Origin of the sequence: Pseudonocardia sp. T1-2H, from assembly GCF_038039215.1 — a bacterium.
Classification (GTDB): domain Bacteria; phylum Actinomycetota; class Actinomycetes; order Mycobacteriales; family Pseudonocardiaceae; genus Pseudonocardia.
The window spans coordinates 2169365-2281840 of the sequence record NZ_JBBPCL010000001.1; the positions used below are offsets into that span (position 1 = coordinate 2169365).

Genomic DNA, 112476 nt, shown 5'->3' on the forward strand with positions numbered 1-112476 from the left:
GAGCATCGAGGGGCTCGGGATACCGGGCTCGAATCCCCACGAGGCCCCGCTCAAAGCCGGCGAGTTCATCCTCGGCTATCCCGATGAGACCGGGAACCTCCCGCCCATGCCGCAGCCCGAGGTCCTGGGGCGCAACGGCACGTATCTGGCCGTGCGCAAGATCCACACCAAGGTGGCCGCCTGGCGCCAGTTCCTGCGGGCGAACAGCGCCACCGCCGAGGAGGAGGGGCTCCTGGCGGCCAAGATGGTCGGACGGTGGCCGAGCGGGGCACCGCTGACCGTGTCCCCCGAGCGGGATGACGAGGCGCTGGGGGCGGATCCGCACCGCAACAACGACTTCCAGTACCGGGCAGACGACGACCGCGGCTTGAAGTGTCCCGCCGGCGCTCACATCCGGCGAGTGAATCCGCGCGATGCCGACATCATCGGGACACCCCGGCTGCACCGGATCATCCGCCGCGGCACCACCTACGGCCCGCCGCTGCCGGACGGTGCACTCGAGGACGACGGCGCGGATCGCGGTCTCGTCGGGGTCTTCATCGGGGCCCACCTGGAGCGGCAGTTCGAGTTCATCAAGTCCGAATGGGTCGAGGACGGCAACTTCATCGGCTACTCGGGAGAAAAGGACCCGGTGGCCGGGCATCACGACGGAACCGACAGCATGACCATTCCCGAGAAACCGATCCGGCGCCGCATTCAGGACATGCCGAGCTTCGTCGTCACCCGCGGTGGCGAGTACTGCTTCCTTCCCGGTCTGCGCGCCGTGCGCTGGCTCGCCGGCCTGGACGACTGATCACATCGAGCCGGTACCGGACCAGGCAGCGTCTCCGGCGGTCGGCAGCCCGCCGATACGACCCCCGACTCGAACCCCCGGCGTCCGCGCACGCGGGAGCCAGTAGACGAGAAAGGTCGATCTCATGGCGCCACGGTTCGTCCCCTACACCCCGGACGTCGACGTCGCCGAGCCGCACTTCGACGAGAAGCTGAAGACGGTGATCGAGAAGACGGAGAGCTACATCGCCGAGTCGGTCACGGCCGAGGGCACCGGGCGGGCGGTCCGGGACGCGCACGCCAAGGGGTACGGAGTGGTGCGGGGGGAGGTCGAGATCCTCGACGGGCTCCCCGCCGAGTACGCGCAGGGCATCTACGCCACCCCGGGCAGGCACGATGCGCTCATCCGCTTCTCCAACGGTTCCCCCCACGCCGGCGCCGACGCGCGGCTCGGCACGGCGATCGGGCTGGCGCTGAAGATGTTCGACATCGACGGCCCGACCCTGCTCGACGACGAGCCGGATACGCGCACCTTCGACTACGCCAACATCAACGGTCCGATCTTCTTCTGCAACACGGTGGACCACTACCTGTTCATCCAGGAACTCTTCCTCGAAGCGCCGACCTACTTCGCCCAGGGACGCCCCGGAGCGCACCGCTTCTTCAGCGACTTCATCACCGGCAAGGGGACGCTCGACCAAGCGGACTGGGCCTGGGACGAGCTCCTGGCCATGATGAGGCTGAAGCAGATCCCTGCGGTCAACGTGCTGCTGTCGAGCTACTGGACGATGGGGGCGGTCCGGCACGGCGACTACATCGCCAAGGTCCGCATCGCCCCGGACCCGGTCTTCGCCGACGCAGTCGTCCGGCGCAGCATCGATCCCGGTGCGGCGGCGGAGGTGATCCGGCCCGCCCTGGTGGCCGAGCTGCAGGAGCGCCCCTACGAGTTCGACATCCAGGTCCAGCTGTGCACCGATCTGCAGCGGATGCCGGTGCAGGACGTCACCGTGGAGTGGCCCGAGACGCTGTCTCCCTCCGTGACGGTGGCCAAGCTCCGCCTCCCGCAGCAGGACATCTCAGGCGAGGACAACCTCGAGAAGATGGATGCCCTCTCCTTCACCCCCTGGCGGGTCACGGCTGACCACGCCCCCCTCGGCAACATCATGCGGGCCCGCAAGGAGGTCTACCGCCACTCGTCCCTCCTGCGCCACCAGCTCAACCAGCAGGCGCGCGCGGAACCCCGCAGCGCCGACGACGTGCTGCCCGCGGCCCACCAGGTCAGCTGAGAGGCCGGCCGGAGGGCGAGAACAACACTGCCGGCACGCGCCCACGGAGGCCTTCTCCTCCTGCGCGCCGCACCGCGTGCAGCTCGACCTGGATCCGACAGCTGACGCGCAGCACGTCCGGCGCAACGATCGGAAGACGACATGAGCTATCTACAGACGCTGCAGAACCTGTTCACGCTCACCTTCGTGGTCACGAGCATGGCCGCCATGGGCCTGAGCCTGACGGTCGCTCAGATCCTGCAACCGCTCAAGAACGTGCGGTTGGTGACCCTGGCGTTGGTCGCGAACTTCATCATCGTGCCCGCCGTGGGCTTCGCCTTGTCCCGGATCATCCCGCTCGACCAGGACGTGCAGATCGGGCTGCTGCTCGTGGCCACGGCAGCCGGCGCGCCCTTCCTGCCCAAGCTCGCCCTCATCGCCAAGGCGAACGTCGCATTCGCGGTCGGGCTGATGACGCTGCTGATGCTCGTCACGATCGTCTACCTGCCCGTCGTGCTGCCCCTGCTGTTGCCGGGGGTCAAGGTCAGTGCCGGGCCCATCGCGCTGTCGCTGATCGTGACGATGCTCCTCCCGCTGCTCATCGGACTGCTCGTCAAGGCGAGATACGCAGGAGCTGCGCAGGCCCTGCAACCCCCACTCGCGCAGATCTCGACGATCAGCCTGGCACTGCTCCTGGTCCTGATGCTGGGGCTCAACGTCAAGAACGTGATCGCACTGTTCGGTACCGGCGCGATCATCGCGACCATACTGTTGATCGCGCTCTCGCTCATCGGGGGTTACCTGCTGGGGGGGCCACGGGCAGACACCAAGCAGGTGTTGTCCCTCGGCACCGGCCAACGCAACCTGTCGGCCGCCTTCATCATCGCGACCGGCAACTTTGCCGACCGGCCGAACGTGCTGGTCTACCTGGCAGCGGCCGGACTGGTGGGCATGTTCGTCCTGTTCCCGACCGCAGCAGAATTCGGCAAGCGAGCGGAGCGCCGGACCAACGGTGGTGAGCCTGCGGCTGAACGAGCGGGTCGTTCTGCAGTCGGGGCCGCCGACGCCACACCGATCGTCGGCGAGAACCCGATTCCTCAGCAACGCAAGCCGCATCGCCTGCGTGACTTGGCGCACCCCCGGAAGCATCAAGCCTAGTTGCTCAACTTGCTACCCAGGCTTGTCGCCAACGACCGAGGCCCCGGTCCCGGGCTCCGTCCGGAGCCTGTGACCAGGGCCTCTGGTGGTCGGGGCGGCGCGAGCGAGGCCAGCCGAACGGGCCTACCCCGCCGTGAAGTGCAGCCCCGCGCCTGCCCCGCCCGGCGGGGCTCAGGTGATCGGGGATCCGCCGGTGACGCCGAGGACCTCCGAGGTCATGTAGCTCGACTCCTGCGAGGCCAGGAACACGTAGAACGGGGCCAGCTCGGCGGGCTGCGCGGCCCGGCCCATGGGCGCCTGCGCCCCGAACGACTCCAGCTTCTTCTCGTCCATCGTGGCCGGGATCAATGGGGTCCAGACCGGTCCGGGTGCGACGGAGTTGGCCCGGATCCCGCGGTCGACGAGGTTGTGCCCCAGGCCCTTGGTGAAGTTCACGATCGCCGCCTTCGACGTGGCGTAGTCCAGCAGGTGCGGGGAGGGCTGGAACGCCTGCACCGACGAGGTCGTGATCACCGACGAGCCGGGCGGCATGTGCGGTACCGCCGCCTTGGACAACCAGAACAACGGGTAGACGTTGGTCTTCATCACCCGGTCGAACTGCTCGCTGGTGATGTCGTCGATCCCGCCGTCCTGCGACATCTGGTAGGCCGCGTTGCTCACCAGGACGTCGATCCGGCCGAACTCGCGCACCGCCCGCTCCACGACCTCGCGGCAGTTGTGCTCCTCGCGGAGGTCGACCGGCATCGTGACCGCGGTCCGCCCGGCGTCGCGCACCCAGCATGCGGTCTCCTCGGCGTCGTCCTTCTCCGCCTCCAGGTGGGTGATGAGCACGTCGGCGCCCTCGCGGGCGAACGCGATCGCGACCGCCCGCCCGATCCCGGAGTCGCCTCCGGTGATCACCGTCTTCTTCCCCTCGAGCCGTCCGGTTCCGCGGTAGGTCTGCTCACCGTGGTCCGGCCGGACGTCCATGTCGGCGGTGCGTCCCGGGTGCTCGATGCTCTCGTTGCCGCTGCCGGGCGCCGCGTGCTGCTCGGTCGGGTCCTGCTGGGTGAACTGATCCTTGGCCATCTCGCGCCTCCGGTGCTGAGTGATCGTCCGTCGGACACGACGTTCCCCACCCGCCGACGATCAACCCGCTCCCGCGGGACTTCCGGGTCGGGTGCCGGCTTTCGGTGGTCGTCCCGAGGGCATCCGACGGCCCGGCCCGGCTGCGCGGGACCCGGCGGCGGCAGGAAGGGTATCGATGGACCCGGTACCGATCGTGCTGCACGAGGACGACGTCGGCCCGGAGTCGTGGAACGACCCCACACGAGGGAGCCTGGCCTTCCGCACCCTCTTCGGCGGCCCGGGCTCGCAGACCCGGCCTCCGCGGTGTTCATCCCGGGCGGGACCGACCACGGTGTCACGAACGTCGGAACCACGCCGGTGCGGCTGTTCTCCACGGTGGCGGCCGACTCGTTCGACCAGGTCGAGTACCTCTTCGCGGCTGAGGCCCACGACGCGAGCGTGGTTGTTCGTAGTCCAGGAGGTCCCCTCGGATACCCGCCGCGGCGGCCCCAACCACCGTTCCGCGGCCGGGCCACCGATCTGGCCCACGACGAGGACGCGCCGGGAGCGGCGTCGTGAGAAGGACCGCCGCGCCCGGGGACCGGTGCAGCGCCCTTCCTCGACCGGGCCGCCAGTACCGGGACGAACGGGTGCAGCCTGCGCACCTCCTGCACGAACGCGGCGTATCTGCAGCACAGCTCCCCCGTGCACCCGTCCACGTCCCGCGTTCCCGCCCCGCGCGCGTGGCGGCGCGGCGCGGGTGCGGGCGGTCCGGCCGCCGCTTCGTCTGTACCAGCCGGACCTGAGGCCTTGGCCGGGGCGCGCTCCGACCCGACCCTGGCGATCGCCTTCCCCCGAGCCACGGCCGGGCCGGCGCCCCTGGTGGATCGTCTGCGGTTCGCCGCTCCTGACTGGTATCAGCGACGGTGGCTCGCGTCTCAGGTCTGCATGGGTCGAACCAGCTTCCGCGCCCGGCAACGCGCCCCGGACCGGGTCGTGCTCCGGTGGGCGCCGCTGCGGAACCTCGATCGGACCGACGCCGGCACCCATGGCGCCCGCGTCACCCGGTGCCCTGACCCGGCCCTGGTTCGACGTCCGACCGTCGATTCGCCGCGCGGCGATCGGGACGAGCCGGTCAAGTGAAATCCGGAGGGAAAGGGGGAGGAAACGTGGGGTCGATCGATTCGGTCTCCGTGGTCGAGCGCCGCTCGAAGGTGCTTGAATCGTTCCATTCTGCTCTGATCCCTTGTTGCGGTCGAGGTCGCAGATGTGCGGTTCCCGGCCGATTCGACCATCCTTCTTCGAGGTCTCGTTGCGCGGTGGAAAGGGTGCGGCGCACGTTCGAGGGCGGTCGGCTCCGGATCGCTCGTCAGGCGTCGAGTGGCGTTCAGCCTCCCCGAATGACCTGTTCGCATCGGGGTGGAGGCGTCCTTCGGTCGATCGCAGGCTGCTCCCGATCGTTTGTGGGTGACACCGGGTGGACGATGAGTAATCGGATTGATTCCGTGGGTGAGATCTGCTCGACTCCTCCGGGTGGCAACCCAGGGTCGGACCCTCTTACGTACTCCTGCGTACAGAGAAGAGGACCTTTCTCGTGGTAGCGTCGCGCCGATCTTCATGCAGACAGTGTGGTCGAGGAGAAGATCAAGATGACCCTTGAGGGCCGCAGGGCCGCCATTGTCGCCGCCGGCGTCCGGGCCGTCACGCGTGGAGCGGATGACCGGAATTCTCTCTCGAACGAGGAGTGGACGCAGGCTCTGCCTCCGGGGTCGAGGCACGTCCTTCGTCGACGTCGCGGAAGGCGGTCGAGTGGAAGAATTCGTCTCCGAGGACGACCGCATCGTCGTGCGTCGGGCCGATCGTCAGCAGTTCTCACCGAATGAGGACCGGCCGGCGTGGCCGGCCCGTCTCCTCGGAGGCCGTGCCGGACGTCGGCGGAGAGAGCGAACGCTCGGACCGTGCTCCACGCCGGTGGCCCGGACCGCGGCGGTCGGTCGATGACGTCCAGGGGGGACCGTCTGATGCGCCCGGTGTAGCAGGGCGGTGATGACTCCCGGGTGTCGGTACAGCCGTTCCCGGTCGGCCTCTTCCGGGGCCCAGTGGTGTGAAGGACTCGTAGTAGCGGGACCGCGATGTCAGAGCAGGATTCAGGCCGCCACCGAGGTGGCCGCGAGGAGTACGCGTCCGGCGGACGTGGGGCCGAGCCCGCCCTGCACGGCGGCGGGGCCGCCCGGCGGAACCCCGAACGGCGGGCCGGCCGCGAGCGGGGGTGGGGGGTGGGCACCCCTCCGGGCCCGGCCCCGGGTTGCGAGGGGCATCCCCCTGGTGCCGTGGTGCCTGCCCCGTCCGTCGGGGGCGGAAATCCGACCGGGCCCCGTTCGACCTGCGATAACCCGCGCCGAGGAGTGCAGGTTCCCGATGCCCGGCGCGCCGCCGCCGACGCGCTCCGGGCGACGGGGGAGAACCCTCCTGCGACCCGGGGGACCACCCCGACGCCTCGGGTGTCGGCCCCATGGCCGCGTGCGGCCTCGCCGAGGACTCTCGTACCAGGTCGACGGCCAGTCGGTGGTCCGCCGCAGAAGGAGATCAAGCCAGGACAGCGCAGCGCACCTGCTGCTCATGAAGGGGGAGGGTCGTGCCGATCATCTCGGTTCCGCAGGAGTTCAACGAGGAGAAACTGTATGTGGACCTCGAGCCCGTCATCGGGCACAGGCTCTACCTGAAGTGCGAGGGATTCAACTTCGCCGGTTCCATCAAGCTCAAAGCCGCGACCGCCATGGTGGAGGCCGCCGAGCAGGAGGGCCGGCTGAGGCAGGGGTCGATCCTGGTCGAGTCCTCGTCCGGGAACCTGGGGGTCGCGCTCAGCATGATCGCGGCGAACAGGGGCTACCGGTTCGTCTGCGTCACCGACTCCCGCTGCAACCTGGCGACCCGCCGGCTGATGGAAGCGCTGGGCAGTGAGGTGCACGTGATCACCGAGCCGAACGCGAACGGTTTCCTCGGGGCCCGGCTCGACCACGTCCGTGCGCTGTGCGCCGGCGACAGCCGCTACCTGTGGCTCAACCAGTACGCCAACCCGGACGCCTGGAAGGCGCACTTCCAGACGACGGCGCCGGCGATCGCAGAGGAGTTCCCTCGGCTCGACGTGCTGTTCGTGGGGGCGGGCACCACAGGAACGCTGATGGGCTGCGCGCGCTGGTTCCAGCAGTACCGGCCGCAGGTCCGCGTGGTCGCGATCGACGCGGTCGGCTCGGTGACCTTCGGTGCCGCGCCCTCCCGTCGGATGATCCCCGGCCTGGGGACGGGCGTCGTCCCGGAGATCTTCGACAGGTCCTACATCGACGAGGTGGTGTTCGTCGAGGAGGCCGACGCCATTGTGGCCTGCCACCGCCTGGCCGCGCGCGGGTTCCTGTTCGGCGGCTCCACCGGTACCGTCGTCAGCGGGGCCGCGAGCTGGCTGGACCGCAATGACGCCGGCCGCCTCACCTCGGTGACGATCGCCCCGGATCTCGGCGAGCGCTACCTCGACACCGTCTACCAGACGAACTGGGTGCAGGAGCTCTACGGCGATGTCCTGTCCACCCCCGAGCGGGTCGACAAGACCCTGGTGGCCTGAGCCATGTCCTTCACTCCGCAGTCCGCAGGCAACACCGTCGCCGGCGACACGCCGGTGACGGTGCTACCGAGCGTGGGCCCCCGTACGGGGACAGCCCTGTCCGAGCTCGTGCTCGTCGACCAGCACGAGGCCCAGGGATGGCGGGTTCGCCGGAACGAGCGGCTCGACACCGTCTTCGAGGAGCGGTGCGACTGGATCCGCGAGTACGGCCGGCCCGGCCAGCTCGCCGTCGACGCGGACGGTCTGTCGCTGACCTACGACGAGCTCGAGATGCGGGCCAACCGGCTCGCCCGGTACCTCCGGCTGCACGGTGCCGTGGCGGGGGACCGGATCGCGCTGCTGTTCGACCAGCGCGTCGAGGCCTACGTCGGCCTCCTGGCGGTACTGAAGATCAGCGGCACCTGCGTGCCGCTCGACGTGGACGCCCCCGCCGAGCGGACGGCCTATGTCGTCGCTGACGCCGGGGCGCGGATCGTCCTGTCCCGGTCCCACCTGCGCGGGCGGGTCGAGAGCACCGAGTTCCTGAGGACGACCGGCGCCGTGCTGATCTCGATCGACGAGGCGGCGCCGCTGATCGCGGAGATGAGCGGGACCCGGCTGCAGCCGGCCGAGCGCGGCAGCCATGAGGGCCGTCCGGCCTACATCGCCTACGGCACGGGCTCCGGGGGCTGGCTCGAGGGCGTCGGGATCGACCACCGGAGCATCGCGAACTTCGCCCGCGTCGCCTCCGAGATCTACGGCATCCGCGGGCTTCGCCTCTTCCAGGGGCAGACGCCCGCCTCCGGCGGGTCCGTCGCCGAGGTCTGGGTGGCCTGGGCCGCGGGCGCGACGCTCGTCCCCGCTCCCGACGGCGCCGCGCTGCGTGGCCGGGACCTGCATGCCTTCCTCTCCGCGAAGCGTGTCAGCGCGCTGTCCACCACCCCGACGCTGTTGGCCACGCTCGAGGACGACCTGCCCGACCTCCGGTTCCTGCTGGTCTCCGGCGAGGCGTGCCCGCAGAGCCTGATCGCCCGCTGGCACCGCAACGGCCGGCGCTTCCTCAACGCCTACACGCCGTCCGAAGCGACGGTCCCCGCCACCTGGACCGAGGTGCACCCCGACAAGCCGGTCACCATCGGTGTGCCGCTGCCCACCTACGCGACCGCGGTCCTGGACCCCGGCGTCCCCCGCCGGGCGCTCCCGCACGGCGAGACCGGCGAGCTCGCCGTCGCCGGGATCGGGCTGGCCTGCGGCTACCCCGAGCACAACGCCCTCACCGCCGCCGCGTTCGTCGACGACTTCATGGGCATCCCGGGCAACCCGTCGGGAAGGATCTACCGCACCGGCGATCTGGGTCGGGTCAACGACGCCGGCGAGATCGAGTACCGCGGCCGGCTCGACCGGCAGGTCCACCTCGGGGGCGAGCGCGTCGACCTCACCGAGATCGAGTCCGCGATGCTCGCCGTTCCCGGGATCGCGGCCGCGGTGGTCGGCGCCTACGAGGCCGCGGCGGGCGACATCGAGCTCATCGGCTACTACACCCTTCGCGCGGACACCTCGGACCTCGCCGACCAGGTGATCCACTCGTGGCTGCGCGAGCGGCTGGCGCCGCACCACGTGCCTGCCCGCCTCGAGCGCCTCGACGCCATCCCGATGACACCGCAGGGCCTCACCGACCGAGAGAACCTTCCGGCGCCCGGGGCGCGCGGATTCCGTTCGACGCCGTTTCCGCGGACGGCGCCCGCCGCGCCCGTCGCGCCTTCCGGCGCGGACGAGGTGGAGCGGCTGCGTACCGAGAACGCCCGGCTGCTCGCGCAGTTGGACAAGCTGCGCGCCCAGACCGGGGCCGGGCCCGTCATCGAGCTGTCGGCGCCCGCGCCGGCCGCCCTCCTGCAGCCGCCCACGCCGGTGCCCGCCCCGATCGCGGCGCCCGCGCCGCCGTCGTCCTCGACGACCGAGGAGGCGCTCGCGGCGGTGCTGGCGGAGGTGCTGGACGTCGAGCAGGTGTCTGTCGACAGCCACTTCTTCGACGACCTGGGCGCGGACTCGATGGTGATGGCGCGGTTCTGCGCGCGGCTGCGCAAGCGGGACGACCTGCCGACGGTGTCGATGAAGGACGTCTACGCGCGGCCGACGCTCCGCGGCCTGGCGACGGCGTTCGCCCCCGCAGCCCCTGCCCCGGTCGTGCCGGCGGCTCCGGCGCCCACCGCGGCCCCGGTCGCGGCGGGTCTGGCCGCGGTGCTGGCGGAGGTGCTGGACGTCGAGCAGGTGTCCGTCGACAGCCACTTCTTCGACGACCTCGGCGCGGACTCGATGGTGATGGCGCGGTTCTGCGCGCGGCTGCGCAAGCGGGACGACCTGCCGACGGTGTCGATGAAGGACGTCTACGCGCGGCCGACGCTCCGCGGCCTGGCCACGGCGTTCGCCCCCGCAGCCCCTGCCCCGGTCGTGCCGGCGGCTCCGGCGCCCACCGCGGCCCCGGTCGCGGCGGGTCTGGCCGCGGTGCTGGCGGAGGTGCTGGACGTCGAGCAGGTGTCCGTCGACAGCCACTTCTTCGACGACCTCGGTGCGGACTCGATGGTGATGGCGCGGTTCTGCGCGCGGCTGCGCAAGCGGGACGACCTGCCGACGGTGTCGATGAAGGACATCTACGCGCAGCCGACGCTCCGCGGCCTGGCCACGACGCTCGGGGACGGCCTGCCCGCTCCCGCCCAACCGTCGGCCCCGGCGCCGACCGAGACGCTACCCACGGCCGAGTGTGCCTCGGTGTCGACCGGCACGCCGCCGGCGGCCGAGGTTGTCAAGCCGGCCACCACCCGGGAGTACGTCCTCTGTGCAGTGCTCCAGGCGCTCATCTTCCTGGGCTACAGCTATCTCGCCGCGACCATCTTCGAGCAGTCCTTCCTGTGGATCTCCCTCGGTCAGGGGCTGCTCGACTACTACGTGCGGGCGGTGGGGGTGGGGGCCGTGACCTTCGCCATCGCGTGCACTCTCCCGATCCTGTTGAAGTGGGTGCTGATCGGGCGGTGGAAGCCGCAGCGGCAGATCCGCATCTGGAGCCTGGGTTACGTCCGCTTCTGGGCGGTCAAGACCCTGGTCGCGTCGAACCCGCTGGTCCTGTTCGCCGGTTCGCCGCTGTACTCGCTGTACCTGAGGGCGCTGGGCGCGAAGATCGGCCGCGGGACCGTCATCCTCTCCCGGCACGCGCCCGCCTGCCCCGACCTGCTCACGATCGGGGCCGGGACGGTCATCCGCAAGGAGGCCTACTTCAACTGCTACCGAGCCCACGCCGGTGTGATCCAGACGGGCACGGTCACCCTCGGGAACAACGTCTTCGTCGGCGAGAAGGCGATCCTCGACATCGGCACGTCCATCGGCGACGGGGCGCAGCTCGGCCACACCTCGTCGCTGCATGCCGGACAGTCCGTGCCGGCGGGCGAACACTGGCACGGGTCGCCCGGGCAGCGGACCGACGCGGACTACCGGGGGGTCGAGACCACACAGCTCAGCAACCGGCGACGGGTCGGCTACAGCGTCCTGGAGCTGCTCAACCTGGTGTTCCTGGTCCTGCCGATCCTGTTCGGCGTCATCGCCGCCCTGCTCGGGGAGGTGCCGTGGATCGCCGCGCTGCTCGAGCCCGGCCCGCGGGCCTTCACGGACTGGACGTTCTACGCCGTCGCGCTGGTGACCTCGCTGGTGCTCTTCTTCGGCTCCAAGCTGCTCGCCCTCCTGCTGGTGTTCACGGTTCCGCGCGTGCTCAACCTCATGCTCAAGCCGGACCGGACCTACCCGCTCTACGGCTTCTACTACTCGGTCCACAAGACGATCGTGCGGCTGAGCAACCGCAAGTTCTTCCACGAGATGTTCGGTGACAGCTCCGCCATCGCCCACTACGTCCGCCGTCTCGGCTACAAGCTCGCCTCCCCCTCGTGCAGACCGGGTCGAACTTCGGCGTCGAGGTGAAGCACGAGAATCCGTTCCTCGTTTCCGTCGGCAGTGGAACGGTGATCGCCAGCGGGCACACCTTCATCAACGCCGACTACTCGAGCACGTCCTTCCGCCTCTCCCGGACTTCGGTCGGGGCGAACAACTTCCTGGGCAACGACATCGTCTACCCCCCGCAGGGGAGAACCGGGGCGGACTGCCTCCTCGCGACGAAGGTCCTGGTCCCGATCGACGGGAAGGTCCGGGAGGGCGTCGGCCTGCTGGGCTCGCCCGCCTTCGAGATCCCGCGAACGGTCGCCCGCGACAGCAAGTTCGCCCAGATCGCACACGGGGAGGACTTCCCTCGCCTGCTCGCCGCGAAGAACAAGTACAACCGCGCCACGATGGGGTGGTTCCTGCTGGTGCGCTGGTTCTACTACTTCGTGCTCACCCTGACGTCCTTCATGACCCTCGACCTCTACGACACGCTCGGTGCCTGGGCGATCGTCATGCTCAACGTCGCCCTCCTCGTCTTCAGCGTCTTCTACTTCGCGCTGGTGGAACGGGCCTCGACGAGATTCCGCGGCCTGAAGCCGACGCACTGCTCGATCTATCAGATCGACTTCTGGCGGACGGAACGGTTCTTCAAGTTCTGCGCGAGGATCGGGCTGCACAGGATCTTCACCGGCACGCCGTACAAGGCCATGCTCTTCCGGATGGTGGGCGCCAACATCGGCAAGCGGCTCTTCGACGACGGGGCCACCATGGCCGAGAAGAACCTCGTGACTATCGGCGACGACGTCACCCTCAACGCCGGCGCCACCCTGCAGTGCCACTCCCAGGAGGACTACGCCTTCAAGTCCGACCGGATCACGGTCGGTTCCGGCGCCACGATCGGGGTGGGTGCGTTCGTCCACTACGGGGTGACGATCGGCGACAGCGCCGTGCTCGCTCCGGACTCCTTCCTCATGAAGGGCGAAGAGATTCCCGCGCACGAACGGTGGGGCGGCAACCCGGCTGAGGAGATGGCCCCCTTCGGCCCGCTGGACCTGCAGGTCAGCCGCGCCGCCAGCAAGCACCGCGCGCTCGAGATGGGGGGTGACGAGTTCCGTGGCACTCACCAGCGACAAGGAGAAGGACGCCTCGATGACAGTGACCGACACGTCCGGCCGGGAGTTCTGGCGCGGTGTACTCGTCGCCGGCGGGCTGACGACGATCCCGCGGTGGACGCTCGAGCCGGTGGCCGGCACCGCCGAGCACGAGGCTCCGATCCCCGACGACCACCTGGAGTCGTTGCGCCGGCTCGCGGCCGAGCTGGCGGTACCACTCGGCACGGTGCTGCTGGCCGCGCACGCCACGGTGCTCGCCGCCCTGTCCGGCGAGCGCGACATCGTCACCGGATACGTCACGGGGGGAGACGGCCGACCGTTGCCGTGCCGGCTGAGGACCGAGCCGGACACGTGGCGGGCGCTGCTGTCGGCCACCCACCGCGTCGAGGCGGAACTGCTGTCCCACTCCGACTTCCCGGTCGGCGAGCTCCGGCGCGAGCTGGGCCTGACCGGACCGTCGTTCGAGACCGAGTTCGACCCGAGCGGGGCCGGCGGCGACCTCGCCGAGGACACCGTGCTGCGGGTGGCGGTCCCGCCCGACGGCGACGGGCTCGCGCTGCGGCTGCGGTACCGGACCGACGTCCTCGACGCGGACGGCGCCGCCAGGATCGCCGGCTACCACCTCACGGCGCTCGCGCGGATGGCGGCAGACCCGGACGTCGAGCACCGGCGGCAGAGCCTGCTCTCCGCCGAGGAGCTGGCCTTCCAGCTCGAGGGGCTGGCCGGGCCGCACCGGGAGCTGCCGGACCGCCGGGTGCACGAGCTGTTCGAGCTGCGGGTGCAGGAGCAGCCGGACGCCGTGGCGGGCGTGCACGGCGACCGGCGGTGGACCTACGGCGAGCTCAACGCCCGGGCAAACCGGCTGGGGCGGGCGCTGCTGGCGCGGGAGCTGCCCCGCGAAGCGGTCGTCACGGTGGTGATGGAGCGCAACCTGGACTGGATGGCGTCCGTCCTGGCGATCTGGAAGGCCGGGCTCACCTACCTGCCCCTGGAGCCGCACTTCCCGCCCGGGCGCATCGCGACCGCCGTCTCCCGGGCCGAGTCCGCGCTCGTGCTGACCGAGAGCGGCAGCACCACCACGCTCGACCAGGCCCTCGACTCGCTGCCCGGGGTCCGGAAGCTCTACGTCGACGAGGCCTACGCGGAGGACCACGCCGACGGGAACCTCGGTGTCGCCGTCGGCCCGGGCCAGCTCGCCTACATCCTGTTCACCTCGGGCTCGACCGGGGAGCCCAAGGGCGCGATGTGCGAGCACGCGGGGATGCTCAACCACATCCAGGCGAAGCTCGCCGACCTGGGGGTCCGCGAGGGGGAGGTCGTCCCGCAGACGGGGCCCCAGTGCTTCGACATCTCGGTGTGGCAGCTGGTCGGCGCGCTCCTGGTCGGCGGCTCGACCCTGTTCGTCGACCAGGACGTGATCCTGGACGTCGAGCGGTTCGTCGACACGATCGTCGAGAGCCGGGCCGGGGTGATCCAGGTCGTGCCCTCCTACCTCGAGGTCGTCGTCTCCTACCTGGAGCAGCACCCCCGCGAGCTGCCGGACCTGCACTGCGTGTGCCCGACCGGCGACTTCCTGAAGAAGGAGCTCGTCCAGCGCTGGTTCGCGGTCCAGCCCGGGATCGGCCTGGTCAACACCTACGGCCTGACCGAGACCTCCGACGACGCCGTCCACGAGATCATGCACCGGACCCCGGACGAGGACCAGGTCCCCCTCGGCCGGCCCATCCAGAACACGACCGTCTACGTCGCCGACGAGCACCTGATGCCGGTCCCGCTGGGCGCCCCCGGCCTGATCGTGTTCTCCGGGGTCTGCGTCGGCCGCGGCTACGTCAACGACCCCGAGCGCACCCGCCTGATGTTCGGGGACGACCCGCACCGCAAGGACGAGCGGATCTGCCGCACCGGCGACTACGGCCGCTGGCGGCCGGACGGCAAGCTGGACTTCCTCGGGCGGCGGGACAACCAGGTCAAGATCCGCGGCTTCCGGATCGAGATCGGCGAGGTCGAGAACGGCTTGCTGCGGGTGCCCGGCGTGCGCGACGGCGCCGCGGTGGTCGCGGAGGGCGCCGCCGGGACGAAGCGCCTGGTGGCGTTCTACTCCGGACCGCGGCCGCTCGAGGCCGACGCCCTGCGGGACCGGCTGGTCGAGGCGGTGCCCGAGTACATGGTCCCGTCGGCCTTCCACTGGCGCGACAGCCTGCCGCTGACGCCCAACGGCAAGATCGACCGGACCGCACTCACGGCGCTCGCCGGGGAGCTCGATGTCACCGAGGAGGCCTACGAAGCGCCGAGCACGGCGACCGAGCAGCGACTGGCGAGCGCGTGGGCGACGGTGCTCGGCGTCCCGGAGGACCAGATCGGTCGGCAGGACCACTTCTTCGACCGGGGCGGCACGTCGCTGTCGGCGGTGAAGCTGGCGATCGCCCTCAAGCGCGCGGTGTCCCTCACCGACATCACCCGGAACCCGGTCCTCGCCGACCTGGCCCGGATGGTCGACGGCAGGTCCGAGCGGCGCTCCGGGCTGCTGCAGGCACTGTCGGAACCGGGCGACGCGCAGGCGGGCGCCCTGGTGTGCTTCCCCTACGCCGGCGGGAACGCGGTGAACTACCAGCCGTTGGCCGGCGCGCTCCGGGGCAGCGGGCTGGCGGTCCTCGCCGTCGAGCTGCCCGGCCACGACCTGGCCGCCGACCGCGAGCCGTTCGCGCCGATGGCACAGGTGGTCGAGCAGGTCGTCACCGAGATCGTCGGGCGCGGCCTGAAGAGGGTCGCACTGTGGGGCCACTCGGCGGGTACCGCGTTCGCGATCGAGACGGCCAGGAAGCTGGTCGAGCGCGGGGTGGACGTCCAGCGCGTGTTCCTCGGCGCGCAGCTGCTCGGCAGCGCCGCCGACCGACGCGCCGCCGTCACCGAGATGGACGGGCGGGCCGACGACGAGATCGCCGCGGGACTGAGCGCCAGCGGCGGGTTCTCCGAGCTCGACGCGCAGCGGGCCGAGCACGTCGGCGCCGCCTACCGGCACGACAGCACGTCCGCGCACCGCTACTTCGCGGACGCGCTGGACGTCCCACCGGCGGAGCGGTTGTCCGTGCCGGTCACCGTGGTCGTCGCCGCCGACGACCCGAAGACGGCGGGGTCCTCGCGCCGTTACCGCGAGTGGGAAGCTCCTGGCCGAACACGCCGAGCTCCTCGAGCTCGCCGACGGCGGCCACTACTTCCTGCGCACGCGCCCGGCCGAGGCGGCACAGGCCGTGCTGCGCGGCGCCGACCTGCTGGCCCCCTCCTCCTGATCAGCTACCGAAAGGACATCGACATGTCGTCATCCCCCGCGTCCCAGGTCGGCGTGGACCGGCAACCCGGCAAGCCTCCGATGCTGCGGGCCGAGGCCGGTGGCGACGCCACGGGTTGGACGGCCGAGCACCGGGACGTGCTGCGCGGCGCCGTCACCGAGCACGGGTCGGTCCTGGTCCGCGGCCTCGGGCTGCGCGACGCGGCCGAGGTGGCTGCCGCCTTCCGGCAGCTGGCCACCACCGGCCTGATGGCCGAGCGGGAGGCCTTCGCGCCCCGGACGGCGTACTCCGAGGGCGTGTACTCCTCGACGAAGTGGCCGGCGAACCAGCAGATGTGCATGCACCACGAGCTGAGCTACACCCTCGAGTTCCCCGGCACGATGATGTTCGCCTGCCTCACCGCGCCCGCCGAAGGCGGGGCGACCGCGGTGGCCGACGCGCCGACCGTGCTCGACGAGCTGCCCGGCTCGCTGGTCGAGCGGTTCGAGCGCGAGGGCTGGATGGTCACCCGCAGCTACAACGAGGAGATCGGGGCGCCCTGGGCCGAGGCGTTCGGCACCGAGGACCGGGACGCCGTCGAGCGCTACTGCCGCGCCAACGCCATCGAGTTCGAGTGGCAACCCGACGGCGAGCTGCGGACCCGGCAGCGCCGCAGCGCCGTGGTGCGGCACCCGGTCACCGGGCAGCGCTGCTGGTTCAACCAGATCGCCTTCCTCAACCAGTGGACGCTGGCCGAGGAGGTGCGCGAGTACCTGGTGGAGGTCTACGGCGAGGACGGACTGCCGTTCAACACCCGCTTCGGCAACGGCGACCCGATCGACGAGGACATCGTCACGCTGCTCAACGAGATCTACGAGGCCCACACCGCGCGGGAACTGTGGCAGGCCGGCGACCTGCTGCTGGTGGACAACATCCGCAGCGCGCACAGCCGTGAGCCCTACACCGGGGCGCGCGAGGTGCTCGTCGGGATGGCCGACGCGGTGCACCTGGCCGACTGCTTGCCGACCGTCGAGGTGGCCGCGCGATGAGCACCGCCCAGCCCACCGCAGCGGGGTCCGCGCCGGCCGAACCGCTCAGCGTCCCACCGTTCGCGGTGATCTCCGGTGCCCAGGTCCAGCAGGCGCTGCAGGGGCGGGAGAAGCAAATCGTGGACCTGGTCGAGGACACCTACCGGCTGCACGGCGCCGGCGACTCGGTGAACCCGCCGTCCTACTTCCTGCGCTTCCCCGACCGCCCGTCCTCCCGCATCATCGCGCTGCCCGCCTCGATCGGCGGCGACGTGCGTGTGGACGGGCTGAAATGGATCTCCAGCTTCCCCGAGAACGTGGCGGCCGGCATCCCGCGGGCCTCGGCCGTGCTGATCCTCAACGACCACGACACCGGCTACCCGTTCGCCGTCCTGGAGAGCTCGATCATCAGCGCGGCCAGGACGGCCGCGTCGGCCGCGCTCGCTGCCGAGCGGCTCAGCCGCGGCCGGCAGCGCCCGACGCGCGTCGGGTTCATCGGGGTGGGCCTGATCGCCCGCTACATCCACACCTTCCTGAGCGGCACCGGCTGGTCGTTCGCCGACACCGGCGTGTTCGACCTGTCCGCCGACAGCGCGGCAGGCTTCCGCGGTTACCTGGAGCAGACGGGCACGGCCGGCCGCGTCAGGGTGCACGACAGCGCCGAGGAGCTGATCCGCTCCAGTGACCTGGTCGTGTTCGCCACCGTCGCCGGTGAGCCGCACGTCCACGACGTCTCGTGGTTCGACCACAACCCGCTGGTGCTGCACGTCTCGCTGCGTGACCTCGCGCCGGAGATCCTGCTCGCCTCGACCAACGTCGTCGACGACGTCGAGCACTGCCTGAAGGCGAACACGTCGCCGCATCTCGTCGAGCAGCTCACCGGCAACCGAGACTTCCTGGCGGGCACGTTGGACGACGTGATGGCGGGGCGGGTGACGGTCCCGGCCGACCGGCCCGTGGTGTTCTCGCCCTTCGGCCTCGGCGTGCTCGACCTCGCCGTCGGCAAGTACGTCTACGACGAGGTGGCCCGCTCCGGCCGGCTGCACGTCATCGACGACTTCTTCCACGAGCTCCGCCGTTACGGATGATCCGCCGAGGATCCCGACCGGCGTCACCGGTGCGGCGGCGGGCCAGCAGTCGCACCCGGTGGCCGCGACCACCCTGCCGACCCGGTGAATGCCCCTCACTCTCCTCTGTCCGGCATCGCACAGCATGAAGGGCGCCACCAGATGGGTACTGTGACCAAGTCGGTCGAGTCGGCGGGTTTCGAGTGGCTCCACTACGACTACGGCTCTGCACTGATGCCGTCGGACCCGCCGGATTCGTTCACGATGTGGCGATATCGCGACCTGCTCCCGATCTCCGACGATCCCGTGCGCTACCCGGTGCCGATCGGTGGCACACCGCTGCTGTCCGCACCGGCCCTTCGGGAGAGCGCGGGCACGCCGAACCTGTGGATCAAGGACGAGACGCGCAACCCGAGCGCGTCGAACAAGGACCGCGCCACGGCGCTCGTGATCGAGGACGGGCTGCGCCGCGGGGTCGGCACGATCACGACCGCCTCCACCGGCAACGCGGCGGTGGCGACCGCCTTCGGTGCCGCGGCGGCCGGGATGCGGGCCGTCATCTTCGTGTCGACCGGCTGCCAGCAGGAGAAGCTCGCGCTCATGACGCAGGCCGGCGCCTGGGTCTTCCGGGTGCCCGAAGGTTATGCGGCTGCCGTCGACCTCTCCCGCGCCGCGGCCCGCACGTTCGGCTGGCTCGACCGCAACACCGGCGCCAACCCGTTCACCATCGAGGCGAAGAAGACCGTGGCGTTCGAGGTGTGGGAACAGCTCGGCCGCCGGCTCCCGGACGTGATGATCGTTCCGGTCGGCGACGGCCCCACGTTCGCCTCGCTCGACAAGGGCTTCGCCGAGCTGGTCAGCTGTGGCCTCACCACGCGGCGCCCGCGGCTGATCGGGGTGCAGGCCGAGCGGTGCCAGCCGTTGGTGCGGGCCTGGCTCGGCGAGCCTGCCGGGCCGGCGGAGCTGGACCCCGCTGCCACGGTGGCCGACGGCATCGCGGTCCTGCGCCCGGCGATCGGTGACGCCGTGCTGGACGCGGTGCGCGGAAGCGGAGGAGGAATGGTGGCGGTCTCCGACGAGGCGATGATCGGTGCGGTCGCGACGTTGGCGTGCAGGGCGGGTGTAGGTGCCGAACCCGCCGGGGCGGCCTCCCTGGCCGGCCTGGGAAGCGCCCTCGAGCAGGACATGGTCGACCGGTCGGACACGGTCGTCCTCCTGGTCACCGGCCGGGAGGTGAAGGCGGGCGGGCCGCCTGACCTGAGCCGGGTGGCGGTCGTCGAGAACCTCGACGAGGTCGAGCGCGCCCTGGCGGGTGGGTCCTGAGGGTGCCGAGACCGGGGTCGGCGACGCCGAGTCGGCGGATGCCGCCGGCCTGAGCGCCGCCGCCCGCAGATCCTCGTGGTGCCGTCACCCCGCACTTGTCGGACGCGGTGCTGTTGGGGGCGAACGGGCTCTGCGCGGTCGAGCTGGTCATGACTGCGCCTCCGGGGGCATCTGCAGTCCGAGATCCGAGACGATGCCGGCGAAGCGTCGCTCGGCCCGCGCCAGCGCGTGGTCGAAGTCGCGGGGCTTCACATCGGGCAGGCCCCACAGCGGCGCCATGGTGCGCGCCGCGTCCAGGCAGCGGGGCGTCCAGCGCGCCAACCACTCCTGCATGACCGCCTTGTTGTGGTCGGCGAACTCCTTGTCCGCGGCAAGGGGGCCGAAGCAGGCCTGGGTCCAGCGCAGGTCCTGACGGTGGGCAAGTACGTCTACGACGAGGTGCACCGCTCGGGTGCGCTGAACGTCGTCGACGACTTCTTCCACGAGCTGAAGAGGTACGGGTAGCCTGCGGGCTCGCGCGGGGAGGACCCCGGGTTCACCCTTCCCGAACCGCGGGGCCGCGCCGGGCGTGCTCCAGGAGCCGTGCGATCCGGACGGCCTCCTCGTAGTCCTTCTGCTCGTCGTCGAGGTGGAAGACGGCCTCGTCGTCGCCGCCGATCGGTTTGGACGCCCCCTCCAGCACCTCGCCGACGAACTGGACGGCCAGCGGCAGTCCACGGTGGGTCAACAGCTTCAGAAACGGCACCGCGGCGATGACCAGGCCCAACGGCGGCTCGACCAGGCCCAGGGCCACCGCGGCGGCCGCCCCGCCGTAGTAGCCGATCGACCGGGGCACGTCGAGGTTGACCGTCCCGACCCGCACCTGCAACACCGCACTGGTGGACATGGGTTTCCTCCCGTCGGGGCGCCGTTCGCGCTCGTACCGGCGGGTACCCGTGATGCGCGTGCACCCACCTGAACCGGCGGGGGCGATCGAGGAGGCGGGCGGAGCGCAGGGGCGGGTGTCGAGAGGGAGCCGGCGGGTACCCGGGCCGTCGACACCGGCGCCGATGCAGGCGGGAGCACCTGATGAGCGAGGACCGCGACAAGGAGGCCGCGCGCAACATGCAGGAACTGCTGCAGGAGCTGCGGGTGGCCCAGACCGGGGTGCAGGTCCTCTTCGCGTTCCTGCTGACCGTGCCGTTCCAGCAGGCCTTCCGCCAGGTCAGCACGTTCCAGCTGAACCTCTACTACGCCACGCTGCTGGCCGCGGCGCTGGCGGTGGTGCTGTTCGTCGCCCCCGCGGCGCAGCACCGGATGCTGTTCGGCAAGCAGGACGAGGCGCGGCTGCTGGGCCGGTTCAACCGGCAGACCATCGGTGGCCTGCTGTGCCTGGGTGCAGCCATGGTCGGAGCGGTGCTGCTGGTGACGTCCTACCTGTTCGGCACGACCCGAGCGGTGGTGACGGCCGCGATCTCGGTGGCGGTCGTCCTCGCCTTCTGGGTCGTCGGCCCGCTGGCGCACCGCGGGTAGGCGACGCACCGCCGGGTTCAGGCCGCCGCCGGGCTGACCCGTCCCCAGATCGAGCGCGCGACATGCACGGCGAACCGCTCGAGAATGGCGGCCGCGACGGCTACCGCGACTGCTGCGAAGAACTCGCCCATCGGACAACACCTCCACACGCTGAGAGCTGAAGTGTGGGCCGGCCGGATGAGCAGCGGGATGGCGTCAGGTGCACGGTGGGCGGCCGGCAGGTGACGAGTCGGCGCCGACCCGGTTCACGACTGCGGCGCGGGTTGTCCGGCGGTGCGCAGGACGCGTTCCGAGAGGAGCTGTGCGGCTGTGGCCGCCGCGGTGGCGGCGAGGGCGATGGCCCATTGATGGGGGAGGAGCGGGCGGGAGCCGACGGCGTGGCTCAGCCCCGGCACCTGGACGGCGATGGCGAGCAGGGCCATCGAGCCGACGGCGGAGGCGGCGACGAGAGGGGTGCGTCCGCGGACGGCGAGGGTCTGGCCGAGCTGGGCACCGACGAGCGCGACGAGGCCGGTGGTGCTGGCCTGCCCGGGTGTGCTGACGGGGCGGGCGAGCAGCCAGGCGACGCCGGCCGAGGTCGCGGTGATCGCGGCGCGCACCTGGAAGTCCCGGGTGAGGGACTCGCTGAGGGATTGCTCCGGCCCCTCGGCGAGCAGTTGCTCGGGGGTGGCGTCCGCCGGCGGCCGGACGGCGACGGCCATCGCGGGCAGCACATCGGTCAGCATGTTGATCAGCAGCAGCTGTCGGGCGTTCAGGGTGGCGGCGCCGCCGAACAGCCCGGTGGCGAGGGTGTAGACGACCTCGCCGAGGTTGCCGCCGAGCAGGATGGACAGGGCGTCGCGGACCGAGGACCACATGCCGCGGCCTTCGACGATCGCGTCGGTGATCGTCTCGATACGGTCGTCGGTCACGACGAGGTCGGCCGCCTCGCGGGCCGCGGGGGTGGCCCCGGTGCCGAGGGCGATGCCGACGTCGGCCAACCGGATCGCCGGTGCGTCGTTGGTGCCGTCGCCGGTCACGGCCACCGCGTACCCGTCCCGTTGGAGCAACCGGACGATGCGGGCCTTTTGAGCGGGGACGACGCGCGCGAAGACGGCCGTCCGGGGTAGCTCCCGGGCGAGCTGGTCGTCGGTGAGGTCGTCCAGCTCGGCACCTGTCAGCACGACGCGCCCGTTGAGGGCGTCGAGTTCGGTGGCGATGGACTGGGCCGTACTGGGATGGTCCCCGGTGATCATGACGATCCGGACGCCGGCGGCCCGCAACGTCGCGACGGCGGCGGCGGCGGTGGGGCGGACGGGATCCACCAGCGCGATGAGCCCGCGGAACTCCAGATCCTCGACGTCGGCCTCGGTCAGCCGGGGCCGGTCCTCGAGCCGGCGCTGGGTGACGGCCAGCACCCGGTGTCCCTGCCGGGCCAGCCGCTCGACCTCGGCGTCGATCTCCGCGCGGGCGCGGTCGTCGAGCGGGACGGCGTCGGCGCCCGGCCGCCGCCGGGTGCTGCAGAGCGGCAGCACGACCTCGGGAGCACCCTTGACGCTGAGCCGGTCGCCGCTGCGGCCGCGCCACAGGGTGGCGTGGTAGCCGCGGTGGGACTCGAAGGGCAGCTCGTCGAGGAGCTCGACGAACGCGTGCCCGTTCTCGGCGGTGATCCCCAGCTCGCGGGCGCCGCGCAGGACCGCCCGGTCGGTCTGGTGGGTCACCTCGTGGGCAGCCGCCCCGAACGGGCTCGCCCGCACGGCGGCGGCGACGACCTGCTGGAGTTGAGGCGGGAAGGGCCGGTCGACGGCGGCCGTGTCGGTCCCGTCGGAGACCTGCCGCAGGCTGATCCGGCCCTCGGTGAGGGTGCCGGTCTTGTCGAAGCAGAGCACGTCGACCCGGCCGAGGGCCTCGATCGTGGAAGGGTTGCGCACGAGCGCTCCACGGGCCGACAGCCGGCGGGCCGCCGCGAGCTCGGCGACCGTCGCGACGAACGGCAGACCTTCGGGGACGGCGGCCACGGCGAGACTGACCGCCCGGCTCAACGCCACCCCGGCGGGTCGCCGCCGGAACAGGTCGACCGCGATCAACGCGAGCCCGGCGCCGATCGAGAACGGCAGGACCCGGGCGGTCAACGTGCGCAACCGGATCTCGACGCCGGTCGGCGGAGCCTGCCCGGTCTGCTGGCGCAGGGTCCGGCCGACCTCGGTGCGCTCCCCGGTCGCGACGACCACCGCGTCGGTGCGCCCGGCCGCGACGACCGTGCCCTCGTAGAGCATCGAATGCCGGTCGGCCAGGGGCCGGGCCCCGGTGGCGCGGGCCGATTTCGCCACCGGCACCGACTCGCCAGTCAACGGCGACTCGTCGACCTCCAGGTCCTGCCCGGTCAGCACCCGGCAGTCGGCCGGAACGGCGTCGCCGGACTGCAGCCGGATCACGTCACCCTCGACGAGCTCGTCGGGTGGGTGCTCGGCCTCCGACTCCCCCCGCCGGACCCGGACGGGGGCGGCGCTGGAATGCAGGAGGGTGCGCAGTGCCTTCTGCGCGCCGACCCGCTGCATCCCGCCGATGAGGGCGTTGACCGCGAGCACACCGGTGATGAGGAGCGGGTCCACGATCGAGCCGCCGGCGGCGGAGACCCCGGCGCCCGCGGCGAGTGCGGGGGTGATCGGGTTGGCCAGCTCCTCCACCGTGGCCCGGGTGAGCCCGAGCTCGGCGTCGGCGGGGGACCCGGGCCGCTCGTGGTGACGTCGTCTCGACTCCGCCTCGGCGAGGCCCGCCCGGGAGCTTCCCGAGCGATTCCAACACGGCCCGGGTCGACATCGCATGCCACGGCGTCCGATCGGCCGCGACCGGCTCGGGGCGCCGGGCGGGGGACATCCCGGACCAGATGCCCAGGCCCAGAGCGAGCAGCGCGGTGGCGTGCACCGGGATGGCGGCGCGGGTGGGGGCACCGACGCGGGGCCCCATCAGGGCGAGCAGGACGCCGAGCCCCGAACCTGCGACGGCGAGCTGCGCGCCCCGGCGGCTGGCCTGCCGAGCCGGGCCGACGGCGCCCAGGAGCAGGCACACCTCGCTCACGGCCCGTGTCAGCACGTCCGCGGTCCAGGGCGGGGCCTGGCGCGGTGGGGTCATGCCGATCCCGAGGTCGGCAAGGGCGAGCGCGTCATCGCGCCCGCTCACCAAGGCGACGACACGGCCGCCGGCCTGCAGCGCCCGCACCGAGTCCGCCAGCTCGGCTCCGCCGGGGACGGCGCCGTCGGTGTCGAGCCGCGCCGCCAGCTCCCGAGGCCCGGCCACCAGGACGAGCCCGGCCTCCGCGGCGGCCGCCACGACGGCCTCGGCGAAGGGATCGAGCGCCGGCGAGACGCCGACGAGCGCGACGGGTTCATCACCACGTCGCAGGGCGAGCACCACGGACGAGCGCCGGGCGAGCGCGGCGGCGGCCGCCTCCGCCGACTCCGGTAGCGACGTCCGGCCTGCGGGCCCGATCGACCAGCCGTCCTGGGCTCGCACCCGCCGTGGCCGGCGCAGGTCGACGAGGTCGTACGTCCGCTCGACGAACTCGGACATTTCCGGGTCGGACCCCTCGACCAGCGGGACCACCTCGTCGACGGCCTGCCTGCGGGTCACCAGGAGCTCGGCGTCCAGCACGACCGTGTCGACCCGGTCGAGCCGCCGTAGCGCCTCCCGGTCCAGGACCAGGCTGCCCCGCGCCGCGGCGTCCCGGCCGAGCTGGGAGGCGAAACCCTCCCGCCCCGACCGTGCGGCCTTGGGGACACCGGCGGCCAGGGCCGCACCCACCACCGTCGCCGTGCGGGTGATGGCCAGTAGCGCGCCGGCGCCGGCGAGGGTGAGCCCCACGGCCGTGTCGCCGACCTTCTCGACGGGTCCCGCCGGGAGGGGTACCGGGCGCGGCCGGTCGGGACGCGCGGCGGCGCGGTGCCCCCCTTCCTGGCCGGCCACCGTGCTGTCCCACTCGGCCCATGCCCGGCGGCGCGCCAGGGTCTCCTGGTAGAGGCTGTAGCGCTGGCAGGTGTCCGCCAGCAGTCCGAGCGGGCGCCGGCCGAGTGCGTTGGACAACGCCGCCGCGCCGCCGAACAATGTGTCGGTCGTGGGTTCCCCGATCGCCGAGGCGACGGCCGCCCGGACGCGAGGGGCCGACTCGACCAGCGCGAGGACCGACGACACCCACGCGACCGGCGTGGTCGGAATCGCCCGCCCCACGACGGTGTAGGCCAGCCCGGCGGCGTTCAGGCCGAGCAGCGCGGCCTCGTGCAGCGCTTGGACCGGGGCGCCCGGATGGTCCGCATCGGCGTGCGGCGCTTCCGTCGGCCCACACTCCCGCTCGGCCGCTCGCACGAGATCCACCACGTCGCGCACCGTGAGCCGCTCCGGGTCGAACTCGACCAGGACATCGCCGAGGACCGCGTTGACCTCGGTGCGTCGAACGGCGGCATCGGCGTCGATCCGCCGCTCCAACTGTGCGGCGATCCCCGCATCGGCCTCGTGCACCCCCCGCACGCGCACGTGCGCACGGCTCGACGAGGTCGTCATCGCACCGGAGGCGGCCGCCGCCACCAACTCGGCGACCCCCTCGACGGCGCCGACGACCTCGCCGGCAGCGGTCCCGATCAGGCTGAACACACGGTGCAACACCAGGAACTCCCGGGCGACGCAGCGAGCGCCGCGATCACGCGCTCGCCTCGATCGATGGCCCGGGGACTCCGCGGACCCCTGTCAGGTCGGGCAGGTCAGGTCTACGTGTTCCCCTGGGCGTTCGGGCGGGGCCCGTCGGACGTCTTCGCGTCGGCCGGGCCGGAGGTCTCCGCCTGCGCCACGTTCGGCATGCCACCGCGCGGTTCCGGGTTTGCCTCACCCCGGCTGGCCAGCGCGCTCCCGACGCCGATGGCGGCCGCGACCGGCCATTCGATGACCCCGGCGACCGCCGTCGCCGCCAGGCCGCCGAAGAACAGCAGCGACTTGGGGGAGGGGAGGACCGACTGCACCCCGCGGGCGGCCGCGTCCAGGTCCGCGCGTCCGGGCATGTGCAGGTGGGGAGCTCGGAACTCGGCCGTGACGAACGGAAGATTCACCGTCGCCGATCGCCCTCCCTCTGCACCCCCCTCCGCCGGGCGCTCCGGGCGGGTCTCCTCGGTCAGCGTCGTCCCGCCCGCGTCGGGGCTGCCGCCCGGCTGCCCGGCGGACTCCGCTACGGTGCCGCCGGTCTGTGTCTCCGTCTGCCTCGCCTTACCCGCCATATTCCACCTCACCCTTCGGCCCGCCCGATCCGACGGGCTGGTTGTGCCCACTGAGACCCCGGAGAAACGCCTGGTGGCCGAAAGCTGTACTCCCGGTTGCCGTTCCGTACACGGACCGGCGGGCGGCCGGGACTCGCCCGCGCCACCCGGCGACCCGGTGATCACGCTCCGGTCGTGGCGGGGGCCTTCACGTCGAGATCGACCATGCTCTCCGGATTCGGCGAATGCCCGTACTCGCGGTGCAGGACGGGCATGATCTCCTCGGCGAAGTACTGCATCTGGGCCTCGGTCTCCGTCGCCGAGAACCCGCCGGCCTCGAACCAGGCGTGGAACATGAAGTCGTCGTACCCGCAGACCTCCTTGATCTCCATGATCGAGTCGATCACGTACTGCTTGGAGCCGTGGATGGCGACCTTCTTGTCCCGCAGCATCTCCGCGGTGACCTTCATGCTCATGTCGTAGAACGGCTCGTCCGCTTCGGCGAGCACGGCGGCGAACCCGAAGGGACCGTAGTAGTCCCACTGCAACTCCAGCGCCTGGGCGGCGCGGTCCAGGTCGCCTAGGCCCTTGTCCACGCAGTGGATGTAGCGGCAGGTGACCACGCCGCGGCGCTTCTCCGCGTCCCACCCGTACTTGAACTGGCCGCGGTTCTGCCGGTCCGGCCAGCCGGCCTTCTCCGCCTCCTCGTAGTAGAGCTCGATGTTCCTCCTCAGCCGGGAGTTGGGCTCCACGATGAAGTAGCCGTTGATGCCCCGTTCGGCCGCGAACTTCACCGAGCGCGGGCTCGTCAGGGGCTCCCAGATCTGAGGATGGGGTTTCTGCAGCGGTTGCGGGTAGACCGGGAACTCGAGCAGCTTCGTGGTCGTGGCCTGCACCGGATTTCCGGCCGAGTACATGTCCGGGTTGCCGACCTTGAGGACCTGTTCGAGGGTGCGTCCCATCCCGGGCTGGCTGAAGTAGGCCAGGGTCTGCTTGTGGTTCCACTTCGTGAACGACGGTGGCAGCGACATGAACTCGCCGTGATGGAACATCGAATCCTGGGTCCAGGCCTTGATGATGATGTCGTAGGCCTCTTCGAAGTAGGCCCGGTTGCGCTCCTGGTCCTGGATGGTCGAGCCGTACGGCCAGCCGAACACCTCGTTCTCCCGTGGCTGGTAACCCCGCCCGATGCCGAACTCGAGCCGGCCGCCGCTGATCACGTCCAGCATCGCGGCCTGCTCGGCGATGCGGATCGGGTGCCACCAGCTGACGATGTTCGCGGCCTGACCGAGCCGGATCCGCCTGGTCCGCGAGGCGATCGCCGCCTCGCTCAGCAGCGGGTTGGGAGACAGCTCGGCGCCCTCGGGCTGGAAGTGGTGCTCGGTCTGGAACCAGTAGTCGAAGCCCAGCTGCTCGGCGAGGATGCCCTGACGGACCTGATTGACGATCGTCCGCTGGGCCGAGGTGTGGGTGGCGGCGAGGTCACCGTCGTTGACCACGACGTCGTCACCGTTGTAGGCGACGTGTTTGGTGGGCAGATCCGACGCCCCGTTGTGGAACACGCCGATCTCGATCATCGCGAGTCTCCTTGCCGAACCGTAGGAACCTGGAATCAGCTGAGCGCGCGGAGGTCGAAACCGAGGTACCCGGCGGCGTCCTCCGGGTTGGCGAACATGATCGTCCGGTCGTCCAGGTGGACCATCCGCCCGTAGTGGGTGGACATGTTCTCCTCGAACTCCGCGGCGTCGAACCACCCCTCGTCCTCGCCCGCCGCCTCGTCGATCTCCGCGTAGACGAAGTCCATCCGCTTCCGGGCGTCGACCCGGATCATGGAGGGCAGGACGGTGATGGTGACGCCCTCCTTGTCCCTCATCACGTCGGCCACGATCGCCCCGACCTGGTTGTTCATCAGCGTCACCCCGCACTTGTCGGACGCGGTGCTGTTGGGGGCGAACGGGCTCTGCGCGGTCGAGCTGGTCATGACTGCGCCTCCGCGGGCATCTGCAGTCCGAGATCCGAGACGATGCCGGCGAAGCGTCGCTCGGCCCGCGCCAGCGCGTGGTCGAAGTCGCGGGGCTTCACATCGGGCAGGCCCCACAGCGGCGCCATGGTGCGCGCCGCGTCCAGGCAGCGGGGCGTCCAGCGCGCCAACCACTCCTGCATGACCGCCTTGTTGTGGTCGGCGAACTCCTTGTCCGCGGCAAGGGGGCCGAAGCAGGCCTGGGTCCAGCGCAGGTCCCGCCGGGCGTAGTCGTACTCCCCGGCGCCCATGATCGTCGGCGTTACGAAGTCGCCGTTGGCCGCGGCGGACTGCTGGACCATGTTGCTGCGGAACAGCTCGCCGATCAGCGGCTCGAAGACGACGTTGGTCGCGAACATCATCTCGCCCCAGTCGTCGTCGACCGCGGTCAATGCCTCGGCCACCTCCCGGGCGCCCTGCCACTCGGGGTCGTTGTTCCAGGAGTCGAGGTGGGCGGTGCCGTCGAAGCCGTCGATCTCCTCGGTCAGCGTGAGGTTGTAGAGCGCGAGGTCCTGCGCGAACCGGATCTTGTGCATGCTGTTCACCGCGATCGCGGTGTTGTGCATGTTCGTCGGGGCGGACCGGTTGCAGGCGGCGAAGACGTAGAGGCCGAGGATGTGCTCGATGTGCATCCAGGCCCCGACGTGTCGCTCGACGAAACGGACCCAGCTCGGCGCCCACTGCTCGAACGCCTTCGCGTCGCGGGCGTTCTCGATGTTCTGGTTCAGCTGGCGCACGACGTTGGCGTTGTAGCGGTAGAGCGTGAGTTCCCACTCCTCGTTGGGGTCGCGGAACTCGTGCCAACCGTGGGCGGGCCACTCGTAGCCCTTACCGCCGGAGCCGGGGTAGCGCTCCGGCTCGGGCCGGTCCACGCCCCAGGCCTTCAGCTTCGTCCAGTTCAGCGGGTAACCGGCCTCGCCGTCGGCGAAGCCGTAGAGCCAGCCCTGGGACAGGTAGTGCCGCGGGTCGGGCTGGACCTCCACGGTCACGTCCTCGTAGTGGCTCGGCTTCCGCTTGGCCGGGGTGAAGTAGTTGAAACGGCGGGCCGACGCCCCGGAGTCCGGGAACACTTTCGCGCCGGCCTCGGCGTCGGTGAAGTTCACCTTCGGCACGCTTCTGACGGGTTGCTCCCCGGTCGTGGTCATGGTCAGTCCGCTCCTTCCGGGTCGCCGGTGGTCGTGAATCTGTCGTAGAAGATGTGTTCGGTGGGGACCCCGAGGTCCTGCAGGAGCGGGATCGCGGCGTCGACCATCGGGGGCGGCCCGCAGACGTAGGCCTCACGTCCCTTGAGGTCCTGCTCGCCGCGCTTCAGCACGTCGGTGACGAAGCCGGTCTCCCCGTCCCAGTCCTCGTCCCCGTCCGCCTCGGACAGGGCCGGCACGTAGCGGAAGCCGGGCAGCCGGTCCTCGAAGGCGTGCATCTCGTCCTCGAAGCACAGGTCCGGCCTGGTCCGGACGCCGTAGTAGAAGGTCGTCCTCCGGTCGATGCCCCGCTCCGCCATCGACCGGAGCAGGCCCAGCATCGGGGCCAGACCGGCCCCACCGCCGACGAACACGAGGTCGGAGGTCCGGCTCTCGCGCAGCGTGAAGGTCCCGAACGGACCTTCGACGTCCAACCGGTCGCCCACCTCGGCCGTGGTCGCCAGGTACTGCGAGAACTGTCCGTCGGGGTAGATCTTGATCACGAACTCGAAGAGCCGGCCCTCCCGGTCCGGGGTGTTCGCCATCGAGAACGAGCGGCTCTCCGTCGTCCCCGGGATCGTGAGGTCCAGGTACTGGCCCGGGAAGAACTTGATCTCGTCCGGCTCGACCAGCTTCAGCACGAGGTGGCGCATGTCGGGGGTGACCGGCTCGTTGAGGACGACCTCGGCGACGCCCTTCCGCAGCGGCAGGCCGGAACGGATGATCTCCTCGTCGTAGTTGAGGAGCTCGATGACCAGGTCCTCGTAGGCGTGGGCCCGGCACAGCAGCGTCGAGCCCTCCTCCTTCTCGTAGTCCGGGAGGGCGAAGGTCGAGTAGCTGTCGAGCTCGATGTCCTCACCCTCGAGGACGAAGGACTTGCAGGCGGCGCACTGGCCCTCCTTGCAGCCGTGCATGAGCTGCACGCCCTGCTCGGCGGCCGCACGGAGGATGGTCTGGTCCTCGTCGACCTCGATCTCGATGCCGACGGGTTCGAACCGCACACTGTGCTTTTCGCCCATGCGATCGATCGACCTTTCGACGTCTCGGCGCGTGCCCGGGGTGAAGGCAGGGGGCGCCGGACGGGGAGAGGGCCCGGTGGGCCCTCCCCCGTTTCTCGCTGCGCCTGTTCTGCAGGGTCAGGCGGTGCTCGGGGCCGGCCGCCCGGCCGGGCCCTGACGGTGGTAGTCCTCGACGAACGCGGCGCGGCCCGCGTCGTCCATCTGGTTGAACAGCACGTTCGGGCTCTGCAGGTGCGGGCACCGCCGCATGTGGTCCAGCGTCCACATCTTCTTGGGATCCAGGTCGAGATGGGGCTGGGCCGTCATGGTCTTGCCGTCGTCACGCACCATGCCCATGTCGGAGACGACGTCGGCCCAGTTCCAGCCGTGGTAGAGCGTCTCCCACTCGCGCTTGCCGACCAGACGACCCATGTTCGGGGTCTCGCGACCCTGGTAGGTGCCCCGGAAGGCCTCCACGTCCGTCCAGCGACAGACCTCGTGGCAGTACGTCCGGTGCATGCCGTCGACCTCGGCGGTCACCATGTCCTCGCGGACCAGGCACGGGACCATGCAGGTCCAGCACCGGGCCGGGTAGACGTAGTCGACGTCCTCGAACACGATCGGGTTGTGCCCGTTCGGCACGGCCAGCCGGTTGTAGTTCTCCCACCAGGCGCCGTACTTGTCGTACCAACCCGGGTACTTGTACTCGAACCACTCGAAGTCCTCGTCGGTCATGCCGTCGATGCGCCAGTAGTTCGCCAACCAGCCCGTCGCGAAGAACTGCGCGACCTCGTGCACGTAGCCCTTGTTCCAGATCTGGTTCCAGGACTCCTCGATCAGGTCATGAGGAACGACCAGACCGTACTTCTCGAGCGGGACGAGGTAGGAACGGTAGTAGTCGTCGTAGATCCAGCGACGCCACATCTCGGCGTAGGACTCGCGGTCCTTACGCCGGTCCTTGGTGCCGTACTCGATGAACGTGCCGATGGCGGCGTCCACCACGCGGTGGTTGTTCCACCACGCGTAGCGCAGGTCGCGCTCGAGCAGCTGGCGGTTGTCCTCGTCCGACAGCGCCATCAGCAGCGTGGCGTAGCCGTTGGAGATGTGGCGCGACTCGTCGGACTGGACCGAGTGGAACACCGTGGGCAGCAGGTAGTCCCCGTTCGCCGCGGCCTCGGCCGGCATGGCCACGAACAGCGTGTTCGTGAACGCCGTCTCGGCGACGATCGTCAGGTAGATGCTGGCCGCGGTGATCGCGTCACCGGTGATGAACCCCTCGGCGAACTGCCGGCCGATGGTGCCGCAGTAGTCGCTCTGGAAGTCCCGCAGGCTGTTGTTGAAGCCCGCCGGGTCGATGTAGTTGTTCATGTACAGGCGCTTGAGGTTCTGCTGGATCGTCGAGTGCCGTACCTCGTCGATCATCTGGATCGCCTGGCCGTTGTGCAGCTCCGGGTTGGGAACCACGTGGAACAGCATCGGCATCGACCGCGCCGCCGAGATCTCCGGCAACGGGATGATGGACAGGAACAGCTTCTGCCACTCCAGCCAACGCTCCTGGACCTGGCGGAACATGTTCCCGCGGATCGCTCCGTCGGACGCGCCGTAGACGCGGTGGTCCTTCTCCTCCTGCATGGGGAAGTAGGACCGCAGCACCTGCTTGAGCGGGTCCTTCTTCGAAGCCTTGCGGAAGGTGTAGTCGGTTCCGTACTTCATGTACGGCTCGTGGTACTGCGGCTCCCAGGCCAGCTCCTGGATCTTCTGGTGAGCCTTCGCCAGACTCTGCCGACTCACGTCAACTCCTCACCTGGTGGGGACCAGGCTTCCCGCCGTCCCCTGGAACAGTCGGGGCGTCGGGGAACCCGCTGTCAGCCCGCATCCGTGAGCCGGGGCCGACGCGGGCGTCAGCCAACTCGGGAGGTGGACCCCGAGGCGGTTCCAGCCGGAATGCGCGGGTCCCGGCCGAGCCGCCCCGTGCCGCACATCGATACTCCGGACACCCAGCAGGTTCGACCACCAAGCGAGCGACCGCACTCCGCGCATAGGAGCGGCCGGTCCTGACCCAGCCGGGCGACCCCTCGATCACGCCGCGCGGCGCGCCGGCAACAACAGGCACGAGTCCCCGAACTCGTGCCACAGATACCCCGTCCGGACGGCTTCGGCGTACGCCCGTCCCACCAGCAGGGCCCCGGCCACCGCCTCGAGCAGCAGCAGGTGGGACGCCTCCGGCTCGTGCCAGCCGGTCACCAGCCCGTCCACCACCCGGACCGGACGGTCCGGGCCGAGCACGAGGTCCGTCCACCCCTCGCCCGCCCGCACGGTGCCGTCGACGTCCGCGACGGTCTCCAGGGCGCGGGTCACCGTGGTGCCCACCGCGACCACCCGCCGTCCCGCCGCGCGGGTCGCGTTCACCGCGTCCGCGGTCGCGGCCGGCACCCGGTACCGCTCGGGGAGCGGCACCTCGTCGGCCTCCGGCGACGACACCCCGGTGTGCAGCACGAGCTCCGCGATCCCGACGCCACGGGCGTGCAGGCCGTCGAGCACGGCTCGGGTGAACGGCCGGCCCGCACTCGGCATCTCGGCGCTGCCGAACCAGTCGTCGGACGCGCCCGCGGGGACCGCGAAGACGGTCCGGTGGTCCGCGAGCGCGGGGTGCTCGCGCAGGTAGGCGTAGCGGATCGGGCGGCCCGTCGCGGACAGCCACGCCGGGAGACCGCCCTCGACCGGGATCCGGGCGCGCCAGAGCCTGCTGCCGGTGCGTACGGACGGGTCCGGGTGGGCGGCCACGAGCGTGGCGGCCACGCCGGGTGGCAGCCGCACGGTGTCGCCGCGGGCGGCGTCGGTGACCCGTTCTCCCTCCGGCGTCCGCGGCTCGACGACGAACGTGCCGCCGGTCGACGGCCCCGAGACGTGCAGGACGACCGGGCGCCCGTCGGATCGGAACCCGTCGACCGCGGCGGGCTCGGTGTCGGAGGTGTTGACGACCACCAGGTCGCCGGGGTCGAGAGCCCCGGGAAGCTCGGTGAATCTGCTGTGCCGCAACGGCTTGCGGTCGCGCGCCACGAGTAGGCGCACCTGGTCCCGGGCCAGCCCGCGGGACTCGGGTGTCTCCGCCGCGGACAGCTCCGGCGGGACGGCGAACCGGGTCGCGGCAGTCGCCCTCACGTCGCGGTCCCGGCCGGCGCGAGATCCGACGCCCGGTAGCGCCCGCGGGCCGGGCGCTCGTCGAGCAGCCGGAGGAACGCCGGCACCACGGTCGAGGGATCGGGGCGGTCGGAGATGTCCTCGCCGGGGAACGCGCGCTGGTGCATCGCGGTACGCATGTCCCCGGGATCGAACGCGTACGCCCGCACCGCGGGTTCCTCGACGCCGAGCACCGCGACGACCTGGTCGAGCGCGGCCTTCGCCGCGCCGTAGCCGCCCCATCCCTCGTAGGCCTCGACGGCGGCGTCGGAGCTGAGTGCGACGACGGTCCCGCCGGCCGCGCGCAGCAGCGGGAGCGCGAGCTGGGTGAGGGCCAGCGGAGCGAGCACGGTGGTCTCGAGGACGCCCCGCAGGGCGTCGAGGGGATAGCGGGCGAGCCCGGGCAGCGGTGAGGGCCCAGCTCGCCCGCGTTGTGGACCAGCAGGTCGAGGCGCTCACCCGCGGCGGCGACGAGCTCGGCCCGGAACCCGGCGTCGGTCACGTCGCCGGGAAGCGCGAGGACGCCGGGCAGACCCGCGGTCGCGGCGTGGAGCCGGCGGGCGTCGCGGGCGCAGACGACGACGGTGCCGCCGCGGGCGGCGAGGGCGGTGGTGAGGGCCAGGCCGAAGCCCTGCCCGGCACCGGTGACGATCGCGGTGGTGGAGGTCATGCCGCCACGGTGCGACCTGAAGCCAGGTTCAGGTCAAGTCCGCTCGGGGGACCGGTTCCGGCGGGGAACGGACTCCGTCCACAGCAGACCTGCCGGCAGGGGCCTCGAACGGTCACTTCACCTCGGTGGGCCAGGGCTGTTGACGTGGCCGCCGGCCACGGTCGAGATTGGCGGGGTGCCGACTACTCCCGGGGCGGAAGTCGACGTCCGGGACGAGGCGAGCTCGACGCATGTGTCCTGGCCGGGGGAGATGATGGTGCACAAGACCTGGAACATCGCAGGACGTCTCACGTCGGGTGTGGCGATCCTGCTCGCAGGCGCGGCCCTGCTGTCGGCCGCCCCCGCCGCGGCGGACCCGCAGGTGGGGCGTGGCTACAACGCCGACGGCGGAAACTGGTCCGGTTACGTGACGGCCGGACGCGAGTTCAGCTCGGTGTCGGCGCGGTGGATCGAACCCGCCGTCACCTGCAACACCACCACCGACGCCTTCGCGCCGTGGGTCGGCCTCGGCGGCTTCGGCACCACCATGGTCGAGCAGGCCGGGGTGGAGACCAGCTGCGCGGGCGGGGTACCGGTCTACCGGGCGTGGTACGAGCTGGCCCCCGCCCCGCCGGTCTACTACGACGACCCCGTCGGTCCCGGAGACTCGATCAGCGCCGAGGTGACCCGCGCCGGGACCCGCTACACGCTGACCGTCACCGACCACACCAGGAACTGGTCCAGGACCGTCGCCAGGTCCTACAACGGAAGCAACACCTCGGCCGAGTTCATCCTCGAGTCGCCCACCGGCACGTTTCCCGACTTCGGCACGGTGACGTTCACCGGGGCCTCGGTCGACGGGAGGCCATTGAGCACCTACACGTCGCTCGCCCTCGATGCCCGCGGCGGGTACGACGACCACACCGGGGCCTTGGCGGGGGGCACCTTCTCCGTCAGTTATCGGCACGGAGCGGCCGCAGGGTAGGGGCAGTGTCCGGGAACGGCGCCGCGCCGTGCCGCTACTGCCGACCGGTGAGGCGTGCTCGTGGTGGCCCGAGGTGGTCGGCGACCGGGCCGCTGTGGCGGTGGTGGACCCAACCGCCGCCCGGAATCCTGACGGCGGACATTCCGGCGGGCAGCGCCACGGTCCCGGTCACGACGACCCTCACGACCTCGCGGTAGCGGCCCCCTGCATGAAAGCTCCGTCCTGAGAGGAGCGTGGAGATAGGGCAGGCCGAGTCCAGCGACCAGCCTCGGCCCTGGCCGGAGCCCGGGACGCGCCGGGACCGGCCCGGCGAGAACGTCCCGACCCGACGAGCCCCTCGCCGAGAGGGGCCCGCCACTCTAGGGTTCGAGCAGGGCGAACCGCCGCCCGAGCAGCACCTCGAGGAGAACCGTGTCCCTCTCGCCCGGCGACGCCGTCCCCGACGTCACCCTCATGACCATGTCCGAGTCCGGCCCCGCCCCGGTCAGCAGTGCGGAGGTGCTCGGCCGGGGGACCGTCGTCCTGTTCGGGGTGCCCGGCGCCTTCACGCCGTCGTGTTCCGACCAGCACCTGCCGGAGTACGTCCTGCGGGCGGACGAGCTGCGGGCGAAGGGCGTCGACACCATCGCCTGCGTCGCGGTCAACGATGCGTTCGTGATGGACGCCTGGGGGCGTTCCCGGGACACGGGGGACGCGGTCGTCATGCTGGCCGACGGCAACGGTGACTTCGCCGAGGCGATCGGGCTCCAGCTCGACGGCCGCGCGTTCGGGCTGGGGAGGCGCTCGCAGCGCTACGCCGCGGTCCTCGTCGACGGTGTGCTGCGTGACCTGTGGGTCGAGTCGGCACCGACGGACGTGACGGTCAGCTCTGCGGACGCGGTCCTGAAGAGCCTCTGACCGGGACCGACGGGGAGGGCGCCATGGCGTGCACACGGTCGGTGAGACGCCCTGCAGGGCCGTCGGCGTGCCCGACCGGGTCGGTGAGCACCGGCCGGGCGCGGTGTACGGCACCTTCACGAGCTCGTCGAGCAACGGGTTCACCGCCACGGTGACGCCCACGAACACCGCGAGCCGGGTCAGCCGCCACCCCGTCACGGCCGTGAAGCCGAGCAGGTAGACCCACCAGGACCCGATCGTGCTCGACGCCTCCATGGCCACGACGAAGGCGCGGTTGCCGACCGCGAGGCCGTGCAGATCGTCCCGCGCCGCCATGTCGGCGTGCGGTAGCGGAGGCCGACCCCACGACGCGAAGCAGTGGTCGGCGGATCACCGGTCGCGGGGGGAGCCCGCGTCGAGCACCTTGTCCATCCCTTCGGCGAAGGCGGCCCATTCTCGACGCCGCGTCTCCAACACGCGTTCGCCCAGTGGAGTCAGGAGGTATCGGCGGGTTCCGTCCTCCCAGCTGACCCGCATCAACCTGTTGTTCCTGAGTCGATGGAGCGCGTGATAGACGCTGTGCTCCGGGAGCGAGAAGATCCCACCGCTGAGCCGGCGGACGACATCGATCAGATGGGCTGCGTTCCCCGGGCTGTGGCGCGCCGCCGCGAGGAGCAGGACGTCCATGTCCTCGCGGTGCCGGACCGGCACGGTGCGAAACCGCGGGCGAGGCGTCGGGGCAGGGACAGCGTGGCGCGGGCGTTGCGGGTCCGCCGCGGCGGGTGCACGGGTTCTCGCCGATCTACGCACATCGTCCTCCATCGCTTCCGACTCCTACGGACCGAATTGCGCATCCGGGTCGGCGGACCTTCCGGATCCGGGGTTCTCCTCCCCGACTTCTGATCTCGGGGCGCCTCCGGGCGGAGCCGCGAAGTGATCTGGGCCGTCCGGCCCGACCGCAGTTTCCGGCGACGCCGTGTGCGCACGGCAACATACCCACCGCCGAGTGCCGGCGCCCCGTTTCGGAGCCCGGGGGTCATCCGTACCGATTGCCGGCCCTCCTGCGAGCGTATTGTCCGGTAGCTGTCCCAATACCGTCTAAGCCGAGTACCGTCAACAGTTCGTCAGGAGCGAGAATAGTTCCTCCCGCACCTGGCGGTACCGATTCCCGCAGACGGCGCGGCAGCTGCGGCAGATGGCGTATTTCGGCGTGGAACGGCCTGCTCGGCGGGTCCCGGCAGCGGGAGGCGGGTATTGATGACGCACCGGCGTCGCGTGAGGGCGCACGACTCGAGCCGACGAGGAGGAACCCGAGTGGACCTCGACACGTGCGGGCGACCGCGGTCACGACAGCGTCTCCGGCGAACGGGATTCTGCTCGTCCTCCGACGATGGGGGTACCCGGTGACCGCGGCGGTGAACGACCCCCCGGTTCGCAGTCTTCGCGGGCTGCCGCAGGATCCTCCCGCGGACCCGGTCGAGAGGCTCAAGGCGAGTCTCAAGGAGCTGCTCCGGACGCTGCTCCAACGCGCCGTGGGCGTAGCCCTCGACCAGGTCGAGCACCTCGCGAAGTCGTTCGACGCGATGGCGGCGTCGGGCGGGTTCGTCCTCAGCGGCGTCCTGGGAGGAATCCAGGCGCGCCTCGCCGGAAAGAACCCGGTGTGGGGTGCCGTGAAGGCGGCCGTCGGGTCGCTCAGCCCGGGGGTGCGGGTGCTCCTCGTCCTCGCTCTCGTTCTCGCCCTCGTCCTGCTCCCGGTGACGGTCGTCCTCCTGTTGATCGCCCTCATCGTCGTGATCATCGTCGTGGCGTCGAAGTCCTAGGGCGGGCCCTGGAGCGCCGTCCTCCCAGGAGCCGGTTTCCCGGGAGTCCGGGTCATCGAGGGCGGCTTCAGGGTTCCTGAGCGGCGTGGCTTCCTGCATTGTGGAGACCGGTGAGGAGAACTCTTCACGCCCGTGATCGCCTTTGCTCTTCGGTGATCGAATCGGGGTAGGTCCGCACCGACATCCGAGTGGTGCTCGACGCATCGGCCGATCGAGTATTTCTGCGAACATTCGGGCCGAACAGGTGAATAATCCGACCGCGGTCACCCCGCACAAGGATGGCGAACCTGGGCTGCCTGGCTGGAAGATCTGCGCCGAACGGCGCAACTATCCTGGATCTTCGCCTTCCCGGTGTGCGAACAAATGGCAGCGGGTAGAAGCTGACGACCCCGGTTCGCGTCCGACACCGATCCCACCACACGACGCATGATCGCCGATCACGACGGTTCGACACGGAGCGGGCACTACACCAGGAGGCACGATGAAATGCGGCGTACGAGTAGCCCTAGGAGTGGCCGGCGGCTACTTCCTGGGACGAACGAAGAAGATGAAGCTGGCCATGATGCTCGGTGGCATGGCCGCCGGTCGGCGTGCGGGTGGGCCGGGTGAGCTGCTGGCCCAGGGCAGCAAGCTCCTCGAACGTTCGCCCGAGCTGGCCGCGTTGACCGACCAGATCCGTGGCCGCCTTATCGATGCGGGCAAGGGGGCTGCCATGGCGGTCGCCGCACGGCAGGTCGAGTCCCTGACCGACAGGGTCGGCAAGCGGGTCGAGTCCCTCGGCGATCTCGGCGGACCGAAGCGCCGCCCCGCCGAGGCCCCGGACGTCGCCGACGAGACCGACGACGTCGCCGACGAGACCGGCGAGGAGCCGGACGCCCAGGAGAGGGGTGCCGCCGCGGAGGACGTGGAGGCGGACGAGCCGCCGGCGGAGGCGCCGGCGCCTCCGCGTCGACGGCGCACCGCCAGGGCCGCGGGCAACGCGGGTGGCGCCGGTGGCGCCGGTGGCAAGGCCACGGCCGGCCGGGCCGCTGCGGCGGGCACGAAGGCCGCACGTGGTGCGGCGTCGAAGGCCAAGGCGGGCCGGAGGACCAGCAATGCCTGACGGGACGACGAAGCTCGCCGACGCACTTCCGGCCGACGCCCTGAAGGGCGCGGGACAGCGACTTCTCGGGCTGGTGGTACAGCGGGCTGCGGACGCGGCGACGGAACGGGTGACGAGCTTGACCGACCGGCTCAACGACGTCTCCGAGAACGGCGGGCAGGGCCTTCGGGCCGCGCTCGGGGGTAGGTCGCAGGACGAGCGCGACGAGGACGACGACAGGGCCGAGGGCGACGACAGGGCCGAGGGCGACGAGGACGGCGACCGGGACGGCGGGGGCGGAGGCTTCCTCTCCCGTCTGAAGGAGAAGGTCAAGGGCGTCTTCGGGGGCGGCGACGGGGACGGGGACGGCCCCGGCGGGGGCAGGGGCTCCAGCGGCAAGAAACTCAAGGTCACCAACATCGTCGAGCATCTCGACGTCGGCCTGCCGTTGCGGACGACGTACGACCTGTGGACGCGGTTCGGCGACTTCCCGACCTTCATGAAGAAGGTCGAGACCGTCGACACGATGTCGGACGAGAAGACCCAGTGGCAGGCGAAGATCTTCATCTCGCGTCGTCAGTGGGAGGCCACGATCCTCGAGCAGGTCCCGGACTCCCACATCGTGTGGCGCTCGAAGGGCGCCAAGGGACACGTCGACGGCGCGGTCAGCTTCACCCCGCTCGAGCCGAACGCGACGCGGGTGCTCCTGGTGCTGGAGTACTGGCCCAAGGGTCTGTTCGAGTACACGGGCAACCTCTGGCGTGCCCAGGGCCGCCGTGCCCGGCTGGAGTTCAAGCACTTCCGCCGGCACGCGATGACGACCGTCCTGCTGCACCCGGAGGAGGTCGAGGGCTGGCGCGGCGAGATCCACGACGGCGAGGTCGTGAAGACGCACGAGGAGGCACTCGAGGAGGAGCAGCGCGCCGGCGAGGAGGGCGAGGAGGAGTCGTTCGACGAGACCGGCGACGAGTCCCGCGACATGGAGGCCGTCGAGGACGAGACGGCGGAGGAGGAGCGGCCGGAGGACGAGGACCTCGAGGACGTCGACGACGAGTACGACCTCGAGGACGTGTCCGGGGACGAGGACGAGGACGAGGAGGACGAGGACCTGCCCGAGTACGAGAGCGACGAAGCGGTGGACGAGGCGGACGAGGAGCCCGCCGACGAGGAGCCCGCCGACGAGGAGCTCGCCGACGAGGAGCTCGCCGACGAGGGTGAGCCGGCCGAGGAGGAGCCGGCCGAGGAGGACGAGGCACCGGCTCCCCCGCGCCGCGGTCGGGCGCGCAGGGCGCCCGCCGGCGCCGGCGGACGACGGAGGCGATGACCCATGACGGTAGCCACGCAGCAGGGCGGCGGCGGATACGTGGAGCGAGGGGGCGGCGGAGGCGGGTCCAGCGGTCTCGCCGACGTCGTCGAGCTCATCCTCGACAAGGGCCTCGTCATCGACGTGTTCGTCCGGGTCTCGCTCGTCGGGATCGAGATCCTGACGATCGACGCACGCATCGTCGTCGCGAGCGTCGACACGTTCCTCCGGTTCGCCGAGGCGACCAACCGCTTGGACCTGTACGGGAAGGGCAAGGGCGGGAAGGACCTCACCCAGCTCACCCAGGGGGTGATGGAGGGCGGCGCGAAGGGCAAGACCTCCGGCGTGCTCGATGCCGCCGTGGACAAGTTCGAGGAGGTCATGACCAGCCGCCGTGAGGAGCGCGAGGAAGCTCCCCGGCGGCGGCCGAGGCAGCGTTCCCGGGAGGAGGACGGATGAGCGCCACGTATGTCTACGGCCTGATCGCAGCCGATGCCGACCTGCCCGAGGACCTGGCCGGGCTGGGCCCGTCCGGGTCGGTGAGCACGGTCGCCCACGGAAAGCTCGCCGCCATCGTCAGCGACGTGCCGCTGGACCGTCCGCTCGGCACCCGGGACGATCTCCTGGCGCACGAGCGCGTCGTGGACTCGGTGGTCAACCACACGACGGTCCTCCCGATGCGCTTCCCCGCCGTCATCGAGGAGGACGGCCTGGTCGAGGAGCTGCTCGAGCCCCACCAGGAGCACTTCCTCGCCATCCTCGACCGGCTCGACGGGAAGGTGCAGTACACCCTCAGGGCCCGCTACGAGCAGGACGTCCTGCTCCAGGAGATCCTCGAGGAGGACGAACAGATCCGCCAACTGCACGAGCAGGTCCGGGAACTGCCGGAGGACGCGGCCTACTACGACCGGGTCAAGCTCGGTGAGCTGATCGTGCGGGCTCTGGAGAAGCGTCGCGAGGTGGATGCCGTGGACATCGTGGAACGTCTCGAGCCGTTCGCGGCGGACGTCTCGACCACCACGCCGTCGCAGCCGGAGGACGTGGTGATCGCCGCCTTCCTCGTCGACCGGGACGCCGTGCCGGCGTTCGACGAGGCCGTCGAGGAACTGGGCCGGGACACCCACGAGTGGTTGCGCCTGCGCCTCCTCGGACCGCTGGCCCCCTACGACTTCATCCCGCAGGAGTGACGGCGGTGGGAATCGTGTCCGGGCTGCTGGGGCTCCCGCTGGCGCCTGTCCGCGGGGTCCTGTGGCTGGCCCAGCAGATCCAGGAACAGGCCGAGGAGCAGTACTACGACCCGGCACGGATCCGGGCGCAGCTGGAACAGGTGGACGAGGCACGCCGGTCCGGGGAGCTCTCCGAGGAGGAATGTGCCGAGATCGAGAACGAACTGCTGCAGCGTCTGATGACGCGTCGGGTCAGACCGGGCTAGGACGGCTGTGGCAGCGGACGACGAGCAACGGCGACCGGCGGAACGGCGCCGCCCAGAGCGTGCGGGATCCACCTCCCGCTCGGGTGCGGCGTCCCGTTCGGCTCGGGCCCGCACCTCCCACGACGGCGGTGATGATCGGGCGGAGGCGACCGGCGGGTCCAACGGACGAGCGGACCGGATCTCGGCCGCAGTGGCGGCCCGCCGGGCCGCCGAGCAGGTGGTGGCGCTCACGGGACGCGACTTCGAGAGCGTGATCTCGATCGAACGCACCGAGGACGGCTGGTGCGTCGGGGTGGAGGTGGTCGAGACGCACCGGATCCCGGACTCGGCCGACATCCTCGCGTCGTTCGAGGTGCAGGTGGATCGCCGGGGCGAACTGTCCGGCTACCGCCGGACCCGACGCTACAGCCGCGGACAGCTCCAGCAGGGAGGACGATGACGTCCGGAGGAATCCCCGTACCCGGCCGCGCACGCCCGCCGGAGCACCGGCAGGAGTCGACGAACCTCGCCGACATCCTGGAGCGTGTCCTGGACAAGGGCATCGTGATCGCGGGCGACATCCGCGTGAACCTGCTCGACATCGAGCTCCTGACGATCAAGATCCGGTTGCTCGTCGCGTCCGTGGACAAGGCGCGGGAGATGGGGATCGACTGGTGGGAGCACGATCCCAGCCTGAGCTCCGGCCAGCCCGACCTGCGCGAGGAGAACAAGCAGCTGCGCGCGCGGGTCGAGGCCCTCGAGGCCGGTCGGAACGGCCAGGAGGAGGCGGGGCAGGCCGACGAGCAGCCGGAGCCGGCCGCGCCGAAACGGAGGAGGCGATGACCCCGAACCCCCTGACCTATCTGTACGCGGTCCGAACCGCGACGGGCCCCGTGCCGGGCTCGGTGCCGGGGGTGGACGGCGAACGACCACGGCTCGTCGTCGAGGGCGACCTGGCCGCGGTCGTGGGGTCGGTCGGCGCGTCGCGGTTCGACGAGGAAGCCCTGGCCCGCGACCTGGAGGACCTCGGCCGGCTGGAGTCGCTGGCCCGCGCGCACCACGCCGTGGTGGCGGAGGCCGCGCGCACGCAGCCGACCGCGCCGGTGCGGCTGGCGACCCTCTACCGCGACGACGAGGCGGTCCGGCGCCTCCTCGCGGATCGGGCCGAGGAGTTCACCGCGATCCTCGAGCGGATCGAGGGCCGATGGGAGTGGGGCGTCAAGGCCTACGTGAAGCCGACGACCCGGCCGGAGGAGCGTGAAGCGGGCTCGCCCTCGGCGTCCGACCGGCCGGGCACGTCCTACCTGCTGCGCCGCCGGGCCGACCGGGACCGCGGGGAGCGGGAACGCGAGCGGGCGCGCACAGTCGCCGACGACCTGCACCGGACGTTGCGCACCCACGCGGCGGCCGGCCGGCTGTTCCCGCTCCAGGACGCGCGGCTGAGCGGCCGCGCCGACGAGATGGTGCTGAACGCGACCTACCTGGTCGATGCGGGGAAGGAGGACGGCTTCCGCAGCACGGTGGACTCCGTCGACGGTGCGACGGTGGAGCTGACCGGCCCGTGGCCACCGTTCTCCTTCGCCTCCCTGGAGGGCACATGAGCCTCGTCCGGCCGGACGACGAGCTTCTCCCTCGTCGACCTCCTCGACCGGCTGCTCGCCGGCGGCGTCATGATCACCGGCGACATCACCATCTCGCTGGCGGACGTCGACCTCGTGCACGTGTCGTTGCGAGCCCTCATCAGCTCGGTCCAGACGCTGCTGGAACCCGGGAGTGGGGATGCCTGAGCTGCCCCGCCGCATCGAGGCACAGCCGGACACGGTCGGCCGCGACCTCGGACGTCTCGTCCTGACGATCGTGGAACTGCTCCGTCAGCTCATGGAGCGGCAGGCGTTGCGCCGCGTGGAGGTGGGTGACCTGTCCGACGAGACCGTCGAACGCCTCGGCCTCGGCCTGATGCGGCTGGAGGAGGCCATGATCGAGCTGAGGGAGCATTTCGGCCTCGAGCCCGGTGACCTCGACATCGACCTCGGTCCGCTCGGGCATCTCCTGGGACCGGAGGCAGGTCGGCGCTGACGGACCCGGCGGCCCCCGCTCAGGCCGGGGTGGCGTGTCCCGGTGCTCCCGGAGCCACGCCCAGTGCGGCGAGCGCCTCGTCGATGCCGGCGTGCAGGTCGAACAGCTCGCGCAACCCCGCCCCGACGATCGCGGCCAGGACCGCGTCCGAGGAGACGGGGCAGAGCCCGACGTCGAGACGGCCCGCCCGCACGGCCACCCGCACCAGCATCTCCACCCCGGCCGGGCTCATCTCGTCGACCCCGGACAGGTCGAGCACGACGCCCCACGGATGCCGGTCCAGCGTTTCGTCGAGGACGGTCCCCAGCTGTGCGGCCGCGGGGTCGTCGAGCGGACCCGGCGCGGCAGCCAGCAACGGGATTCCGGGCCGCAGGTCCGCGGCCCGGGCCGGGCCGGCGCTGGAGGCGGTGTTCATCGCTCCACCCAAGCGGGCGAGCTGTCCCCGGGTCGATCCGGTTCGCGCAGTGTTCTGGACGATCGACGCGGGCGATCCGGGGGGTTCATCGCTGCGACCGTCTCCGCAGCGTGGCCGAGGGGGCCATGCGGTAACGGGCCTGATACGCCGCGGCGAGGCGGCCGGTCTGGATGAACCCCCATCGCCGCGCGACCCGGCTGACGGTGGTCGCCGCGGGGTCGGCCTCCACCGCATCGACCACCCGCCGCAGCGCCGTGGGCGCGAACGAGGGCGCCGAGGCGTGGCCGTCGAACCGGAACTCGTACGGCGACCGGGTGGAGCACAGGTCCAGGGTGGTGGGGCAGTAGTTCTTCACGATCGCGGCGCGGGTGTCGTCGAGGTCGAACTCGTGGAAGGAGACGGGCCAGGGCCGGCACCGGTGAGCCTCCTCGGGTCGCGCTCCGCCGTGTCCAGTAGGAACGAGGCGTCGAGGCTACGCCGCGGCGGCGGAACACATCACGCCGAAGCACCGGCCCGGTAAGCCCGGCCCCGCCCGGCCGGTTCCGCCCCTCAGGCTCAGGCGTCATCCACCGCTCGCCATTGATCCTGGTCGTGGACGAGACCAGTCGGGGCCGTCCGTCGGACCGGCACACCGTCGGGCCGAGTGATGTGAGCGGGAGGAAGAACATGGCGGTGGCCGTGGGGCTGTTGGTGACCTGCGAGGCGAAACGGGGCATGGAGTCCGAGGTGGAGCAGTTCCTGCGCACCGGGGGTGAGATGGCCAAGGACGAACCGGGCACGCTCCTATGGTTCGGCGTGCGCCTCGGCCCCACCACCTACGGCATCATCGACTTCTTCCCGGACGCCGCCGCCCGCACCGCCCACCTGCAGGGCAAGATCGCTCACGCTCTCACCGACCGGGCCGACGAGCTGTTCACCAAGGCACCGGACATCAAGCCCCTCGACGTGCTGGCCTCCAAGCTGCCTTGACCCGGGTCGCCGCCAGAGCGCGTGCACGGTGTGCCCGTCGCGCGGCGGAATCCAGCCCTGCCCAGGTTCCCTGCCGTCCTCGGTCACGGCCCAGCATCGGTCACGGCTCAGGGTGACCGCTCCCCGCGGGGGCTGCCTCGGCCTCGTGGAGCCAAGACCGCGTGGCCGTACCGGCCCGGCGGGACGCCTGACGCCAGGGTTTGGTCCACGGCCTTGTCAGCGGGGGCAGGGAGGAGTAGACCGTCTTCCACGGGATTCCGGCAGGCCTAGGCCGAAACGGAAGAGAAGGTTCGTCCTCCCGGCCGGCGATCTCTGGGCTTGAGCTGCGGGTACCCACGCGAGGCACGCCGCGAGAAGGCATCGGGCCCTTGGGGTCTGCGTCAGTGGGCTGGCTGTTGCCCACGACGCCGAGACCGTCGACCAGGGCGCCCTGCGCACGCTTGGTAGCCCGAGCTCGAGCCCTCGGGGGCCCGCCCCAACCTGGCGCGCGGGGCGGGTCTCCGACCCTGGGGCAGGCTGTGCGGCGCGGCCGCGGGCACCTCAGCTCTCTTGCGCGGTTGCGGTCGCGTTGGTCAGGGTGAGCTGGTCGGTCGTGCGGCGCTCCAGCTCGTCCCGCTGCTCCGGGGTGAGGCGGTCGCACACCCAGTCCCAGTGCAGCGACACCACGTCGCCGGCCGTCACCGCGGCCAGCAGCGAACGCCCGGCCTGCGCCCACCGCGCCCGCTCCTCGACGGGCTCGCCGAGGCCCAGCTCCCGCCCGGACCACGTCAGCGGGCGGGACCGGACCAGCACCTCGTCGCCCTCGACCGCCAGCACCGTGAAGACCTGGAAGCTGTGGTGCTTGCCCTCGTTGGCCACGTAGAGCGGATCCAGGCCGAGCAGCGCAGCGCTCTCGACGGTGGTCCCGAGTAGCAGCCCCTCCCGGCACCTCAGGACGGCTACGCCGTGCACCCTGATCGGGCCGCTGACGATGACCACGTCGCCCACCGCGGCCCGGGTCGCCCGGATGTCGACGCCCTCGTCGAGCACGCCCACCCCCGGCCGGTGTTGACGTAGATCCCGTCGCCGGACAACTCGTGCAAGGAGAACGGGGTAGGGGCTGGCACCGGTGGGCCTCCTCGGGTCTCGACCGGGCCAAGTCGCCCGGGCCGCCTGCCCCGGCAAGCCGGCCCGGCCGGGCAGTAGCGCTCGTCAGGCCCCGCGTCACCTGTCGCCCCCCGAGGCCCTGGGTGCCTTCGGCAGGGTCAGAGCACCTCGAGGGGCTGCCGTCGCCGCGGCGGGGGAAGGCCTCGTCGAGCAGCTCGAGGTCGGTCGGCTCGAGCCGCACGTCGAGCGAGCGGCGGACCACGCGTCCGGCGCAGTCGGATGTCCACCATCAGGGCGCTGAGCAGCGCAGACGGCTCAACCACGCCCGTCGCCGACAGCGAGGAACGTGGCCTTGTCAGCGGAGGCGGGATGGAGTAAACCGTCCCTCACGGGAACCGGCAGGCCAAGGCCGAAACGGAAGAGAAGGTTCGACCTCCCCGGCCGGCGCCCTTCGACTCGAGTATCGGGCACCCACGCGAAGCACGCCGCGAACAGGTATCGGGCCCCTGGGGTCTGCGCCAGCGGGCGATCATCGCCTCCTGCCGCCGAGACCACTCACCACGGCGCCCTGTGCACGCTCGGTAACCCGATCTCGAGTCCCGGGGGCCCGCTCCGCGGGGCGCGTGGGGCGGGTCCTCGACCCGGGCCACGGCACTCACGCCCCGCCCGCCGGTGCGGTCGCGTTGGTCAGGGCAAGCTGGTCCGTGGTGCGGCGCTCCAGCTCGTCCCGCTGCTCCGGGGTGAGGCGGTCGCACACCCAGTCCCAGTGCAGCGACACCACGTCCCCGGGCGTCACCGCGGCCAGCAGCGAACGCCCGGCCTGCGCCCACCGCGCCCGCTCCTCGACGGGCTCGCCGAGGCCCAGCTCCCGCCCGGACCACGTCAGCGGGCGGGACCGGACCAGCACGTCGTCGCCCTCGACCGCGAGCACCGTGCCGTCGCGGATCCGGCACCGGTCCAGGATGTGGAGCGCCGGGCCACCCGCGGTGTCCGTGGCACCTCGGCCGAGCAGCCCCACCCAGGGGTAGACGGTGAAGACCTGGAAGCTGTGGTGCGCGACCGCGGGGAGCCCGCCGGCGAGCACCTCCCAGTTCGCGCCGGTCTCGCGCGCGAACCTCACCCGGATGTCCTTCGCGAACTGTGCCGGGTCCACCCGGTCGAGCAGCTCGTTGCCCACCCAGTAGGCCTCCACCACCCGCGGGTCGAGCGGCGGCAGGCCGGCGGCGGCCGCGATGGCCTCGAGATAGGCGACGGCGCCGTCGAACGCCTGCACACGCTCGCCCATGCCTCCGGCGGCGGCCGCGGCGACGTCGAGGACCGCGTCGGCGTCGGCCGGACCGCAGTAGCCGAGCTCGTTGGGCGGGTAGGCGTAGCGGGCGAACAGCACCTCGCCCGCGGTGGCGGTCGCCATCAGCAGATCCGGGGAGCTGCTCGCCGAGGGGCAGGTCGACCACCCGGGTGCCGCCCAGCCCGGTCCTCGTCACCACCATGCCGGGGTGGGCCTCGACGCAGCGGCCGATGACGACGGCCTCCTTGCCGAGCTCGTGGGCCTGCATGGCGGCGAGCACCTGCTCCGCCTCGGCCGGGGGGACGAAGGCGACGAGCTTGCCCTCGTTGGCCACGTAGAGCGGGTCGAGGCCGAGCAGGCTGCAGGCGTTGGCGACGCCCTCCGGCACCGGGAGATCCCGCTCGACCAGCTCGACGCCCACCCGTCCCGCGCGGGCGATCTCGTTGAGCGAGGCGGCCAGGCCACCACGGGTGGGGTCGCGCAGCACGTGCACGTCCGCGCCCGTGGCCAGCATCGCCGCGACCAGGCCGTTCAGCGCGGCACAGTCGCTCTCGACCGTGGTCCCGAACTGCAACCCCTCCCGGCAGCTGAGGACGGCCACGCCGTGCACCCCGATCGGCCCGCTGACGATGACCACGTCGCCCACCGCGGCCCGGGTGGCCCGGATGTCGACGCCCTCGTCGAGCACGCCCACCCCCGCGGTGTTGACGTAGATCCCGTCACCGTGCCCCGCGTCGACGACCTTGGTGTCGCCGGTGACCAGCCGGACCCCGGCGACCGAGGCCGCGGCGCCCATGGCCGCGGCCACCCGGCCGATGTCGCGGAGCGGGGTGCCCTCCTCGAGGATGAACGCCGTTGAGAGGAAGAGCGGGCGCGCCCCGGACATCGCCAGGTCGTTGACCGTCCCGTTGACGGCGAGGTCGCCGATGCTGCCGCCGGGGAAGAACAGCGGCTTGACGACGAACGAGTCCGTGGAGAACGCGAGCCGCCCGGGCCCGACGTCGAGCACGGCCGAGTCGCCCATTTCGGCCTGGGCGGCGTCGCCGAAGGCCGGCAGGAAGAGGTGCTCGACGAGCTCGGCCGACAGCGTGCCGCCGCCGCCGTGGCCCATCACCACCGTCGGCGAGTCGCGCAGTGGCACCGGGCAGGTCCAGCTGTCCATGTCGATGGTCGGCCGCTCAGGCACCGGCGGCCTCCGTGAGCTCGAGGCGCCGGTAGGTGTAGTACGCGGCGCAGGCCCCCTCGGACGAGACCATGGTGGCGCCCAACGGGTTCCGCGGGGTGCACTCCCTGCCGAACGCGGCGCACTCGTGCGGTTTGATCAGGCCCTGCAGCACCTCCCCGGAGCGGCAGATCTCCGACTCGGCGGTGTGGATCCCCCGGACGTCGAACCGGTGCTCGGCGTCGAAGTCCCGGTAGCGCTCCGAGAGCCGCCAGCCGCTGTCCGGGATCATGCCGATGCCGCGCCAGGCCCGGTCGGTGACCTCGAAGACATCCTGCAGCATGGCCTTGGCGGGCAGGTTCCCCTCGGCGGGGACGGCGCGGGCGTAGGCGTTCTCCAGCTCGTGCCGGCCCGACTCGAGCTGGAGCACGGTGCGCCGGATGCCCTCGAGGATGTCCAGCGGCTCGAACCCGGTGACCACGATCGGTACGCGGTACCGCTCGGCCAGCGGCGGGTACTCGGCCGTCCCCATCACGCTGCAGACGTGTCCCGCCGCCAGGAACCCCTGGACCCGGCAGGTGGGCGACTCCATGATCGCGGCGACCGCCGGGGGGACGAGAACGTGCGAGACCAGCAGCGAGAAGTTCGGCACCCCCATGCGCTTCGCCTGGTAGACCGTCATCGCGTTGGCCGGGGCGGTGGTCTCGAAGCCGATGCCGAAGAACACCACCTCCTTGTCCGGGTTCTCCCGGGCGAGCTTCAGCGCGTCCAGCGGCGAGTAGACGACCCGGACGTCGCCGCCCTCGCTCTTGATCCGGAACAGGTCGTGGCTGCTGCCGGGGACCCGGAGCATGTCCCCGAACGAGCAGAAGACGACGTCGGGCCGGGCCGCGATGGCCAGCGCCCGGTCGATGATCTCCAGCGGGGTGACGCAGACGGGGCAGCCGGGGCCGTGGATCATCTCCACGTCCTCGGGCAGCAGCTGGTCGATGCCGTGCCGGATGATCGAGTGGGTCTGGCCGCCGCAGACCTCCATGATCGCCCACGGCCTGGTGGTCGCGGCGTGGATCTGCTCGAGCAGCCGGGCGGCGAGGTCGGGATCGCTGAACTCGTCCAGGTACTTCATCGTGCTGCTCCTTCCGTGGTCGTCCCGGGCTGCGGCGCGGCCCGTGCCGCGCGCTCGAACCCGTCGCCGAACTCCTCCTCCAGGACCCCCATGCCCGCGAAGGTGCGCAGCGTGTCCAGGGCCGACGCCTCGTCGAGGCGCTGGATCGCGAAGCCGACGTGCACGATCACGTACTCGCCGGCGACGGCGTCCGGGACGTACTGCAGGCACACCTCCTTGCCGACGCCGCCGAAGTCGACCTCGGCCATCGGGGTCAGGTCCTGTTCGTAGGTGCGGACGATGCGGCCCGGCACGGCTAGGCACATGGGACACCTCTCGAGGAGTCGGCGGCGATCACGAGTTGCCCCAGCGCGATGCCGCCGTCGTTGGGCGGCACCACGCGGTGGCGGAGAACGGTGAACCCGTCGCGGCGCAGGGCCCGGCAGACGCCGGCCAGCAGGGTCGGGTTCTGGAACACCCCGCCGCTCAGCGCCACCGTGGACAGGCCGGTGGCCGCATGGGCGGTCGCGGCGACGCCGGCGACCAGGTCGACGACGGCGGCGTGGAAGCGGGCGCTGACGACGGCGCGCGGCACCCCGGCCCGGACGTCGGCGGCCACGGCCCGGACCACCGGGGCGGGGTCCATCGCCTCGCCGAACCGGTAGCCGCCGGAGGCGGGGACCCCGCGGCCGGCCCCTTCGAGCTCGACGGCGGCCTGCCCCTCGTGGTCGGCGACCTGGCAGACGCCGGCCAGCGCGCTGACCGCGTCGAACAGCCGGCCCATGCTCGACGTGGGGACGCAGCCGAGGCCGGTGGTCAGCTGGTGGTCGAGGACCGCGCGCTCGGCGGCGGGGCAGGCGGCGACGCACGGAAGGTCGTCGGTCCATTCGACGCCCGCGGCGCGCAGGTGGGCCAGGGCCATCCGGTAGGGGCGGCGCACGCTCACGTCCCCGCCGGGCAGCGGCACGTAGCCCAGGTGGCCGACCCGTTCGAAGCCCGCGTAGTCGGCGACCAGCACCTCGCCGCCCCACACCGCGCCGTCGGTTCCGTACCCCGTTCCGTCGAAGGCGATCCCGATGACCGGGCGCGTCCCGTCGAGGCCGTGCTCGGCCATCACCGACGCGATGTGGGCGTGGTGGTGCTGCACCCCGGTCAGCACGCGCCCGCCCTGCTCGCGGCGCGCCCAGCCCGTGGACCGGTAGAGCGGGTGGTCGTCGGCGGCGAGGTGGGTGGGGGCGACGCCGGTGAGCATCCGCAGGTGCTCCTGGGTGGCGCCGAACGCGTCGAGGGTCCGCAGGTCGTCCATGTCGCCGACGTGCTGGGAGAGCCAGGCGTAGCGGCCCGCGCCGACCGCGCAGGTGTTCTTCAGGTCGGCCCCGACGGCCAGGGTCGGGGGGATCGCCACGGGCAGGGCCACCGGCAGCGGCGCGTACCCGCGGGAGCGGCGGATCGGCAGCTCCTCGCCGTCGACGACGCGGGCCACCGAGTCGTCGCAGGGGACGCGGATGGGCCGGTCGTGGCGCAGCCAGGCGTCGGCCAGCCCGGCCAGGCGCACCAGCGCGTCCGCGTCGTCGGTGACGATGGGCTCGCCCGCGAGGTTGCCCGAGGTCATCACCAGCGCCCGTGGGCCCGGCTCGTCGCCCGGCAGGCCCAGCAGCAGCGTGTGCACCGGCGTGTAGGGCAGCAGCAGGCCGAGGTCCGGGTTGCCGGGGGAGACCGACGGCGCGGACCGGGCCTCGGGCCGGCGCTCGACGAGGACGACGGGACGCCGCGGGCCGGCGAGCAGCGCGGCGTCGAGATCGTCGAGGACGGCCAGCTCCCGGGCGGTGGCCAGGTCCGGCACCATCACCGCGAACGGCTTGGCGCCGCGCGCCTTCCTGCGGCGCAGGGTGGCCACGGCGTCCTCGTTCGTGGCGTCGCAGGCCAGGTGGTACCCGCCGAGGCCCTTGACCGCGACGACCGCGCCGGCGGTGAGCAGCCCGCGGGCCCCGGCCAGCGCGGCCTCGCCGTGGGGCCGGTCCCGGCCCGCGACGAGCTCCAGCCGCGGCCCGCAGCCGGGACACGCGATGGGCTGGGCGTGGAACCGGCGGTCGGCCGGATCGGCGTATTCCCGGGCGCAGTCCACGCACATCGGGAAGCCGGCCATGGTCGTGGCCGGCCGGTCGTAGGGCAGGTCGGTGATGATCGTGAAGCGCGGCCCGCAGTTCGTGCAGGTGATGAAGGGGTGCCGGTACCGCCGGTCGCCGGGGTCGGCGAGCTCGCGCAGGCAGTCGTCGCAGGTCGCGACGTCGGCGGAGGCGAGGGTGCGACCGCCGGCGACACGTTGCGATTCGGCGATCCGGAACCCGGTGCCGCCCGTCGGGGCCACGGCGGCGGACTCGACCCGTTCGACCACCGCGAGGGGCGGGGCGTCCCGGGTCAGGGCCGCGCCGAGCGCCGCCACGGCCTCCGGGGCGCCCTCGGCCTCGACCACGACGCCGGCCGAGTCGTTGGCGACCGTCCCGGTGAGCCCGAGCGCTGTCGCGGTGGCGTGCACGAAGGGCCGGAAGCCCACGCCCTGCACCAGTCCCACGACCCGGTACCGGCACCGGACGCGGGCGGGGGTCGCGGGGGCCGGGGTGGTCGAGGCGCGGGCGAGGGTCACGGCGGACCCTCCGGTCCGACTTCCTCCCGCGGGCGCCCCATCAGCTCCAGGCCGGTCATCGCCCGCTCGGCCCCGGCCGCGTCGACCCGCTCGACGGCGAACCCCATGTGGATGAGCACCCAGTCACCGACGGCGAGCGCCTGGTCCTCGTCCGCCAGCATGCCGATGTTCACCTTGCGGTGGGCGCCCTCGACGTCGACGAGGACGAGCTGGCCGCCGTAGCCCTCGACGTGCCCGACGACCCGGCCCGGGATCCCGAGGCACATCTCAGGCCTCCGACCGTGGCGTGGTGCCCGCCGGACGGGGTGTCGGCAGGTCCGCCACGAGGCGCTCGACCCGCTCCTCCACCTCGGCGACCGCCCCCGCTACCGCCCTGCTGACGACCGGGGTCAGCCCGATCCCCGGGCCGACGTCGAGCGGCCGGCAGCCGACGACGATCGTCGGCGGCAGCTGCCCGCCCAGCGAACCCAGGCTCGCGAGCACGGCGACCGGGCTCATGGCGTGGGCGTCGAACGGGGCATCCCCGATGTCGTCGGGGCCCACCTGCAGCACCGTCAGCTCGCCGGGCTCGCCCGCGCCGGGCAGCGCGTCGACGAGGACGAGCGCGTCGACGCCGTCGAGCAGGTCGAAGGCCAGGTGCATCCCGCGGATGCCGTAGTCGACGACGCGCACAGCGGGGTGCCGGGGGCGCCCGAGGAGCCGCCCGGCCACCGCGGGCCCGAACCCGTCGTCCTGGCAGAAGATGTTCCCGATCCCGGCGACCAGGATCCGCGGTTCCACCGTGCCCGTCCCGTCCCGCATCTAGCCGCCTTCGCCCTGCTCGTGCGGGTCACGGCTCTTGGCCTCCCCGCGGCCCGTCCCGGCCCGGTGGGCCGGGCCCACCGACGCCTCGCCGGGCTCGTCCTCGGCACCCTCGGCCGCCGGATCGGCGGTCCTGGGATCGTTCGGTGTACTCATCTCTTTCCCCTCTGCTCCTCCTCGTCGCGCTGCACCCGGCGGGGTGACTGGTGGCCGGGCGTCAGCGGTCGCCGGTCGGCAGCTCGGGCGCTTCCGGGTCGTTCGCCGACTGCGGGTCGACCGAGTCGTCGCTGTCCTCGTCCGACTGGCCCGCCGGCCGGTCGACCGGGCCGCCCGCCGGCTCGTCCGAGCCGGTGTCCCGCGAGCCGGGGGCTCCGCGCTCGCTCTGGGGTTCCTCCGACAGGTGTCCGCCCGCCGGTCGGCTCTCGTCCACCGCGTCGTTGTCCACTGTGTCCTCCTCGGTGAGTGGGTTCGGGCAGTGCGCTACATCCGGCGAATCTCGAGGTAGCGCTTGACGTCCGGGATCGAGCGCACGCCGAGCACGACCGCGCCCGCCAGGGCGGCCGCCATCACCACCGTGGTCAGCACTCCGAGCGTTCTCATGGCGCGGTCTCCTCTTCTCGGTCGGGATCTGCGGCCCCGAGGGGTTCGAGCTCGTCGGGGGCGAAGTACAGGTAGCGGCCGTACCAGTCGTGCAGCTCCGCGGCGGGATCGTCGAGCAGGGTGACGGCCACGTGGGTCTCGCCGTCGAGGTCGACGTGGACGCCGCTGACCCGGGCCTCCCGGTCGGCGAAGAACAGGTCCTGGGCGTCGGCCCGCCGGGAGGGGTGCAACCGGACCAGGCTGCCCCGGGCGACCGGCACGCCGGCGACGACGACGCTGTCGGTCTCGGGGGTGACGTCGGCGGCGGCCTCGGCCGCCCACCAGTCGTCGCCGGTCAGGGTGGACGTGCCGGCGCGGGGGTCGCGCAGGATGCCGTGCAGGCCCTGCATCTCCTGCGGGGTCATCTGCTCGCAGCGGTCGATGATGGCCGCGGCGTGCGGGTCGGTGGCCCGGGCCTGCGCCTTCTCCTCGTCGGTCAAGGTCATCACCCGCAAGGTCAGGATCTCGTCGATCTCGCACGAGTCGAACAGCTCCCCGGCGCTCTGCGGCGCCACCTCGGGGTGGTCGTAGAGGATGATCGGCAGCCCGAGCACCACGTCGGTCTGCCCGGGCGCGCCGGCCAGCACGGGCCAGCAGCGCCGCTGCGTACACCGGCGGGCGGCCGCGGTGGCGTGCTCGGGCGGGTCGATGACGGAGAGGAACGCCGCGTCCTGCGCGGTGAGGAGCAGGTGCGTCCCGATGAACGAGCGGCCGATCGCCTCGCCGGAGTCCCGCGCGCCGTCCGCGGTGTTGTCGACCGCGGCCGTGAGCCGGACGAGACCGTCGTCGGCTTCGGCCGAGACCCGCAGCGTCGCGGTGAGCGGGCGGCGTCGGCGGACGACCCGGCCCGCCACCGTGCCCGCGGCGTCGAGCAGGCTCTCCCGATCCTCGCCGCCGTCGATCCCGACCGGCACCGTGACGCCCGCGGAGAGTTCGGCGAGGGTGAACGGGCCGAACCCGACCTCGTGCTCGACCGCCTCGTCCCAGCTCAACCAGCTCGTCCCGTCGACCACGAGCTCGCGGACCGGGGTGAACCGGCCGTCGGCGCCGGCCTGCTCGACACCGCGTGCCTGCAGCTGCAGGCACCGCACCGCGACCTGCACCGAGGCGCCCGGCCCGGGGAGAGCAGCGTCTGCATCGCCAGGCCCGATTCCTCGCCCAGCCCCGCGGCGGCCGCCCCCTCGGGGGCGAGCACCCCGAACTGCCAGCGCACCTGGTTCTTGCCCGACGTCGCGCGGTAGGGGTAGAGGAGGTAGCCCTCGTAGAGCACGGCGTCCGCCACGAGCCGGGCCTGGTCCACGGTCATCGCGCCGCCTCCTCCGCCTCGGCCAGCAGCTGCCCCAGCGCCGCCTCCCAGGTGGTGAGCCCGCGGGTGGACTTGTACCGCGAGAGCGCGTCGAGCGTGTCGCGGTCGAGCCGCACCCAGCCGGAGCCCGGGAAGTACAGGTCCATCAGCTCGCGCCACACCGCCACCGGCATCTCGTGGCGGGCCTCGCGGTCCCACGGGATCTGGGTGACGGAGAACCCCGTCTCGCCCCGGGCGAACACGGTTCCGCTGAACAGCAGTTCCAACGGAACGCTGCCGTTGCGCAGCGCGTGCAGGTACTTCGCGCCGGCCACGTCGAAGTCGTAGGTGCAAGGCAATACCAGGTCGACGTCGGTCGAGCCGCTGAAGCCCGGGACCACGGCGGTGGCGTGCATCCACAGGAACGGTTTGAGGGTGTCCGCCCAGCGGTTGCGCGGCCCGAACAGGTCGAGCAGCCCCTGCTCCTCGGCCGGCCCGTAGGGGCGGCGGTGCGCGTCGATGCGGACCTGGGCCCGCAGCACCAGGGCGTGCACCGGCTCGCCGGAGGTCTCCTCGATCCGGAGCTTGGCCACCAGGTTCGGTGCGGCGCTGTAGGGCTCGGCGACGACGTCGAGGACGGTGAACTCGAGCTCCGTCACGGCCGGGCCCCGGGTGGCGCGGGCCGGCTGCGGGAGGCCGCGGTCGCGAAGAACCGGTCGATCAGGGCCCGGGCGTCCTGCCCGCCGTCGAAGCCGCGCCACACCTGCCGCAGCCCGCCCACCAGCTCGTAGCAGGCGTCGATCGGGACCAGGAAGCACTCGAAGTCGGTTCGCCCCCCGTCCGGGCCGCGGACGATGATCGCCTCGACGTCGGGGGCGAGCGCGCGCAGCTGCGGGTTGGCCGCGACGACGTCGTCCCAGGCGCCCATCGGCAGTTCGGACTCGGCCGCGCCCGCCGGCCCGGGGTAGAAGGCGACCGTGCGGTCCAGCACCGAGTTGCGGAAGAAGAACGCCAGCCCGACGGGGATCTCCAGGGCATCCCACAGCGGCCGCTCGAGGCGGAAGTCCGGGAAGGAGAGGAACCGGTCGGGAACCGACCGGTAGCGGAGCTCCGCGTGCTCGTCGGTGAAGAGCAGGTAGCACGCCCGGCAGGTGCACAACAGGCTCCGGGCGGCGACGTTGACGACGTGGACGTGGACGTCGCCGATCGCCTCGGCGCACATCTCGCAGCGCCCGCCGTCGACCGGCGGCGGTCGGCGGGCCCGGATCCGCCCGAGGACCGCGATCGGGGAGCCCCCGGCCCGGGGCGCGGGTCCGGTCACGATGCCGCCTCCGCGGGAAAGAGCACGTCGGTGGTCATGCGCGCACCGGCCCCGGGGTCGGCAGCGCGAGGGACACCACGTCGTCGCGCACCAGCAGGGGCAGCGGTTCCAGGTGGCGGTCGCCGTCGAGGGCCGCGCCCGCGCGCCGGACGTCGAAGTGCGTCCGGCAGGTGGGGCACCGCAGCACGGCCTCGCCGACCGCACCGCCGAGGCGGCGGGCCAGCGCCGTTCCCCCAGGCCGCCGGTGCAGACGGGACACCCGTCGCGGTAGGCGAACAGGTCCGGGCCCACCCGGGCGACGACCACGGGCGCGCCCGCCACGACGAGTCCCCGCACCTCGCCGTCCGCGACGTCGGCCGGCTCGGGCACCGGGTACCAGGCGGAGCCGCCCGCCCGGCCGTCGGCCTCGGCGGCGTCGAGCTCGTCGAGCCGCACCCGCAGGGCGCTGACGGGGATGACCGGGCCGATGGCGTCCTGGCCGCCCCCGGTGTCGACCTCGATCCCCGTGATCTCGGGGGCCGCGGCCTCCACCGCCCCCTCGACGGCGAGCTTCAGGGTGACCGACGACGACGCGCAGCCGTCACAGCTGCCGAGCAACCGGAGCCGGACCACGCCCGCGTCGGTGACGCCGAGCAGCTCGACGTCGCCCCCGTGCGTGCCCAGGTAGGGCCGGACCTCGTCGAGCGCGCGCTCGATCCGCGTCTCGACGTCGTAGGGGTGCAGCCCGTGCACCAGCAGCAGGCTGGCGACGAGATCGTCCGCGGCCAATGCGTCGAGCACCGGCCCGTCGAGGTGTCCGCAGTCGTGGACGATGTCGAGGATCCGGCCGAGCCCGGCCCCGTAGAGGTCGGCGACGAGGCGGACGAGCTCCTCGCTCCGCTCGCGGGCCATGGCCCCGTGGGCGGAGCTGGCGTCGAGCAGCATCTCGATCCGCTCGCCGGCCGCCCGCAGGTCGGACTCCGGCGTCGAGGACTCGGTGTCCACGTGGTCGGCGTCCGTCACCTGGTGCGCCGCGGGGGACATCTAGTCGCCCGTGACCGACTGGGTCGGCGAGTGCAGCAGGTCGAGTTTCTTCCCGTCGCCGAGGTACATGTGTACCCCGCAGGGCAGGCACGGGTCGAAGCTGCGGACCGTGCGCATGATGTCGATGCCCTTGAAGTGATCCCGGTCGTTCTCCTCGAAGAGGGGCTGGCCCTGCACCGCGTCCTCGTAGGGGCCCGGCGTGCCGTAGGAGTCCCGCGGGCTGGCGTTCCACGGGGTCGGCGGGTAGGGGTGGTAGTTCGCGATCTTGCCGTCCCTGATGACCATGTGGTGGGAGAGCACGCCGCGCACGGCCTCGGTGAAACCGCAGCCGATCCCCTCGTCGGGGACCTCGAACGTCTCCCAGGTCTTGGTGTGCCCGGCGCGGATCTCGACGAGCGCCTTCTCGGCGAAGTGCAGCGCGCAGGCCGCCGCGTAGGCCTGGAAGTAGGTCCGGGCCCGGTTGCGCTCCAGGGTGTTCGACCCGGCAGTCGGGATCTTCCACTCCAGCTCGACGGGGCCCTTCAGCGCGGTCTTCGGCAGGTTGATCTTCACGCTCCGGCCCGTCGACTGCACGTACCCGATGTCCACCAGGCCGGCCAGTGCGGTGGACCACAGCCGGGCCAGCGGGCCGCCGCCGGTGTCGAGGGCCAGGTAGTCCTTGCCGTCGTACCAGCGCGGGGACATCACCCAGCTGTACTTGTCGTCGAGGTCCCGCTTCTGCGGCACCGGGTTGGTGTGCTGGTTCCACGGGTGCCGGCTGTCAACCGGGTTGCCGAGCGGATCGTTCCTGACGAACATCTCCTGGCCCTGCCAGTCCTCGTAGTAGGAGGAACCGAGCAGGATCCGGATGCCCAGGTTGATCTCGACCAGGTCGGTGGTGACGAGCTTGCCGTCCACGACGACGCCCGGGGTGACGAACATCTTGCGTCCCCAGTCGGTCATGTCCTTGTACTCGAAGTTGCAGTACTCCGGGTCCTGGAAGGAGCCCCAGCAGCCCAGCAGGGTGCGGCGCAGGCCGACCTTCTCGTAGCCGGGCAGCGCCTCGTAGAAGAAGTCGAAGAGGTCGTCGTGCATCGGCACGACCTTCTTCATGAACTCGACATAGCGCATGAGCCGGGTCATGTAGTCGGTCATGAGCTGGATGGTGGCGACGGTCCCGACGCCGCCCGGGTACAGCGTGGAGGGGTGGACGTGGCGCCCCTCCATCAGGCAGAACATCTCCCGCGTCAGGCGACTGACCTGCAGCGCCTCGCGGTAGAACTCGCCGGTGAAGGGGTTGAGGGAGCGCATGATGTCGCCGACGGTCCGGTAGCCGTGCTCGCCGGCGTGCGGGGCCTCGGTGCGGTTTGCCAACTCCAGCACGCCGGGGTTGGTCTCGGCGACCATCTTCTCGCAGTAGTCCACCCCGACCAGGTTCTCCTGGAAGATGTTGTGGTCGAACATGTACTCGGCCGCCTCGCCGAGGTTGACGATCCACTCGCCGAGGTGCGGCGGTTTCACCCCGTAGGCCATGTTCTGCGTGTAGCAGGAGCAGGTGGCGTGGTTGTCGCCGCAGATCCCGCAGATGCGGCTGGTGATGAAGTGCGCGTCGCGCGGGTCCTTGCCCTTCATGAAGATCGAGTAGCCGCGGAAGATCGAGGACGTGCTGTGGCACTCCACGACCTCGCGCTGCTTGAAGTCGATCTTGGTGTAGATCCCCAGGCTGCCCACGATGCGGGTGATCGGGTCCCACGCCATGTCGACCAGCTCGCGGCCGGACGTCGTGCCGGACTGGGACGGTTTCGGGACGGTCGTCGTCATGGGGTCGCCAATCTGAGCTGCCGGTGGTGGACGGCGGAACGTGCGGAGGCGCGAAGTGCGAAGAGACGAGGGGACGGGCGGGGGAGTCCCGCCCGGCTCCTACCAGGTGCGGCGGGCCCCGGTGGCGAGCTCGCGGCTGCGCTTGCGCCAGCGGGGTTCCTTGTCCAGCGTCTTCGTCGTGACCGCGCGCAGGTTGCGGATCACCGAGCCGTACACGCCGGACGCCGTCGTGGAGAGCCTGCCGCCGGGTGGCTCGTCCATGAAGGGCATGAACTTGTCCGGGAAGCCGGGCATGGTGCACCCGATGCAGATCCCGCCCACGTTCGGACAGCCGCCGACGCCGTTGATCCAGCCCCGCTTGGGGACGTTGCACTTGACGACGGGGCCCCAGCAGCCGAGCTTGACGATGCACTTGGGCGAGCCGTACTCGGTGGCGAAGTCGCCCTGCTCGTAGTACCCCGCCCGGTCGCAGCCCTCGTGCACGGTCCGCCCGAAGAGCCACGTGGGCCGCAGCGCGTCGTCCAGGGGGATCATGGGCGCCTGGCCGGTGGCCATGTAGAGCAGGTAGGTCAGGGTCTCGGAGAGGTTGTCGGGCTGCACCGGACAGCCGGGCACGCACACGATCGGGATGCCGGCCTTCGACTTCCAGTCCCAGCCGAGATAATCGGGGACCCCCATGGCCCCGGTCGGGTTGCCCGCCATGGCGTGGATGCCGCCGTAGGTCGCACAGGTCCCGGCGGCCACGATCGCCGTCGCCTTGGGTGCGAGCCGGTCCAGCCACTCGCTGGTGGTGACGGGCTGACCGGTGGCCGGGTCGTTGCCGAACCCGCACCAGTAGCCCTCGTCGTGCAGCTGCTCGTTCGGGATCGACCCCTCGACCACCAGGACGAAGGGCTCGAGCTCGCCGCGGTCGGCCTTGAAGAACCACTCGAGGAAGTCGTCCGCGCCGCCGGCGGGTCCGCACTCGAAGTCGATCAGCGGCCAGTGCACCGCGATCTTGGGTAGCCCGGGCAGCGCACCGAGCGCGATCTCCTCGATGCTGGGTTGGGTGGCCGCGGTGAGCGCGACGGAGTCCCCGTCGCAGCTCAGACCTGCGTTGATCCACAGAACGTGGATCAGCGTCTCCTCGGCCTTGATTCCTTCGGCAGAGAGCATGACGTCCCTCCTCAGAGGAGTCGCGCCGCTGCGGCTCCGGCCGCGTCCTCGGGCCTGAAACGAACTAGTGACGCACATCACTTGCTACGCCACTTGCAGGATCACGTCAAGAGCATCGGGCGATTGACGGGAAGCTCCGCGCGGGTGCAGCTAGATGCACCCTTCATCTATTGTCAGAGGCGCTTTCCGCCGGCTGTCCGGAGGCCGGCGCCAGCCGCTCCAGCCAGCCGTACCAGTGCGCCATCCCCTCGCCCCGGATCGCGGACACGGGCAGGGCTCGGCCGCGGGCGCGACGGCCCGGACGTTCCCGACGATCTGCTCGAGGGTGACGTCGAGGTGGGACAGCAGGTCGATCTTGTTGATCAGCACCAGGTCCGCGCCGACGAACATCTGCGGGTACTTGAGCGGTTTGTCCGGTCCCTCCGTCGTCGACATGATCACCACCCGCCCCGTCTCCCCGAGGTCGAACAGCGCGGGACACACCAGGTTGCCCACGTTCTCGACGATGACGACCGAGCCGGGTCGGGGGTCGAGGGCCCGGAGTCCGCGGGCGGTCATGTCGGCGTCGAGGTGGCAGCCGGCGCCGGTGTTGATCTGCACCACGGGGCAGCCGGCCGCCTCGATGCGCTGCGCGTCGACGAGGGTCTCCTGGTCGCCTTCGATGACCCCCAGCGGCAACGCGGCCTCGGCGATCGTGCGCTCGAGCAGCGTCGTCTTGCCCGAGCCCGGAGCGCTCATCAGGTTGACCAGGACGCAGCTCCGCGCGGCCAGCCAGGTGCGGTTGTGCTCGGCGAGGTGGTCGTTCTTGGCCAGGATCCGTTGTTCGAGGACGACCGTGCGGGCGCGGTCCGGGTCGTCGGGACGGTCGTGGTCGTGGTCGTGGGTGTGTCCGTCGTGCCCGACGGTCGTCAACCGGACGCCGGCGTCGTCGCCGCACCCGCAGGTCGCGCACATCTCAGGCCACCTCCACCGATCTGATCGAGGCTCGTGCCCGCTCCGGACGCGGACGTCCGCACTGCCGCAGTCGCACAACAGGATGCGGGTGTCGAGTTCGAAGTCCGAGCCGCAGTCCGCGCAGTGCGCCCGCCCCGGTGGCTCGGCGATGACGAGGGCGGCTCCGTCGAGGTCCGTCCCCGCCGCGACCAGTTCGAAGCAGAAGCGCAGGGCCTCCGGCTCGACCCCGGAGAGCTTGCCGACGTCCAGGGCGACGAGCGTGACGCGCCGGCCCGGGAGCCGGTCGACGACGGAGTCGACGATGCTCTGGGTGATGGACAGCTCGTGCAACGCCGCCTCCCGAGGATGGGTGGGGCGACCGTACGCCGACCGTCATCGAGCGGGAAGGGCCGAACCGCCCGCGGCGCGACGTGCTACCGGGTGATGCCGGTGTGCCCGAGGGAGTAGCGCCCGGGTTGGGGCCAGACGCACAGGCCGTGCGGGCCGTTGCCCACGGCAATCTTGTGGATCAGGTGACCGTCGACGGTGGAGAGGACGTAGACGGCGTGGTCGTAGCGCCCGGAGAGCCACAGCTGCGTGCCGTCGGCGGTCACGTTGCCCATGTCCGGGCTCCCACCGCCGGGGATCCGCCACTTCGTGACCGGCGCGCCGGTGTAGGCGTCGAGGACGCTGACGCTGCCCTCGTGCCGGTTGGTCACGTAGAGCCTGGTGGCGTCGCGGGACAGGTAGAGACCGTGCGCACCCCCGCCGGTGGGGATCGTCCGCTCGACCTTCGTGGCCGCCCCGTCGAGCACCCAGAGGCCGTTCTGGTCGCTGTCGGCGATGTAGAAGACCGAGCCGTCCGGGGCGAGCTTGATGTCCTGCGGACCCATCCGCATGTTGCGCTTCGGCATGTCGATCGTGCGCAGCAGCTTGTGCGTCGCGACGTCGACCACGGCGACGCGCCCGGCGAACTCGCAGGTGAACACCGCGGTGCGGCCGTCGGCGGTGAAGTCCGCGTGGTCGATGCCGGCGCAGTCGGGTGTCGGCAGGACGTCCTGGACGGCCCAGGTGTGCGGGTCGTAGAAGACGAGTTCCTTGCGTTGCTCGGCCACCGAGATCGCGGAGCGCCCGTCGGGGGTGAAGTAGAGGTTGTAGGGGTCGGTGACCGGGATCGGGGTGCCGGGCCTGCCCGTCGTCGGATCGAAGGGGGTGAGCTTGTGCCGGGTGTCGTCGCTGGCGTAGAGCGTCTTCATGTCCCACGAGGGGACCACGTGCTGGAGCTCGCCGGCGCCGAGGGGGTACTTCGCCACCACGGCGAACGTCGCGGGGTCGATCACCCAGACGTCCCCGGACCTCGTGTGGGGTACGTAGACCAGAGGTTTCGCGGTCCTGGCCACGTCGGAGAGCATGTTCGCCCCGGACGCGGCGTAGACGTTGTGCGGGTCGAGGACCGGCGCCATCCCGGGTAGTCCAGGGTCTGCAACCGGGCGTGCGGCATGTGGGACCGGAGCGATGGCGGCGGGCGCGGGATCGGCGGTCGAACATCCGGCGGCGAGCAGGAGGGCGAGGGCAAGCAGGAACGCGGCGGGGTGCCGGGGTCGGGCCGTCACGGGCGGGTCCTCTCAGCCGAACAGGGTGCTGGCGGTGACAGGCGTGAGGCCGCGGGCGGCCAGGTCGTCGAGGAGGCCGGGCAGGGCCTCGAGGGTGCCGGGATGGCCGAGATGCAGGCTCACGACGCTACCCGCGACTGCAGTCCGCAGGTTCCGCCGGATGGCGCCCGCGCCGGGGTCGGTGAAGTCCCTGGAGTCGACGTCGTAGGACAGCACGGCGGGATATCCGGCAGCCGCGGCGAGGCGACGGACCTCGGCGGTGGCGTGCTGCGCCTGAGAGGGCCGGAAGAAGGCGCCGGGGCCCCCGGTCGCGGTGACGATGCGGTCCCGGCAGCGCTCGATCTCCGCCCGCACCCCGGCCTCGTCGAGCGCAGTGAGGTCCGGGTGCGACCAGGTGTGGTTGCCGATCTCGTGGCCGAGGTCCGTGACGAGCCGGGGGGCGTCCGGGTACTGCTGCATCCACGTCCCGACGGCCAGCACGGTGACGGCCGCACCACGGTGGTGCAGCGTCGTGAGCACACGACGGGCCAGGGCTTCGTCGCCGGCGCCGTGGAAGGTGAGCGCCACCTGCGGGCGCCCCGTGTCCGAGTGCTGGACCTCGCCCACCGGGTGCGGGGCGGTCGTCGGTGCGGCGGCCCGGGGGCTGGTGGTGGCCGGTGCGGGCGTGGCCGCCGGTGGTCCCGGCGCGGCCGCACACGCTGTCGCACCGATCAACGGGAGCAACCCGGCGGCCTTGAGGAAGGCTCGCCGCGACGGCGGGGCCGTGGGGTCGGAGGGCACGACGCGACAGGGTAGACCAGCCATGTCCTGGTGAATCCTTTACCAAGCGGACGGGACTCGGGCCCCGTCGACGTCACCGGGATGGTTACGGACGGCTCCCGACGGGAACGCCGCGTCCGACCAGCATCGGTGCTCGAATCGGGAGGTGGCAGTCATGGGACTGATCGTCGGGTTGCTCGTGTTGTGGCTGATCGTCGCGGTCATCGGGTTCACCGTGAAATCGCTGCTGTGGCTGGCCGTCATCGGAATCGTGCTCTTCGTGGCGACCGGAATCGTCGGCGCGGTCCGACGGCGCGCCGTCCGGTAGGCGGCCCGGATACGCCCGAGGGCCCCCGGACCCGGTGATGGCGAGCAGCCCCGACGCGGCCTGCCCGGACTGCCCGGCTGATCGGGCCGCGGGCTGCCTCTCCGCCGCGCAGGTCGTGGTCGTCGCCTGCGCGCCGCTGCTGCTCGCGCTCGCGTGGACGGCGGCGGCGCTGGTGCAGGCCCGTCCCTACGACTGGACCGCCCAGACCATCAGCGTCCTGGCCGGCCGCGGGGCCACCCACTCCTGGATCATGACGGCCGGTCTCCTGCTGGCCGGCGGCACCTACCTCGGTCTGGCGGTACAGCTCCGGGTGCTGACGGCCCGGTCCCGGACCGTCCTCGCCGCTGCCGGTACCGGGGTGGTCGTGGCGGCGCTCGCGCCCCAGCCGGTCCAGGGCAGCTCGCCTGTCCACATGGGCGCCGCGGCCTGCGCCTGGGTCGCGCTGACGGTGTGGCCGCTCACGGCGAACCTGCACACCGCGGCGCGGCCGCTCCCGCGGTTCAGGATCGCGGTCACGGGCGTGCTGCTGGTTCAGCTCGCCTGGTTCCTCCTGCAGCTGATCGACGGTGGCGCGCTCCTGGGCGCCGTCGAGCGCCTGCTCATGATCAGCCAGATGGCCTACCCGACGTACGTCGCCCGGCACCTGCGCCGCCCCGGCCCCTCGCCGGGGGAGCCTGACCAGGGACGTGCTCCTCACGCGGTGCCGCGGCCCGCGGTGTGACCGGCTCACCCGCGCAGGACCTCACGTGCGGACGTCGATCCCGCACGCGTCACCGGAGCGCTCGCGCCACGAGTCGCAGGGAGAGCGGATCCTGCTGGAGGACGCCGGCGGCGCCACTTCGGACCTGCAGGTTCGCGCTCGGGTCGCGGCGGTCAGAGGGCGGCAGATCCTCGCGGAGGCGTCAGGCCGGGGGACGTCGAGCCGGTAGCCGTGGCCGCGGAGCGTGACGATCACGGGAACCGTGGTGTGGTCCTCGGCCTCCGCCAGCCGGCGGCGCAGCGCGGCGACGTGGACGTCGAGGGTCTTCGTGGAGCCGAACCAGTGCTCGTCCCACACGTCGGACATCAGCTTCTCGCGGCTGATCGCGACGCCCGGTTCGGCGGCGAGCCGGGCGAGGAGCTCGTACTCCTTGGCGCGCAGCGGCAGGTCGCTCCCGGCGAGGGTGACCCTTCTGCTGGACGGGTCCAGCACCAGATCGCCCAGCTTCAGCGGGTCGTTGCTCTCGGCCCGGGTCGCGGACTCGACGCGGCGGAGGTGGGCCCGGATGCGCGCGTGCAGCTCGGCGAGCCGGACGGGCTTGGTCAGGTAGTCGTCCGCGCCGGCCTCGAGGCCGATGATCACGTCCATCTCCTCGTCCCGGGCGGTGAGGATGACGACCACGGCGTCCGGCTGCGCGACCCGCAGCTCGCGGCAGACCGCGACGCCGTCGAGATCGGGCAACCCGAGGTCGAGCAGGACGAGATCGAGCGGATCGCCGGCCGCCGCGCGCAGCGCCGCACGCCCGGTCGTCTCCCAGGCCACGCCGTGTCCGTGGGCGGTGAGGCTGCTGCGCAGCGCCTGGCCGATCGTCTCGTCGTCCTCCACCAGGAGCAGCCGCGTCATGGCGGCGAGGGTACGGGGAGGCGCTGTCGGCGCGGGATCAGGTGTGCTGCTCGGAGGTCCGCCTGATCACGCCGCGGGCCACGAGCTCGACGGTCACCAGGACGGCGACGGTCTCGGCGGCGAGCAGCCCGACGAGGACCAGGACCTGCGCGGCCCCGGCGCGGACGGGGTCGCCGCTGCCGAGCAGGACGCCCACGAACGCCCCGGGGAGGGTGACGAGTCCGACGGTGCGGGTCTGGTCCAGCGCGGGCACCAGGGCGTCGTGCGCGGAGGGACGGACGACGATCAACGCGGCGTCGCGGTCCATGAACCCGAGCGAGAGCGCGGCCTCGTACTCGCCGCGGCGAGCGCTGAGCTGGTCGAGGGCGCGGCGGCCGGCGACCGAGGTGGCCGTCATCGCGCCGCCGATGACGATCCCGCCGATCGGGACGACCGCGATGCCGGTCAGCGGTACGGCGCCGGAGCCGAGGACGATGGCCAGCACGGGCGCGACGCCGGCGAGGATGGCCGCCCCGGCGTAGAAGCCGCAGCGGTCGCGGGTCATCCGCCTCGCCGACGTCCAGGTGGCCACCGTGAACATGACCAGGACGAACAGCACGGTCGCCCACCAGGAGCGGACCACCGCGAGGATGACCGCCGAGACGGCGGCGAGCTGGGCCACGGCCCGCAGTGCCGCGACCACGGACGCCGACGCCGTGCCCAGCCGGCCCAGCACCGCCGTGACCACGGTCAGGGCGACCAGCGCGACCAGGGCGACCGCGAGCTGCCAGCCGACCACGACGGTCGATCCGCCCAAGACGCCCTCCGGTGTGTGCGGCAGCCCGACGATCGTCGCGCCGGGGAACCCCGGCACCGAACACGTCGTGGCCCGACCGCGGCAGAAGATCGCGCCGAGGTTACCCAGAGCGCGGTTCCACAGGACCTGCACAGGCGTTTTGCCGACGAGACCGTCGTCGGCGCAGCACGTCCATGGCTTCGAGTGATCGGCCGGCCCGGATCCGGCCCGCCGCCCGAAGGTAAGAGCCGGACCAAAACTTGGCCATCGTCCGGTTCACGGCGATACGTTTCGCCGCCGCGCAACGGTTGAACGGGCATGCCGAATACGTCTGTGAAGGATCTGCCGTGAGTGGGCTGAGCTGGGCCGAGGCGATCGTCGTCGGTGCGGTGCAGGGGGTGGCGGAGCTCTTCCCGGTCTCCAGCCTGGGACACAGCATCCTGCTGCCTGCGGTGGTCGGCGGCAGTTGGGCACAGGACCTGGACGTCAGCTCGCCGGAGTCGCCGTACCTGGCGTTCGTCGTCGGCCTGCACGTCGCCACCGCGGTCGCGCTGTTGATCTATTTCCGCCGGGACTGGGCCCGGATCGTGCGGGGGCTGGTGACCAGCATCGCCCGCCGCGAGGTACGGACCCCCGACCAGCGTCTGGGCTGGCTGCTGGTCCTGGCGACGATCCCGGTCGGGGTGGCCGGACTGCTGTTGGAACACCTCTTCCGCACGGTGTTCAGCAAGCCCGGGCCGACCGCGGCGTTCCTGGTGCTGAACGGGATCCTGCTGCTGATGGGGGAGCGGATGCGCTCGCGCGCGGACACCCGCGAGGCCGCGCTGGCCGCCGCCGTCCCCACCTCGGACTCTCCGACGGTGGTGCTCCCCGCGGCCGCCGGCGGCCCCGAGACCGGAGTGGCCGTCGACCGCAGGATCTCCCGGGTCCCGGTCGGCCGGGCCGTGCTGATCGGGGCCGCGCAGATCGCGGCGCTGCTGCCGGGGATCAGCCGTTCGGGCAGCGCGATGGTCGCCGGGCTCGCGCAGGGGCTGTCCCGGACGGACTCGGCCCGCTTCTCGTTCCTGCTGGCCACACCGGTGATCCTCGCCGCCGGGGTGCTGAAGCTGGGTGACCTGGCCGGCCCGCTGGGGGACGGGATCCGGCCGCAGATCCTGGTCGGCAGCCTGCTGTCCGGCGTCGGGGCCTACCTGTCGGTGCGGTTCCTGACCCGGTACCTCGAGGACCGGTCGCTACGGCCCTTCGGGATCTACTGCATCGCCGCCGGAGCGGCGTGCCTGGTGTGGTTCGCGGTGCGCTGAGCAGGACAGACCCTTGGGCGCCGACCGCGGCGAGCAGCTCACCCCGGCCGGGCCGGCGGACCGGTTGCGTCCCATGGGTGGCGAGGACGTCGCGGACGCGGGGCCGGCGCCGTCCCGGAGGCGGCAGTGCCGGCTGTAGCAGGAGACGCCGCACTCGGCGAACTCGGGGGCGGTCCGGCGGGCGCCGGCGTCGTCGAGCCACCGGTAGAGCGGCGAGCGCCGCCCGCCCGCTCGCCGGACCGGACCGGACCGGACCGGACCCGATCAGGATCCGACCGACGGATCGGTCGGAGCTGCACCGGCTGCACCCGGCACTGCGGCGGCGAGCTCCCGCGACAGGCTGCGGGTCGCGATCCTCAGGGCGGTCAGGGCGGGCTGCAGTTGGGTGCTGAGATCGTGGGTGGAGAGCTCGATCGCGGCGACCATCCGACCGCCCGGACCGAACACGGGCATCGCGATCCCACAGGTCCCGGGTTCGAGCTCGCGGCGCGTGATCGCCACGCCGGTCAGCCGGATGATGCCGAGAGCGCGGCGCAGACGGTCCGGCGCGGTCACGGTGGCGCTCGTGTAGGGCCGGAGGCCGCTCGCGATCACGAGATCGACGGTGGATTTCGGGCCGTACGCCAGCAGAGCCTGGCCCAGGGCCGTCGCATGGCTGGGAAGGGTCGCCGCGGCGGCGAACGTCGTGGCCGGCTTCCGCCCGGGCTGCTTCTCGATGTAGGAGACCTGCAGGTCGGCCATGAGCCCGAGGCGGGCTCGGCTGCGCGTCGCGGCGGCGAGGTCCTCGAGAACGTACGGCGCGCGTTCGGCGACGCTGGGTGGGCACGGGTGACGGCCGCCGATCGTGCGCAGCGGCAGTCCTGCTCGGTAGAGGCCGTCGGTGGTGCGCTCGAGCAGCCGCCATGAGGTGAGCTCGGTGGCGAGCCGGTGGGCCGTCGAGATCGGCAGGCCCGCCATTCTGGCTATCTCGGTGAGCGAATGTTCGCTGCCTTCGGTGAAGGTGAGCAGGATAGATGTGATCTTGTTCGTCACGGAGCGTCCTGACTCGGCGGCGTTGCCGGCCATGGCACTTCCTCTCCGGTTGCTGCCGAAGCCGAGACATCGGGGAATCTGCAGCACAAATGGCCTGGTGCGGAGCAGGGCTCAGGTCGAGAACTGCGGCGTGCTGCCGGGGTCCGGGGCAGCCGAAGTGTTCTTGCTGATGTTCGGGGAAAAGACGATACGGGTGAAGAGCATGATTCGCAGCGTGGCCGAATCGTCACCCCGCTCGATGCTCGCTCATCGTGACCGTCCTGGGTGTCTCCTCTCGTCAGGGTGTCGGCGCCGGGGTGTGCCCGGTGGCCAGATACCCGGTGCCGAAGGCGAGCTCGCGCACGTTCAGGTCGGGGACGTGCGTGGCGAGCAGCCGCCAGGGCCGGTCGAAGCCGGTGAAGTCCTCGATGTAGGGGCTGTGCAGGCTCCGGACCCAGCCGCGCAGGCCCCACGCCCAGATCGGTGGTCGTTTGCCCCCGGCTGCCGCGACGGGTGCGCCGGGGCGTAGGTGCTCGACGACCTGGGTCAGGACCGTCGGGGACTGCAGGACGTCGTGCACCGCGCAGAACAGGGCTCCGTCGGCCTGGACGTCCTGCAGCGCCGCGGGTTCGGAAGCGGAGAGCAGCCGGACGTTGTGCCAGTCGTTGTGGGTGGCACGTGCGCGGGCGAGCCCGAGCATCTCGTCGGAGGCGTCGATCCCGACGATCGTGCCGCTGGGCCCGACCTTGCCCTGCAGCGCGCTCATGCACAGTCCGGTGCCGCAGCCCACGTCGAGGACGGTGTCACCGGCTCCGACGTCCAGCTTGGCGACCACCGCATCGCGCCATCGTTGGTAGGCGGTGGTGCGGCGGTCGTACCGGTTCGCCTCGGGGCCGTAGGCGCGGCTGGTCCTGGGCCGTTCAGGGGTGGGGGTCTCGTCTGTCGGCATCGCTGCCTTCTTCGGTAGGTGGAGGGTTCGGACCGGTCGTCGGCGGTCGGTGGACGGCTCGCTGCTCCGCGAGCCATCCGGCGAGCTCGGTGCTGAACCGGTCGGGGTGTTCCACGTGGGGGAGGTGCCCGCAGTCCGGGAACACGCTCACCCGGGCGCCGGGCAGACGGTGGGCGGCAGCGCCCGCCTGGCTGGCGGGCAGGACGTAGTCGCGAGCGCCCCAGATGACCAGAGTCGGAACCGTCACGGCGGCGAGGCGGTCGAGCACGACCTCGCGTTGCCCCGTGGCGTCGAAAAGGGCTCGGGCCATGGTTGTGGAATTCTCGAGCTGCCCCGGCCGGCGGGCGAGGGCGTGCTGCTCGGCGACGAAGTCACCTGGTGCCCGCCAGGGCCTCGCGAACAACATTGCCATGGACAGGGCGGTGCGCGCGAGGGCTCCACCGGGTGTCCGGCTGAGCAGGATCGCGAGTTCGCCGAGTCCCGGGACCGTGTCGAGCGCGAGCAGCGGGTTGACCTGGCGGCCGAGACCGGCACTGGCCACCAGGGTCAGGCTCCGCAGCCGCCGCGGCGCGGAGAGCGCGACGTTCAGCGCCACCGCCCCGCCCGAGGAGTGCCCGACGAGGTCGACCTCCCCGAGGCCGAGGGCGTCGAGGAAGGCGGTCACGAACGGCGCGAGATCCCGGCCGGGCGCGTGGGCACCGACCGCCGGTGCGGTCTCCCCGTGCCCGGGCAGACTCAGCGCCAGGACCCGGTGGGTGCGGGCGAGCGCGGGGATCACCCATCGCCAGCCCGCCGCGCTCTGCTCGTGGCCGTGCAGCAACACCAGGGGCGGCCCCGCACCGGCGTCGAGGTACTGGGCCGGCACCCCGTCGACGTCGATCCGGAGGTCGCGGACGACCTCGGGCGGTGCCGCGAGAACCGACTGCGCGCATTCGTAGATGGCGCGGGTGAGCGTCATCGGACCCTCCAGGTCGTCCGCGAACAGGTGCGGGGGCGCCGCCCGGGGTTCCGGGCGGGCCGAGATGGCCGGCATGCCTCGTGAGCACGGGTCCGATAGATATAGTACGCACTCTGCGTGAGATGGTGAGCATCTTTGCCGCTCAGTGGCAGTCGTGGCTCCTGGGCAGGGAAACGGATGACGGGCCGGCTCCGCCGCGCCCTCCGCGTACTTCGAGCCCCGCTCCAGATGCTGCATCGACACCTGGCTCGGCGGCACCATGTCCAGGATCGTCGCCGCCACGGCCCGCGCTGCGCCCGGCCGACGAGGGCCTGCTCGATCTCGACGCGCCGGTCTCGTCCGTCGTCCCGGGCTACCGGCTCCCGGCGTTCGTCGTGCACGGCGCACCCGCCGGTCGTCGCCTTCCGCGGAGGTCATGCCGTCCGACCCCGGATACAGCGGGAGCCCGCCTCCCTGACGGGAAGCGGACTCCTGACGTGCTGGTGCAGAGTTCGGATCAGATGACGCGGACGCCCTGGGCCTGCGGGCCCTTCTGGCCCTCCGTGGGCCGGGCGCGGGAGCGCCGGAGCTAGATGACGCGGACGTGCTCCGCCTGCGGCCCCTTCTGGCCCTGGCCGACGTCGAACTCGACCCGCTGACCCTCGTCGAGGCTGCGGAACCCGCTCGCCTCGATCTGGGAGTAGTGGACGAAGACGTCCGCCCCACCGCCGTCCTGGGCGATGAAGCCGAAGCCCTTCTCGCCGTTGAACCACTTCACGGTTCCCTGTGCCATTTGCGTTCCTTCTCCAGAGGGCGAGCGACGGCGCCCGGATTCGTGTTCGCGCCGCTACTCGAACAGTAGCGAGGTGGCATGCCCTTGTCCCGCAACCGCGGTGCCGCGTTGTGTGGCCGTCCTCCCGGCCGGGACGAGTTGCCTCGCCGGCAGACGTGTGGATCCGCGTCCGGGTGGTACTTCCCGCGCTTGTCGCAGTACCTCCGGTCTCAACGGCCGTGCTGACCGGACTCGGACATCCGAGGGAGGAACTTGATGGATCTGACAGCGACGACGACGGTGCGCAGGCCTCTGCCGGAGGTGTACGCGTTCTGGCGCCTCCTGGAGAACCTGCCGACGTTCATGGAGCACCTCGACGAGGTGCGGACGACGGGCGAGACGACCAGCACATGGGTGGCGAGCGCCCCGGGCGACGGGACGGTCGAGTGGGAGGCCGTCGTGATCGCGGACGTTCCGGACGAGCGGATCGCGTGGCGTTCGGCCGAGGGCGCCGACGTCCCGAACCAGGGCACGGTGTCCTTCGTCCTCGCGCCCGACGGCGTGAGCACCGAGGTGCACGTGCATCTGGTCTACGACATCCCGGCCGGGAAGCTGGGCAAGGTCGTCGCGAAGTACTTCGGGGAGGAGCCCCATCAGCAGCTCGAGGACGACCTGCGCCGGCTCAAGCAGGTCCTGGAGGCCGGTGAGGTCGTGCGCTCCGACGGCGCGCCGTGGGGCACGCGGGCCGGCAAGGAGTTCCCGCAGCGCCCGGCACAGCCGCTGACGGCCGAGGAGCGGCAGGAGGTGCTGGGGGTATGAGGGCGAACTGCTGGGCCGGCCGCAACGAGGTCGAGGTCCGGGACGTGCCGGATCCGGCCATCCTGAACAGCCGCGACGCGATCGTGCGGATCACCTCGACGGCGATCTGCGGATCGGATCTGCACCTGCTCGACGGGTACGTGCCGACGATGCAGGACGGCGACATCATGGGCCACGAGTTCATGGGCGAGGTCGTCGAGGTCGGCACCGGTGTCGATCCGGCGCGACTGCGGGTCGGTGACCGCGTGGTGGTGCCCTTCCCGATCGCCTGCGGTGCGTGCGGGGCCTGCGCGGCGCAGCTGTACTCCTGCTGCGAGAACAGCAACCCGAACGCCGGGATCGCGGAGAAGATGTTCGGCCACCCGGTGGCCGGGCTGTTCGGCTACTCGCATCTGACGGGCGGGTTCGCCGGTGGACAGGCGCAGTACGCGCGGGTCCCCTTCGCGGACGTGGGACCGCTGAAGATCGAGTCCGATCTCGTCGACGAGCAGGTGCTCTTCCTGTCCGACATCCTGCCCACCGGCTACATGGGTGCCGAGATGTGCGACATCCAGCCCAGCGACGTGGTCGCCGTGTGGGGCGCGGGCCCGGTCGGCCAGTTCGCCATGGACAGCGCACGGATGCTCGGCGCCGCTTCGGTGATCGCGATCGACAAGGAGCCGTACCGGCTGCGGATGGCCGAGGAGGCCGGCCACATCCCGGTGAACTTCGAGGAGGTCGACGTCCGGTCCCGGCTGCTGGAGCTCACCGGCGGCCGGGGCCCGGACAAGTGCATCGACGCCGTCGGCTTGGAAGCCACCCACGGCAGCGCCCACATCCAGGCCTTCGACCGCATCAAGCAGGCCGTCCGGTCCGAGACCGACCGCCCCCACGCGTTGCGCCAGGCGATCCTGGCCTGTCGTAGCGGGGGGATCGTGTCGGTCATCGGGGTCTACGGCGGGATGGTGGACAAGTTCCCGGCCGGGGCCTGGATGAACCGGTCGCTGACCCTGCGGACGGGCCAGTGTCACGTGCAGCGGTACATGACGCCGCTGCTGCGGCGGATCGAGCTCGGCGAGCTCGACCCGACACGGATCATCACCCACCGGCTGCCCCTGGACGAGGCACCGCGCGGCTACGACATCTTCAAGAACAAGGAAGACGACTGCGAGAAGGTGGTCCTCACACCCTGAGGGAGCCGCCGCGCGGGAAGGGTGGTGGCCGGGTCCGGACGGTCACCACCTCGCGGTCGTCCCGGCGCGATCGGGTGCTCACGATGGTGTGGTCGGAGTCTCCGCGGTGGAGCACGGGGGTTTGCCGGCACCGGGGAGCGGATAGACGGCGTGGTGACCGTTGCCGACCTCTCGCTCCGTCCTGCCGGGAGCGACCGCCCGACCACGGTCCCCGCGCCCGGGGCGGACCCGCCGCCGTCGGGGGATCTGCAGGAGTACGCGGAGTTCCTTCCGCTGCTCGACCGGTACGCCTCCCTGCCCCGCCACCACCCGGACCGCGGTCCGTTGCGCGACGAGCTCGTCGTCGCGTTCCTCCCGGTGGTGCGCAACCTCGCGCGCCGCTACAGCCGCGGGGGGATCGTCGAGGACCTCGAACAGGTCGGCACGATCGGGCTGATCAACGCCCTCGACCGGTACGACCCCGCCCGCAGGTCCGGGTCGTTCCTCGGCTATCTCATCCCGACGGTGACCGGTGAGATCCGCCGTTACTTCCGCGACCGCACCTGGTCGACGCGGGTGCCCCGGTCGCTCAAGGAGCTCGCGGTCCGGATCGACCGTTGCACCGAGCCGCTGTCGCACCGGCTCGGCCGCGCCCCGAAGCCCAGCGAGCTCGCCGCGGAGCTCGGCGTCGGCAAGAACGAGATCATCGACGCGCTGGCCGCGCGGGAGAGCCGCCACGGCCGGCCCCTGGACACCCCCTACGGAGACGAGGGCCGGGGGCTGTCGGAGACCCTCGGCGAGCTGGACGCGGAGTTCGAGCACGTCGAGCGCCACGAGATCCTGCGGCCGCTCGTCGAGGCACTCCCGGCGCGGGAACGCACCATCCTGTTGCTGCGGTTCTTCGAGGACCGCACCCAGACCGAGATCGCCGACCGGCTCGGGATCTCCCAGATGCACGTCTCACGCCTGCTGACCCGGACGTTGGCCCAGCTCCGGCAACAGCTCCGGGACGCCGGGCAACCGACCATGCCCTGATCGGCACGAGCAGGCCGATGTCCCGGCACCACCGTGAACGGGGGTCTCCCAGGTCGGGAGGGGTTCGACGGCGCGTCGAGGGGAATCCGGGGCCGTGACAGCGTTCGTGCGGCTCCTCCTCGATGTCCGACCGGATGCCCCGGACATCGTCGTGCGGGCGCTGACGGAATGGAGCAGGAGCGTGGGCTGGCCGGCGGCGGAGGCGCGGGACCTGCTGTTCGCGGTGCGGGAGGCCGTCTGCAACAGCGTCACCCACGCGTACCGGGGCGGACCGGCGGGCCGGATCGGGGTCGAGGCCGTCGTCCGGCACGGCGCGCGGGACGGCGACCACATCGAGCTGACCGTGTCGGACACCGGACGCTGGAGACCCCGTCCCGACTCCGCCCGCCCGGGCTACGGGATCCCGCTCATGCGGTCCGCCACGGCGGGCCTCGTGATCAGCACCGGCGCCTCGGGCACCGAGGTGCGCCTGCGCAGCGCGCCCGTGCCGCGGGCCGTGCCGGCGTTCGGCCGCGTCAGCTTCCTCACCGGGCCGCAGTGATCCGCGGGTCGTCGTGGAGGGGGTGCCGCCCCCTCCACGACGCAGGCCCGGTGATCACGCCACGACGCGGAGGGTGCCGAGGGTGGGGTTCGGCAGGACCATGCCGGCGCGGACGCCGCTGGTGAGGTAGTCGACGATCTCCTCGCTGACCCGCTCCCCGGGAAGCAGCACCGGGATCCCCGGCGGATAGGGCGTGACCTGCTCGGCACACACGCGACCGACGGCCCGCTCGACCGGCACGTCCTCCGTGCGGGCGAAGAAGGCGTCGCGGGGCGGCATCGTCGGAGATATGCCGAGCGCGGAGACGTCGACGAGGATCTTCAGCTCGTCGAGCTCGTGCGAGGCCTCGGCCCCGACGAGGTCGGCCTGCAGGGGATCGAGACAGCATGGCGGCGCAGGCCGCGAGGAAGGCCGGGTCGACGCGGTCGCCCTGGAGGTGGAAGACCGAGCCCTGCTCCAGCCCGGCGCCCATCTTGTGGATGCTGACGACGCACAGGTCGGCGCCGGCGTCCATCGCCCAGGTGGGCAGCCGCTCGTGGAACGGCAGGTGCGCGCCCCACGCCTCGTCGACCAGCGGCGGCAGTCCCCGCTCGTGGCAGAGGTCGGTGATGGCGGTGATGTCGGCGCATCACGCGACGACGCGACCGGGTGCAGCGTGCCGCCGGTGGCACCGGTATTTTTCGTCCGGTGAGCGAGGAACGGTGTCAGGGATCCACGGACACATGCACGCTGACCATGAGGGACCGCGGCGACGTGGTGGTCGTGCAGCTCCGCGGTGCTCTCGACTACACGGTCGTGGCGTCCGTCCGGGATGATCTCGAGTCCGCGTTGCGGCGGTTGCGGGACCGGGCGCTGGTGCTGGACCTGGCCGAGGTGGACTTCCTGGACTCGACCGGGATCTCGGCGTTGATCGACACGGCCCGCACCGCCGGAAAGGTGTCCGAGAACAGCGAGCCGCTTCGCCTGGTGGTCGATCACGCCCGGGCCGTGACCCGGCCCATCGAGGTGGCCGGCCTGGACGGGTTCTTCATGCTCTACGACACGCTCTCCGACGCCCTCGCACCCTGACCGGCCGAGGGCCTCGTCGGGCCCCGCCGGGTCAGTAGCGCTGGGCCACCGATCCGAACGCCGTCGCGAGCGCCGTGGCGCGGCGGGCGGGGAAGGAGACGTGGGCCGGGTCGCCGTCGGAGGTGTAGCGGGAGACCTCGCCGCTCGCGAGGCGGTCGAGCCAGGTGGCGGAGACGTACTGCGCGTCCGCGCCGGTCGCCGCCTGGGACCGGATCCGCGGGATGTTCTCCGGGTCGAACCCCGTGCTGTAGGGGGAGGGCGCCGGATCGGCACCGACGAGCATCGCCGCGGCGAGGTCGTAGGTCGTGCCGCCGGACGTGCCGTGCAGGGCGAGCTCCTCCGGCTCGGGGTGTGCGCCGAACGGCAGCGCGATCGTGGTCACCGCCGCCTCGGGCACGGCCTGCCGGATCATCGTCAGGTTGTCGACGATGTCGCTCTGGGCCTCCTCCGCCGACGCCGCGGAGAGGTTCGTGTGGCTCGTGGTGTGGAGGCCGATCTCGAAGCCGTGGGCGTGCAGCCAGGGCAAGGTGGTCGTCCCGCCCGGCTCACCGAACGGATCGGCGTTCACGTACAGGGTCGCGACGGGGCGGAACCCGGGATGCGCGGCCGCGACGTCGAGCAGGATCCCGATCGCGCTGTCCGGCGTGGGCTGCCCGTCGGGGCCGAGGGCGAACTGGGTGGGGGCACCGTCGTCGAAGGTCAGCACGACCGGGTGGGCGCCCGCCGGGACGTCGATCCGGCCGGCGGCGAGATCGGCCGCGGTGATCGGTACGTAGTTCTCCGCCGCGAGCCGTTCGAGCTCGGCCCGGAAGTCCGCCGGCGTGCGGTCGTAGACCGAGACCGGCTCGGTGACGATCCGGTGGTACATCAGCACGGGGATGTGCCCGAGCTCGTCGGCGCCGACCTCGGCGGGCTGCGCCGGCGCCGCTGCACTCGGCGGAGCCGGCGCAGCCGGTCCGGCGGGCGGCGCCGAGCCACAACCGGCGAGGCCCGCCATCGCGGCCAGGGCCGCGACCGCCAGCATCGCGCTCGTTCTCGATGGGCGCCCGTACATCCACATCTCCCCGGCCGGTCCTCCTGCGGGCTGCTCCCCGCCTCTGCGACGACCATGGCGCCGCGCAACCGCTGCGGCAACCAGCCGATCGAATGTGCACCGGAAGGGGGACAGCGGTTGGTCCGAAGGGTCGCAATGCGCATGGTTGGCAGCAGAGCGATCACCGAGTCGGGGGGCAGCCTTGTTGGAGCAGCGGGTGGGCTGGGAGCAGGCGGGCCGCCAGGGGGCGGTGCGGTCACGGGCCCGGAGCCAACGCGGCGCGGGGCTCCTGGCCACGGCCACGGTGCTGGTCGTGCTGGTGCTGGCCGGCATGATCGTGATCGTGCTGTCCGAGGGGCCCCGGGTCACCGGCCCCGAGGACGGCGCGGTACTGGCGGCCGCGGCCACGGCCACCGAGTTCGTGCTCGCCGGGGCGCCGGCCGGTGCCGCCGGGGGAGCGGAGCTCGACGGTGCCCCGGTCCACCCCACCGCGCAGCCCGACGGGCGGCAGTCGGTGGCGCTGCCGCCCCTCGCCGAAGGGGAGCACCGGTTCGAGTGGACCGTGCCCCGGGCCTGGCCGCTGCCGTCCGCCACGGCGCGCCGGGACTTCACCGTGGACACCACGCCTCCCCGGATCACCTTGGACGGGCCGCTGCGGGCCGAGGCGCTCGACCGGCCCCTGACCGTGCGCGGCAACGCGGGCGACGCGGTCGACCTGCGGATCCAGGACGAGAGCGTCCCGCTCGGCGACGACGGCGCCTTCAGCGTCGACCTGCCCGCGCCGCCGGCGTCCGTGCACCTGGTGGCGACCGACCGGGCCGGCAACACCACGGACAGGACGGTGCCCGTCCCGGTCGCGCAGGCGCCGATGCGGGCGGTGCACATGAGCGCGCTGGCCTGGTCCTCGCCGACCCTGCGGGATCCGGTGCTGGCGATGGTGCGGGAGGGCCGGATCAACGCCGTCGAGCTGGACATCAAGGACGAGAGCGGCGAGGTCGGCTACGCCTCGCAGGTACCGCTGGCCCAGGAGATCGGCGCGGCCAAGGGCTACTACGACGCCAGGCAGGCTCTCGACGAGCTGCATGCCCTCGGCGTACGGGTCGTCGGCCGGCTGGTCGCGTTCCGTGATCCCGTCCTGGCCACGCACGCGTGGCAGACCGGGCGGCACGACATGGTCGCCCAGACCACCGCGGGACAGCCGTGGGCCGGCGGGTACGGGTCCTACGCCTTCACCAACTTCGCGGACCCGGACGTGCGCCGCTACAACATCGACCTCGCCACCGAGGCGGCCGGGCTCGGGTTCGACGACATCCTCTACGACTACGTCCGCCGCCCGGACGGTGCCCTGAGTGCCATGCACTTCCCCGGCCTGCAGGTCACCCCGGAGGCGAGCATCGCCTCGTTCCTGCACGACACCCGGGCCGCCGTCCGCCCTCGGGGCGCGCTGGTGGGTGCCTCCGTCTTCGGGATAGCGGCATCGCGTCCGGAACAGATCGCCCAGGACATCCCTGCGATGGCGCAGCAAGCCGACTACATTGCCCCGATGGTGTACCCGTCGCACTGGGGCGCAGGAGAGTACGGCGTCGCCGCCCCCGAGTCCCAGCCGTACGACATCACCCAGCGCTCGGTGGCGGACTTCCACACCAAGCTGGGCGACAGCGGCGCCACCGTCGTCCCCTGGCTGCAGGCCTTCTCCCTGCGCGTGACCTACGGCGCCGAACAGGTGCGGCAACAGGTCGCCGCCTCGGCGGACGCCGGCAGCGCCTCGTTCCTGCTCTGGAACGCCGCCTGCCGCTACGACCCGGCCGACCTACCCGCCGTCACCGGGGGCTGAGACCCGGTGCGCGGCATGACGCGGCTCGGCCTCGTTCTCGCACCCTGCGCCGTGATCGTGCTGCTCGCCGTCGCGGTCCCGGGCGACGCGCGCGCGGCCGGGGCCCTCTACGGGCACGACGTCTCCTGGCCGCAGTGCCCGACCGCGGTCGGCGGGGCCGGCCTGCCCATGCCGCCCGAGACCAGCCAGTTCGTCGTCCTCGGGCTCACCCGAGGACTGCCGTTCACCGACAACCCGTGCCTGGCGGACCAGCTGGGCTGGACGCGTGCCCACGGCCTGCCCGCGCATACCTACACCATCCCCGCGTTCCCGACCCCTGCCCAGCTGAAGGCCGACGGCGGAAGCGGTCCCTGGGCGGCGGACGAACGCGGCGCCCGGCTGCGGAACGCCGGCCACGCCCAGGCGCGGCACGCCCTCGCCACGCTCGCCCGCGTCGGGTTCTCCCCGCCGATGGTCTGGATCGACGTCGAAGCCCGTCCCGCGCAACCCTGGCCGACGGCGACCCAGCAGGAGCAGCTGGACAACCGCGCCGTGCTCGACGGCGTGATCCGGGGGCTGGCCGACGCGCACGTCGCGTACGGCTTCTACGCCAGCAGCGCCGGTTGGCGCTCGATCACCGGATCCTGGAAGCTTCCCGACACCCCGGTCTGGGCGACCGCGGGCCGGCTCGACCACCCCGAGGAGGCCCGCGACCTCTGCACCTCGCCGAGCTTCTCGGGCGGTCCGGTCCTGATCGCCCAGTGGTTCGACGACGAGCGCGACTACGACCTCACCTGCACACCGGACGTCTTCCCGTCGCCGACGAGCTAGGAACGGTGGCCCGTGTCCCGGCACCGGGGGCGGGACCGGGCGGCAGGGTCGAGGTGGGTGCGTCAGTGGCGGAGTGCCACCGCTGCCACGGCGAGGTCCTCCCACGCCATGCCGACGGACCTGAAGACGCGAGGCCGGTCGGGATCGACGAGCGCGCCCTCGACGACGTCGGCCAGGGTGAGGAGACGGTGCGGCGGATCGGCACGGACGGCCGCGGCCACGTCCGCCGCCACCACCGCAACCTCACCGACGATCACCTCCGCGGCATCGCGGCGACGGGGGGAGTGGCCTGTGTGAACCTCTACGCCGGCTATCTGACCGGTGGGCCGCCGGGACTCGGGGACGTCGTCCGCCACGTGCGGCACATGGTCGAGACGGCGGGTGCCGACCATGTCGGCATCGGGAGCGACTTCGTGGCCGAGCTCTTCGCCGAGAAGGTCCCGGCCTGTGACCGCCCCCTGATCCTCGAGGGCACGAACACGGAGGTACTCGTGCCCGGGCTGGCCGGCCCGGCCGATCTCCCTCGGGTCACCGCCGCGATGCTCGACGCCGGGATCCCGGAACGATCGGCACGGGGCGTGCTCGGCCGCAACCTCGCCCGCGTCCTGGGGGCGGCAGGCCGGGACCCGATGGGCCGGCCTCGTCCGCCCCTCACGTAGTCGCCCGGTCCCGGCACCTCCCGTGCCGGGAGGTGCCGGGCCACGCGTCAGGCCTTGGCCTGCATGCTGCTCCGCGCCGGGTTGCCCTGTTTCTCGGCCTTCGGGTCCTTCTCGTCGGCCTTCGCGCGCACCCCCGCCTCGATCTGGTCGCCGATGTTCTTGTCGATGTTGTGCCAGTAGGCGAACGCGCGCTGGAGGACCGCCTCGGACACCCCGTTGAGCAGGTGTCCCACGACGTTGTCGACGAGCCGCTCGCGGGCGGCGTCGTCGAGCACCTCGCGGACGAGGGTGCCGGGCTGGCCCCAGTCGTCGTCCTCGGCGTGGTCGACGTACGCGGTGCGCATGATCTCACCGTCGGCGTACCAGGTCGGGACCTTGCCGTAGCGCTCGACGTCCGCATGGGGGCCGCCGTAGGAGTTCGGTGCGTACACCGGATCCGACACCTTCTGGATCCGCATCGCGCCGTCCTTGCTGTACGAGCGGACGGGGGTGACCGGCGCGTTGACCGGGATCTGCTGGTAGTTGGCGCCCAGGCGGTGCCGGTGGGCGTCGGCGTAGGAGAACAGCCGGGCCAGCAGCATCCGGTCCGGCGACGGGCCGACGCCCGGCACCAGGTTGTTGGGCTGGAACGCGATCTGCTCGATCTCGGTGTGGTTGTCGGTCGGGTTCCGGTCGAGCGTCATCCGGCCGACCTCCATGAGCGGATAGTCGCCGTGCGGCCACACCTTCGTCAGGTCGAAGGGGTTGAAGCGGTAGGTCTTCGCGTCGTCGAACGGCATGATCTGCACCTTCAGCGTCCAGCTCGGGTACTCGCCGTCACGGATGTGCTCGAAGAGGTCCCGCATGTGGTAGTCGGTGTCGGCGGCCGCCATCTGGTCGGCCTCGTCCTGGGTGAAGAACTCGATGCCCTGGTCGGTCTTGAAGTGGTACTTGACCCAGAACTCCTCGCCGGCCTCGTTGATCCACATGTAGGTGTGGGAGGTGTAGCCGTTCATGTGCCGCCAGGAGCGCGGGATGCCGCGGTCACCCATCAGCCAGGTCACCTGGTGGGCGGACTCGGGGGAGAGGGTCCAGAAGTCCCACTGCATGTCGTGGTCGCGCAGGTTGTTGTCGGCCCGGCGCTTCTGGCTGCGGATGAAGTGCTGGAACTTCATCGGGTCCTTGACGAAGAAGACCGGCGTGTTGTTGCCGACCATGTCGTAGTTGCCCTCGGACGTGTAGAACTTGATCGCGAAACCGCGCGGGTCCCGCCAGGTGTCGGGGCTGCCGCGCTCGCCCGCGACGGTGGAGAACCGGATGCCCAGCTCGGTCCTCGCGCCCGGCTGGAACAACGCGGCCTTGGTGTAGGCGCTGACGTCGTTCGTCACCTCGAAGTGTCCGAAGGCCCCGCTGCCCTTGGCGTGAGGCTGCCGCTCGGGGATGCGTTCCCGGTTGAACTGGGCCATCTGCTCGAGGAGGTAGCTGTCCTGCAGCAGGATCGGGCCGCCCGGTCCCACCGTGAGCGAGTGTTCGTCGCTCTCGACCGGGACGCCGGCATCAGTGGTCGTGAAGTTCGCTTTCGGGTCGGTCATCGCCGCTCCTCGTGGTTGCTGCTCCTGCAGATCGGGCAGAGGCCCCAGAAGAGGATCTCCGCCTCGTCGACGGTGAACCCCTGGTCGTCGTCCGGGGACAGGCACGGCGCGCGGCCCCGCACGCAGTCGACGTCCTCGGTCCTGCCGCATCCGCGGCACACGACGTGATGGTGGTTGTCGCCGGTGCGCCGCTCGAACAGCGCCGGCAGGCCGGCGGGCTCGATGACGCGGACCAGGCCCACACCGCAGCCGGCCCGGAGCACGTCGTAGACGGTCTGGTGCGACACGGACCCGAGCTCGGCGGCGACGCCGGCCCTGACCTCGTCCGCCGTCGCATGCGGATGCCCGGCGAGCCAGGTCAGCACGGCCTTACGGGGCGCGGTCACCCGCAGGCCGGCGCCCCTCAGCTGCGCCGTCACGTCGACCTGCGCGGGCGCGTGGCATATCGCCATACGTGGGGCGTCCCCGCACCCGGGGCCTCTCAAACCTGCCGAGCCGGCCGGCGCCGGCGCTCCGGTGCCACAGCCGCGCGGGGCCGCCCGAACAGACTCTTGACAGTGCCCGCGGCCACCGGGTTAGAGTGGTCAGACCACCTGATCACCTGAGCTCTACGGCTCCGGCGGTCGGAGACCTTCGGGACGAGCGCCGCGACCAGGTGAACGTACCCCCGTCGTTTCGATCACTCGCATCAACGCAAAGGAGCAGCGATGTCCTCGCTCGACTTCACGTACAAGCACATCGACGACTACATCGACCGCTCGGCCATGCTCGCGCCGACGATCGACCCGAAGAAGACGATGCTGCTGGTCCTGGACATGCAGAAGGCGTGTGCGGAGCCCGGCGGCGCGATGTACATCCCCAGCACCGGCGGTGCCCCCGAGGGCAAGGACGTCGTCCAGCCCGTCGTCAACGTCCTCGAGGCCTGCCGCGCGAAGGGCATCCCGGTCGTCTGGTCGCTCTGGGGCCTGCGCCCGGACGGCAAGGACGCCGGCTTCGCCGATGTGAAGTGGGGCCTGGTCGACCAGCTGGCGACGTTCCCCGGATCCTGGGGCAACGGCGGCGACGAGCTGGTCGACGAGCTCAAGCCCCTGCCCGACGAGCCGGTCATCCGCAAGCACCGCTTCAGCTCGTTCTACGGCACCGCGCTGACCGAGTACATGCGCCGGGCGGGCTGCGACACCCTCGTCGTCGCGGGCCTGTCCACCGGCAACTGCCAGCTCGCCACCGCGATCGACGGGGCGAACCAGGACTTCAAGATCGTCGTGCTGGCCGACACCACCGCCGCCATCCCCTCGGGCAAGGACGACCCGATGGGCTACGGGCAGCACTGGGAGGCCCTGCGCCAGATCCAGGCCAACCACGGCGACGTGCGCACCAGCATCGAGTTCCTCCAGATGATCGACGCCTGAGCGCGTCCGGAACTCCCCCGCACAGCCCCGACGAACCGACGAACGCGAGGACGTGAGATGTCGATTTCCGGCAAGAAGGTCGCCCTGCTGATCGAGGACGAGTACCAGATCCTCGAGGGCTGGTACCCCTACCTGCGTCTGCAGGAGGCGGGCGCCGACGTGAAGGTGATCGGTAGCGGCACCAAGGGCAGCTACGACAGCAAGGAGCACTACCCGATGGAGGCGGACGCCGCCGCCTCCGAGGTCTCGGCCTCCGACTTCGACGCCGTCGTCATCCCCGGCGGGTTCGCGCCCGACAACATGCGCCTGCACCCGGAGATGATCGACCTGGTGAAGGACGCCTACGAGTCCGGCAAGCTCGTCGCCGCGATCTGCCACGGCGGCTGGATGCTCGCCTCCGCCGGCGCCACCAAGGGCCGCCAGATCACCGGTTACCTGCCGATCAAGACCGACGTCGAGAACGCCGGCGGCACCTGGGTCGACGCGCCGGTCGTCGAGGACGGCAACGTCATCACCTCCCGCACGCCGGTCGACCTGCCGGACTTCGGCCGGGCCATCGTCGACTACCTCGAGCGCGCCTGACCCACGTGGTCGACGACGTCCCGCAAAGGAGAGGGAACGTGACGGATCTGAGCGTGACCCCCCGCGACACCAAGCCGCCACTGGGCGGCTGGCTGCCCGGGATCCGGCTGACCGAGACGCAGGCGGCGGTGCTGAACGCCGCGGCGGACGAGCTCATCCCGGGTGGCGACGGCTTCCCGCCGCCCAGCGAGGTCGACGTGATCTCGTTCATCGGCCGGTACGTGACGCCGTCGGGGCTGGAACCCAGGTGGTTCCCGTTCCTCGGCGAGGACGACTTCCGGGCCCGGCTCGACGGGCTCGGGCAGGAGTTCGCCGACGCCACCCCGGTGCAGCGCGTGACGGTCCTGGAAGGGCTGGAGCGCGACGAGCAGGAGTTCTTCACGCGCCTGCGGGACGTCGTCTACCACGCGTACTACTCCCGGCCCGAGGTCATCCGGGCCATCAACCGCCTGCCCGCGGGCCGGGACTACCGCAACAGCCCCCAGCCCTACGGCTACTCCGACGTCATGGACGACTGGGACGACGAGCTGCTGAGCCGGGTGCGCGGCACCTACATCCGGACCGAGGAGGTGCGACGGGTCGCGATCCCCGCCGACCTCCCGATGTGTTCGGCACGGCAGGCCCGGGAAGCAGGAGAGAACTGATGGCGGCGTACACGGAGACCGACGTCCTGGTGATCGGGGCCGGCGCGGGCGGTGGAGCGGTGAGCAAGCGGCTCAGCGACGCCGGCATCAAGGTCGTCTGCCTCGAGCAGGGCGACTGGGTCCACGCGATGGACCACCCGCACATGTACGACGGCTGGGAGCTCGAGCGCAAGCGCAGCTGGTCGTTCGAGCCCAACGTCCGGAAGTTCCCCGAGGACTACCCGGTCACCGGCAACACGACCCCGTACACGTTCACCGGGGTGGGCGGCTCGACGCTGCACTATGCGGCGGCCTGGCCCCGGTTCAAGCCGGTCGACTTCCGCAAGGGCACCGAGCACGGCGTCGAGGGCACCATCGACTGGCCGATCTCCTACGAGGAGCTCGAGCCGTTCTACGCGATCAACGACGCCGAGATCGGCGTCGCCCGCCGGACCGGCGACCCCGGCAACCCGGCACGCCCCGAGGGGTGGGGCCCGGCCAGTCGCGGCGGCAAGGTCGGGCACAAGATGGGCTCGGGCTTCGACAAGCTCGGCTGGCACTGGTGGCCCGCCGACAACGCGATCCTCACCCGCACCAAGGACAACCGGCTTGCGTGCAACGACTGCGGCTTCTGCCTCGCGGGCTGCCCCCGGCACTCGATCGCCTCGACCGACGTGTCGTACTGGCCGGCGGCCCTGCGCAACGGCGTCGACCTTCGCGTGAACGCCCGGGTCGAGCAGATCAACGCGAAGAACGGCCGGGCCACCGGCGCCACCTACATCGACCGGGTGACCGGGCAGCGCCACGAGGTGCGGGCCGGGATCGTGGTGGTCGCCGCGAACTCCATCGGCACCCCCCGGCTGCTGCTGATGTCCGCGCAGCAGGGCCACCCGGACGGGCTGGCCAACTCCAACGGCCTGGTCGGCACGCACTTGATGTACCACAGCTGGTCCTTCGTGGACTTCTGGTTCGACGAGCCGCTCGAGGGCTTCAAGGGCCCGGAGCCCGCCGTGCTCTACAGCCAGGAGTTCTACGACAGCGACCCGTCCCGGGGCTTCGTCAACGGCTTCTCGCTCCAGGTCGGTACCTCTCTGGGCGCCGCCACCAGCGCGCTCGGGACGAACACCGGCAACCTCGCGCCCTGGGGCGCCGGGCACCGCAGCTTCTTCAACGAGCACTTCGGCCGGCACGCGCTGATCTACGTCCAGGGCGAGGACCTGCCGGTGCGCACCAACCGGGTCACCCTCGATCCCGACGTGAAGGACTCGAGCGGGCTGCCCGCGCCGCACGTCCACTACGAGCTGCACGAGAACGACCGCAGGCTCGTCGAGTGGGGCCAGCAGCGCGCCCGCGAGGCCGCGGACGCCGCCGGTGGCGTCATCGACACCACCACGAGCGGCATCGGCGGGATCGACGGGCCGCCGCCCGGCTGGCACATCATGGGCACCTGCCGGATGGGCAACACGCCCGAGGACTCGGTCACCAACAAGTGGAACCAGACCTGGGACGTGCCCAACCTGTTCATCACCGACGCCAGCTCGCTCACCACGGGTGCCGCGGTGAACCCGACCAGCACCCTGCAGGCCGTCGCGGTCCGGGCCGCCGAGTACATCAAGCGCCGCCACCGGGACATCGCGTCGCAGACGACGACCCCGAGCAACGCGGACGCGCCCGCCCTGTAGCGCTCGCGTCCGACCCCCCACCCCTTCACCCCGCCTGAGGGCGCTCTCCCTCGGGCCGGGGCACGCCATCACGCGCCGGCACTGCTGCGGCCGCGGAGAGGAGAGCACGTGCGTCACGCCAAGAAGCCCGAGCAGGTCGACGCGATCGTCGTCGGACTCGGGGCCACCGGGGCCACCGCGGCCAAGGTGCTCAGCGAGGCCGGTCTCAAGGTCGTCGGCTTCGACCGCGGCCCGTGGCTGTCGGCCCAGGACCACTACTCCGGCGACGAGCTCAAGTACGTCAACCGCAACTACCTGTGGCCGGACCCGAACCTGTTCCCGCGCACCCTGCGCCACGACGAGACCTCGGAGGCCGAGCGCTTCCCGTTCTCGCCGACCCCCCAGCTGGTCGGCGGCGGCACGAACCACTGGGCCGGCTGGGTGCCCCGGCCGCGCGAGTCGGACTTCATGGTCCGCAGCCTGCACGGTGACATCGAGGGTGCGAGCCTGGCCGACTGGCCGATCCGCTACGAGCACCTCGAGCCCTACCTGACCAAGGTGGAGTGGGAGTTCGGCATCTCGGGCATCGCCGGCGCCGACAAGTACGAGCCCTTCCGCAGCAAGGCCTACCCGAGCGAGCCGCTGCGCCCGACGAAGTTCGGCAAGCGCTTCTACGAGGCCTGCAACAAGATGGGGATCAACGGCTTCCCCATCCCGCACGCGATGGTGACGAACAACCACAAGGGCCGCGACCCGTTCAACACCACCAGCTTCTGGAACCAGTACGGCGACCCGAGCACCGCGCGGTCGAACACGCTGACCACGTTCATCCCCGAGGCCGTCGCCACCGGCAACTTCGAGCTGCGCTCGGAGTCCTTCGTCCGGGAGATCACGGTCGGCAAGGACGGCAAGGCCACCGGCGTCGTCTACATCGACCCCGACGGCAACGAGGTCGCCCAGGAGGCGAAGGTCGTCGTCCTCGGGCTCGGCGCGATCGAGTCCGCGCGGCTGATGCTGATGTCGAGGTCCCCGCAGTTCCCCGAGGGCCTGGGCAACTCCAGCGGCATGGTCGGCAAGAACGCGACCTTCCACGAGTACGTCTTCGCGGTCGGCCTGTTCGACCAGGAGATCGACGACCCGCTGCACGGCTGGGCCGGCAACTACATCAGCGGCGGCACCTTCGAGTTCTACGAGACCGACGAGAACCGCGGGCACATCGGCGGCTGCCTGATCTCGGCCTCCCAGACGTGCCACCCGATCAACTGGGTCTTCCCCGGCCGGCCGCAGTGGGGCCAGTCGCTCAAGGACGCCGACCGGAGCTACTTCAACTTCGCGATGAAGATCGGCGCGATCCTGCACGACATGCCGGTCGAGGCGAACCGCGTCGACCTCGACCCGACGGTGAAGGACGCCTGGGGGCTCCCGGTCGCCCGGATCACGCACAAGCCGCACGGCAACGACGTGGCCATGAGCAAGTGGCAGGTCGACAAGAACGCGGAGATCCTGCAGGTCGCCGGCGCGCGCAAGACCGTCCCGGTCTACCTGGACCGGATGACCGGCAACACCTGCCACCAGCACGGGACGGCCCGGATGGGCACCGACCCGGCGAACACGGTGCTCAACGAGTGGTGCCAGTCCCACGACGTCGACAACCTCTTCGTCGTCGACGGGTCCTGCTTCCCGACCTCGACCGGCGTCAACCCGACCCTGACCATGATGGCCAACGCCTGGCGCGTGTCGGAGTACATCGCGGACGTCTGGTCCAAGGGCCGCGAAGAGCACATCAAGGTCGCCTGAACCCGACCCCGAGGAAAGGAGGACGTCATGACCCTGAAGGCCGACTGGGAGATCGTCGGTTCCCCGATCGATCCCGACTCCGACGAGCGCCTGTTCTTCACCGACCACGAGTGGGACACGATCGAGGCGGCCACCGCCCGCATCATCCCCACCGACCACGACCCGGGCGCCCGCGAGGCCCGCGTGGTCGTGTTCATCGACCGCTACCTGTCGGGCATCGACTACATCTTCGCCGCCGCCGACGGCAGCGGGTTCCTCAAGCTGACCGGCAAGTTCGCCGACGCCTGGCGCTCGCGCATGTACGACATGCAGCAGACCTACCGGGAGGGCATCGCAGCGCTCGACGCCGCGGCCCGGGGGCAGTTCTCCAAGGCCTTCGCCGAGCTCACGGAGGCGGAGCAGGACCTCGTGCTGGAGGCCTTCTCCGGCGCGCCGAAGCCCGGCCCCGTCACCCTCGGCTCGAGCCTCGCGGTCGGGACGTTCCTGCAGGGCACCTTCGACCAGGGGCTGCCGTTCTTCGAGGCGCTGTGCCTGCACACCCGGCAGGGCTTCTACTGCGACCCCGTCTACGGCGGGAACAAGGACCGGATCGGCTGGAAGGTCATCGGCTTCCCCGGCCCGAAGTCGCTGAAGGACACCATGGACGGCACCTACAGCACCACCGAGTACTTCGTCGGTGAGTACGACTGGAACGAGCTCGTCCCGCACCTCGGCAAGGCCGGCTGATGCGGATCACCAGCGTCGAGGCGACACCGCTCGGGTCACCGCTGGACGAGCCGCTGCGGTGGGGCGCCATGGTGGTCACGTCGAAGGGCGGCATCGTCGTCCGGGTCACCACCGACGAGGGCGTGGTCGGGATCGGCGAGGCCGGGTTCTCCTCGGAGTACTTCCCGACCGTCGGGCCGATCATCAACCAGCAGCTCGCTCCGATGCTCGTCGGCAAGGACCCCCGCGACATCGGTGCCCTCTGGCAGCAGATGCTCGACGCGACCCACATGTGGGGCCGCCGCGGGATCGAGACCTATGCCCTCAGCGGCATCGACATCGCGCTGTGGGACCTGCTGGGCAAGATCGCCGGCCAGCCGGTCCACCGGCTGCTGGGCTCCTCCAAGTCGAAGGTGCGGGCGTACTTCGCGCCCTCGCTCAAGCCGGTCGACCAGATCGTCGACGAGGCCCGGCGGGCGGTGGCCGACGGCTACACCGCGATGAAGCTGCGGGTCCTCGGGGACATCGGCGACGCCGTGCACCTGGTCGGCTCGGTGCGCGACGCCGTCGGCCCCGGCGTCGACCTCGGGGTGGACGCCAACATGTCCTACGACCGGCGCGGGGCCCTGCAGCTCGCCCGCGAGCTCGAGAGCCTGAACGTGGCCTGGCTCGAGGAGCCGATCCTCGCGCGCAGCCTGACCCAGTACGCCGACGACCACACCTGGCTGGCGGACCGGGTCTCGCTCAAGCTGTCGGGCGGGGAGTCCCTGCTGACCAGGTTCGAGTTCATCGACCTGCTCACCCGGCGGACCTTCGACATCCTGCAGCCCGACGCCACCAGCGTCGGCGGGATCTCCGAGGCGAAGCGGGTGGCCGACATGGCCAGCACCTGGAACCTCAGCTGCATCCCGCACATCGCCTGTTCCTCGGGCACCGGGATCGCGCTGGCCGCCGGCCTGCACATGATTCTGGCCTGCGAGAACACCCCGCTGATCGAGGTCGACGCCTACGGCGGGCCGGGCTGGGACGGGATGCTGGTCAATCCGCTGGTGGTGAAGGACGGGTACCTGGCCGCGCAGGACGCGCCCGGGCTGGGCGTCGAGCTCGCCCCGGACGCCGACGAGCGGTTCGCCCTCTCGCCGGACTCCGCCCGCCCGTCCGGCTCCACACCGCCGGCCTTCGGCGCGCGGTGACCTCTGCCGTGTCCGCGCTCGAGGTCCGGGACCCCCGGCTGCACGACGTGGTGGCCGACGAGCCGCTGCGCCGGGTGGCCACGGGGTTCCGGTTCCTCGAGGGCCCGGTGTGGCATCCGCGGGAGCGGTCGCTCGTGTTCAGCGACATCCCCGCCGCGCGGATGTCGAGGCTGTCCGCCGCCGGTGAGCTGTCGGTCTTCCGGGATCCCAGCCACATGGCGAACGGGAACGCCTACGACCGGCAGGGCCGCCTGCTCACCTGCGAGCACGCGACGAGCAGACTGGTCCGGCAGGAGGCCGACGGCTCCCTGGTCACCCTCGCGGACCGCTACCAGGGCAAGGAGCTGAACAGCCCCAACGACGTGGTCGTGGCCCGGGACGGGACGATCTACTTCACCGATCCCGGCTACGGTCGCGCCGCCCCCTACGGCGTGCCGCGCTCGCGGGAGCTGCCCTTCTGCGGGGTCTACCGGCTCGGCGCCCGCGGCCTCGAGCTGCTGACCGACGACGTCGAGGGCCCCAACGGGCTGTGCCTGTCCCTCGACGAGCGGCACCTCTTCGTGGCCGACACCGAACGGATGCACATCCGCCGGTTCGCGCTCACCGGGAGCGGTGTCACCGGCGGCGAGGTCTGGGCCCGCACCACGGGCGCCGGCCCCGGCGAACCCGACGGCCTGAAGGTCGACAGCGCCGGGAACCTGTTCAGCTGCGGGCCGGGCGGCATCCACGTCTTCGACCCTGCGGGCGTCGCCCTCGGCGTCATCCGGGTCCCCGAGGTGACGGCCAACTTCACCTGGGGCGACGACGACCTGTGCTCGCTCTACATCTGCGCCAGTACCACGCTGCACCGGTTCCGGACCCGGGTTCCCGGCATCCGGGCGTTCTGAAGGAGGACCCACCAATGACCCTGTCCGCGGCTCAGGAGCGCACCGCCGAGCGGATCCGCAGCGCCCGGATCGTCCCGGTGCTGCGCGCGCCCGACGCCGACGCCGGTCGCGTCATCGCGCTGCGGCTGGTCGCGGCGGGTCTCGACGTCCTCGAGCTCACCGCGACGATCCCGGGCTGGCCGGATCTCGTCGCGGCGCTGAAGGCCGAGGCACCGGACGCGATGGTCGGCCTGGGTACGGTCCGCACGGCGGCCGACGCGCAGTGTGCCGTGGGCTGCGGCGCGGACTTCCTGGTCAGCCCGCACCCGGTTCCGGACGCGCGGGCGGTCGCCGCCGAGGCGGACGTGCTGTTCGTCGAGGGTGGGATCACCCCGGCCGAGATCGGGGCCGCCGCGGACCGCGGGGTGGCCAAGATGTTCCCGGCGCACCTGGGCGGGCCGCAGTACCTGAAGTCGGTGCTCTCGGTCCTGCCCGGGGCCCGGATCGTCCCGACCGGGGGGATCGCCGTGCGCGACGTCCCGGCCTGGCTCGACGCAGGTGCGTTCGCGGTGGGGGTGGGCAGCGACGTGTACGCCGCGGACGACCTCGAGGCGAAGGTGGCGGAGCTGCGCGACCTGATCGGGGCGCGGCCGTGACCCGGGTGACCGCGATCGGCGAGTGCATGGTCGAGCTCACCCACCGGACGGACCGCACGCTCGCCCTCGGGTTCGCCGGGGACACCTTCAACACCGCGGTCTACCTGGCCCGCAGCGCCCCCGCGGACGAGGTGTCCGTCGACTACGTGACCGCGGTGGGCGACGACCGGTACAGCGACGAGCTGCTCGCCGCCGTGGCCGCGGAGGGGATCGGCACCGGTCTGGTGGAGCGGATGCCCGGGCGCACGCCGGGGCTGTACCTGGTCCGGACGGACGGGGCGGGGGAGCGCAGCTTCACCTACCACCGGTCCGAGTCCCCGGCCCGGTGCCTGTTCGACGCGGGCTGGCCGGAGCGGGTCGACCGGGCGGTCGTGGACAGCGACCTGGTCTACCTGTCGGCGATAACGTTGCAGATCCTCTCCGCACCGGCCCGCGAGCGGCTGTGGTCGGTCCTGGCGGCCGCCCGGGCCCGGGGCACGCGGGTCGCGTTCGACAGCAACTTCCGCCCGCGCGGCTGGCCCGACGCGGCGGCCGCGCGAGCGGCCGTCAGCCGCACGCTGGAGCTGACCGACGTCTACCTGCCCACGTTCGACGACGAGCGGGCGCTGTACGGGGACCGGGACGCGCAGGCGTGCGCGGCCCGCCTGGCCGGGCTCGGCGTCGCCGAGGCGGTGGTCAAGACGGGGCCGGAGGGATGTCTCGTCGTGACCGGCGGCGACGTCGTCCCCGTGCCGGCGCGACGCGACGTCCCGGTCGTCGACACGACAGCGGCGGGGGACTCCTTCAACGCCGGGTACCTGGCCGCGCGGCTGCGCGGTGAAGCACCGACGCAGGCTGCGGCGGCCGGCCATGAGCTCGCGTCGCTGGTGGTGGGCGCCCCCGGGGCGATCCTGCCCGAGGAGGTCCTCCCGCGACGCGGCGTGGCCGGAGCGCCGACCGCCGCGGATCCCGACCGGTTCGCCGGCTCGCGGCGTTGCGCGGTGGCGGACGGTGACCACGGCCACTACTCTTCAGACCACCGGACCACTGGTGGCCTCGTGGTCCTAGGGGACGCGACCACCGACCTGCCGGGTCCAGGGTAAGAGGGGGCCGAATGTCCAGCACGAGCCGCGGCAGGATCGAGCCCGTCCGCAGGCTGAAGGTGGCGGACTCCGTCGCCGAGCAGCTCGAGTCGATGATCGTCCGAGGGGACTTCGCGCCCGGTGACAAGCTGCCGCCGGAGCGGGCGCTGGCCGAGCAGTTCGGGGTCGGGCGCAGCTCGATGCGCGAGGCGATCCGCGTCGTCGAGGCGAACGGGATGCTCCGGACCGACCACGGCGTCGGTGTCTTCGTCGTCAGCCGGTCACGTCGCGCGCCCGACCTGTCGCAGCTGCTCGTGCTCGACGAGTACACGGTGCAGGAGCTGTTCGAGGTCCGGATCACTCTCGAGCGGGACGCCGCGGGGCTGGCCGCGGAACGCGCGACCGAGGACGAGACCGCCGAGCTGCGCGGCATCATCGAGGCGATGGCGAGTCCCGACCTCAGTGACCGGGACTTCGTCGCGCTCGACGCCGACCTGCACCGCGCGATCGCGCAGACGACGAAGAACTCGTTGCTGCTCAAGCTCCACTCCACGATCGAGCCCTTGTTCGTCGACTACTCGCAGCAGGTCGTCGGGCTGCGGGGCCGGCGGGAGGCCGCCCACGCCGGGCACCGCCAGATCGTCGACGCGGTCGGCGGGCACCGGGTCGACGACGCCCGCGCGGCGGCGGTGAAGCACATCCGCGACGTCGAGCGCGACATCATCGCGCACCTCGCACGGGACTGAGCGAAAGAACCCGCCCGGTGGCCGAACGCCCCGCCGCGCGGAGATCGACCACGTTCCGGCAGAACCTCTCATCCTGCCACTGCACCCGCTATGTCCGCTCTACGTACTTCCGGTCATAGGCGGCGTCGGTGGCGAGGTCTTGAATGCGGTCCCGCAGGCAGGTCCGCACTCACCGGGAGAAGCCATGCTCGCCATGTCCGACATGAAGACGCGGCTCGACGACGTCAAGACCAAGACGTCCGAGGCCGTGCGGGCGTCCGAGACCGACCAGGGGGCGTCGGCCGTGCTCGTCGCCGTGGTCCGGGAGTTCGACAGCAAGGCGGACAAGGCGAACCGGGTGGTCGCGGACACCGGCGAGGCCCGTGACTCCGTCATCGAGCTCGAACAAGCCGGCGACAGCGCCAAGGCCGCGGCCGAGGCGGACTCCGGCCTGGGCGAGGAGGCCCGCCAGGCGGTACTCGACGCCCACCTGGCGATCTGCATCCTCAAGACCGAGATCTGACGGCCCCGCTCCCGACGACCTCGGGAGGCCGGTGCTGTGTCTGCCCGCTCCGTCCCGGCTGCACCGGGGGGTCGGCCGGGAGGGCGGCGGGCAGCCGCACGGCGAGGAGGGCGATGTCGTCGCTGGTGTCGGACTCGCTGCGGGCGAGGAGCTCGTCGCAGAACGTCGCCAGCGGGGTGTCGAGGAGCTCCGAGGCGGCGGCCTCGAGCCGGGACGTCGTCTCGTCGAGGTCCCGGCAGCGCTGCTCCACGAGGCCGTCGGTGTAGAACAGCAGGGTCGAGCCCGGCTCGACCGTCGCGCGGCCCTGGGACCGGGCGGGGCCGCGCGAGGTCACGCCGAGCACCATTCCCGCTCCTTCGAGGAGGGACCGGGGGCCGTGCGCGGGGTGGACCAGCAGCGGGGCCGGGTGGCCGGCGCTGCTCCAGGTGAGGGTGGCACCGCCGTCCGGACGTCGTCGCAGGCGTGCGTAGAGCAGGCTCGCGAAGTCCGTGATCCCGAGCGCGACCGCGAGCTCGTCGAGGCGTTCGACGGCCCTCGCCGGCTCCATGGAGTCGTCCATGGCGATGCCGCGGAACATGCTGCGCAGCTGTCCCATCACGGTGGCGGCGTCCAGGTCGTGGCCCACGACGTCCCCGACGACGAGACCGAGGTCGCCGCCGGGGAGGGTGAAGGCGTCGTACCAGTCCCCGCCGACCTCGAGGGTGTCGAGCGCGGGTTGGTACCGGGCCTGGATCTCGACGTCGCGGCGCGGGGAGCTCGCTGAGCATCGCCTTCTGCAGGGTGAGCGCGGCGCGCCGGGTCTCCTGGAACCGCTGCGCGTGCTCGATGGCCACCGACGCGCGCGCGGCGAGCTCGCTGACGAACGTCAGGTCCTCGTCGGTGAAGCGCGGCCGGTCGCCCCAGGCGACGAAGGTCAGGGCGGCGATCACGGCCTCACCGGAGCGGATGGGGGTCAGGAGCGAGGTGTGCCAGCCGAGCCTGCGCTCCCAGTCCGCGAGGGCGGTGTCGCGCGCCCACCGGGCACTGTCGTCCAGGGGATGGTGCAGCAGGAGGGGGCGTCGCGTGCGCACGAGCTCGGCGAAGGGGTGGTCGTCGGCGTAGGTGAACGGCTCGGCGGAGGCGTCGGGGACCTCGACGTCGACCCGGCTGGTCAGCCGCCGTCCCGTGACGGGGCCGCCCGTCACCAGCGGGTCGAGGAGGTGGACGGTGCAGCCGTCGGCGAAGGTGGGGACGAGGACGTCGACGAGGGCCTGCAGCTCGCTGAGCGGTTCGAGCTCGCGGTTGACGGCCTCGGTCGCCCGGGCGAGCAGCTCCAGGCGGGTGCGGGCGCGGACCTCGGCGTCGATGTCGGTCTCGGTGCCGACCCACTCGATCGTGCGGCCTGCCACGACCACCGGCACCGCGCGGATCCTGAAGTGGCGGTGCCCGCCCCCTCCGACGGCGAGCCGGGCGACCCCGTCGAAGACGGAGCCGCTGTCGAGCGCTTCGCGCCAGCGTCGTTCCGTGTCCTCCCGATCGTGGGGATGGACCCTCGTCAGGAAGGCCGGCCGGTCCGCCGCCGGGGCGTCCGGGTCCGGCACCGGGGCGCCGTCGGCGGTGACGGTCCAGACCTCGGCGCACGTCGCCTCGATGAGGCTCCGGTAGCGGGTCACGGTCCGGAGCCGGGCCGCGGCGAGCTCGGACAGCTCTCGTCCCGTCGTCTCGGCCTCGGTGACGTCGACGAAGACGTTGCCCACCCCGACGACCTCGCCGCCCGCGCCGAAGACGGGGTAGTAGTTCATCCGCCAGACCTGGTGCGGCCCCCGGCCGTGCCAGAGCCGGCCCTCGATGCGGACCCGCTGGGCCCGGCCCGTGCGGAGGACTTCGCGGCACACCGCGGAGAACCGCGGGCCGCAGGGCTCGCCGTGGACCTCGTCGATCGTCCGGCCGATCCGTTCCTCCACCGTCCCCCCGTTGATCGAGGCGACCGTGGCGTTGACCCGCCGGTATCGGAGATCGGCGTCGACGTAGGTGAAGCCGACCGGGGCGTTCTCGAACAGCCCGTCGAGCAGGGCGCGGGTCTGGTCCGTGTCCGGGCTCCCGGACTCGTCGGACAGGATCCCGACGACCCCGAGGAGCCGGCCCTCCGCGTGGACCGGGTGGCACCGGTACGCCAGCGGCCGGCCGTGCTCCGAGGTGCTCGGGAGCGTGCCGGACCAGGTCGCTCCCGCCTGCGCGTCGGCCGTGGTCTGCCGCCCGGCCGCCTCGTCCGGCGGCGCGATCCCCACGACGCCGCCGTCCACCCCGAGGACCTCGGAGCTGGTCCGCGCGGTCAGCCGCTCCGCCTCGGAGGTCCAGACGACGACCCGGCCCTGCGCGTCGAGGGCGAACGCGCCGACCCGGACGTGATCCAGCAACGCAGCCCACAACGGTGCCCGCTCGTCCACCGAACCGCCACCTTCTCCAGCTCCCGGCAACATCGACGCCGGCACTACGGCTCTCCGCCGGAGAGGACCGGCTGGTCCCTCCGCGTGCGGAGCCTGGGAGCAATCTAGTGGCAACGAGCAGACCGGGAAGGGACGCGCGCGCGAGGTCGGCGCCCCGTCGTTGTGCGGGACGAGGCGCCGACGACCGGCCCGCGTCGTAGGGCCCGTCCTAGGCGATGAAGCGGACGTTGTCCGCCACGCCGTGGGCGGGATCCTCGGTCGGGGTGATGGCGCGCAGGACGAGTCCGCCCTGCAGCTTGACCAGCTGCGAGGTGAGCGTGGTGAGGTAGCGGAAGCCGGCGCGGGGATCGACCACGGTCCGCGGCGAGACGTCCGCGGCGGCGCGGAGCACGTTGCGGAACAACTCCGACGGCGCGGGCTGGACCAGCCAGGCCGGGCCGGACGGACCGGGAGCCCCCTGCACGCCGGGCACGCCGACCGGGCCGGCCGGTCCGGGCGGACCCTGCTCGCCCTGCAGGCCCTGCGGTCCGGCGATGCCGCGCGGGCCGTCCTCGCCCTGCTCCCCGGGCAGGCCTCGAGGCCCGCGTTCGCCCTGCTCGCCGGTCTCCCCGATGACACCTCGCTGGCCCTGGGCGCCGGGCTGGCCGGCCGGTCCGGGCGCGCCGTCCTCGCCGGGCGCACCCTGCTCGCCGGTGGAGCCCTGTGCCCCACGGGGCCCCTGCTCCCCGGTCGGCCCCTCGGGGCCCTTGTCCCCGCGCTCGCCGGGCGGACCCGCGATGCCGGCCGGGCCCTGGTCACCACGCTCGCCGGAAAGCCCGACGGCGCCGGTCGGACCCTTGTCGCCGGTCTCCCCGGTCAGGCCCTTCGGGCCCTGCTCGCCCTGCGGGCCCTTGTCCCCGACGGGGCCGACGGGGCCCTTCGGGCCGGTCTCGCCCTTGGGGCCCGGGTCTCCGGCGAGGCCCTTCGGGCCGGCGTCGCCCTGGGCGCCGGGCTCACGCCTGTCCTTCCTGTCACCGACCGGGCCCTGAGGTCCCCTGTCGGGCTTTCGTGCTTCAGTGGGCTGAGTCATGAGGAAAATGCCTTTCGACGATTCGAGAACGCGCTGCGGCACGGTGATGCGCAGCATTCTGTGACGGATTCTGGTGTGCTCGCAATGGCGCCATGTGGTCGCGCCTCGCTGACGTGCGACGAACACAGGATGAGGTGGGCGCGATCGCGGCCTGTTGAGTACGGCCCCGTGACCTGCTGCTCAAGATCCAGGGGATGTCCTGTCGGCCGTCCCGGCTCTGCGACGGAGGTGGGCGGCGAAATCGAGCATACGCAATTCCGGGATCCGGGCAAGTCGAGCCGCGCTCGTCGTGGAACGGACCGGGGAAGACCTCCTGACGTGATCGCGAGAATTATCGAGGAATTCATCGATCGCCGGGGGCGGCGGGTCGCCCGTTCCGGCCAGGACTCACGCCGGCACCCCGTCGGCTGTGCGTCGTGGACCCTGCGCCAACAGCTGCCGCCGGAACGAGTCGACGTCGGCGTGCGCCGGGCTGGTGGTGCGGAGGAAGTCGAGGAGCGCGCCGGCGAACCGCGCAGGGTGCTCGGAGTGCGGGAAGTGCCCGGTGTCGTCGAAGATCTCGAGGCGGCTCCCGGGCAGCCGGTCGTGGGCGGCGGTGGTGTGGGCGACGGGGATGACGGCGTCGGCGGTGCCGCCGACGAGGAGGACCGGGATGTTGGCGAGCAGGTAGAGCCTGCCGTTGCCGTCGAGGCGTTGGCCGGACCAGCTCAGCGCGCTGCGCACGGTCTGGACGAACGCGCCGCGCGCGCCGTCGTCGGCGAAGGAGCTGAGAGCGCGGGACAGTTCGTCGGCGGCGATCGGTACCCCCGGAACGATGCGGACGGCCCGGTGCGCGAGGTCGGCGACCCTGCGCGGGGTGAGGGCGTTCAGCACCCGGAGCACCGTCGCGGTGCCGGGTAGGCTCGCGGCACGCAGGGCGATGCTCACGTCCGGGCCGAGCCCGCCGCTGGCGTCGAGGACGAGCCGTTCGGTGAGCTCGGGGAACTGGTAGGCGAACTGCATCGCGACGCCACCGCCGAACGAGTGCCCCACCACGGTGGCGCCGTCCAGGTGCAACGCGACGAGGAGGTCGCGCAGGCCGGCGGCGTAGGCGCCGAGGGAGTAGTCGCCGTTGCGGGGTTTCGCCGATTCCCCGTGGCCGAGCAGGTCCGGTGCGATGACGTGGGCGTGCCGGCCGAGCAGCGGCAGTACCGGCAGCCAGGTCGCCGAGCTGCTCGCCAGCCCGTGCAGCAGTACCACCGTCGGTCCGCCGCTGCGTTCCCCGGCCTCCAGGAAGGTCACCCGCTGGTCGTGGAGGGTGATCTCACGGCGGGTGACGGGTACGGCCGGGGGCTGTCGGGTGCAGCGGCGGGTCCGGGGCGCCCCGTCGGGGCGCGCGGGGTCGGGTCGGGGGAGCAGGGTCATGGCGTCCTTCGGGTCGGGGGTGCCGGCCGGTCGGAGGCGACGTCGTCTTCCGCACGGGGTCGAGGGGACAGCGAGCTCGGGGTGGTGTCGGGAGCGAGGTAGCCGCTCCGCGTGATCGATAGCCCGAGCATCGGCGTTACCCGCGTCACACGCTCCCGGCCGACCCCTGTCGGGGTAGTTCCCTGTCGAGGGGGCCTCGTTGTGGTGAGGATGGGCGCCATGGACGTCCCCGCGCGAGTCGAGCACGTCACGTACTCGACCTGTCGGCGCGGGTTCGACCCCCGGGACGCGTACGAGGTGCGGGCGCATTCGCCCGAGGACTGCGGATGCGGGTGCTTTCGGAACAGGCCCCCGTGCTTCTCGTGCCGCCAGCCCTTCTGCACCTGCACGGTGCACCGACTCACGTCCGCGGTCGTCGTCGCGAGCACACCGACCGTGACCACGGCGGCCCGGCTCCTCTTACCTCGCGCCCACCTGCGCGCCCCCGCTCAGCGGCGCAGGAGGCGCAGCAGGGCCGGCGGCCGGCCGCCGAAGCCTTCCGCCTCCAGCGCGGCCAGCAGGATTCGTGGCACGTCGCGGAGCAGCGGGAAGACGAGGTAGCGCGGCGTCCAGGCCGGGGAGAACTTGGCGTTGAACCGGTAGAGGCTGTCGATCTGCCACCAGCGCGAGCCGAGGTGCAGGAGTCTCGCCCACAGCCGGGTGGCCGGCCCCGCGCCGATGCGCTCGCCACGTTCGAGAGTGGCCCTGAACAGGGCGAAGTTGAGCGACACCCGAGTCACGCCGAGGCCCTCGGCGGCCCTCATCAGCTCGACGATCATCGCCTCGGTCACCCCGTTCTCGGTGTCCGGGGCGCGGCGCATGAGATCGAGCGACAGGCCGTCGGCGCCCCAGGGGACGAGCTGGAGCAGCCCGCGGACCCGGTCGCCGGCGCCGTCCGGGCCGTGGGCGGTGACCAGCACGGCGGCGGGGTCCTGCGGCTCGGCCACCCGGGACAACGCCATGGAGAAGCCGCGTTCGGTGGCGTCCCCGCGCCAGCTCGCGGCGAGCTCGGCGAGGGCGGCCCGCTCGTGGTCGTCGAGCTCCCCGCAGCGCCGGACGCGCACCGTGTACCCGGCGCGGACGATGCGGGCGTGCGCCTGGCGGACGCCCTTCATCGGGCGGCCGCCGAGGGTGAAGGTGTCCGTCGACAGGACGGCTTCGTCGCCGAGCTCGAGCGCGTCCAGGCCCGCCTTGGCGTAGGCGGTCGCCCCGCGTTCCGAGCACGCGAGCACCGCCGGGGTCCAGCCGTGCTCGACGCATTCGGCCAGGTAGGCCTCGATCGCGCCGGGCCATGCTCCGGTGTCGCCGAGCGGGTCGCCGGAGGCCAGCGCGACGCCGGCGAGCACCCGGTGGGCGACGGCCGCGTGGCCGCCGGGGGCGAGGACCACGGCCTTGTCCGGGCGGAGCGCGAAGTAGCCCAGGGACTCCGGATCGCGGTCCTTGGCCAGCAGTGCACGGAGCCGTTCGGAGTCCTCCGCGCTCTGCCCCGGACGGGGTTCGGCGGAGCGGAGCAGGTGGTAGCCGGCCACCACGACGGCCACGACGCCGAAGGTCAGGCCGACCGTGGCGGTCAGGTCGTCGAGCCAGCGCACCCGGAACTGCACGGGACCGCTGACGCCGACCAGCGACAGCGCCGCGTGGGTCGCCTCGTCGAGCGCGCCGGGGTGGCCCACGAGCCGTCGGCCGTTGATCGCCAGCAGCAGCCAGACCAGCCCGAACCCGGCCGCCGCGAACTGTACGAACAAGGCGGCGGCCCGCACGAGACTGTGCGGATCCGGGCGCGCGACGAACCACCGCCGGGTGAAGAGCAGGGCCGCGCACAGCAGGGCCGCGGCCGCGGCCGCGATGTACCCGTGCCGGGTCGCGATACCGTGCGTCACGTCGGCGACCGCGATCACCGCCGTGACGACGACGCCCAGCTGCCACGCGCGCCGCTTGCGACGGCGCAGCCCGGTGGCCACGAGCAGCAGCCCGACGCCGGCGACCAGGGCGATGACGACACCCGCGAGGCCGATCGTCGGAGGCAGGCCGAGCGAGCTCCGCAGCTCGGGGCTGAGCATCCGGCGGGGCCCGGGGAACACGGTCGAGACGATGGTCAGCAGGGCGACGAGCCGGGTCGACCACACGACCGTGCGCACGGCTGCGACGCCGGCGATGCGACGACGGCGGGCGCCCGGATCGGGTGCCTCCGGTGTCCTCCGGCGTGCGTCGGGGGCAGAAGCGTCGGCGCGGGACATGGGCACCTCCCCTGACTCCGGCGACGGTGTCGCCCGCCGCGCCCGGCCCGGGCTGCCGGTCGCCGATCCACCGGACCGCGGATGCGGCGGGGGACCGATCGCGGCGATCAGCTTCGGCAGGTCCACTCGAGCCGCCGCCGTTTCGCCTCCGAGCACGTGGCCAGACGATGCCATGGTCCACCCGAGCGGGTGTATGCGGTGAGGGATCGTCCCGTTGCGCCGACCACGTCCGGTTCGCTCGCCGGCCGGTCGTCGAGGGGTTCGCCGCGGCGGAGGGTGAATCGGCGGATCACCGTCGACGGCCGGGGAGGAACCGCCGGCGCGTGGTTCTGCCGAGTCGAGACGCAGGGCACGGGTTGGTCGCATCAGGCCGGTGCCCCGCCCGGGAGCGACCGGCCACGCTGGCACCTCAGCGGAGGAGGTGGAGATGAAGTACGACGAGTTCATCGATGCGGTCAGCGAACGCGCCGGCCTGCCGCGCGACGAGGCCGAGTCGCTCACGCACGCCGTGATGCGGACGCTCGCGGAGCGCCTGAGCGGCGGCGAGGCCGAGGACCTGCGCGCCCAGCTGCCCAAGGGGCTGCAGGAGGACCTCATCCCGCCGCAGGAGGAGGCGCAGGGCTTCGACGTCTCGGAGTTCACGCGCCGGGTCGTGCAGCGGTCCGGCATCGACCCGGCGGACGCGGCCGCCGCGACCGCCGCCGTGCTCTCCGTGCTCCCCGACGCCGTCAGCGCGGGGGAGTTCGACGACGTGCTCAGCCAGCTCGGTCTCGAGTACGCCGCACTGATCGACGCCCAGACGTAGCCGGTCGTGCACGCACACCCGTGCCCGGCTCCACCCGGAGGGAGTGAACGGTCGATGGTGGGGACCGCGAACTACATCTCGTTCCACGAGGACGACCTCGACCACGCGAAGGCCGACGTCGGCCGGGACGGCTCCACGACCCGCCTGGACATGGTGGATCGGGGAACGCCCTACGACGTCCGGTTCGACGGGGTGGAACTCGGGGCGGTGAGGGTCGTGCGGTACCGGTCCGGCGGTGCCGTCCGGACCGGTACGTCGGACCTGCAGACCTGCTTCTCCGTCGACCTCCCCGACGCCGGCGTCAAGCAGGTCGAGCACCGGTCGGAGTCCACCGAGGCGTTCCCCGGCCGCGCGGTGATCTGCCAGGACGTGGGCGACGTCAGCATGACGATCGGCGACGGGTACTCCGCCTACACGGTGCGGATCGACCGGGACGCGCTCGACGACACGCTGCTCGAGCTGCTCGGCCATTCGCCCGGCCACCCGCTGGACCCCGAGGCGGGCATGGACCTGCGGGCTCCCGCCGGCATGCGATGGGCGCGGCTGGTGCAGCTGCTCGCCGCGGCGGCGGCGGCGCGCAGTCCCGTGTTGCGGAACCCGCTGGTCGCCGCGCCACTGCACGACGCGGTGGTCGAGGGGTTGCTCGTCGCGGCCGACCACCGTGACCGCGACGAGATGGAGCGCCCCGTCCATTCGTGGTGCATGGAGCCGGTGCACCGGACGACCGAGGCCATGCACGACCAGCCGGAGTACCCGTTCACCCCGGCGCTGCTCGCGCGGGTGAGCGGGGTGAGCGAGCGTTCCCTGTACGAGGGGTTCCTCCGGCACGTCGGGTGGCCCCCGATGACCTACCTGCGCCGGGTCCGGCTGGAGCGTGCGTACCGCGACCTGCGCGACGGCTCGGACGACGAGACGTCCGTGGCCGGGGTCGCCGGTCGCTGGGGCTTCGACGACCTGGGCCGGTTCAGCGACGATTACGGGCGCGTCTACGGCCGGTCGCCGGCGGAGACGCTGCACGCCGGACGTACGGGGTGAGGACCGTCGATCGCGCCGGGACCGCCACCCTCCGCCGGCCCGGACCGCGGCGCCGCGCGGTGGTGACCGCCCTGTGCGCCACGGTCGTGGCGGGGACGACGGCCTGCACCACGGCGGGGAACACCCCGTCCGCGCCCGACGTCCCCCCGGCCCGGGTCGCCGAGCTGCTCGAGCAGGACTACGCCCAGGCCGCGACCCGGGCGCTGCCGTCCGTCGTGGAGATCAGCACCGACAGCGGCCTCGGCTCCGGGGTGGTCTTCGACGACGCGGGGCACGTCCTGACCAACGCGCACGTCGTCGGGAACTCGACCAGCTTCCAGGTGCGGCTGCCCTCCGGCACCGCGACCTATCCCGCGACCCTGGTGGCCTCCTGGCCGCCCGACGACATCGCGGTGATCAAGCTGGTCGGGGCGCCGCCGGCACGGCCCGCCGCCTTCGGCCGGTCGTCGGACCTCGTGGTCGGCGACATCGTGATCGCGATGGGCAACCCGTTCGGGCTCGACAGCAGCGTGACCGAAGGGGTCGTCTCGGCGCTCGGGCGCACCGTGAGCGAGCCGGCCGGGCCGAACTCGCCGGGCACCGTGCTGCGCGACGCGATCCAGACCAGCGCACCGATCAACCCGGGGAACAGCGGCGGGGCACTGGTCGACCTGCACGGTGAGGTCATCGGCATCCCGACCCTGGCCGCCGTGAACCCCGAGGCGGGCGGTGCGGCGCCGGGCATCGGGTTCGCCGTGCCCAGCGACCTGGCCACCGATCTGGCCCGCCAGATCGTGGACAACGGCAAGGTCGTCGACTCCCGGCGCGCCGCGCTCGGCCTGTCGGCGGTCACGGTCACCGACGCCAACGGGCAGCCCGCCGGTGTGGGGGTTGCGGCCGTGCAGCCCGGCGGGCCCGCGGCGAACGCCGGCATCCGCGACGGAGACATCATCACCATGATCGACGCGACGGAGGTCAGGAACGCCCAGCAACTCCAGAAAGCCCTGGCCGAGCACCGCCCGGGCGACGTCGTGCAGGTGACGTTCGTGCGCCCGCCGGGGGGCCCGACGACCGTGCCGGTGACCCTCGGCGAGCTGCCGAGCGGATGACCGGCCCGCGATCGACGTCCGGCCCGACCGGCACCGGCCCCGTGGGGCCAACGGCCGCACGAAGGTTGCCCCGCGGGACCCAATCGCCGCAGCGGCTGCGCTGCCATCGTGTACCTACGGCTCGACCGCCCGCGCGTAGCGCCGGGCACCACCGGCCCTGCAAGGACGCCGTGTGGACGGGCCGCCCGAGACCCCGCGACAGAGCGCGAGGGAGACCGAGGGGGACGTCCGGTCCACCTCCCGACCCGACACCCACCCGGCGAACAGGTCGCCGGCCGACCACTACTCCAGGAGCCCAGCCATGACCGATCAGCCGAGCCCCGGCGGGCCGGCGGTCGCGCGCGGCGCCAGCGGTGCCGCCGCGGAGCCGACCACGCCGTCCCATGCCCCTGTCCGGCGGGCCATCGCCACCACGACCGACTACGCCGCGGCCGAACGCATCGTCGACCGGTTGGCCGACCTCGACTTCCCGGTCGAGCGGGTGTCGATCGTCGGGCACGACCTGCAGGTCGTCGAACAGGTCGTCGGCAAGATGACCTGGGGCCGGGCCCTGTGGCGCGGCGCGCTGAGCGGCGCCGTGCCCGGCGCCCTGATCGGCTGGATCTTCGGTCTGTTCAGCTGGGTCAACCCGCTGATCGCCGGATTGCTGCTCGCGCTGTACGGCCTGATCTTCGGTGCCGTGATCGGGGCGGTCGTGGGCCTGATCGTCTATGCGATGCAGCACGGGCGGCGGGACTTCTCCTCGGTCTCCGAGATGCGTCCCTCCAGGTACGAGGTGATGGTCGACGCAGAGGTGGCCGACGAGGCCCTGCGCAAGCTCGAACGGAGGATCTGATCATGGCGCGCGCCGCCGGTATCGACTTGGGCACCACCAACTCCGTGATCGCCGCGTGGGAGGGCGGCGAGGCGGACGTCATCCCCAACGCCGAGGGGCAGCGCACGACCCCGTCGGTCGTGGCGTTCACCGACAATGGCGAGCGGCTGGTCGGCCAGCTGGCCCGCAGGCAGGCGATCCTCAACCCGAAGGGCACGATCTACTCGGTCAAGCGCTTCATCGGGCGCAAGTTCGACGAGATCCGCGAGGAGGCCGAGCAGGTCACCTACGACGTGGTGGCGGACGACCAGGGCAACGCGCGGATCAGCGTCCGGGGCAAGCTGTACGCCCCGGAGGAGATCAGCGCGATGATCCTGCGCAAACTCGCCGACGACGCGGGGCGCCACCTCGGCGAGAAGGTCAACGAGGCCGTCGTCACGGTTCCCGCCTACTTCAACGACGCCCAGCGGACCGCGACCAGGGACGCCGGGAAGATCGCCGGCCTCGAGGTGCTGCGGATCATCAACGAGCCGACGGCGGCGGCGCTGGCCTACGGGCTGGACAAGCAGCAGCACGAGACCGTGCTGGTGTTCGACCTGGGCGGCGGCACGTTCGACGTGAGCATCCTCGACGTCGGCGACGGCGTCGTGGAGGTGCGGGCGACGGCCGGTGACACCCACCTCGGCGGCGACGACTTCGACCGGCGGATCGTCGACTACCTGGCCGAGGAGTTCCAGAAGGAGAACCACATCGACCTGCGCAAGGATCCGCAGGCGCTGCAGCGTCTCTACGAGGCGGCCGAGAAGGCGAAGATCGAGCTGAGCTCGGTGACGCAGACGCAGGTGAACCTGCCGTTCGTCACCGCGGACCAGAACGGGCCGAAGCACCTGACGGCGACGCTGATGCGTTCGACGTTCGAACAGATCACCTCGGACCTGATCGAGCGCACGATGGAGCCGGTCAAGCGGGCCATGTCCGACGCGAAGGTCAGCTCCGACGACATCGACGAGGTCATCCTCGTCGGTGGCTCGACCCGGATCCCCGCCGTCCAGAGCCTCGTGCGGCGGCTCACCGGCGGCAAGGACCCGAACATGACGGTCAACCCCGACGAGGTCGTCGCGGTCGGCGCGGGGATCCAGGCCGGGGTGCTCAAGGGCGACGTGTCCGACGTGCTGCTGCTCGACGTCACACCGCTGTCGCTGGGCGTGGAGACCCAGGGCGGCGTGATGACCCGCATCGTGGAACGCAACACCACGATCCCGGCCCGGCGCGCCGAGACGTTCTCGACCGCCGCGGACAACCAGCCCGCCGTGGACGTCGTGGTGCTGCAGGGCGAGCGGGAGCGCGCGGCCGACAACCGGGTGCTGGGCCGGTTCCAGCTCACCGACATCCGGCCGGCGCCACGCGGCGAACCCCAGGTGGAGGTGACCCTCGACCTCGACGCCAACGGCATCCTGAACGTGACGGCCAGGGACAAGGACACCGGCAAGGAACAGGGCATCACCATCTCGGAGAGCTCCAACCTCGAGGCGGGCGAGGTCGACCGGATGGTGCAGGAGGCCGACCGCAACCGTACGGCGGACCAGGAGCTGCGGCGGGAGATCGACGCGCGCAACGAGCTCGACGCCCTCGCCTACCAGGTGCAGCGCCGGCTCGACGAGCTCGGCGACGCCGCCCCGCCCCACGAGCGCTCGCGTGCGGAGATGCTGGTGACCGACGCCCGGCAGGCGGTGTCGGACCAGGCGCCGGTCGACCGGGTCCGCGAGCTGACCGAGGAGCTCCAGGGTGTGCTGGCCGGTCTGCAGGCGGTCTCCGCCGGAGGTGGCCAGCCGGCCGGGGCGAGCGATGAGCGGTCCGAGTCGTCCGCCTCGGACGACGACGTGATCGACGCCGAGTTCGACCGGAGCTGAGGGCGCAGCGATGACAGCCCAGCGACCCGAGAGCCCCGGGCCCCCGCTCTCCGCCGAGCAGCGCTCATCAGACGAACCGGCCCGGCAGGAACCGCCGGGGTCGGAGGCCACGGCCTCCGACCCCGGCGGGGCTGACGGGACGGGGCAGCGGCCGGACGGCCGGGAGACCGCGGCCGCGGCGGGGTCGGCCCCGGCCGAGTTGGAGGACCGCTGGAGGCGCACCGCCGCGGACCTGGACAACCTCCGCAAGCGCTACCAGCGCGACCTCACGCGGGAGCGCGGCGCCGAGCGCGACCGGGTGGCGGCGGCGTTCCTCCCCGTCCTGGACAACATCGACCTGGCGCTGCGGCACGCAGAGGCCGATCCGTCGTCGATCGTCGAGGGCATCCGGGCGGTCCGTGAGCAGGCGATGGCGCTGCTGTCGGGGCTCGGCTACCCCCGTCAGGAGGAGTCCGGCGTGCCGTTCGACCCGGCGCGGCACGAGGTGGTCGGCGTCGTCGCGCCCGAGGACGCGAACGTCCCGCCGGGTGCGGTCGCGGCGGTCGTGCGGCCCGGCTACGGGGCTCCGGACCGCCAGCTGCGGCCGGCGTCGGTGACCGTCACCAGGGCCTCGGGGGACTGAGCGCATGGCCCGGGACTACTACGAGGTCCTCGGTGTGTCACGAGACGCCGGGTCCGACGAGCTGCAGCAGGCCTACCGGCGGCTGGCCAGGGCGAACCATCCCGACGTCAACAAGGACCCGGCGGCGGAGGAACGCTTCAAGGAGGCCAACGAGGCCTACAGCGTGCTGTCGGACCCGGAGCAGCGCAGACGCTACGACCGGTTCGGGGAGAACTACCGGCAGGTCCCCGAGGACTGGGAGGAGCGCGTGGGCGCGGGCAGGGCCCGCTCCGGCGGGTTCCGCGCCGGCGGGCCCGGCGGCGGCTACGCGTCGCCCGGCGGCGGCTACGCGTCCGAGGGCTACGGCGGGGGCTTCGAGGGTTTCGGCGGTGCCGGCGGGGTCGACATCGAGGACCTGTTCGGGGGGATCTTCGGCGGGGGCGGCCGTGCCCGCGGCCGCTCCGGCCCGGTGGCGGGCGCGGACCAGGAGGCCGAGCTGCCGCTGACGGTGGAGGAGGCGTACCGCGGCGGCAGACGTTCGATCACGCTCGAGGGCACCGCGGGGCCGCGCAGCTACACCGTCACGATCCCGCGCGGCGTCACCGACGGGCAGCGCATCCGGCTCTCCGGCGAGGGCGGCCGCGGGATCAACGGCGGGGAGCGGGGCGACCTCTACCTCGTCGTGCGGATCCTGCCGCACCCGCGGTTCCGGGTGCAGGGCCGCGACATCTACGTCGACCTCCCGTTGGCGCCGTGGGAGGCCGCGCTGGGGGCGACCGTGCCGGTCCCGACCCCGGGGGGCGAGACCAAGGTGACCGTCCCGCCCGGGACGTCGACCGGGCGGCGGCTGCGGTTGCGCGGGGAGGGCATGCCGAACCCGAAGGGGAGGCCCGGCGACCTCCAGGCCGAGGTCAAGATCATGGTCCCGCCGCGGCTGACGGACCGCGAGCGAGAGCTGTTCACCGAACTCGCCGACGTGTCTCCGTTCGACCCTCGGCGTGAGGTCGCCACGAAGGGCGGGGAGCGATGACGAGCCGATACCTGCCGGTGCGCCGGCCCGGGCAGCTGCTGAGCCAGGAGGAGTTCGCTCGCCGCAGCGGCGTGCACCCCGACCTGGTCCGCCGCTTCGTCGCGCTGGGCCTGGTGCGCGCGAGCCGCAGCGGCGACGGCGCGCTGTGGTTCGCCCGCGGCCAGCTGATGTCCGTCGCCCGGATCGAACGGCTGCGCAGCGGGCTGTCCCTGAACTACGCGGCACTCGGTCTGGTGGTCGAGCTGCTCGACCGGATCCAGGCGCTGGAGATCGAGCTGCGGCGGCAGCAGCGCGCCGCCCTCAACCGCATCGAACCGAGCCGCACCGAACGGCGCGACACCGACGGGGTACGGAGTCTCTGATGGACCTGAACCGCCTGACCCAGAAGTCCCAGCAAGCCCTCTCGGCCGCCCAGGACCTCGCGACCCGCGCGGGCCACACCGAGGTCGACGCCGAGCACCTGCTGCTCGCGCTCCTGGAACAGCCCGACGGTCTCGTACCGCGGCTGCTCACCGGGATGGACGTCGACCTGGGCCGGCTGCGCGCGGACGTCGATGCCGAGCTCGGCCGAAAGCCCCGCAGTACCGGGGCCGCCAGCCAGCCGGGGCAGGTCTCCGTGACCCAGCGGTTGGCGCAGGTGCTGGAGGCGGCCGATCGCGAGGCACGCCGGCTCAAGGACGAGTACGTCTCGGTCGAGCACGTGCTGATCGCGCTCGCCGAGACGGGCGCACAGACCGGTGCGGGCCGGGTGCTGGGCCGGCACGGCGTCACCCGCGACCGCGTGCTGGCCGAGCTGACGAAGGTGCGCGGCAACCAGCGGGTCACCTCGGCGACGCCCGAGGGCACCTACGAGGCGCTGTCCAAGTACGGGCAGGACCTCGTGGAGTCGGCGCGCGCGGGCCGGATGGACCCGGTGATCGGCCGCGACGCGGAGATCCGGCGGGTCGTGCAGATCCTGTCCCGCAAGTCCAAGAACAACCCCGTGCTGATCGGCGACCCCGGCGTCGGGAAGACCGCGATCGTGGAGGGGCTCGCCCAGCGCATCGTGAACGGTGACGTGCCCGAGGGGCTCCGGGACCGCACGATCTTCGCGCTGGACATGGGCCTGCTCATCGCGGGCGCGAAGTACCGCGGCGAGTTCGAGGAGCGGCTGCAGGCCGTGCTCGGCGAGGTCAAGGCGGCCGAGGGCCGGATCCTGCTGTTCGTCGACGAGATGCACACGGTCGTGGGTGCCGGCGCCACCGAGGGCGCGATGGACGCGAGCAACATGCTCAAGCCGATGCTGGCCCGCGGCGAGCTGCACATGATCGGCGCGACGACACTGGACGAGTACCGCAAGCACGTCGAGAAGGACGCGGCGCTGGAGCGGCGGTTCCAGCCCGTCTACGTCGACCAGCCGAGCGTCGAGGACACCGTCTCCATCCTGCGCGGGCTGCGCGAGCGGCTGCAGGTGTTCCACGGGGTCCGCATCCAGGACGGCGCGCTGGTGGCCGCGGCGACCCTGTCGGACCGCTACCTCACCGAGCGGTTCCTCCCCGACAAGGCGATCGACCTCGTCGACGAGGCGTGCGCCCGCTTGCGCACCGAGATCGACTCGATGCCGGCGGCCCTCGACGAGATCACCCGGCGGGTCACCCGGCTGGAGATCGAGGACGCCGCCCTGGCCCAGGAGGAGGACCCGGCAAGCAAGTCCCGGTTGGAGGAGCTGCGCCGCGAGCTGGCCGACCTGCGGGCCGAGGCCGACGCCATGCGCGCGCAGTGGGAGGCCGAGCGGAGCGCCATCAAGCGCGTCCAGGAGCTGCGGGCCGAGCTGGAGCAGGTCCGGCGCGAGGCCGAGGAGGCCGAGCGCGCCTACGACCTCAACCGGGCCGCCGAGCTGCGCTACGGCAAGCTGGCGGAGCTCGAGCGGAGGCTCCCGGCGGAGGAGGAGCGGCTCGTCCAGAAGCAGGGCGGGCACCGGCTGCTCCGCGAGGAGGTGACGCCCGAGGAGATCGCGGACATCGTCGCGTCCTGGACCGGCATCCCGGTCAAGCGGCTCACCGAGGGCGAGCGGGAGAAGCTGCTCCGCCTGGACACCATCCTGCACAACAAGGTGGTCGGGCAGGACGAAGCCGTGCGCGCGGTGTCCGATGCGATCATCCGCGCCCGGTCGGGGATCAAGGACCCGCGCAGGCCGACGGGGTCGTTCATCTTCCTCGGCCCCACCGGCGTCGGGAAGACCGAGCTGGCGAAGACGCTGGCCTCGGCGCTGTTCGACTCCGAGGACAACATGGTCCGGATCGACATGAGCGAGTACCAGGAGCGGCACACGGTGTCGCGGCTGGTCGGGGCCCCTCCCGGCTACGTCGGCTACGACGAGGGCGGGCAGCTCACCGAGGCCGTCCGGCGGCGCCCGTACGCGGTCGTGCTCTTCGACGAGATCGAGAAGGCGCACCCGGACGTGTTCAACACGCTGCTGCAGGTGCTCGACGACGGCCGGCTCACCGACGCCCAGGGCCGCACGGTGAACTTCCGCAACACCGTGATCATCATGACGTCCAACATCGGGTCGCAGTACCTGATCGACGGGGTCACCGAGACCGGCCAGCTGAAGCCGGAGGCGCGTGACCTGGTGACGGCCGAGCTGCGGGCGCACTTCCGCCCCGAGTTCCTCAACCGGGTGGACGACACGGTGCTGTTCACCCCGCTGGTCCTGGAGCAGATCGCCGAGATCGTCGACCTGATGCTCACCGACCTGCGCATCCGGCTCGCCGAGCGCCGGATCGACCTCGAGGTGACCGACGAGGCGCGCGCCTTCATCGCCCGCGAGGGCTACGACCCGGTGTACGGCGCGCGCCCGCTGCGCCGGTTCATCTCCCGGGAGGTCGAGACCATGGTCGCCCGGGCGCTGATCGCGGGCGAGGTGGTGGAGGGCTCGACGGTCAACGTCGACGTCAAGGACGGCCGGATCGTGGTCACCCACGACGCACCGGTGCACCCGGAGCAGGTGGTGGTGCCGGTATGAGCTCTCCGACGACCGGGACGTCGCGCTCCACCGTGGTCACGTGCCCGCACTGCGGGAAGAGGAACCGCGTGGCCGCGGTCGGCGACGGCGTGCCCAAGTGCGGGAACTGCCACAACCCGGTGCCGTGGATCGCCGACGCGGGGGACGACGACTTCGCCGAGGTGGCCGAGCGGGCGCCGCTGCCGGTGGTGGTGGACCTCTGGGCGACCTGGTGCGGCCCGTGCCGGATGGTGAGCCCGGCCCTGGAACAGCTGGCCACCGAGCGGGCCGGCGAGATCAAGCTGGTGAAGGTCGATGTCGACAGCGCCCCCAAGCTCTCGCAGCGCTTCGAGGTCCGCGCGGTGCCCACGCTGATGGTGCTCCGCGACGGCGAGGTCATCGCCCGGCAGCCGGGCGCCGCACCGCTTCCTGCGCTGCGCAGCTGGCTGGACCAGGCGCTCACCAACCCCACCGACTCGAAGGCCACCTCATGACCCTGCGCGACCGGATCGCCACTCTCGTCCCGGCCCGGATCTCGTCCGCCGAGCCGGTCCCGCCGCCCGCGAGGTTCCGGCCGTCCCTCACCTGGCAGGTGCCGCTGCGGCTCGCCACCGGCGCCTACATCCTGGACTCCGGCCTGGGCAGGTGGAGCGCGGACGCGGAGACGGCGAAGCAGCTGCACGGCTTCGCGAGCGGGGCCTACCCGTTCGTGGCCACGGTCGAGCCCACCGCGTTCACCAAGGCGCTCGCGGTCGGGGAGATCCTGCTCGGGGCGAGCCTGCTCGTCCCGATCGTGCCGGCGGGCGTGGCCGGGCTCGGGCTGCTCGCGTTCGGCGCGGGACTGGTCGGGTTGTACGCCCGGACGCCGGGGATGCGCCGCCCGGGCTCGCCCTTCCCCACCCAGGACGGGATCCCGCTGGCCAAGGACGCCTGGCTCGCCGCGATCGGGGCGGCGCTGGTGCTCGGCGACCGGGCGAAGCGATGACCCCGGCGGCGCCGTTCTCCGGCGGGGGCGTCGACCCACACGTCACGTGGATCCGCGACGTCGTGCCGCGCACCCCCCAGGGCTGCGAGGAGTGCCTGCGCTCGGGCACCCCCTGGGTGCACCTGCGGCTGTGCCTGACGTGCGGGCACGTCGGGTGCTGCGACTCCTCGCCGATGCGGCACGCGCGGGCGCA

General features: G+C 72.0%; 109 protein-coding genes and 8 pseudogenes (2 of these 117 only partly in view). 63 read left to right on the forward strand and 54 right to left on the reverse strand.

Translation table 11 applies throughout. The features are described from left to right. The 3 genes from WBK50_RS10800 to WBK50_RS10810 all read left to right on the forward strand — a co-directional run. A protein-coding gene (locus WBK50_RS10800) for a Dyp-type peroxidase (protein WP_341335463.1) crosses the window boundary here: on the forward strand, nt 1–793 show its 3' portion. It extends 560 nt beyond the left edge of the window; 793 of the gene's 1353 nt are visible here — the last part of the coding sequence; the start codon falls outside the window, past its left edge; it ends in the stop codon at nt 791–793. A gap of 124 nt (nt 794–917) precedes the next feature. Then, nucleotides 918–2057, forward strand: a complete 1140-nt coding sequence (locus tag WBK50_RS10805) for a catalase family protein (protein WP_341335464.1) — start codon at nt 918–920, stop codon at nt 2055–2057. Nucleotides 2058–2198: 141 nt separating this feature from the next. Continuing rightward, nucleotides 2199–3194, forward strand: coding sequence for a bile acid:sodium symporter family protein (locus tag WBK50_RS10810; RefSeq protein WP_341335465.1), 996 nt, complete (start codon nt 2199–2201; stop codon nt 3192–3194). A gap of 171 nt (nt 3195–3365) precedes the next feature. Here the strand turns inward: WBK50_RS10810 and WBK50_RS10815 are convergent, their stop codons facing one another. After that, the gene (locus tag WBK50_RS10815; RefSeq protein WP_341335466.1) at nt 3366–4262 is read right to left on the reverse strand and encodes an SDR family oxidoreductase; all 897 of its coding nucleotides are present in this window, start codon (nt 4260–4262) and stop codon (nt 3366–3368) included. A gap of 303 nt (nt 4263–4565) precedes the next feature. Here WBK50_RS10815 and WBK50_RS10820 point away from each other — a divergent pair, with 303 nt between their 5' ends. The 3 genes from WBK50_RS10820 (at nt 4566) to WBK50_RS10830 (ending at nt 11799) form a co-directional block, all read left to right on the forward strand. Beyond that, nucleotides 4566–4820 (forward strand): hypothetical protein, encoded by a 255-nt coding sequence (locus WBK50_RS10820; RefSeq protein ID WP_341335467.1) that lies wholly within the window; start codon nt 4566–4568, stop codon nt 4818–4820. Nucleotides 4821–6876: 2056 nt separating this feature from the next. Continuing rightward, on the forward strand, nt 6877–7857 hold the full coding sequence (sbnA, locus tag WBK50_RS10825) for a 2,3-diaminopropionate biosynthesis protein SbnA (RefSeq protein WP_341335468.1): 981 nt from the start codon (nt 6877–6879) through the stop codon (nt 7855–7857). Nucleotides 7858–7860: 3 nt separating this feature from the next. Further along, nucleotides 7861–11799 (forward strand): AMP-binding protein, encoded by a 3939-nt coding sequence (locus WBK50_RS10830; RefSeq protein ID WP_341335469.1) that lies wholly within the window; start codon nt 7861–7863, stop codon nt 11797–11799. On the opposite strand, the gene WBK50_RS10835 is transcribed toward WBK50_RS10830, so the two are convergent. After that, nucleotides 11745–12923 carry a hypothetical protein gene (locus WBK50_RS10835; RefSeq protein ID WP_341335470.1) on the reverse strand — a complete coding sequence of 393 codons (1179 nt, stop codon included), beginning with the start codon at nt 12921–12923 and terminating at the stop codon, nt 11745–11747. The genes WBK50_RS10830 and WBK50_RS10835 overlap by 55 nt on opposite strands. Between WBK50_RS10835 and WBK50_RS35055 the strand changes: the two genes are divergently transcribed. The 3 genes from WBK50_RS35055 (at nt 12907) to WBK50_RS10855 (ending at nt 19553) form a co-directional block, all read left to right on the forward strand. After that, nucleotides 12907–17184: an amino acid adenylation domain-containing protein gene (locus WBK50_RS35055; protein ID WP_445942241.1), complete on the forward strand. Its 4278-nt coding sequence runs from the start codon at nt 12907–12909 to the stop codon at nt 17182–17184. The two genes, WBK50_RS10835 and WBK50_RS35055, sit on opposite strands and share 17 nt — an antisense overlap. After that, nucleotides 17181–18251 carry a 2,3-diaminopropionate biosynthesis protein SbnB gene (gene sbnB / locus WBK50_RS10850; RefSeq protein WP_341335471.1) on the forward strand — a complete coding sequence of 357 codons (1071 nt, stop codon included), beginning with the start codon at nt 17181–17183 and terminating at the stop codon, nt 18249–18251. The genes WBK50_RS35055 and sbnB overlap by 4 nt, the downstream gene beginning before the upstream one ends. A 150-nt stretch (nt 18252–18401) precedes the next feature. Continuing rightward, nucleotides 18402–19553 carry a threonine synthase gene (locus WBK50_RS10855; protein ID WP_341335472.1) on the forward strand — a complete coding sequence of 384 codons (1152 nt, stop codon included), beginning with the start codon at nt 18402–18404 and terminating at the stop codon, nt 19551–19553. A 147-nt stretch (nt 19554–19700) separates the two neighbouring features. Here WBK50_RS10855 and WBK50_RS10860 read toward each other — a convergent pair whose 3' ends face one another. Both WBK50_RS10860 and WBK50_RS10865 read right to left on the reverse strand, forming a co-directional pair. Beyond that, complete coding sequence (locus WBK50_RS10860) at nt 19701–20036, reverse strand: hypothetical protein (protein ID WP_341339591.1); 336 nt, start codon at nt 20034–20036, stop codon at nt 19701–19703. Nucleotides 20037–20088: 52 nt separating this feature from the next. After that, nucleotides 20089–20439, reverse strand: coding sequence for a hypothetical protein (locus WBK50_RS10865; RefSeq protein ID WP_341335473.1), 351 nt, complete (start codon nt 20437–20439; stop codon nt 20089–20091). A gap of 182 nt (nt 20440–20621) precedes the next feature. Between WBK50_RS10865 and WBK50_RS10870 the strand changes: the two genes are divergently transcribed. Beyond that, complete coding sequence (locus WBK50_RS10870; RefSeq protein ID WP_341335474.1) at nt 20622–21065, forward strand: DUF6328 family protein; 444 nt, start codon at nt 20622–20624, stop codon at nt 21063–21065. Nucleotides 21066–21310: 245 nt separating this feature from the next. Here the strand turns inward: WBK50_RS10870 and WBK50_RS10875 are convergent, their stop codons facing one another. The 10 genes and pseudogenes from WBK50_RS10875 to WBK50_RS10920 all read right to left on the reverse strand — a co-directional run. Further along, complete coding sequence (locus WBK50_RS10875) at nt 21311–23731, reverse strand: cation-translocating P-type ATPase (protein ID WP_341335475.1); 2421 nt, start codon at nt 23729–23731, stop codon at nt 21311–21313. A 2070-nt stretch (nt 23732–25801) separates the two neighbouring features. Then, nucleotides 25802–26137 carry a hypothetical protein gene (locus tag WBK50_RS10880; RefSeq protein ID WP_341335476.1) on the reverse strand — a complete coding sequence of 112 codons (336 nt, stop codon included), beginning with the start codon at nt 26135–26137 and terminating at the stop codon, nt 25802–25804. 326 nt (nt 26138–26463) lie between these two features. Continuing rightward, complete coding sequence (locus WBK50_RS10885) at nt 26464–27858, reverse strand: LLM class flavin-dependent oxidoreductase (RefSeq protein WP_341335477.1); 1395 nt, start codon at nt 27856–27858, stop codon at nt 26464–26466. Nucleotides 27859–27893: 35 nt separating this feature from the next. Beyond that, nucleotides 27894–28262: a propane 2-monooxygenase effector subunit MimD gene (gene mimD, locus WBK50_RS10890; protein WP_341335478.1), complete on the reverse strand. Its 369-nt coding sequence runs from the start codon at nt 28260–28262 to the stop codon at nt 27894–27896. Beyond that, nucleotides 28259–29446, reverse strand: coding sequence for a toluene hydroxylase (locus tag WBK50_RS10895; RefSeq protein WP_341335479.1), 1188 nt, complete (start codon nt 29444–29446; stop codon nt 28259–28261). The genes mimD and WBK50_RS10895 overlap by 4 nt, the downstream gene beginning before the upstream one ends. Before the next feature lie 2 nt (nt 29447–29448). After that, nucleotides 29449–30501, reverse strand: a complete 1053-nt coding sequence (locus WBK50_RS10900) for an NADH:ubiquinone reductase (Na(+)-transporting) subunit F (protein ID WP_341335480.1) — start codon at nt 30499–30501, stop codon at nt 29449–29451. Between the two features lie 117 nt (nt 30502–30618). Beyond that, nucleotides 30619–32256, reverse strand: coding sequence for a methane monooxygenase (locus WBK50_RS10905; RefSeq protein WP_341339359.1), 1638 nt, complete (start codon nt 32254–32256; stop codon nt 30619–30621). Between the two features lie 303 nt (nt 32257–32559). Then, on the reverse strand, nt 32560–33642 hold the full coding sequence (locus WBK50_RS10910) for an S-adenosylmethionine:tRNA ribosyltransferase-isomerase (RefSeq protein ID WP_341335481.1): 1083 nt from the start codon (nt 33640–33642) through the stop codon (nt 32560–32562). After that, on the reverse strand, nt 33639–34010 hold the full coding sequence (locus WBK50_RS10915) for an SDR family NAD(P)-dependent oxidoreductase (protein ID WP_341335482.1): 372 nt from the start codon (nt 34008–34010) through the stop codon (nt 33639–33641). The genes WBK50_RS10910 and WBK50_RS10915 overlap by 4 nt, the downstream gene beginning before the upstream one ends. A gap of 131 nt (nt 34011–34141) precedes the next feature. Continuing rightward, a pseudogene (locus WBK50_RS10920) lies at nt 34142–34330 on the reverse strand (SDR family NAD(P)-dependent oxidoreductase); the annotation flags it as partial. Nucleotides 34331–34505: 175 nt separating this feature from the next. Between WBK50_RS10920 and WBK50_RS10925 the strand changes: the two are divergent. The 3 genes from WBK50_RS10925 to WBK50_RS10935 all read left to right on the forward strand — a co-directional run bounded on the left by WBK50_RS10925 (nt 34506) and on the right by WBK50_RS10935 (nt 36411). Continuing rightward, nucleotides 34506–35294 carry a G1 family glutamic endopeptidase gene (locus WBK50_RS10925; protein WP_341335483.1) on the forward strand — a complete coding sequence of 263 codons (789 nt, stop codon included), beginning with the start codon at nt 34506–34508 and terminating at the stop codon, nt 35292–35294. 411 nt (nt 35295–35705) lie between these two features. Then, nucleotides 35706–36191: a peroxiredoxin gene (locus WBK50_RS10930; RefSeq protein WP_341335484.1), complete on the forward strand. Its 486-nt coding sequence runs from the start codon at nt 35706–35708 to the stop codon at nt 36189–36191. 28 nt (nt 36192–36219) lie between these two features. Continuing rightward, on the forward strand, nt 36220–36411 hold the full coding sequence (locus WBK50_RS10935) for a hypothetical protein (protein ID WP_341335485.1): 192 nt from the start codon (nt 36220–36222) through the stop codon (nt 36409–36411). Nucleotides 36412–36560: 149 nt separating this feature from the next. Here the strand turns inward: WBK50_RS10935 and WBK50_RS10940 are convergent, their stop codons facing one another. Beyond that, nucleotides 36561–36857 (reverse strand): PadR family transcriptional regulator, encoded by a 297-nt coding sequence (locus tag WBK50_RS10940; RefSeq protein ID WP_341335486.1) that lies wholly within the window; start codon nt 36855–36857, stop codon nt 36561–36563. A gap of 728 nt (nt 36858–37585) precedes the next feature. Here WBK50_RS10940 and WBK50_RS10945 point away from each other — a divergent pair. The 11 genes and pseudogenes from WBK50_RS10945 (at nt 37586) to WBK50_RS10995 (ending at nt 43861) form a co-directional block, all read left to right on the forward strand. After that, entirely contained in the window at nt 37586–37990 is a 405-nt protein-coding gene (locus WBK50_RS10945) for a hypothetical protein (protein WP_341335487.1), read from the forward strand. A gap of 481 nt (nt 37991–38471) precedes the next feature. Then, a complete protein-coding gene (locus WBK50_RS10950) occupies nt 38472–39092 on the forward strand; it encodes a hypothetical protein (protein WP_341335488.1) in 621 nt (206 codons plus the stop codon). After that, nucleotides 39085–40395, forward strand: coding sequence for an SRPBCC family protein (locus tag WBK50_RS10955; protein WP_341335489.1), 1311 nt, complete (start codon nt 39085–39087; stop codon nt 40393–40395). The genes WBK50_RS10950 and WBK50_RS10955 overlap by 8 nt, the downstream gene beginning before the upstream one ends. Nucleotides 40396–40398: 3 nt before the next feature. Next, on the forward strand, nt 40399–40833 hold the full coding sequence (gene gvpJ, locus WBK50_RS10960; RefSeq protein WP_341335490.1) for a gas vesicle protein GvpJ: 435 nt from the start codon (nt 40399–40401) through the stop codon (nt 40831–40833). Further along, nucleotides 40830–41561: a GvpL/GvpF family gas vesicle protein gene (locus WBK50_RS10965; protein ID WP_341335491.1), complete on the forward strand. Its 732-nt coding sequence runs from the start codon at nt 40830–40832 to the stop codon at nt 41559–41561. Before gvpJ ends, WBK50_RS10965 begins: the two co-directional genes overlap by 4 nt. Nucleotides 41562–41566: 5 nt before the next feature. Then, complete coding sequence (locus WBK50_RS10970) at nt 41567–41806, forward strand: gas vesicle protein GvpG (protein WP_297501161.1); 240 nt, start codon at nt 41567–41569, stop codon at nt 41804–41806. Between the two features lie 190 nt (nt 41807–41996). Next, nucleotides 41997–42245, forward strand: a complete 249-nt coding sequence (locus WBK50_RS35060) for a gas vesicle protein GvpO (protein ID WP_445942242.1) — start codon at nt 41997–41999, stop codon at nt 42243–42245. Continuing rightward, nucleotides 42242–42628, forward strand: coding sequence for a gas vesicle protein (locus tag WBK50_RS10980; protein ID WP_341335493.1), 387 nt, complete (start codon nt 42242–42244; stop codon nt 42626–42628). The genes WBK50_RS35060 and WBK50_RS10980 overlap by 4 nt, the downstream gene beginning before the upstream one ends. Further along, entirely contained in the window at nt 42625–43386 is a 762-nt protein-coding gene (locus WBK50_RS10985; RefSeq protein WP_341335494.1) for a GvpL/GvpF family gas vesicle protein, read from the forward strand. The genes WBK50_RS10980 and WBK50_RS10985 overlap by 4 nt, the downstream gene beginning before the upstream one ends. Nucleotides 43387–43413: 27 nt before the next feature. Next, nucleotides 43414–43572, forward strand: a pseudogene (locus WBK50_RS10990) (gas vesicle protein); the annotation flags it as partial. Next, a complete protein-coding gene (locus tag WBK50_RS10995; protein WP_341335495.1) occupies nt 43565–43861 on the forward strand; it encodes a gas vesicle protein K in 297 nt (98 codons plus the stop codon). The pseudogene WBK50_RS10990 and the gene WBK50_RS10995, both read left to right, overlap by 8 nt. 19 nt (nt 43862–43880) lie before the next feature. Here the strand turns inward: WBK50_RS10995 and WBK50_RS11000 are convergent, their stop codons facing one another. Both WBK50_RS11000 and WBK50_RS11005 read right to left on the reverse strand, forming a co-directional pair. Further along, on the reverse strand, nt 43881–44276 hold the full coding sequence (locus WBK50_RS11000) for an STAS domain-containing protein (RefSeq protein WP_341335496.1): 396 nt from the start codon (nt 44274–44276) through the stop codon (nt 43881–43883). 85 nt (nt 44277–44361) lie between these two features. Then, complete coding sequence (locus WBK50_RS11005; RefSeq protein WP_341335497.1) at nt 44362–44631, reverse strand: hypothetical protein; 270 nt, start codon at nt 44629–44631, stop codon at nt 44362–44364. A gap of 236 nt (nt 44632–44867) precedes the next feature. On the opposite strand from WBK50_RS11005, the gene WBK50_RS11010 reads away from it, so the two are divergent. Next, nucleotides 44868–45245 (forward strand): putative quinol monooxygenase, encoded by a 378-nt coding sequence (locus WBK50_RS11010; RefSeq protein WP_341335498.1) that lies wholly within the window; start codon nt 44868–44870, stop codon nt 45243–45245. A 540-nt stretch (nt 45246–45785) separates the two neighbouring features. Here the strand turns inward: WBK50_RS11010 and WBK50_RS11015 are convergent. The 21 genes and pseudogenes from WBK50_RS11015 to WBK50_RS11110 form a co-directional block, all read right to left on the reverse strand. Beyond that, nucleotides 45786–46280 (reverse strand): DUF6390 family protein, encoded by a 495-nt coding sequence (locus tag WBK50_RS11015; RefSeq protein ID WP_341335499.1) that lies wholly within the window; start codon nt 46278–46280, stop codon nt 45786–45788. A 706-nt stretch (nt 46281–46986) separates the two neighbouring features. Further along, nucleotides 46987–47742: a DUF6390 family protein gene (locus tag WBK50_RS11020; RefSeq protein ID WP_341335500.1), complete on the reverse strand. Its 756-nt coding sequence runs from the start codon at nt 47740–47742 to the stop codon at nt 46987–46989. A 70-nt stretch (nt 47743–47812) separates the two neighbouring features. Then, nucleotides 47813–48781, reverse strand: a pseudogene (hypE, locus tag WBK50_RS11025) (hydrogenase expression/formation protein HypE); the annotation flags it as partial. 16 nt (nt 48782–48797) lie between these two features. Continuing rightward, nucleotides 48798–49907, reverse strand: coding sequence for a hydrogenase formation protein HypD (gene hypD / locus WBK50_RS11030; protein WP_341335501.1), 1110 nt, complete (start codon nt 49905–49907; stop codon nt 48798–48800). Then, nucleotides 49904–50212, reverse strand: coding sequence for a HypC/HybG/HupF family hydrogenase formation chaperone (locus tag WBK50_RS11035; protein WP_341335502.1), 309 nt, complete (start codon nt 50210–50212; stop codon nt 49904–49906). The genes hypD and WBK50_RS11035 overlap by 4 nt, the downstream gene beginning before the upstream one ends. After that, nucleotides 50203–52530: a carbamoyltransferase HypF gene (gene hypF, locus WBK50_RS11040; protein ID WP_341335503.1), complete on the reverse strand. Its 2328-nt coding sequence runs from the start codon at nt 52528–52530 to the stop codon at nt 50203–50205. Before hypF ends, WBK50_RS11035 begins: the two co-directional genes overlap by 10 nt. Continuing rightward, nucleotides 52527–52796, reverse strand: a complete 270-nt coding sequence (locus tag WBK50_RS11045) for a HypC/HybG/HupF family hydrogenase formation chaperone (protein WP_341335504.1) — start codon at nt 52794–52796, stop codon at nt 52527–52529. Before WBK50_RS11045 ends, hypF begins: the two co-directional genes overlap by 4 nt. A gap of 1 nt (nt 52797) precedes the next feature. Beyond that, the gene (locus WBK50_RS11050) at nt 52798–53331 is read right to left on the reverse strand and encodes a hydrogenase maturation protease (RefSeq protein ID WP_341335505.1); all 534 of its coding nucleotides are present in this window, start codon (nt 53329–53331) and stop codon (nt 52798–52800) included. Then, complete coding sequence (locus WBK50_RS11055; RefSeq protein ID WP_341335506.1) at nt 53332–53487, reverse strand: hypothetical protein; 156 nt, start codon at nt 53485–53487, stop codon at nt 53332–53334. It lies immediately after the preceding gene. Nucleotides 53488–53548: 61 nt separating this feature from the next. Continuing rightward, a complete protein-coding gene (locus WBK50_RS11060; protein ID WP_341335507.1) occupies nt 53549–53776 on the reverse strand; it encodes a hypothetical protein in 228 nt (75 codons plus the stop codon). 35 nt (nt 53777–53811) lie between these two features. Further along, the gene (locus tag WBK50_RS35065) at nt 53812–53931 is read right to left on the reverse strand and encodes a DUF6893 family small protein (protein ID WP_445942243.1); all 120 of its coding nucleotides are present in this window, start codon (nt 53929–53931) and stop codon (nt 53812–53814) included. Continuing rightward, nucleotides 53928–55061: a hypothetical protein gene (locus tag WBK50_RS11065; protein WP_341335508.1), complete on the reverse strand. Its 1134-nt coding sequence runs from the start codon at nt 55059–55061 to the stop codon at nt 53928–53930. The genes WBK50_RS35065 and WBK50_RS11065 overlap by 4 nt, the downstream gene beginning before the upstream one ends. Then, nucleotides 54959–55276, reverse strand: coding sequence for a hypothetical protein (locus tag WBK50_RS11070; protein ID WP_341335509.1), 318 nt, complete (start codon nt 55274–55276; stop codon nt 54959–54961). The genes WBK50_RS11065 and WBK50_RS11070 overlap by 103 nt, the downstream gene beginning before the upstream one ends. Continuing rightward, entirely contained in the window at nt 55273–55914 is a 642-nt protein-coding gene (locus WBK50_RS11075) for a DUF6084 family protein (RefSeq protein ID WP_341335510.1), read from the reverse strand. The genes WBK50_RS11070 and WBK50_RS11075 overlap by 4 nt, the downstream gene beginning before the upstream one ends. Next, complete coding sequence (locus tag WBK50_RS11080; RefSeq protein ID WP_341335511.1) at nt 55911–57599, reverse strand: DUF5947 family protein; 1689 nt, start codon at nt 57597–57599, stop codon at nt 55911–55913. The genes WBK50_RS11075 and WBK50_RS11080 overlap by 4 nt, the downstream gene beginning before the upstream one ends. Beyond that, entirely contained in the window at nt 57600–59399 is a 1800-nt protein-coding gene (locus WBK50_RS11085) for a nickel-dependent hydrogenase large subunit (protein ID WP_341335512.1), read from the reverse strand. It abuts the gene before it with no gap. Nucleotides 59400–59498: 99 nt separating this feature from the next. After that, on the reverse strand, nt 59499–60554 hold the full coding sequence (locus WBK50_RS11090) for an NADH-quinone oxidoreductase subunit B family protein (RefSeq protein ID WP_341335513.1): 1056 nt from the start codon (nt 60552–60554) through the stop codon (nt 59499–59501). 163 nt (nt 60555–60717) lie between these two features. Continuing rightward, nucleotides 60718–61508, reverse strand: a pseudogene (hypB, locus tag WBK50_RS11095) (hydrogenase nickel incorporation protein HypB). 90 nt (nt 61509–61598) lie between these two features. Then, a pseudogene (locus WBK50_RS11100) lies at nt 61599–61838 on the reverse strand (hydrogenase maturation nickel metallochaperone HypA/HybF); the annotation flags it as partial. 83 nt (nt 61839–61921) lie between these two features. Beyond that, nucleotides 61922–63100: a YncE family protein gene (locus tag WBK50_RS11105; RefSeq protein ID WP_341335514.1), complete on the reverse strand. Its 1179-nt coding sequence runs from the start codon at nt 63098–63100 to the stop codon at nt 61922–61924. Nucleotides 63101–63112: 12 nt separating this feature from the next. Then, the gene (locus WBK50_RS11110; protein WP_341335515.1) at nt 63113–63880 is read right to left on the reverse strand and encodes a polysaccharide deacetylase family protein; all 768 of its coding nucleotides are present in this window, start codon (nt 63878–63880) and stop codon (nt 63113–63115) included. 154 nt (nt 63881–64034) lie between these two features. On the opposite strand from WBK50_RS11110, the gene WBK50_RS11115 reads away from it, so the two are divergent. Both WBK50_RS11115 and WBK50_RS11120 read left to right on the forward strand, forming a co-directional pair. After that, entirely contained in the window at nt 64035–64187 is a 153-nt protein-coding gene (locus WBK50_RS11115) for a hypothetical protein (protein WP_341335516.1), read from the forward strand. A gap of 37 nt (nt 64188–64224) precedes the next feature. Then, nucleotides 64225–64908, forward strand: a complete 684-nt coding sequence (locus tag WBK50_RS11120) for a DUF998 domain-containing protein (protein ID WP_341335517.1) — start codon at nt 64225–64227, stop codon at nt 64906–64908. 189 nt (nt 64909–65097) lie between these two features. Here the strand turns inward: WBK50_RS11120 and WBK50_RS11125 are convergent. Next, nucleotides 65098–65790 (reverse strand): annotated as a pseudogene (locus WBK50_RS11125) (response regulator transcription factor); the annotation flags it as partial. A 37-nt stretch (nt 65791–65827) separates the two neighbouring features. Continuing rightward, nucleotides 65828–66586, reverse strand: a complete 759-nt coding sequence (locus WBK50_RS11130) for an ABC transporter permease (RefSeq protein WP_341339360.1) — start codon at nt 66584–66586, stop codon at nt 65828–65830. A 326-nt stretch (nt 66587–66912) separates the two neighbouring features. Between WBK50_RS11130 and WBK50_RS11135 the strand changes: the two genes are divergently transcribed. Both WBK50_RS11135 and WBK50_RS11140 read left to right on the forward strand, forming a co-directional pair. Further along, nucleotides 66913–67866, forward strand: coding sequence for an undecaprenyl-diphosphate phosphatase (locus WBK50_RS11135; protein WP_341335518.1), 954 nt, complete (start codon nt 66913–66915; stop codon nt 67864–67866). A 13-nt stretch (nt 67867–67879) separates the two neighbouring features. Then, a complete protein-coding gene (locus WBK50_RS11140) occupies nt 67880–68005 on the forward strand; it encodes a hypothetical protein (RefSeq protein WP_341335519.1) in 126 nt (41 codons plus the stop codon). A 125-nt stretch (nt 68006–68130) separates the two neighbouring features. Here WBK50_RS11140 and WBK50_RS11145 read toward each other — a convergent pair whose 3' ends face one another. The 4 genes from WBK50_RS11145 to WBK50_RS11160 form a co-directional block, all read right to left on the reverse strand. Beyond that, nucleotides 68131–68898, reverse strand: coding sequence for an IclR family transcriptional regulator (locus WBK50_RS11145; protein ID WP_341335520.1), 768 nt, complete (start codon nt 68896–68898; stop codon nt 68131–68133). Between the two features lie 277 nt (nt 68899–69175). Continuing rightward, the gene (locus WBK50_RS11150) at nt 69176–69826 is read right to left on the reverse strand and encodes a class I SAM-dependent methyltransferase (RefSeq protein WP_341335521.1); all 651 of its coding nucleotides are present in this window, start codon (nt 69824–69826) and stop codon (nt 69176–69178) included. Continuing rightward, nucleotides 69798–70859 carry an alpha/beta fold hydrolase gene (locus WBK50_RS11155; RefSeq protein WP_341335522.1) on the reverse strand — a complete coding sequence of 354 codons (1062 nt, stop codon included), beginning with the start codon at nt 70857–70859 and terminating at the stop codon, nt 69798–69800. Before WBK50_RS11155 ends, WBK50_RS11150 begins: the two co-directional genes overlap by 29 nt. A gap of 493 nt (nt 70860–71352) precedes the next feature. Beyond that, the gene (locus WBK50_RS11160) at nt 71353–71556 is read right to left on the reverse strand and encodes a cold-shock protein (protein WP_341335523.1); all 204 of its coding nucleotides are present in this window, start codon (nt 71554–71556) and stop codon (nt 71353–71355) included. A 255-nt stretch (nt 71557–71811) separates the two neighbouring features. Between WBK50_RS11160 and WBK50_RS11165 the strand changes: the two genes are divergently transcribed. The 4 genes from WBK50_RS11165 to WBK50_RS11180 all read left to right on the forward strand — a co-directional run bounded on the left by WBK50_RS11165 (nt 71812) and on the right by WBK50_RS11180 (nt 75081). After that, nucleotides 71812–72354, forward strand: a complete 543-nt coding sequence (locus WBK50_RS11165) for an SRPBCC family protein (RefSeq protein ID WP_341335524.1) — start codon at nt 71812–71814, stop codon at nt 72352–72354. Next, complete coding sequence (locus WBK50_RS11170; RefSeq protein WP_341335525.1) at nt 72351–73526, forward strand: zinc-dependent alcohol dehydrogenase; 1176 nt, start codon at nt 72351–72353, stop codon at nt 73524–73526. The genes WBK50_RS11165 and WBK50_RS11170 overlap by 4 nt, the downstream gene beginning before the upstream one ends. A gap of 150 nt (nt 73527–73676) precedes the next feature. Further along, on the forward strand, nt 73677–74540 hold the full coding sequence (locus WBK50_RS11175) for a SigB/SigF/SigG family RNA polymerase sigma factor (protein ID WP_341335526.1): 864 nt from the start codon (nt 73677–73679) through the stop codon (nt 74538–74540). Nucleotides 74541–74634: 94 nt separating this feature from the next. Then, the gene (locus tag WBK50_RS11180) at nt 74635–75081 is read left to right on the forward strand and encodes an ATP-binding protein (RefSeq protein WP_341335527.1); all 447 of its coding nucleotides are present in this window, start codon (nt 74635–74637) and stop codon (nt 75079–75081) included. Between the two features lie 54 nt (nt 75082–75135). Here WBK50_RS11180 and WBK50_RS11185 read toward each other — a convergent pair whose 3' ends face one another. Next, on the reverse strand, nt 75136–75360 hold the full coding sequence (locus WBK50_RS11185; RefSeq protein WP_341335528.1) for an Orn/Lys/Arg family decarboxylase: 225 nt from the start codon (nt 75358–75360) through the stop codon (nt 75136–75138). 181 nt (nt 75361–75541) lie between these two features. Further along, nucleotides 75542–75700 (reverse strand): annotated as a pseudogene (locus WBK50_RS11190) (ornithine decarboxylase); the annotation flags it as partial. Between the two features lie 116 nt (nt 75701–75816). Here WBK50_RS11190 and WBK50_RS11195 point away from each other — a divergent pair. Then, nucleotides 75817–76149, forward strand: a complete 333-nt coding sequence (locus WBK50_RS11195) for an STAS domain-containing protein (RefSeq protein WP_341335529.1) — start codon at nt 75817–75819, stop codon at nt 76147–76149. A gap of 31 nt (nt 76150–76180) precedes the next feature. Here WBK50_RS11195 and WBK50_RS11200 read toward each other — a convergent pair whose 3' ends face one another. After that, complete coding sequence (locus tag WBK50_RS11200) at nt 76181–77173, reverse strand: polysaccharide deacetylase family protein (RefSeq protein WP_341335530.1); 993 nt, start codon at nt 77171–77173, stop codon at nt 76181–76183. Between the two features lie 226 nt (nt 77174–77399). Here WBK50_RS11200 and WBK50_RS11205 point away from each other — a divergent pair, with 226 nt between their 5' ends. The 3 genes from WBK50_RS11205 to WBK50_RS11215 all read left to right on the forward strand — a co-directional run bounded on the left by WBK50_RS11205 (nt 77400) and on the right by WBK50_RS11215 (nt 80485). Next, entirely contained in the window at nt 77400–79016 is a 1617-nt protein-coding gene (locus tag WBK50_RS11205; RefSeq protein ID WP_341335531.1) for a putative glycoside hydrolase, read from the forward strand. A 15-nt stretch (nt 79017–79031) separates the two neighbouring features. Then, complete coding sequence (locus tag WBK50_RS11210) at nt 79032–79826, forward strand: hypothetical protein (RefSeq protein ID WP_341335532.1); 795 nt, start codon at nt 79032–79034, stop codon at nt 79824–79826. A 65-nt stretch (nt 79827–79891) separates the two neighbouring features. Continuing rightward, nucleotides 79892–80485 (forward strand): membrane dipeptidase, encoded by a 594-nt coding sequence (locus tag WBK50_RS11215; protein WP_341335533.1) that lies wholly within the window; start codon nt 79892–79894, stop codon nt 80483–80485. Between the two features lie 47 nt (nt 80486–80532). On the opposite strand, the gene WBK50_RS11220 is transcribed toward WBK50_RS11215, so the two are convergent. Continuing rightward, the gene (locus WBK50_RS11220; RefSeq protein ID WP_341335534.1) at nt 80533–82056 is read right to left on the reverse strand and encodes a catalase; all 1524 of its coding nucleotides are present in this window, start codon (nt 82054–82056) and stop codon (nt 80533–80535) included. After that, nucleotides 82053–82508 carry a Fur family transcriptional regulator gene (locus WBK50_RS11225; protein WP_341335535.1) on the reverse strand — a complete coding sequence of 152 codons (456 nt, stop codon included), beginning with the start codon at nt 82506–82508 and terminating at the stop codon, nt 82053–82055. Before WBK50_RS11225 ends, WBK50_RS11220 begins: the two co-directional genes overlap by 4 nt. A 255-nt stretch (nt 82509–82763) precedes the next feature. Here WBK50_RS11225 and WBK50_RS11230 point away from each other — a divergent pair, with 255 nt between their 5' ends. The 12 genes from WBK50_RS11230 to WBK50_RS11285 all read left to right on the forward strand — a co-directional run bounded on the left by WBK50_RS11230 (nt 82764) and on the right by WBK50_RS11285 (nt 93857). Then, the gene (locus WBK50_RS11230) at nt 82764–83465 is read left to right on the forward strand and encodes a cysteine hydrolase family protein (RefSeq protein WP_341335536.1); all 702 of its coding nucleotides are present in this window, start codon (nt 82764–82766) and stop codon (nt 83463–83465) included. A gap of 57 nt (nt 83466–83522) precedes the next feature. Beyond that, nucleotides 83523–84047, forward strand: a complete 525-nt coding sequence (locus WBK50_RS11235; RefSeq protein ID WP_341335537.1) for a type 1 glutamine amidotransferase domain-containing protein — start codon at nt 83523–83525, stop codon at nt 84045–84047. A 38-nt stretch (nt 84048–84085) separates the two neighbouring features. Further along, on the forward strand, nt 84086–84691 hold the full coding sequence (locus tag WBK50_RS11240; RefSeq protein ID WP_341335538.1) for a gluconate 2-dehydrogenase subunit 3 family protein: 606 nt from the start codon (nt 84086–84088) through the stop codon (nt 84689–84691). Further along, the gene (locus WBK50_RS11245; protein WP_341335539.1) at nt 84691–86352 is read left to right on the forward strand and encodes a GMC family oxidoreductase; all 1662 of its coding nucleotides are present in this window, start codon (nt 84691–84693) and stop codon (nt 86350–86352) included. Before WBK50_RS11240 ends, WBK50_RS11245 begins: the two co-directional genes overlap by 1 nt. A 108-nt stretch (nt 86353–86460) precedes the next feature. After that, nucleotides 86461–88128, forward strand: a complete 1668-nt coding sequence (locus tag WBK50_RS11250; RefSeq protein WP_341335540.1) for a GMC family oxidoreductase — start codon at nt 86461–86463, stop codon at nt 88126–88128. A gap of 27 nt (nt 88129–88155) precedes the next feature. Beyond that, a complete protein-coding gene (locus tag WBK50_RS11255; protein WP_341335541.1) occupies nt 88156–88854 on the forward strand; it encodes a gluconate 2-dehydrogenase subunit 3 family protein in 699 nt (232 codons plus the stop codon). Next, nucleotides 88854–90026, forward strand: a complete 1173-nt coding sequence (locus tag WBK50_RS11260; protein ID WP_341335542.1) for a mandelate racemase/muconate lactonizing enzyme family protein — start codon at nt 88854–88856, stop codon at nt 90024–90026. Before WBK50_RS11255 ends, WBK50_RS11260 begins: the two co-directional genes overlap by 1 nt. Nucleotides 90027–90034: 8 nt before the next feature. Next, nucleotides 90035–90913, forward strand: coding sequence for an SMP-30/gluconolactonase/LRE family protein (locus tag WBK50_RS11265; protein WP_341335543.1), 879 nt, complete (start codon nt 90035–90037; stop codon nt 90911–90913). Nucleotides 90914–90927: 14 nt separating this feature from the next. Next, nucleotides 90928–91548: a bifunctional 4-hydroxy-2-oxoglutarate aldolase/2-dehydro-3-deoxy-phosphogluconate aldolase gene (locus WBK50_RS11270; protein ID WP_341335544.1), complete on the forward strand. Its 621-nt coding sequence runs from the start codon at nt 90928–90930 to the stop codon at nt 91546–91548. After that, nucleotides 91545–92630, forward strand: a complete 1086-nt coding sequence (locus WBK50_RS11275; protein ID WP_341335545.1) for a sugar kinase — start codon at nt 91545–91547, stop codon at nt 92628–92630. Before WBK50_RS11270 ends, WBK50_RS11275 begins: the two co-directional genes overlap by 4 nt. A gap of 11 nt (nt 92631–92641) precedes the next feature. After that, the gene (locus WBK50_RS11280) at nt 92642–93355 is read left to right on the forward strand and encodes a FadR/GntR family transcriptional regulator (protein ID WP_341335546.1); all 714 of its coding nucleotides are present in this window, start codon (nt 92642–92644) and stop codon (nt 93353–93355) included. A 184-nt stretch (nt 93356–93539) separates the two neighbouring features. Next, on the forward strand, nt 93540–93857 hold the full coding sequence (locus WBK50_RS11285) for a hypothetical protein (protein ID WP_341335547.1): 318 nt from the start codon (nt 93540–93542) through the stop codon (nt 93855–93857). Here the strand turns inward: WBK50_RS11285 and WBK50_RS11290 are convergent. Beyond that, on the reverse strand, nt 93841–94482 hold the full coding sequence (locus WBK50_RS11290) for a PP2C family protein-serine/threonine phosphatase (protein ID WP_341335548.1): 642 nt from the start codon (nt 94480–94482) through the stop codon (nt 93841–93843). The genes WBK50_RS11285 and WBK50_RS11290 overlap by 17 nt on opposite strands. On the opposite strand from WBK50_RS11290, the gene WBK50_RS11295 reads away from it, so the two are divergent. Next, a complete protein-coding gene (locus tag WBK50_RS11295) occupies nt 94474–94620 on the forward strand; it encodes a hypothetical protein (protein WP_341335549.1) in 147 nt (48 codons plus the stop codon). The genes WBK50_RS11290 and WBK50_RS11295 overlap by 9 nt on opposite strands. Nucleotides 94621–94690: 70 nt before the next feature. Here WBK50_RS11295 and WBK50_RS35070 read toward each other — a convergent pair. Further along, a pseudogene (locus tag WBK50_RS35070) lies at nt 94691–96139 on the reverse strand (PAS domain-containing protein); the annotation flags it as partial. On the opposite strand from WBK50_RS35070, the gene WBK50_RS11300 reads away from it, so the two are divergent. After that, nucleotides 96045–96245, forward strand: a complete 201-nt coding sequence (locus WBK50_RS11300) for a hypothetical protein (RefSeq protein WP_341335550.1) — start codon at nt 96045–96047, stop codon at nt 96243–96245. The pseudogene WBK50_RS35070 and the gene WBK50_RS11300 sit on opposite strands and share 95 nt — an antisense overlap. 246 nt (nt 96246–96491) lie before the next feature. On the opposite strand, the gene WBK50_RS11305 is transcribed toward WBK50_RS11300, so the two are convergent. From WBK50_RS11305 to WBK50_RS11315, 3 genes are all read right to left on the reverse strand, one after another. Further along, nucleotides 96492–97352 (reverse strand): hypothetical protein, encoded by an 861-nt coding sequence (locus WBK50_RS11305; RefSeq protein WP_341335551.1) that lies wholly within the window; start codon nt 97350–97352, stop codon nt 96492–96494. Between the two features lie 387 nt (nt 97353–97739). Beyond that, complete coding sequence (locus WBK50_RS11310; protein WP_341335552.1) at nt 97740–98756, reverse strand: alpha/beta fold hydrolase; 1017 nt, start codon at nt 98754–98756, stop codon at nt 97740–97742. Between the two features lie 488 nt (nt 98757–99244). Further along, nucleotides 99245–101032: a phosphatidylglycerol lysyltransferase domain-containing protein gene (locus WBK50_RS11315; RefSeq protein WP_341335553.1), complete on the reverse strand. Its 1788-nt coding sequence runs from the start codon at nt 101030–101032 to the stop codon at nt 99245–99247. A 427-nt stretch (nt 101033–101459) separates the two neighbouring features. Here WBK50_RS11315 and WBK50_RS11320 point away from each other — a divergent pair, with 427 nt between their 5' ends. The 12 genes from WBK50_RS11320 to WBK50_RS11375 form a co-directional block, all read left to right on the forward strand. Beyond that, nucleotides 101460–101837 (forward strand): DUF2267 domain-containing protein, encoded by a 378-nt coding sequence (locus tag WBK50_RS11320; RefSeq protein ID WP_341335554.1) that lies wholly within the window; start codon nt 101460–101462, stop codon nt 101835–101837. A 54-nt stretch (nt 101838–101891) separates the two neighbouring features. Continuing rightward, a complete protein-coding gene (locus tag WBK50_RS11325) occupies nt 101892–102872 on the forward strand; it encodes an AraC family transcriptional regulator (protein ID WP_341335555.1) in 981 nt (326 codons plus the stop codon). Further along, nucleotides 102869–103960 carry a S1C family serine protease gene (locus WBK50_RS11330; protein WP_341335556.1) on the forward strand — a complete coding sequence of 364 codons (1092 nt, stop codon included), beginning with the start codon at nt 102869–102871 and terminating at the stop codon, nt 103958–103960. Before WBK50_RS11325 ends, WBK50_RS11330 begins: the two co-directional genes overlap by 4 nt. 301 nt (nt 103961–104261) lie before the next feature. Continuing rightward, a complete protein-coding gene (locus WBK50_RS11335; RefSeq protein ID WP_341335557.1) occupies nt 104262–104795 on the forward strand; it encodes a general stress protein in 534 nt (177 codons plus the stop codon). Nucleotides 104796–104797: 2 nt separating this feature from the next. Continuing rightward, nucleotides 104798–106684, forward strand: a complete 1887-nt coding sequence (gene dnaK, locus WBK50_RS11340; RefSeq protein WP_341335558.1) for a molecular chaperone DnaK — start codon at nt 104798–104800, stop codon at nt 106682–106684. Nucleotides 106685–106694: 10 nt separating this feature from the next. Then, nucleotides 106695–107306: a nucleotide exchange factor GrpE gene (locus tag WBK50_RS11345; protein ID WP_341335559.1), complete on the forward strand. Its 612-nt coding sequence runs from the start codon at nt 106695–106697 to the stop codon at nt 107304–107306. A 4-nt stretch (nt 107307–107310) separates the two neighbouring features. Further along, a complete protein-coding gene (locus WBK50_RS11350) occupies nt 107311–108315 on the forward strand; it encodes a J domain-containing protein (RefSeq protein ID WP_341335560.1) in 1005 nt (334 codons plus the stop codon). Next, nucleotides 108312–108677: a chaperone modulator CbpM gene (locus WBK50_RS11355; RefSeq protein WP_341335561.1), complete on the forward strand. Its 366-nt coding sequence runs from the start codon at nt 108312–108314 to the stop codon at nt 108675–108677. Before WBK50_RS11350 ends, WBK50_RS11355 begins: the two co-directional genes overlap by 4 nt. Further along, a complete protein-coding gene (gene clpB / locus WBK50_RS11360; protein WP_341335562.1) occupies nt 108677–111319 on the forward strand; it encodes an ATP-dependent chaperone ClpB in 2643 nt (880 codons plus the stop codon). The genes WBK50_RS11355 and clpB overlap by 1 nt, the downstream gene beginning before the upstream one ends. Beyond that, nucleotides 111316–111792, forward strand: coding sequence for a thioredoxin (trxA, locus tag WBK50_RS11365; RefSeq protein WP_341335563.1), 477 nt, complete (start codon nt 111316–111318; stop codon nt 111790–111792). The genes clpB and trxA overlap by 4 nt, the downstream gene beginning before the upstream one ends. Next, on the forward strand, nt 111789–112283 hold the full coding sequence (locus tag WBK50_RS11370; protein ID WP_341335564.1) for a hypothetical protein: 495 nt from the start codon (nt 111789–111791) through the stop codon (nt 112281–112283). The genes trxA and WBK50_RS11370 overlap by 4 nt, the downstream gene beginning before the upstream one ends. Next, a protein-coding gene (locus WBK50_RS11375) for a ubiquitin carboxyl-terminal hydrolase 14 (protein ID WP_341335565.1) crosses the window boundary here: on the forward strand, nt 112280–112476 show its 5' portion. It continues 88 nt past the right edge of the window; 197 of the gene's 285 nt are visible here — the first part of the coding sequence; the start codon lies at nt 112280–112282; its stop codon lies beyond the right edge, outside the window. Before WBK50_RS11370 ends, WBK50_RS11375 begins: the two co-directional genes overlap by 4 nt.

What these genes read in the sequence shown, in the direction of transcription:
- WBK50_RS11270 (WP_341335544.1), top strand. Translation starts at nt 90,928, where the DNA reads ATGACCCTGTCCGCGGCTCAGGAGCGCACCGCCGAGCGGATCCGCAGC.
- WBK50_RS11000 (WP_341335496.1), bottom strand. Translation starts at nt 44,276, where the DNA reads ATGAACACCGCCTCCAGCGCCGGCCCGGCCCGGGCCGCGGACCTGCGG.
- WBK50_RS11345 (WP_341335559.1), top strand. Translation starts at nt 106,695, where the DNA reads ATGACAGCCCAGCGACCCGAGAGCCCCGGGCCCCCGCTCTCCGCCGAG.
- WBK50_RS11255 (WP_341335541.1), top strand. Translation starts at nt 88,156, where the DNA reads ATGACCCTGAAGGCCGACTGGGAGATCGTCGGTTCCCCGATCGATCCC.
- WBK50_RS11170 (WP_341335525.1), top strand. Translation starts at nt 72,351, where the DNA reads ATGAGGGCGAACTGCTGGGCCGGCCGCAACGAGGTCGAGGTCCGGGAC.
- WBK50_RS11260 (WP_341335542.1), top strand. Translation starts at nt 88,854, where the DNA reads ATGCGGATCACCAGCGTCGAGGCGACACCGCTCGGGTCACCGCTGGAC.
- WBK50_RS10995 (WP_341335495.1), top strand. Translation starts at nt 43,565, where the DNA reads ATGCCTGAGCTGCCCCGCCGCATCGAGGCACAGCCGGACACGGTCGGC.
- WBK50_RS11115 (WP_341335516.1), top strand. Translation starts at nt 64,035, where the DNA reads ATGGGACTGATCGTCGGGTTGCTCGTGTTGTGGCTGATCGTCGCGGTC.
- gvpJ (WP_341335490.1), top strand. Translation starts at nt 40,399, where the DNA reads ATGACGGTAGCCACGCAGCAGGGCGGCGGCGGATACGTGGAGCGAGGG.
- WBK50_RS10950 (WP_341335488.1), top strand. Translation starts at nt 38,472, where the DNA reads ATGAAATGCGGCGTACGAGTAGCCCTAGGAGTGGCCGGCGGCTACTTC.
- WBK50_RS11235 (WP_341335537.1), top strand. Translation starts at nt 83,523, where the DNA reads ATGTCGATTTCCGGCAAGAAGGTCGCCCTGCTGATCGAGGACGAGTAC.
- WBK50_RS11280 (WP_341335546.1), top strand. Translation starts at nt 92,642, where the DNA reads ATGTCCAGCACGAGCCGCGGCAGGATCGAGCCCGTCCGCAGGCTGAAG.
- WBK50_RS11045 (WP_341335504.1), bottom strand. Translation starts at nt 52,796, where the DNA reads ATGTGCCTCGGGATCCCGGGCCGGGTCGTCGGGCACGTCGAGGGCTAC.
- WBK50_RS10810 (WP_341335465.1), top strand. Translation starts at nt 2,199, where the DNA reads ATGAGCTATCTACAGACGCTGCAGAACCTGTTCACGCTCACCTTCGTG.
- WBK50_RS11325 (WP_341335555.1), top strand. Translation starts at nt 101,892, where the DNA reads ATGGTGGGGACCGCGAACTACATCTCGTTCCACGAGGACGACCTCGAC.
- WBK50_RS11210 (WP_341335532.1), top strand. Translation starts at nt 79,032, where the DNA reads ATGACGCGGCTCGGCCTCGTTCTCGCACCCTGCGCCGTGATCGTGCTG.
- WBK50_RS11370 (WP_341335564.1), top strand. Translation starts at nt 111,789, where the DNA reads ATGACCCTGCGCGACCGGATCGCCACTCTCGTCCCGGCCCGGATCTCG.
- WBK50_RS11230 (WP_341335536.1), top strand. Translation starts at nt 82,764, where the DNA reads ATGTCCTCGCTCGACTTCACGTACAAGCACATCGACGACTACATCGAC.
- WBK50_RS11315 (WP_341335553.1), bottom strand. Translation starts at nt 101,032, where the DNA reads ATGTCCCGCGCCGACGCTTCTGCCCCCGACGCACGCCGGAGGACACCG.
- WBK50_RS11035 (WP_341335502.1), bottom strand. Translation starts at nt 50,212, where the DNA reads ATGTGCCTAGCCGTGCCGGGCCGCATCGTCCGCACCTACGAACAGGAC.
- WBK50_RS11085 (WP_341335512.1), bottom strand. Translation starts at nt 59,399, where the DNA reads ATGACGACGACCGTCCCGAAACCGTCCCAGTCCGGCACGACGTCCGGC.
- WBK50_RS11335 (WP_341335557.1), top strand. Translation starts at nt 104,262, where the DNA reads ATGACCGATCAGCCGAGCCCCGGCGGGCCGGCGGTCGCGCGCGGCGCC.
- WBK50_RS11050 (WP_341335505.1), bottom strand. Translation starts at nt 53,331, where the DNA reads ATGCGGGACGGGACGGGCACGGTGGAACCGCGGATCCTGGTCGCCGGG.
- WBK50_RS10895 (WP_341335479.1), bottom strand. Translation starts at nt 29,446, where the DNA reads ATGACCACGACCGGGGAGCAACCCGTCAGAAGCGTGCCGAAGGTGAAC.
- WBK50_RS11055 (WP_341335506.1), bottom strand. Translation starts at nt 53,487, where the DNA reads ATGAGTACACCGAACGATCCCAGGACCGCCGATCCGGCGGCCGAGGGT.
- WBK50_RS11310 (WP_341335552.1), bottom strand. Translation starts at nt 98,756, where the DNA reads ATGACCCTGCTCCCCCGACCCGACCCCGCGCGCCCCGACGGGGCGCCC.
- WBK50_RS11285 (WP_341335547.1), top strand. Translation starts at nt 93,540, where the DNA reads ATGCTCGCCATGTCCGACATGAAGACGCGGCTCGACGACGTCAAGACC.
- WBK50_RS11320 (WP_341335554.1), top strand. Translation starts at nt 101,460, where the DNA reads ATGAAGTACGACGAGTTCATCGATGCGGTCAGCGAACGCGCCGGCCTG.
- WBK50_RS35065 (WP_445942243.1), bottom strand. Translation starts at nt 53,931, where the DNA reads ATGAGAACGCTCGGAGTGCTGACCACGGTGGTGATGGCGGCCGCCCTG.
- WBK50_RS11220 (WP_341335534.1), bottom strand. Translation starts at nt 82,056, where the DNA reads ATGACCGACCCGAAAGCGAACTTCACGACCACTGATGCCGGCGTCCCG.
- WBK50_RS10965 (WP_341335491.1), top strand. Translation starts at nt 40,830, where the DNA reads ATGAGCGCCACGTATGTCTACGGCCTGATCGCAGCCGATGCCGACCTG.
- trxA (WP_341335563.1), top strand. Translation starts at nt 111,316, where the DNA reads ATGAGCTCTCCGACGACCGGGACGTCGCGCTCCACCGTGGTCACGTGC.
- WBK50_RS10985 (WP_341335494.1), top strand. Translation starts at nt 42,625, where the DNA reads ATGACCCCGAACCCCCTGACCTATCTGTACGCGGTCCGAACCGCGACG.
- WBK50_RS10885 (WP_341335477.1), bottom strand. Translation starts at nt 27,858, where the DNA reads ATGATCGAGATCGGCGTGTTCCACAACGGGGCGTCGGATCTGCCCACC.
- WBK50_RS11155 (WP_341335522.1), bottom strand. Translation starts at nt 70,859, where the DNA reads ATGCCGGCCATCTCGGCCCGCCCGGAACCCCGGGCGGCGCCCCCGCAC.
- WBK50_RS11245 (WP_341335539.1), top strand. Translation starts at nt 84,691, where the DNA reads ATGGCGGCGTACACGGAGACCGACGTCCTGGTGATCGGGGCCGGCGCG.
- WBK50_RS10815 (WP_341335466.1), bottom strand. Translation starts at nt 4,262, where the DNA reads ATGGCCAAGGATCAGTTCACCCAGCAGGACCCGACCGAGCAGCACGCG.
- WBK50_RS11080 (WP_341335511.1), bottom strand. Translation starts at nt 57,599, where the DNA reads ATGTCCCCCGCGGCGCACCAGGTGACGGACGCCGACCACGTGGACACC.
- sbnB (WP_341335471.1), top strand. Translation starts at nt 17,181, where the DNA reads ATGAGCACCGCCCAGCCCACCGCAGCGGGGTCCGCGCCGGCCGAACCG.
- WBK50_RS10830 (WP_341335469.1), top strand. Translation starts at nt 7,861, where the DNA reads ATGTCCTTCACTCCGCAGTCCGCAGGCAACACCGTCGCCGGCGACACG.
- WBK50_RS11350 (WP_341335560.1), top strand. Translation starts at nt 107,311, where the DNA reads ATGGCCCGGGACTACTACGAGGTCCTCGGTGTGTCACGAGACGCCGGG.
- WBK50_RS10805 (WP_341335464.1), top strand. Translation starts at nt 918, where the DNA reads ATGGCGCCACGGTTCGTCCCCTACACCCCGGACGTCGACGTCGCCGAG.
- WBK50_RS35055 (WP_445942241.1), top strand. Translation starts at nt 12,907, where the DNA reads ATGACAGTGACCGACACGTCCGGCCGGGAGTTCTGGCGCGGTGTACTC.
- WBK50_RS11120 (WP_341335517.1), top strand. Translation starts at nt 64,225, where the DNA reads ATGGCGAGCAGCCCCGACGCGGCCTGCCCGGACTGCCCGGCTGATCGG.
- WBK50_RS11185 (WP_341335528.1), bottom strand. Translation starts at nt 75,360, where the DNA reads ATGCCGCCCCGCGACGCCTTCTTCGCCCGCACGGAGGACGTGCCGGTC.
- hypD (WP_341335501.1), bottom strand. Translation starts at nt 49,907, where the DNA reads ATGAAGTACCTGGACGAGTTCAGCGATCCCGACCTCGCCGCCCGGCTG.
- dnaK (WP_341335558.1), top strand. Translation starts at nt 104,798, where the DNA reads ATGGCGCGCGCCGCCGGTATCGACTTGGGCACCACCAACTCCGTGATC.
- WBK50_RS11070 (WP_341335509.1), bottom strand. Translation starts at nt 55,276, where the DNA reads ATGACCGTGGACCAGGCCCGGCTCGTGGCGGACGCCGTGCTCTACGAG.
- WBK50_RS10940 (WP_341335486.1), bottom strand. Translation starts at nt 36,857, where the DNA reads ATGGACGTCCTGCTCCTCGCGGCGGCGCGCCACAGCCCGGGGAACGCA.
- WBK50_RS10955 (WP_341335489.1), top strand. Translation starts at nt 39,085, where the DNA reads ATGCCTGACGGGACGACGAAGCTCGCCGACGCACTTCCGGCCGACGCC.
- WBK50_RS11200 (WP_341335530.1), bottom strand. Translation starts at nt 77,173, where the DNA reads ATGCTGGCGGTCGCGGCCCTGGCCGCGATGGCGGGCCTCGCCGGTTGT.
- clpB (WP_341335562.1), top strand. Translation starts at nt 108,677, where the DNA reads ATGGACCTGAACCGCCTGACCCAGAAGTCCCAGCAAGCCCTCTCGGCC.
- WBK50_RS11150 (WP_341335521.1), bottom strand. Translation starts at nt 69,826, where the DNA reads ATGCCGACAGACGAGACCCCCACCCCTGAACGGCCCAGGACCAGCCGC.
- WBK50_RS11160 (WP_341335523.1), bottom strand. Translation starts at nt 71,556, where the DNA reads ATGGCACAGGGAACCGTGAAGTGGTTCAACGGCGAGAAGGGCTTCGGC.
- WBK50_RS10865 (WP_341335473.1), bottom strand. Translation starts at nt 20,439, where the DNA reads ATGTCCACCAGTGCGGTGTTGCAGGTGCGGGTCGGGACGGTCAACCTC.
- WBK50_RS11090 (WP_341335513.1), bottom strand. Translation starts at nt 60,554, where the DNA reads ATGCTCTCTGCCGAAGGAATCAAGGCCGAGGAGACGCTGATCCACGTT.
- WBK50_RS11225 (WP_341335535.1), bottom strand. Translation starts at nt 82,508, where the DNA reads ATGGCGATATGCCACGCGCCCGCGCAGGTCGACGTGACGGCGCAGCTG.
- WBK50_RS10870 (WP_341335474.1), top strand. Translation starts at nt 20,622, where the DNA reads ATGAGCGAGGACCGCGACAAGGAGGCCGCGCGCAACATGCAGGAACTG.
- WBK50_RS11355 (WP_341335561.1), top strand. Translation starts at nt 108,312, where the DNA reads ATGACGAGCCGATACCTGCCGGTGCGCCGGCCCGGGCAGCTGCTGAGC.
- WBK50_RS10900 (WP_341335480.1), bottom strand. Translation starts at nt 30,501, where the DNA reads ATGGGCGAAAAGCACAGTGTGCGGTTCGAACCCGTCGGCATCGAGATC.
- WBK50_RS10980 (WP_341335493.1), top strand. Translation starts at nt 42,242, where the DNA reads ATGACGTCCGGAGGAATCCCCGTACCCGGCCGCGCACGCCCGCCGGAG.
- WBK50_RS11165 (WP_341335524.1), top strand. Translation starts at nt 71,812, where the DNA reads ATGGATCTGACAGCGACGACGACGGTGCGCAGGCCTCTGCCGGAGGTG.
- WBK50_RS11020 (WP_341335500.1), bottom strand. Translation starts at nt 47,742, where the DNA reads ATGGCGACCGCCACCGCGGGCGAGGTGCTGTTCGCCCGCTACGCCTAC.
- WBK50_RS11305 (WP_341335551.1), bottom strand. Translation starts at nt 97,352, where the DNA reads ATGACTCAGCCCACTGAAGCACGAAAGCCCGACAGGGGACCTCAGGGC.
- WBK50_RS11195 (WP_341335529.1), top strand. Translation starts at nt 75,817, where the DNA reads ATGAGGGACCGCGGCGACGTGGTGGTCGTGCAGCTCCGCGGTGCTCTC.
- mimD (WP_341335478.1), bottom strand. Translation starts at nt 28,262, where the DNA reads ATGACCAGCTCGACCGCGCAGAGCCCGTTCGCCCCCAACAGCACCGCG.